83 protein-coding genes, 1 other RNA gene and 2 pseudogenes (1 of these 86 cut by a window edge) are annotated in these 115,343 nt (G+C 69.9%); 44 read left to right on the top strand and 42 right to left on the bottom strand.

Going from position 1 to position 115,343, the window contains the following annotated elements; translation table 11 throughout:
- Positions 1-8 precede the first annotated feature (8 nt).
- From MMSR116_RS21580 to MMSR116_RS21565, 4 genes are all read left to right on the top strand, one after another.
- Positions 9-1,388: a CoA transferase gene (locus tag MMSR116_RS21580; protein WP_039894841.1), complete on the top strand. Its 1,380-nt coding sequence runs from the start codon at positions 9-11 to the stop codon at positions 1,386-1,388.
- 73 nt (positions 1,389-1,461) lie between these two features.
- Positions 1,462-2,388 (top strand): lytic transglycosylase domain-containing protein, encoded by a 927-nt coding sequence (locus MMSR116_RS21575; RefSeq protein WP_010687246.1) that lies wholly within the window; start codon positions 1,462-1,464, stop codon positions 2,386-2,388.
- Positions 2,389-2,650: 262 nt separating this feature from the next.
- A complete protein-coding gene (locus tag MMSR116_RS21570) occupies positions 2,651-3,373 on the top strand; it encodes an alpha/beta hydrolase (RefSeq protein WP_244625508.1) in 723 nt (240 codons plus the stop codon).
- 119 nt (positions 3,374-3,492) lie between these two features.
- On the top strand, positions 3,493-4,818 hold the full coding sequence (locus MMSR116_RS21565; RefSeq protein WP_010687248.1) for an O-antigen ligase family protein: 1,326 nt from the start codon (positions 3,493-3,495) through the stop codon (positions 4,816-4,818).
- Between the two features lie 16 nt (positions 4,819-4,834).
- Here MMSR116_RS21565 and MMSR116_RS21560 read toward each other — a convergent pair whose 3' ends face one another.
- Together MMSR116_RS21560 and MMSR116_RS21555 are read right to left on the bottom strand one after the other, a co-directional pair.
- Positions 4,835-6,589, bottom strand: coding sequence for a pyrroloquinoline quinone-dependent dehydrogenase (locus MMSR116_RS21560; RefSeq protein ID WP_039894843.1), 1,755 nt, complete (start codon positions 6,587-6,589; stop codon positions 4,835-4,837).
- 62 nt (positions 6,590-6,651) lie between these two features.
- The gene (locus MMSR116_RS21555; protein WP_010687250.1) at positions 6,652-7,179 is read right to left on the bottom strand and encodes an ankyrin repeat domain-containing protein; all 528 of its coding nucleotides are present in this window, start codon (positions 7,177-7,179) and stop codon (positions 6,652-6,654) included.
- A gap of 139 nt (positions 7,180-7,318) precedes the next feature.
- On the opposite strand from MMSR116_RS21555, the gene MMSR116_RS21550 reads away from it, so the two are divergent.
- Positions 7,319-7,537 (top strand): hypothetical protein, encoded by a 219-nt coding sequence (locus MMSR116_RS21550; protein WP_010687251.1) that lies wholly within the window; start codon positions 7,319-7,321, stop codon positions 7,535-7,537.
- An 18-nt stretch (positions 7,538-7,555) separates the two neighbouring features.
- On the opposite strand, the gene uvrB is transcribed toward MMSR116_RS21550, so the two are convergent.
- Positions 7,556-10,330 (bottom strand): excinuclease ABC subunit UvrB, encoded by a 2,775-nt coding sequence (gene uvrB / locus MMSR116_RS21545; protein ID WP_010687252.1) that lies wholly within the window; start codon positions 10,328-10,330, stop codon positions 7,556-7,558.
- 281 nt (positions 10,331-10,611) lie between these two features.
- Here uvrB and MMSR116_RS21540 point away from each other — a divergent pair, with 281 nt between their 5' ends.
- From MMSR116_RS21540 to MMSR116_RS21510, 7 genes are all read left to right on the top strand, one after another.
- Positions 10,612-11,232 (top strand): hypothetical protein, encoded by a 621-nt coding sequence (locus tag MMSR116_RS21540; RefSeq protein WP_010687253.1) that lies wholly within the window; start codon positions 10,612-10,614, stop codon positions 11,230-11,232.
- Positions 11,229-11,618 (top strand): transcriptional regulator, encoded by a 390-nt coding sequence (locus MMSR116_RS21535; protein ID WP_083920330.1) that lies wholly within the window; start codon positions 11,229-11,231, stop codon positions 11,616-11,618. The genes MMSR116_RS21540 and MMSR116_RS21535 overlap by 4 nt, the downstream gene beginning before the upstream one ends.
- A 78-nt stretch (positions 11,619-11,696) precedes the next feature.
- Complete coding sequence (locus MMSR116_RS21530; protein WP_010687255.1) at positions 11,697-12,422, top strand: di-trans,poly-cis-decaprenylcistransferase; 726 nt, start codon at positions 11,697-11,699, stop codon at positions 12,420-12,422.
- Between the two features lie 43 nt (positions 12,423-12,465).
- A complete protein-coding gene (gene coaBC, locus MMSR116_RS21525; protein ID WP_010687256.1) occupies positions 12,466-13,689 on the top strand; it encodes a bifunctional phosphopantothenoylcysteine decarboxylase/phosphopantothenate--cysteine ligase CoaBC in 1,224 nt (407 codons plus the stop codon).
- A 106-nt stretch (positions 13,690-13,795) separates the two neighbouring features.
- A complete protein-coding gene (locus MMSR116_RS21520) occupies positions 13,796-14,212 on the top strand; it encodes an FKBP-type peptidyl-prolyl cis-trans isomerase (protein WP_010687257.1) in 417 nt (138 codons plus the stop codon).
- Between the two features lie 35 nt (positions 14,213-14,247).
- Positions 14,248-15,618, top strand: coding sequence for a Wadjet anti-phage system protein JetA family protein (locus MMSR116_RS21515; protein ID WP_010687258.1), 1,371 nt, complete (start codon positions 14,248-14,250; stop codon positions 15,616-15,618).
- Positions 15,611-16,237 (top strand): DUF4194 domain-containing protein, encoded by a 627-nt coding sequence (locus MMSR116_RS21510; protein WP_010687259.1) that lies wholly within the window; start codon positions 15,611-15,613, stop codon positions 16,235-16,237. Before MMSR116_RS21515 ends, MMSR116_RS21510 begins: the two co-directional genes overlap by 8 nt.
- Before the next feature lie 13 nt (positions 16,238-16,250).
- Here the strand turns inward: MMSR116_RS21510 and MMSR116_RS21505 are convergent, their stop codons facing one another.
- Positions 16,251-17,921 carry a methyl-accepting chemotaxis protein gene (locus tag MMSR116_RS21505; protein ID WP_010687260.1) on the bottom strand — a complete coding sequence of 557 codons (1,671 nt, stop codon included), beginning with the start codon at positions 17,919-17,921 and terminating at the stop codon, positions 16,251-16,253.
- A 187-nt stretch (positions 17,922-18,108) separates the two neighbouring features.
- Here MMSR116_RS21505 and MMSR116_RS21500 point away from each other — a divergent pair, with 187 nt between their 5' ends.
- Positions 18,109-21,546 carry an SbcC/MukB-like Walker B domain-containing protein gene (locus tag MMSR116_RS21500; protein ID WP_010687261.1) on the top strand — a complete coding sequence of 1,146 codons (3,438 nt, stop codon included), beginning with the start codon at positions 18,109-18,111 and terminating at the stop codon, positions 21,544-21,546.
- A gap of 326 nt (positions 21,547-21,872) precedes the next feature.
- Complete coding sequence (locus MMSR116_RS21495) at positions 21,873-23,348, top strand: methyl-accepting chemotaxis protein (protein ID WP_010687262.1); 1,476 nt, start codon at positions 21,873-21,875, stop codon at positions 23,346-23,348.
- Positions 23,349-23,630: 282 nt separating this feature from the next.
- Here the strand turns inward: MMSR116_RS21495 and murD are convergent, their stop codons facing one another.
- From murD to MMSR116_RS21420, 14 genes are all read right to left on the bottom strand, one after another.
- Positions 23,631-24,995, bottom strand: a complete 1,365-nt coding sequence (gene murD / locus MMSR116_RS21490; protein WP_010687263.1) for a UDP-N-acetylmuramoyl-L-alanine--D-glutamate ligase — start codon at positions 24,993-24,995, stop codon at positions 23,631-23,633.
- Positions 24,996-25,198: 203 nt separating this feature from the next.
- Complete coding sequence (gene mraY / locus MMSR116_RS21485) at positions 25,199-26,284, bottom strand: phospho-N-acetylmuramoyl-pentapeptide-transferase (protein WP_010687264.1); 1,086 nt, start codon at positions 26,282-26,284, stop codon at positions 25,199-25,201.
- A gap of 78 nt (positions 26,285-26,362) precedes the next feature.
- The gene (locus tag MMSR116_RS21480; protein ID WP_010687265.1) at positions 26,363-27,814 is read right to left on the bottom strand and encodes a UDP-N-acetylmuramoylalanyl-D-glutamyl-2,6-diaminopimelate--D-alanyl-D-alanine ligase; all 1,452 of its coding nucleotides are present in this window, start codon (positions 27,812-27,814) and stop codon (positions 26,363-26,365) included.
- 19 nt (positions 27,815-27,833) lie between these two features.
- Positions 27,834-29,294 carry a UDP-N-acetylmuramoyl-L-alanyl-D-glutamate--2,6-diaminopimelate ligase gene (locus tag MMSR116_RS21475; protein ID WP_010687266.1) on the bottom strand — a complete coding sequence of 487 codons (1,461 nt, stop codon included), beginning with the start codon at positions 29,292-29,294 and terminating at the stop codon, positions 27,834-27,836.
- Between the two features lie 10 nt (positions 29,295-29,304).
- Positions 29,305-31,209 (bottom strand): peptidoglycan D,D-transpeptidase FtsI family protein, encoded by a 1,905-nt coding sequence (locus MMSR116_RS21470; RefSeq protein ID WP_010687267.1) that lies wholly within the window; start codon positions 31,207-31,209, stop codon positions 29,305-29,307.
- Positions 31,210-31,215: 6 nt separating this feature from the next.
- On the bottom strand, positions 31,216-31,629 hold the full coding sequence (gene ftsL, locus MMSR116_RS21465; protein WP_010687268.1) for a cell division protein FtsL: 414 nt from the start codon (positions 31,627-31,629) through the stop codon (positions 31,216-31,218).
- Positions 31,626-32,693 (bottom strand): 16S rRNA (cytosine(1402)-N(4))-methyltransferase RsmH, encoded by a 1,068-nt coding sequence (gene rsmH, locus MMSR116_RS21460; RefSeq protein WP_083920331.1) that lies wholly within the window; start codon positions 32,691-32,693, stop codon positions 31,626-31,628. The genes ftsL and rsmH overlap by 4 nt, the downstream gene beginning before the upstream one ends.
- Positions 32,694-33,106: 413 nt before the next feature.
- Positions 33,107-33,505, bottom strand: an RNA gene (gene rnpB / locus MMSR116_RS21455) — RNase P RNA component class A.
- 51 nt (positions 33,506-33,556) lie between these two features.
- Positions 33,557-33,997 carry a VOC family protein gene (locus tag MMSR116_RS21450; protein ID WP_010687270.1) on the bottom strand — a complete coding sequence of 147 codons (441 nt, stop codon included), beginning with the start codon at positions 33,995-33,997 and terminating at the stop codon, positions 33,557-33,559.
- Positions 33,998-34,624: 627 nt separating this feature from the next.
- Positions 34,625-35,551 carry an alpha/beta hydrolase gene (locus MMSR116_RS21445; protein WP_010687271.1) on the bottom strand — a complete coding sequence of 309 codons (927 nt, stop codon included), beginning with the start codon at positions 35,549-35,551 and terminating at the stop codon, positions 34,625-34,627.
- Positions 35,552-35,565: 14 nt separating this feature from the next.
- On the bottom strand, positions 35,566-37,518 hold the full coding sequence (locus MMSR116_RS21440; protein ID WP_010687272.1) for an FAD-binding monooxygenase: 1,953 nt from the start codon (positions 37,516-37,518) through the stop codon (positions 35,566-35,568).
- Positions 37,519-38,468: 950 nt separating this feature from the next.
- Positions 38,469-39,821 (bottom strand): HlyD family type I secretion periplasmic adaptor subunit, encoded by a 1,353-nt coding sequence (locus tag MMSR116_RS21430; protein ID WP_010687273.1) that lies wholly within the window; start codon positions 39,819-39,821, stop codon positions 38,469-38,471.
- A 175-nt stretch (positions 39,822-39,996) separates the two neighbouring features.
- On the bottom strand, positions 39,997-40,905 hold the full coding sequence (locus MMSR116_RS21425) for a M23 family metallopeptidase (RefSeq protein ID WP_244625506.1): 909 nt from the start codon (positions 40,903-40,905) through the stop codon (positions 39,997-39,999).
- A 144-nt stretch (positions 40,906-41,049) separates the two neighbouring features.
- Positions 41,050-41,352, bottom strand: a complete 303-nt coding sequence (locus tag MMSR116_RS21420; protein ID WP_010687275.1) for a hypothetical protein — start codon at positions 41,350-41,352, stop codon at positions 41,050-41,052.
- A gap of 374 nt (positions 41,353-41,726) precedes the next feature.
- Here MMSR116_RS21420 and MMSR116_RS21415 point away from each other — a divergent pair, with 374 nt between their 5' ends.
- Together MMSR116_RS21415 and MMSR116_RS21410 are read left to right on the top strand one after the other, a co-directional pair.
- On the top strand, positions 41,727-42,653 hold the full coding sequence (locus tag MMSR116_RS21415; protein ID WP_158169092.1) for a hypothetical protein: 927 nt from the start codon (positions 41,727-41,729) through the stop codon (positions 42,651-42,653).
- 218 nt (positions 42,654-42,871) lie between these two features.
- Positions 42,872-44,644 (top strand): type I secretion system permease/ATPase, encoded by a 1,773-nt coding sequence (locus MMSR116_RS21410; protein ID WP_010687277.1) that lies wholly within the window; start codon positions 42,872-42,874, stop codon positions 44,642-44,644.
- A 558-nt stretch (positions 44,645-45,202) separates the two neighbouring features.
- Here MMSR116_RS21410 and MMSR116_RS21405 read toward each other — a convergent pair.
- Together MMSR116_RS21405 and MMSR116_RS21400 are read right to left on the bottom strand one after the other, a co-directional pair.
- Complete coding sequence (locus MMSR116_RS21405) at positions 45,203-45,340, bottom strand: hypothetical protein (RefSeq protein WP_158169090.1); 138 nt, start codon at positions 45,338-45,340, stop codon at positions 45,203-45,205.
- Positions 45,341-45,399: 59 nt separating this feature from the next.
- The gene (locus MMSR116_RS21400) at positions 45,400-45,639 is read right to left on the bottom strand and encodes a hypothetical protein (RefSeq protein WP_010687278.1); all 240 of its coding nucleotides are present in this window, start codon (positions 45,637-45,639) and stop codon (positions 45,400-45,402) included.
- 733 nt (positions 45,640-46,372) lie between these two features.
- Between MMSR116_RS21400 and MMSR116_RS21395 the strand changes: the two genes are divergently transcribed.
- Entirely contained in the window at positions 46,373-46,897 is a 525-nt protein-coding gene (locus MMSR116_RS21395; RefSeq protein ID WP_158169089.1) for a calcium-binding protein, read from the top strand.
- Positions 46,898-47,412: 515 nt separating this feature from the next.
- Here MMSR116_RS21395 and MMSR116_RS21390 read toward each other — a convergent pair.
- A complete protein-coding gene (locus tag MMSR116_RS21390) occupies positions 47,413-48,309 on the bottom strand; it encodes a DUF4399 domain-containing protein (protein ID WP_010687280.1) in 897 nt (298 codons plus the stop codon).
- A 255-nt stretch (positions 48,310-48,564) separates the two neighbouring features.
- Between MMSR116_RS21390 and MMSR116_RS32580 the strand changes: the two are divergent.
- Positions 48,565-49,332 (top strand): annotated as a pseudogene (locus MMSR116_RS32580) (caspase family protein); the annotation flags it as partial.
- Between the two features lie 315 nt (positions 49,333-49,647).
- Positions 49,648-50,352 carry a formylglycine-generating enzyme family protein gene (locus MMSR116_RS32005; RefSeq protein WP_244625504.1) on the top strand — a complete coding sequence of 235 codons (705 nt, stop codon included), beginning with the start codon at positions 49,648-49,650 and terminating at the stop codon, positions 50,350-50,352.
- A 69-nt stretch (positions 50,353-50,421) separates the two neighbouring features.
- Here MMSR116_RS32005 and MMSR116_RS21380 read toward each other — a convergent pair whose 3' ends face one another.
- On the bottom strand, positions 50,422-51,105 hold the full coding sequence (locus MMSR116_RS21380) for a Crp/Fnr family transcriptional regulator (RefSeq protein ID WP_010687282.1): 684 nt from the start codon (positions 51,103-51,105) through the stop codon (positions 50,422-50,424).
- Between the two features lie 187 nt (positions 51,106-51,292).
- Between MMSR116_RS21380 and MMSR116_RS21375 the strand changes: the two genes are divergently transcribed.
- Genes MMSR116_RS21375 through MMSR116_RS21365 form a run of 3 tightly spaced genes read left to right on the top strand, consistent with a single transcriptional unit; the run spans position 51,293 to position 55,128 of the window.
- Complete coding sequence (locus MMSR116_RS21375; protein ID WP_010687283.1) at positions 51,293-53,599, top strand: sensor histidine kinase; 2,307 nt, start codon at positions 51,293-51,295, stop codon at positions 53,597-53,599.
- The gene (locus MMSR116_RS21370) at positions 53,596-53,964 is read left to right on the top strand and encodes a response regulator (RefSeq protein WP_010687284.1); all 369 of its coding nucleotides are present in this window, start codon (positions 53,596-53,598) and stop codon (positions 53,962-53,964) included. The genes MMSR116_RS21375 and MMSR116_RS21370 overlap by 4 nt, the downstream gene beginning before the upstream one ends.
- A gap of 15 nt (positions 53,965-53,979) precedes the next feature.
- A complete protein-coding gene (locus MMSR116_RS21365) occupies positions 53,980-55,128 on the top strand; it encodes an adenylate/guanylate cyclase domain-containing protein (protein WP_010687285.1) in 1,149 nt (382 codons plus the stop codon).
- 208 nt (positions 55,129-55,336) lie between these two features.
- Here MMSR116_RS21365 and MMSR116_RS21360 read toward each other — a convergent pair whose 3' ends face one another.
- Complete coding sequence (locus MMSR116_RS21360) at positions 55,337-55,663, bottom strand: hypothetical protein (protein WP_010687286.1); 327 nt, start codon at positions 55,661-55,663, stop codon at positions 55,337-55,339.
- 521 nt (positions 55,664-56,184) lie between these two features.
- Between MMSR116_RS21360 and MMSR116_RS21355 the strand changes: the two genes are divergently transcribed.
- Positions 56,185-57,315, top strand: a complete 1,131-nt coding sequence (locus MMSR116_RS21355) for an epoxide hydrolase family protein (RefSeq protein WP_010687287.1) — start codon at positions 56,185-56,187, stop codon at positions 57,313-57,315.
- A gap of 132 nt (positions 57,316-57,447) precedes the next feature.
- Positions 57,448-58,608: an L-dopachrome tautomerase-related protein gene (locus MMSR116_RS21350; protein ID WP_348529323.1), complete on the top strand. Its 1,161-nt coding sequence runs from the start codon at positions 57,448-57,450 to the stop codon at positions 58,606-58,608.
- 532 nt (positions 58,609-59,140) lie between these two features.
- Here MMSR116_RS21350 and MMSR116_RS21345 read toward each other — a convergent pair.
- Positions 59,141-59,392, bottom strand: a complete 252-nt coding sequence (locus MMSR116_RS21345; protein ID WP_010687289.1) for a hypothetical protein — start codon at positions 59,390-59,392, stop codon at positions 59,141-59,143.
- Positions 59,393-59,629: 237 nt separating this feature from the next.
- On the opposite strand from MMSR116_RS21345, the gene MMSR116_RS21340 reads away from it, so the two are divergent.
- The 6 genes from MMSR116_RS21340 (at position 59,630) to MMSR116_RS21315 (ending at position 67,980) form a co-directional block, all read left to right on the top strand.
- Positions 59,630-60,184 (top strand): phospholipase A2 family protein, encoded by a 555-nt coding sequence (locus MMSR116_RS21340; RefSeq protein WP_010687290.1) that lies wholly within the window; start codon positions 59,630-59,632, stop codon positions 60,182-60,184.
- A 119-nt stretch (positions 60,185-60,303) separates the two neighbouring features.
- Positions 60,304-60,744, top strand: a complete 441-nt coding sequence (gene arsC / locus MMSR116_RS21335; RefSeq protein ID WP_010687291.1) for an arsenate reductase (glutaredoxin) — start codon at positions 60,304-60,306, stop codon at positions 60,742-60,744.
- A gap of 73 nt (positions 60,745-60,817) precedes the next feature.
- Positions 60,818-62,002: an MFS transporter gene (locus tag MMSR116_RS21330; RefSeq protein ID WP_010687292.1), complete on the top strand. Its 1,185-nt coding sequence runs from the start codon at positions 60,818-60,820 to the stop codon at positions 62,000-62,002.
- 86 nt (positions 62,003-62,088) lie between these two features.
- Entirely contained in the window at positions 62,089-64,710 is a 2,622-nt protein-coding gene (gene pepN, locus MMSR116_RS21325) for an aminopeptidase N (RefSeq protein WP_010687293.1), read from the top strand.
- 178 nt (positions 64,711-64,888) lie between these two features.
- A complete protein-coding gene (locus MMSR116_RS21320; protein ID WP_010687294.1) occupies positions 64,889-67,609 on the top strand; it encodes a sensor histidine kinase in 2,721 nt (906 codons plus the stop codon).
- Between the two features lie 110 nt (positions 67,610-67,719).
- On the top strand, positions 67,720-67,980 hold the full coding sequence (locus tag MMSR116_RS21315) for a hypothetical protein (protein WP_244625503.1): 261 nt from the start codon (positions 67,720-67,722) through the stop codon (positions 67,978-67,980).
- Between the two features lie 290 nt (positions 67,981-68,270).
- On the opposite strand, the gene MMSR116_RS21310 is transcribed toward MMSR116_RS21315, so the two are convergent.
- Genes MMSR116_RS21310 through MMSR116_RS21295 form a run of 4 tightly spaced genes read right to left on the bottom strand, consistent with a single transcriptional unit; the run spans position 68,271 to position 72,761 of the window.
- On the bottom strand, positions 68,271-69,410 hold the full coding sequence (locus MMSR116_RS21310) for a GNAT family N-acetyltransferase (protein WP_010687296.1): 1,140 nt from the start codon (positions 69,408-69,410) through the stop codon (positions 68,271-68,273).
- Entirely contained in the window at positions 69,407-70,747 is a 1,341-nt protein-coding gene (locus MMSR116_RS21305) for a lipopolysaccharide biosynthesis protein (protein WP_010687297.1), read from the bottom strand. The genes MMSR116_RS21310 and MMSR116_RS21305 overlap by 4 nt, the downstream gene beginning before the upstream one ends.
- Before the next feature lie 56 nt (positions 70,748-70,803).
- Positions 70,804-71,703, bottom strand: coding sequence for an SGNH/GDSL hydrolase family protein (locus tag MMSR116_RS21300; RefSeq protein ID WP_039894848.1), 900 nt, complete (start codon positions 71,701-71,703; stop codon positions 70,804-70,806).
- Positions 71,664-72,761, bottom strand: coding sequence for an OpgC family protein (locus MMSR116_RS21295; protein ID WP_010687299.1), 1,098 nt, complete (start codon positions 72,759-72,761; stop codon positions 71,664-71,666). Before MMSR116_RS21295 ends, MMSR116_RS21300 begins: the two co-directional genes overlap by 40 nt.
- A gap of 169 nt (positions 72,762-72,930) precedes the next feature.
- Here MMSR116_RS21295 and MMSR116_RS21290 point away from each other — a divergent pair, with 169 nt between their 5' ends.
- Positions 72,931-73,197: a hypothetical protein gene (locus MMSR116_RS21290; RefSeq protein ID WP_010687300.1), complete on the top strand. Its 267-nt coding sequence runs from the start codon at positions 72,931-72,933 to the stop codon at positions 73,195-73,197.
- Between the two features lie 43 nt (positions 73,198-73,240).
- Here the strand turns inward: MMSR116_RS21290 and rfbA are convergent, their stop codons facing one another.
- The 4 genes from rfbA to rfbC all read right to left on the bottom strand — a co-directional run bounded on the left by rfbA (position 73,241) and on the right by rfbC (position 76,733).
- Positions 73,241-74,140 (bottom strand): glucose-1-phosphate thymidylyltransferase RfbA, encoded by a 900-nt coding sequence (gene rfbA, locus MMSR116_RS21285; protein WP_010687301.1) that lies wholly within the window; start codon positions 74,138-74,140, stop codon positions 73,241-73,243.
- Entirely contained in the window at positions 74,137-75,042 is a 906-nt protein-coding gene (gene rfbD, locus MMSR116_RS21280; protein WP_010687302.1) for a dTDP-4-dehydrorhamnose reductase, read from the bottom strand. The genes rfbA and rfbD overlap by 4 nt, the downstream gene beginning before the upstream one ends.
- A complete protein-coding gene (rfbB, locus tag MMSR116_RS21275) occupies positions 75,042-76,091 on the bottom strand; it encodes a dTDP-glucose 4,6-dehydratase (RefSeq protein ID WP_010687303.1) in 1,050 nt (349 codons plus the stop codon). Before rfbB ends, rfbD begins: the two co-directional genes overlap by 1 nt.
- Positions 76,092-76,181: 90 nt before the next feature.
- Complete coding sequence (gene rfbC, locus MMSR116_RS21270) at positions 76,182-76,733, bottom strand: dTDP-4-dehydrorhamnose 3,5-epimerase (RefSeq protein ID WP_010687304.1); 552 nt, start codon at positions 76,731-76,733, stop codon at positions 76,182-76,184.
- A 173-nt stretch (positions 76,734-76,906) separates the two neighbouring features.
- On the opposite strand from rfbC, the gene MMSR116_RS21265 reads away from it, so the two are divergent.
- On the top strand, positions 76,907-77,818 hold the full coding sequence (locus MMSR116_RS21265; RefSeq protein WP_010687305.1) for a DUF6925 family protein: 912 nt from the start codon (positions 76,907-76,909) through the stop codon (positions 77,816-77,818).
- Between the two features lie 74 nt (positions 77,819-77,892).
- Here the strand turns inward: MMSR116_RS21265 and MMSR116_RS21260 are convergent, their stop codons facing one another.
- From MMSR116_RS21260 to queE, 5 genes are all read right to left on the bottom strand, one after another.
- Positions 77,893-81,426, bottom strand: coding sequence for a tubulin-like doman-containing protein (locus MMSR116_RS21260; protein WP_010687306.1), 3,534 nt, complete (start codon positions 81,424-81,426; stop codon positions 77,893-77,895).
- Between the two features lie 4 nt (positions 81,427-81,430).
- Positions 81,431-81,793 (bottom strand): hypothetical protein, encoded by a 363-nt coding sequence (locus MMSR116_RS21255; RefSeq protein ID WP_010687307.1) that lies wholly within the window; start codon positions 81,791-81,793, stop codon positions 81,431-81,433.
- A gap of 110 nt (positions 81,794-81,903) precedes the next feature.
- On the bottom strand, positions 81,904-83,430 hold the full coding sequence (locus tag MMSR116_RS21250; RefSeq protein ID WP_244625502.1) for a hypothetical protein: 1,527 nt from the start codon (positions 83,428-83,430) through the stop codon (positions 81,904-81,906).
- On the bottom strand, positions 83,427-84,815 hold the full coding sequence (locus MMSR116_RS21245; RefSeq protein WP_010687309.1) for a hypothetical protein: 1,389 nt from the start codon (positions 84,813-84,815) through the stop codon (positions 83,427-83,429). Before MMSR116_RS21245 ends, MMSR116_RS21250 begins: the two co-directional genes overlap by 4 nt.
- A 103-nt stretch (positions 84,816-84,918) precedes the next feature.
- Positions 84,919-85,551: a 7-carboxy-7-deazaguanine synthase gene (gene queE / locus MMSR116_RS21240; RefSeq protein WP_010687310.1), complete on the bottom strand. Its 633-nt coding sequence runs from the start codon at positions 85,549-85,551 to the stop codon at positions 84,919-84,921.
- Positions 85,552-85,807: 256 nt separating this feature from the next.
- Between queE and MMSR116_RS21235 the strand changes: the two genes are divergently transcribed.
- The 4 genes from MMSR116_RS21235 to MMSR116_RS21220 all read left to right on the top strand — a co-directional run bounded on the left by MMSR116_RS21235 (position 85,808) and on the right by MMSR116_RS21220 (position 90,171).
- The gene (locus tag MMSR116_RS21235) at positions 85,808-87,325 is read left to right on the top strand and encodes a D-alanyl-D-alanine carboxypeptidase family protein (protein ID WP_010687311.1); all 1,518 of its coding nucleotides are present in this window, start codon (positions 85,808-85,810) and stop codon (positions 87,323-87,325) included.
- Between the two features lie 62 nt (positions 87,326-87,387).
- A complete protein-coding gene (locus MMSR116_RS21230) occupies positions 87,388-88,482 on the top strand; it encodes a CobW family GTP-binding protein (RefSeq protein WP_010687312.1) in 1,095 nt (364 codons plus the stop codon).
- A 214-nt stretch (positions 88,483-88,696) separates the two neighbouring features.
- Positions 88,697-89,395, top strand: a complete 699-nt coding sequence (locus tag MMSR116_RS21225; protein WP_244625696.1) for a GNAT family N-acetyltransferase — start codon at positions 88,697-88,699, stop codon at positions 89,393-89,395.
- Positions 89,396-89,457: 62 nt separating this feature from the next.
- Positions 89,458-90,171, top strand: a complete 714-nt coding sequence (locus tag MMSR116_RS21220; protein ID WP_010687314.1) for an endonuclease III domain-containing protein — start codon at positions 89,458-89,460, stop codon at positions 90,169-90,171.
- 8 nt (positions 90,172-90,179) lie between these two features.
- Here the strand turns inward: MMSR116_RS21220 and MMSR116_RS21215 are convergent, their stop codons facing one another.
- The 3 genes from MMSR116_RS21215 to MMSR116_RS21205 all read right to left on the bottom strand — a co-directional run bounded on the left by MMSR116_RS21215 (position 90,180) and on the right by MMSR116_RS21205 (position 97,147).
- Positions 90,180-90,497 carry an HPr family phosphocarrier protein gene (locus MMSR116_RS21215; protein WP_010687315.1) on the bottom strand — a complete coding sequence of 106 codons (318 nt, stop codon included), beginning with the start codon at positions 90,495-90,497 and terminating at the stop codon, positions 90,180-90,182.
- Between the two features lie 338 nt (positions 90,498-90,835).
- Entirely contained in the window at positions 90,836-95,185 is a 4,350-nt protein-coding gene (locus MMSR116_RS21210; protein WP_010687316.1) for a translocation/assembly module TamB domain-containing protein, read from the bottom strand.
- Entirely contained in the window at positions 95,186-97,147 is a 1,962-nt protein-coding gene (locus MMSR116_RS21205) for an autotransporter assembly complex protein TamA (RefSeq protein ID WP_039894870.1), read from the bottom strand. It abuts the gene before it with no gap.
- A 429-nt stretch (positions 97,148-97,576) separates the two neighbouring features.
- Between MMSR116_RS21205 and MMSR116_RS21200 the strand changes: the two are divergent.
- The 4 genes and pseudogenes from MMSR116_RS21200 to MMSR116_RS21185 form a co-directional block, all read left to right on the top strand.
- Positions 97,577-97,771 (top strand): annotated as a pseudogene (locus tag MMSR116_RS21200) (transporter); the annotation flags it as partial.
- A 769-nt stretch (positions 97,772-98,540) separates the two neighbouring features.
- The gene (locus MMSR116_RS21195; protein ID WP_158169084.1) at positions 98,541-99,890 is read left to right on the top strand and encodes an NAD(P)-binding protein; all 1,350 of its coding nucleotides are present in this window, start codon (positions 98,541-98,543) and stop codon (positions 99,888-99,890) included.
- Between the two features lie 861 nt (positions 99,891-100,751).
- Positions 100,752-102,758, top strand: a complete 2,007-nt coding sequence (locus MMSR116_RS21190) for a glycosyltransferase (RefSeq protein WP_158169082.1) — start codon at positions 100,752-100,754, stop codon at positions 102,756-102,758.
- 1 nt (position 102,759) lies between these two features.
- Entirely contained in the window at positions 102,760-104,421 is a 1,662-nt protein-coding gene (locus MMSR116_RS21185; RefSeq protein WP_158169080.1) for a Wzz/FepE/Etk N-terminal domain-containing protein, read from the top strand.
- 432 nt (positions 104,422-104,853) lie between these two features.
- Here the strand turns inward: MMSR116_RS21185 and MMSR116_RS21180 are convergent, their stop codons facing one another.
- Both MMSR116_RS21180 and MMSR116_RS21175 read right to left on the bottom strand, forming a co-directional pair.
- The gene (locus tag MMSR116_RS21180; protein WP_158169078.1) at positions 104,854-106,389 is read right to left on the bottom strand and encodes a glycosyltransferase family 2 protein; all 1,536 of its coding nucleotides are present in this window, start codon (positions 106,387-106,389) and stop codon (positions 104,854-104,856) included.
- A gap of 18 nt (positions 106,390-106,407) precedes the next feature.
- Positions 106,408-109,545: a rhamnan synthesis F family protein gene (locus tag MMSR116_RS21175; RefSeq protein ID WP_158169077.1), complete on the bottom strand. Its 3,138-nt coding sequence runs from the start codon at positions 109,543-109,545 to the stop codon at positions 106,408-106,410.
- A 418-nt stretch (positions 109,546-109,963) separates the two neighbouring features.
- Here MMSR116_RS21175 and MMSR116_RS21170 point away from each other — a divergent pair, with 418 nt between their 5' ends.
- The 4 genes from MMSR116_RS21170 to MMSR116_RS21155 all read left to right on the top strand — a co-directional run.
- Positions 109,964-110,512: a formaldehyde-activating enzyme gene (locus tag MMSR116_RS21170; protein ID WP_091718756.1), complete on the top strand. Its 549-nt coding sequence runs from the start codon at positions 109,964-109,966 to the stop codon at positions 110,510-110,512.
- A gap of 400 nt (positions 110,513-110,912) precedes the next feature.
- Positions 110,913-111,917, top strand: coding sequence for an AAA family ATPase (locus MMSR116_RS21165; RefSeq protein ID WP_158169076.1), 1,005 nt, complete (start codon positions 110,913-110,915; stop codon positions 111,915-111,917).
- A 2-nt stretch (positions 111,918-111,919) separates the two neighbouring features.
- Positions 111,920-112,831, top strand: a complete 912-nt coding sequence (locus tag MMSR116_RS21160; protein WP_158169075.1) for a DUF58 domain-containing protein — start codon at positions 111,920-111,922, stop codon at positions 112,829-112,831.
- Positions 112,832-112,838: 7 nt separating this feature from the next.
- Positions 112,839-115,343: the 5' portion of a DUF4159 domain-containing protein gene (locus MMSR116_RS21155; protein WP_158169074.1), read on the top strand. The gene runs 315 nt beyond the window's last position; the window shows 2,505 of its 2,820 coding nt (coding positions 1-2,505); its start codon is at positions 112,839-112,841; its stop codon lies beyond the right edge, outside the window.

Raw genomic sequence — 115,343 nt, 5'->3', positions numbered from 1 at the left:
AGGTCGTCATGAGCGCGCACGGCGAAGCGTTTGCCGCGGAGATCTGGGCGGCGCTCGACGGGCCGCCCGCGGCCCTCGCGTCTCTACGCTTCGACGGGGCCGGCGCCCTGCCCTCGGCCTTCGCGGTCACCGACCTGGCGGCCGGCTCGATCGCCGCCGCCGGGGTCGCCCTCGCGGAGGTCGCGGGGGCGACGGGTTCCGTGAGCGTCGACCGACGGCTCGCCTCCTTCTGGTTCGCGGCCTCGCTCCGTCCGGACGGGTGGCGCCTCCCGGCGCCGTGGGACCCCGTGGCGGGGGATTATCCGACCCGGGACGGCTGGATCCGGCTCCACACCAACGCCCCGCACCACCGGGCGGCGGCCGAGCGGGTGCTCGGCACCCAGACGGATCGCGCCGGGATTGCGCGGGCGGTGGCGGGCTGGGACAAGGCCGAGCTGGAGGCGGCGATCCTCACGGAGGGCGGCTGCGCGGCCGAGATGCGCGGACTCGCCGAATGGATGGCGCATCCGGCGGGGCATGCCGTGGCCCCGGAGCCGCTGGTGGCACTCCAGCCCGTTGCCGGCCGGTCGCCTTCGCGCTGGAGCCCCCGGGCCGGACGACCCCTCGCGAACCTGCGGGTGCTCGACCTGACGCGGGTCCTCGCCGGGCCGGTGGCGACCCGCTTCCTCGCGGGGTTCGGCGCGGACGTGCTGCGGATCGATCCGCCCGATTGGGACGAGGCCCCGCTCGAGCCGGAGATGACGTTGGGCAAGACCTGCGCCCGGCTCGACCTGCGCCGGGCGGCGGACCGGGCGGTCTTCGAGGAGCTGCTCGCCGGCGCGGACGTGCTGGTCCACGGCTATCGTCCCGGTGCGCTCGACGGGCTCGGCTACGGAGAGGCGGCGCGGGAGAGGCAGTCCCCCGGCCTCGTCGAGGTCTGTCTCGACGCCTACGGCTGGTCCGGTCCCTGGGCGGGGCGGCGCGGCTTCGACAGCCTCGTCCAGATGAGCTGCGGGATCGCCGCGGCGGGGCAGGACTGGACGCAGGCCGACCGGCCGGTGCCGCTCCCGGTGCAGGCGCTCGACCAGGCCACCGGCTACATGATGGCCGCGGCGGTGCTGCGGCTGCTCGCGCGCCGGCTCTCGGACGGCGTTGGCGGCCGGGCCCGGCTGTCCCTTGCCCGCACGGCGGCCTTTCTCGCGGGGGCCGTCCCGGCCGAGGCCGCCGGACCGCTCGCTCCCGAGACGAAAGCCGATCTGGCGCCCGAGGTGGAAGCGACCTTCTGGGGGGCCGCGCGGCGCCTGCGGCCGCCGGTCTCGGTGGCGCACGCGCCGATGCACTGGACGCGGGCCGCGCGCCGGCTCGGAACCGATGCCCCGGCCTGGGACGATGCGCCGGCTCCGTCATGAAACCGGGGATTGAGTGGCCCGACGGCTTTTCGCGCGGATTGATCCGCAACCGAAGGTCGCTACAAGCGCCGGGGTGGCTATCTCCCCCCTGCGCCTCGGCGCGCTGCTCGCGCTTCTCCTCCTGTTCACGGCGCGCCCCGCCGCGGCCGTTCCGTCCGAGGGCGCGACCGAGACCGTCGAGCAGGCGCTCTGCCGCCTCATCGACGATTCCGCGAAGGCCCGCAGCCTGCCGGTGCCGTTCCTGACCCGGCTGATCTGGCGCGAGAGCAGTTTTCGCGTGGGCGTCGTCAGCCCGGCCGGCGCGCAGGGCGTCGCGCAGTTCATGCCGGGGACCGCGCGGGAGCGCGGGCTCCTCGACCCCTTCGACCCCGAACAGGCGATTCCGCACGCCGCCCACCTTCTGGCCGACCTGAAGAGGCAGTTCGGCAATCTCGGTCTCGCCGCCGCGGCCTACAACGGCGGCGCGGCGCGGGTGAGCAAGTGGTTGTCCGGCGACGGCGGCCTGCCGGCCGAGACTCGCGCCTACGTGGCCGCCATCACGGGCGTGCCGGCGGAGGATTGGCGGACCGGACCCGGCAAGGCGATCGAGTATCCCGAGGGTGTCGCCCCGGCCAAACCGGAGAAGGACGCGAAGGAGGCGAAGGAGGCAAAGCCGGAGGCGCCGCAGACCTGCCTGCAGGTCACCGCCAGCCTGCGCATCCCGGCCCGCGGCGACCGCTTCGCCCTCGGCCTCAACGAGGGCCCGGCCGCGCCGTGGGGCATCCAGCTCGCCGGCAACTTCTCGAAGGCGCTCGCCCTCCAGAGCTTCAACCGTGCCCGCAGCAGCTATGCCGGCGTGATCGGCGAGGTCCGACCGATGATCATCGGGACGCGCCTGCGCAACCGCGGGACCCGGGCCTTCTACCGGATCCGCATCCCGGCGCAGAGCCGGCAGGCCGCCGACGACCTGTGCGGCCGCATCCGCAAGGTCGGCGGCGCCTGCATCGTGCTGCGCACCTGATTTTCCGCGATCCGCCCCAGGAGCGTCATCAATCCGCCCTGAGAGCGGTGCCGTATGGGCCCGTCGGGACAACCGGATGGGATATGACACGGCTCCTCACCGCGCTCGCCAGCCTCCTCTGCCTCGGACTCGCCGCCTTCGGGTTCACCGCCGCCTCGCCGCTCGCCCTGTTCGACGCGATCGGCCCGCGCGATCCGGGGGGCGCCTCGCAGCGAAGGACCAGCCCTTCGGCGAGGGGCCGCGGCGGCGCCTCGACGTCTACGTGCCCGTCGCGGCGGCCGAGAACGCGCCGGTGCTCGTCTTCTTCTACGGCGGCTCCTGGCAGAGCGGCTCCAAGGACGACTACGCCTTCGTGGGGCACGCCCTGGCCGCGCAAGGCTTCGTCACGGTGCTCCCGGATTACCGGCTCTTCCCGGAGGCGCCGTTCCCGGGCTTTCTGGAGGACGGGGCCGCGGCCGTGGCCTGGGTGCGGGAGAACATCGCCGGCTATGGTGGCGATCCGCGCCGGATCGTGCTCGCCGGCCACTCGGCCGGCGCCTACAACGCCGTGATGCTCGGCCTGGATCCCCGTTACCTCACGGCCGTCGGAGTCGATCCCAAGGTGATCAAAGCCGTGGCGGGCCTGTCCGGCCCCTACGATTTCCTGCCGCTCGACCAGGACACCACCACCAAGGTTTTCGGGCAGGCGCCCGATCTGCCCGCCACGCAGCCGGGGAGCTTCGTCGGCCCGCTGTCGCCGCCGGCCTTCCTGGCGACCGGCGAGGCCGACACGGTGGTGAAGCCGCGCCACACGGTCAGCCTCGCCGCCAGGCTGCGGGCTGAGCACGTGCCCGTGCAGGAGCGGATCTACGCGGGGCTCGACCACAAGGACACGCTGCTTGCCCTGTCGGTCACCTTCCGGTCGAAGGCGCCGGAACTCGCCGAGATGGCCGCCTTCCTGATGCGGCAATCGGCCGGCCGCTCGCAGTACACGATGCGGCGCTGAGCGGCGCATCAAGGTTATCGCGCGATTGATCGGGGCACACGTCAGTTTGCCATCGCCCCAGGGCTGCCTGCCGCTAGTATGAGGCAGGCCGCACGGCGCGGCCCTCGCGGTGGGACGACATGGCTTCTGCGGACGCGGCGATCGGGGTTCCGGCCGACGGGCGGCAGCGCGGCATCGCCGGCCGCGACGTGCCGGACGTCGTGCGGGTACTCCTCAACGGCGCCGTCTTCGTCCTGCTCTGGAACCACCTGTGGCTCGTGGATCTGGCGGACCGGTCGTCCCTCGCGGCGGCCGAGGACGGCAGCGCGCTGACGCAGCTGCTCTTCCTCGTGACGGGTGGCGTGATGGCCTGGGCCATCCACCGGATCGGGATCCGCCACCTGCGTTCCCTCGCGACTTGGCCGCTGATGGCGTGCGGCCTCTGGCTCGCGCTCACCGCGCTGCTGTCGATCGAGCCGAGCCTGTCGCTGCGGCGGCTGACCCTGCTGGCGATCGCCGCCGGGCTGTCGGCCGGCGTTCTGATCGTCGCGCGCTCGCCCCGGCAGCTCGCCCTGACCCTCGCGGGCGCGGCCCTGGTGATCCTGATCGCATCCTATCTCGCGGTGGCCCTGGTGCCGAACCTCGCGATCCACTCGGCCTTCGACGTCAATTCCGATCCGAGCCATCCCGGCCTCTGGCGCGGGATCTTTCCGCAGAAGAACGAGGCCGGTGCCGCCATGGTCATCCTGGTGATCGTCGGCCTGTACGTCGCCACCGCGGCCAGCCGCGTGCTCGGCTGGACCATCGTGCTCCTGGCCGCCGGCTTCCTGGTGGCGAGCGGCTCGAAGACCGCGATCGCCCTCCTGCCGGTGATCCTCGCCGTCACGGGCCTCTGTCAGGTCTTCACCGGCGGCTTCGCCCGGTCGCTTCTGCTTCTCGGCCCGGTGATCGGGTTCTCGCTGATCTCGATCGGTTCCGTCCTGGTGGCGCCGATCCGGGACGCCGTCGGGGTGCTCCTCACCGACGCGACCTTCACGGGGCGCAGCGAGATCTGGCAATTCGCCATCGACAACATCTTCGTCCGCCCCTGGCGCGGATGGGGGATCGGCGCGTTCTGGATGACCGAGCGCACCATGTACGGCGGCTCCGAGGAGCTGACCTGGGTGAACAGCGCCAACCACTCGCACAACGCCTATCTCGACACGGCGCTGATCGGCGGCTTCCCGTTCCTCGCCCTCACCGTCGTGGCCTTCGTGCTGGCGCCGGTCCGCGACCTCCAGCGCGCGGCGGGCGGCACCCGGCTCGACGCCGAGACGCTGCTGTTCCTGCGCCTGTGGTTCCTCGGCCTCGTCTCAGCCTCCTTCGAGACGGTCCTGTACAACGGCAACAACGCCACCTGCTGCATGTTCATGATGGCGGTGTTCGGCCTGCGCCTGCGGACACGCTACGCCATCGCGGCCAACTGAGCGAAGGCCGCGGGCCTCAGTCGGGCAGCGCGAAGACCAGCAGCGCGTCGCCGGTACCGAAGCCGGCGGCCTTCGTGAACGACGCGCCCCCGGCCGCCACCGCCAGGTACTGCTTGCCGTCCAGCGCGTAGGTCATCGCCGGCCCGCTGATGCCGGCGCCGCACTGGAAGCGCCAGAGTACCCGGCCGTCGCGCGTGTCGTGGGCGTCGAGGTGGCCGTCCTCCTCGCCGGAAAAGACGAGGCCGCCGGCGGTGGCGAGGGTGCCCGCCGACAGGCGGCTCGCGGACCGCACCGACCACGCGATCTTGCCGCCATCGGCGAGATCGACGGCCGTGAGCGTGCTGAAGGACGGCTCGCCCTTGGCCTCGCTGGTCTCGGTGTAGCGGATCTCCGGGCGCCCCGGGGCCGCCGGCACGGTCTTGACCGTGTAGGTTGTCGCACCGTGGCGCACCTGCACGTAGGCCAGCCGCCCGTCATAGGCGGTGGGCGGCCAGGAGACGGCGCCGAGGGGCCCGGGCGCCACCACGGTCCCCTGCGGGGTCGGAGGCGCGAACAGGTTCTTCTGGTCGACCAGCGGGGCGGAGCGCGCGATCAGTTTCCCCGTCGCGCGGTCGTGGACGTAGATCCAGCCGGTCTTGCTCGCGGAGGCGACCGCCTTGCTGCCGTTCGGCCCGTCGAGCAGGAAGGGCGGCGCGGCGACGTCGTAGCCCCACTCGTCGTGCGGCACCTGCTGGTAGTACCAGCGGAGCTTGCCGGTCTTCACGTCGAGGGCGACGAGGCACATCGTGTAGAGGTTGTCCCCGGGCCGGGAGAGGCCGAAATTCTGCGGCGCCGGGTTGCCGGTCCCGAGGAAGATCAGCCCGAGATCGGGATCGTAGGCCGGCGTCATCCAGAGCGAGCCGCCGCCCACCCGCCAGGCGTCGCGGTTGGCCGGCGCCGCCGCCTTCTCCGCGGCGATGTCGCGATGCAGCGGCGTGCCGTCGGCGATCGCTTCGACGAAGCCGCCCTCCCAGCCCTCCGAGGGGGTGACGTACCAGCGCCACCGCTCGTCACCGGTCCTGGCATCGTAGGCGGCGAGCCAGCCGCGCCGGCCGTAGCCGCCCTCGATGCCGACCACCGAGCCGCCGTCGAGGCCGCCCGTCTCGTCCTCGATATGGAGTCCGTAGCCGGCGCCGGTCACGCCGACGATCACGAGGCCGTCGGCGACCAGTGGCGGCATCTTGAAGCCGAGGCGGCTCGACCCCTGCACCGGCTTGCCGCCGAGCGTCGCCGCGAGGCCCGAGGCGGTCTCGGTCTCGCCCTCCTCCGGGCGCACCGCCTCCTTGTCCCAGACCATCCGGCCGGTCTTGGCGTCCAGCGCGATCAGGCGTCCGTCCATGGTCGCCTCGAAGACGAGGCCACCGGACACGGCGAGCCCGCGGTTTGAGGGCGGCCCGAAGATCTTCTCCGTGCGCGGCTTGTGCGTGTAGGTCCAGACGGGCTTGCCGGTCTTGGCATCGAGCGCCGCGACGTTGTTCTGCGTCGTGGAGACGTAAAGGGTGCCGTCCACCATCACGGGCTGGGCCTGGAAGTAGCCCGTGACGCCGGTCTGGAAGAGCCAGGCGGGTCGCAGCCGGGCGACATTGTCGCGGTCGATCTGGGTCAGATCGGAGAAGTTGCGGTTGCTCGGATCGTGGCCGAAGGCCGGCCATGGGGTTTCGGCGGCGGAGGCCGCGAAGGCAGCAGACCCAGCATAGCTGGCAAGCAGGGCAACGCCGATCCAACGCGACAATTTCTTCTCCCGATAAGACGCATGTCGCGCCGGAAACACATTCGATTCCGGGTATGGCCCCGCTAGCGCTTCGCCACCCCGTCGAGCTGGGCCGGCGTCGCCTGCGCGCCCATCGCCCGCGCCATATCGGCGGCGCTCTGGCCGGAGATGTCGCGGCGCTCCGGGTCGGCCCCGTGCCGGAGGAGGAGATCGACCATCTCGGTCCGGTCGAACATCGCCGCCGTCATCAGGGCGGTGCGGGTGCCGTCGCCGACCCCGTCCACCGCGGCACCGTGCTGAAGCAGCAGCCGCGCGATAGCCAGATCGTTCTTGAAGGCCGCGCCGGCGAGCGGCGTCTGGCCGCGGTCGTTGGCTAGCTCCGGGTCGCCGCCGGCCTCGAGGATGATCCGGGCCGCCGCCTCCTGGCCGCTATAGGCGGCGAGCATCAGCAGGCTGTCGCCCTTGTCGTTGCGCAGGTTCGCCGGCAGCCCCTGGCCGAACAGATCGGCCAATTCCTCGGCGTGGCCCATCCGAGCATACTGGAAGACCCGGGCGGCGAAGGCGAGGGTGTCGTCGTCGAGGGTGGGGCGTGCGTTCGTCTCGGATGCCATCGCGTGCTCGTTTCTCACCGAGGTCTGATCTGGGCCCCTGCGGCACTGGCGTCCAGCGTCGCCGGGAACAGTTTCGCCGGCACGCTCGTTCCAGCCGCCAACGCGGGCTGGGATGGCCCGGCCCTTCCGGAGCGCCACGATGCCCCGCCCGTTCGAACCCTTCGCCGATGCGCTGCGCACCGCGCGCGAGATCGTTCGGGATCGCGGAGGCACCCTCGCGGAGGCAGCCGTGCAGGCGGATCCCCGCGCCTACGACGAGGCCTGTAACGCCCTCGTGGTCCGGATCGCGCAGGCGATCGTCGATGCGGGCGATGCCGCGGCCACCCATCGCGCCGGCCGGGACAACGCGGCAGCATGAGGCTCCGGCGGCGGCCAGTCAGCCGCGCCGCCGCCCGCCGCCGCCCTTGTACTTCGGCTTCTGCCCGCCGAGCCCCTGGGTCGAGCGCGGCTTCGGCCTCTCCTGCCAGACCGGTGCGAGGCCGCCCACCGGCAGCTCCCGGTCCGTCCCTGGGCCCATGTTGTCGAGGTCGGGCTTGGCGATGCGGCTGCCCCCTGCCCCGCGCGGCGGCTTCCGGCCGAACTTGCCGGCCTCGCGCTCCACATCGCCCTGCCGGGCCATCGGATCGTCCGAGACCAGAAGCTCGGTGGCCTGAAGCCGCTTGAGCTCGTCGCGCAGCCGCGCCGCCTCCTCGAAGTCGAGATCGGCGGCGGCCGCGCGCATGCGCTTCTCGAGGTCCGCCATCACGGCCTTGAGGTTGTGGCCCACCGTGATGGCATCCTTGGCCAGACCGGTATCGACCTGGACGTGGTCGCGCTCGAACACGCTGCTGAGGATGTCGGCGATGCCGCGTTTCACGCTCTGCGGTGTGATGCCGTGCTCGGCGTTGTAGGCGAGCTGCTTGGCGCGGCGGCGCTCGGTCTCGGCCATCGCCCGCTCCATCGAGCCGGTGATGGTGTCCGCGTAGAGGATGCAGCGCGCATCGGCGTTGCGGGCGGCGCGGCCGATGGTCTGGATCAGCGAGGTCTCCGACCGGAGGAAGCCCTCCTTGTCGGCGTCGAGGATCGCCACCAGGGCGCATTCCGGGATGTCGAGGCCCTCGCGCAGCAGGTTGATGCCGATCAGCACGTCGAAGGCGCCGAGCCTGAGATCGCGGATGATCTCGATCCGCTCCAGCGTGTCGATGTCGGAGTGCATGTAGCGCACCCGCACGCTGTTCTCGTGCAGGTACTCGGTGAGGTCCTCCGCCATGCGCTTGGTCAGCGTGGTCACGAGCGTCCGGTAGCCGGCCTGCGCCACTTCGCGGACCTCGCCCAGCAGGTCGTCGACCTGACTGCGGGCCGGGCGCACCTCGATCACCGGGTCGACGAGGCCGGTCGGGCGGATCACCTGCTCGGCGAAGACGCCGCCGGTCTGCTCCATCTCCCACTTGCCGGGCGTGGCCGAGACGTGGACGGTCATCGGCCGCATGGCGTCCCACTCCTCGAAGCGGAGCGGGCGGTTGTCGAGGCAGGAGGGCAGCCGGAAGCCGTACTCGGCGAGCGTCGCCTTGCGGCGGAAGTCGCCCCGGTACATGCCGCCGATCTGCGGTACGGTGACGTGGCTCTCGTCCGTGAAGACCAGGGCGTTGTCGGGCAGATACTCGAACAGGGTCGGCGGCGGCTCGCCCGGCTTCCGGCCGGTGAGGTAGCGGGAATAGTTCTCGATGCCGTTGCAGGCGCCGGTGGCCTCGATCATCTCGATGTCGAAGGTGCAGCGCTGGTCGATGCGCTGCGCCTCGATCAGGCGGCCCATCTTGATCAGCTCCTCGATGCGGCCGTTCAGTTCGGTCTTGATGCCCTTGATCGCCTGCTGCAGCGTCGGGCGCGGCGTGACGTAGTGCGAGTTGGCGTAGACCTTCACGAACTTCAGCTCGGAGATGGTCTTGCCGGTGAGCGGGTCGAACTCGACGATGCTTTCCACCTCGTCGCCGAACAGACCGATCCGCCAGCCGCGGTCTTCCAAGTGGGCCGGCCACAACTCGATCGAATCGCCTCGGACCCGGAAGGTGCCGCGGGCGAAATCCGACTGGATGCGCTTGTACTGCAGGGCCACGAGGTCGGCGATGAGCTGGCGCTGCTCGATCCGCTCGCCGAGCGAGACCGTGAACGACATCGCCGTGTAGGTCTCGACCGAGCCGATACCGTAGATGCATGAGACCGAGGCGACGATGATGACGTCGTCGCGCTCCAGCAGGGCGCGGGTGGCGGCATGGCGCATCCGGTCAATCTGCTCGTTGATCGAGGATTCCTTCTCGATGAATGTGTCGGAGCGCGGGACGTAGGCCTCCGGCTGGTAATAATCGTAATAGGAAACGAAGTATTCGACGGCGTTGTCGGGAAAGAACGCCTTGAATTCGCCGTAGAGCTGCGCGGCCAGCGTCTTGTTGGGCGCCAGGATCAGGGCCGGGCGCTGCGTCTCCTCGATGATCTTGGCCATCGTGAAGGTCTTGCCCGAGCCGGTGACGCCGAGCAGCACCTGGTCGCGCTCGTGGGCCTGCACGCCGGAGACCAGTTCGGCGATGGCCTTCGGCTGATCGCCGGCCGGCGTGAACTCGGATTTCAGCGTGAACCGGACGCCGCCCTCGGATTTCTGCGGGCGCTCAGGCCGGTGCGGGACCCAGGTCTGGCCGTTCTTGAACAGCGGGTTGCCCTCGGTGAGCAGCCGTTCCAAGGCCGTCACGGTCGCCGAGGCGCCGCCGTCGCTGCCGGGATCCGGCAGGTCGGCGCCCTCCGGAGCGGGGCCGTCCTCGGGCGGTGTCAGGCCGAGCGCCTGGGCGAGGCGCGGATCGACATCCGCGGCGTCTCCCAGCGCGTAGCCGGCCTGCGGCGCCTCCGCGAAGCCGTCGCGGGCGATCTCCGCCCGGCGGGTGGCAGCCTTCCCTCCGGCCTTGCTGGAGCCCCCCGCGGGCGTGTCGCGCCTCGCCCTGCCCGGTCGCGCGGGCTTCCCGGGTGCTGCTTCCGGCGCTGCTTCGGCCGGCGGCGGCCGGTTGCGATTGAGAGCGGGATTCAGCAACTCGGCCAGATAGGTGTCGAGCGGTTTCAGCTCGGGCTTCGAGGCCTTGGCGGACGTGCTCAAGACGGAAGCGGTGCGCGGTTTCTTCGGCGTCGGCATGTGCCCAATATGGTTCCGGCACGCGCCCGGAGAAACCCCGTGCCCTACGGTGTTTGACGATCATTGATCGCTCTCTGCCCGATCCGGCGTATTTCGGGCGCCGGGCCGAGACCTGGCACGCAATTGCAACTTCTAGGTAGAATTCGCCGCGCGCCGGTCTCGACGGACGGGATCAAGCCTGAAACTATTCGGACCGATGATCCGAGCGGACGGGTTGCGACAATCATGTTCGGCCGATACTTTGTGATGCAAAGCATGCTGCGGCGCGGGGATTGAGCCACGTGCAGGACCTGGACAAGGCGCTGGCCGACATCGTCGCGATCCGCTCGCAGATCGCGCGCGATACGGCGTTCCGCGGTCTCGGCGCCGCGACCGTCGCCGGCACCGGCGGCTTGGCGCTCGCCTGTGCGGCCGGACAGGCCCTGTGGCTCGGCGATCCATCGGCCCGGAGCGGCCTTTTCTTCGGCCTCTGGGTTGCGGCGGCGCTGGTGGCCTTCCTGATGATCGGCATCGAGGCGATCCGGCGCAGCCGCCGCCTGCATTCCGGCCTCGCCGACGCGATGGTCTGGAACGCGATCGAGGTGTTCCTGCCGGCCGCCGGCGCAGGCGCCTGCCTCGCCTTGGTGATCGCGCGGTTCGCCCCCGGCGAGGTCTGGATGCTGCCGGGCCTGTGGCAGGTGCTGGTGGGCCTCGGCCTGTTCGCCTCGGCGCGCATACTGCCCCGGGCGGTGCAGGGCGTCGGCGCGTGGTACCTTCTCGCCGGTCTCGTCGTGCTGGCGGTCTCGGCGGAGACGCACGCCCTCTCGCCCTGGACGATGGGTCTGCCTTTCCTGGTCGGCCAGGTGTGGCTGGCGGCGATCGTCCATCACGGCGCCCGATCCTTCGATGACGAGCCTCGATGATGGCCTCCGATCGGGACGACGGACGCTTCTCCTACGAGGGGCTCGACAGGATCATCCACGAGCGGGCGCGGCTCAGCGTGCTGACCTCCCTGGTGGCGCACCCGAAGGGCCTCCCGTTTCCGGATCTCAAGCGCCTGTGCGGTCTCACCGACGGTAACCTGAGCCGCCACCTCGCGGTGCTCAGCGAGGCCGATCTGGTGAGCCTGGAGAAGGGCTTCTCCCACAATCGTCCCCAGACCGTGTGCCGTCTGACGGCGATCGGGCGCCAGCGCTTCATCGGCTATCTGGGCGTGTTGGAGCAGGTCGTCCGGGACGCCGCGTCCGCGGCCGAGCGCGGGCCCGATCCGGGCCGACGCGGCCTCGATCCGGCCACGAAACCGGCGTGAGACTGCCGGATCCTCCCAAGATTGTTAATGCCGAACCGATAGACTTCAGAAGACGCGGTCATGCCGGGAGACTTTACGATGCAAAGCGAAGCAGCGCCGAAGGCCCTGCACGCCGCGATCATCATGGACGGCAACGGGCGCTGGGCGACGCAGCGCGGCCTGCCGCGGCTGGCCGGCCATCATCGCGGCGTCGAGGCGATCCGCCGCACCGCCGAAGCCTGCCCGGACCACGGCATCGGCACGCTCACGCTCTACGCCTTCTCGGCGGACAACTGGCAGCGCCCGGCCGAAGAGGTCGGCGGCCTGATGCGGCTGCTTCGGTCCTACCTGCGCAACGAGACCCAGCGGCTCGCCCGCACCGGCACGCGGCTCAGCGTTGTTGGCCGCCGCGACCGGCTGCCTGAGGGTATCCCCGCGGCCATCGCGGCGGCCGAGGCCGCGACCGCCGCGGGCACGCGCCTGCACCTGCGCATCTGCGTGGACTACTCGGCCCGCGACGCCATCATCGCGGCGGCGCAGCGCCTCCAGGGCGCGGAGGAGCCGACGCGCGAGAGCTTCGGCACCCTCGTGGCGGGCCCGATGCACGGGTCTCCGGTGGATGTCGATCTGCTGATCCGCACTGGTGGCGAGCAGCGGCTCTCCGACTTCATGCTGTGGGAGGCGGCCTACGCGGAGCTGATGTTCACCGAGCGGATGTGGCCCGAGTTCGGTCCCGACGATCTCGCTGCAGCCGTGGCCGAGTTCGCCCGGCGCGAGCGCCGCTTCGGAGGCCTGAAGGTGCCCGCGGTCCCCGCCGCCGCGTGAGCGCGCTTGACGGGCGGAGCCCTGCGCGCAGAGGGTTTCCGGCATGACCGAGACCCTCGTCAACCGCCGCATCCTGCTCGTCATCGGCGGCGGCATCGCGGCCTACAAGGCCCTCGACCTGATCCGGCGCCTGCGCGAGCGCGGCGCCAGTGTCTGCCCGTTGCTGACCGAGGGCGCGCAGGAATTCGTGACCCCGCTGGCCGCGGCGGCGCTGGCCGGGGAACGGGCGCATACCGACCTGTTCGACCGCGCGTCCGAAGCCGAGATCGGCCACATCAGGCTGGCTCGCCAAGCGGATGCCGTGGTGGTGGCCCCGGCCACCGCGAACCTGATGGCCCGCATGGCCGGCGGCCACGCCGCCGACCTCGCGACGACGGTGCTGCTGGCGACCACCCTGCCGATCCTGATCGCGCCAGCCATGAACGTGCAGATGTGGGCGCACCCGGCGACCCGCCGCAACCGCGCGACCCTGGAGGGCGACGGCGTGCGGATCGTCGGCCCCAACGCGGGGAAGATGGCGGAGCCGGAGAGCGGCCCCGGCCGCATGGCCGAACCCAACGAGATCGCGGATGCCGTCGAGCGGCTCCTGGCGGAAGCCTCGGGCCCCCGGATCCTCGCGGGCCGGCGCGTGCTCGTCACCTCCGGTCCGACGCACGAGCCCATCGATCCGGTCCGCTACATCGCCAACCGGTCGTCGGGCCGCCAGGGTCACGCCATCGCGGCGGCGGCCGCCCAGGCCGGCGCCGCCGTGACCCTCGTCTCCGGGCCCGTCGCGATCCCCGATCCACCGGGCGTCGCCGTCGTGCGGGTCGAGAGCGCCCGGGAGATGCTGGCAGCGGTCGAGGCGGCGCTGCCGGCCGACATCGCCGTCTTCGCCGCCGCGGTGGCTGACTGGCGCCCGGAGCGCGAAGCCGGCGCGAAGAAGATCAAGAAGGACGGCACGGGGCCGGCGCCGCTGCCGCTGGTGGAGAATCCCGACATCCTCGCCACCATCGCCCGCATGTCCGCGGGGCGTCCGCCCCTCGTGATCGGCTTCGCCGCCGAGACGGACGCGGTCCTCGACCACGCCCGGGCGAAGATCGCCCGAAAGGGCTGCGACCTGATCGTCGCCAATGACGTCTCGGCCGCGGGCGGAGTCATGGGCGGCCTCGCGAACGCGGTCCACCTGATCGGCCGCGATGGCGCGGTGGAAACGTGGCCGCGCCTGGACAAGGACGAGGTCGCTCGGCGGCTGATCGCACATCTCGCGACGATGTCGGCCGGCTGAGGCGCGTCGGGACGGCCGCGGGCCGCCTCCCTGGCCTCTACCGGCGGGAGCCGATAGAAGGCCTGCCGACGGCCGGCGCGGACGGCGCCGGCTCCAGGGAGAAACCATGCCTCGCCTGTCCCTCATCGCCGGAGCCGCGTTGTTCGCCATGACCACAGCCGCCAATGCCGAGATCGTGACCCTGCCGTCCGGTCTGCGATACCAGGATGAAGTCGTCGGGACCGGTCCGGAGCCGAAGGCCGGTCAGCAGGTCACCGTCCAGTACACGGGCTGGCTCGACGAGGGCGGCAAGAAGGGCAAGAAATTCGACTCCTCGCGGGATCGCAACCAGCCCTTCAGCTTCCCGCTCGGGGCCGGCCAGGTCATCAAGGGCTGGGACGAGGGCGTCGCCACCATGAAGACCGGCGGCAAGCGCACGCTGATCATCCCGCCGCAGCTCGGCTACGGCGCCCGGGGCGCGGGCGGCGTGATCCCGCCGAACGCGACCCTGATCTTCGACGTCGAACTCCTCGGCGCGAAGTAACGGCCGGGCTGCGCGACGGAGAGAGTCTCGAGAGGATGCTGTTCGCGCAGCTGCCCGACGAGCTGTTCAAGCCGCTGGCTTCGGCGAGCCGCGGCTTCAACGCCGCCCTGCTCCTCCATCTGCACCGGCGCGTCCTGGGGGCGGAGCCGGTGCGCAAGGCCGAGCTGCTCGCCGAGATCGGCGACTTTGCGGCGGGCTGGAGCGACCCGGAAGTCGGCGGCGACGAGCCGATCTCAGCCGACCCGGCCGAGCGGCGGGCGACGCTCTACCGCCGCCTTCTCGAAACCGGCTGGCTGATCGAGCGCCGCGAGCGCTACGTGCCGGTGGTCGAGTTCGACCCCGAGGCACGCCTCCTCCTGGAGGAATTGTCCCGCCTCGAACGGGGCGAGACGCGATCCTACGGCGGCGCTGTTCTGGAGGTGCTTGGCGGCCTCGAGAGCGCCCTGTCGGATCCGGGCAGCCGTTCGGAGGCGCTCGCGAACGCGGCCCGGGCGGCGGCGGCCTTCCTGTCGCACGTGCGCGGGCTCGCGGCCGGCATGCGCAAGGTCGAGGAGCGGATCCTGCGCGAGCCGGACCGCGCCAAGACCTTCCGGCTGTTCTTCGAGGAGTTCGTCGAGCGTCACCTGATCAGCGATTACCGGACGCTGCACACCCGCTTCAACCCGTTCCGCTTCCGGGCCAGCGTCGTGCGCGAGGCCGGCCGGGCGCTGCGCGACGCCCTCACGGTCCGGGCGCTGGCCGAGGGCCTGATCCGGGAGGGCCGCAGCCCCGATCTCGACGCCGCGCAGCGGGCCGTGCGGGCGGATCTCGCGCAGATCCTCTCCGTCTTCGAGGGGCTCGACAACCATCTCGACGCGGTCGACGCCGTCGTCGCGCGCCTGGAGCGCCGGATCGGCGCCGCCCTCCACGTGATGGACCGGCCGGACCCGAGCGGCGTCGAGCGCGCCGCCGCGATGCTGCGCGCCATCGGCGGATCGGACATCGCCCCGGACGTGCCGGCGGATGTCTCGCAGCTGCGGCCGCCGATCGGTCACGCGCACCTGCAGGCGCCGCGCGCCCGCAAGGCCGCGATCGACGTCGAGCCGCTGCCGGATCTCGAGGACGATCCCGTGGTGGACGCCTTCGCGGCCGCCAAGGCGGCGTTCCGCCGCCGTACCACCGTGACGCCAGAGAGCATGACCGCCTTCGTGGAGGCCCGGCTCGGCAACGCCCTCACCCTGCGCGGCTCGCAGGTCGTGATCGCGGGCGTCGACGACTTCATCGTGTTCCAGCGCCTGCGCGAGATCGACGTGCTGTTCGACGCGCGGCTCGGCGCGCGCTACGCCGTGACCCGGCTACCCGAGCGGGTCGCCAACGGCTGGCTCGACTGCCCGGATTTCGTGGTGGAGCGGCGACGCGGTGCTTGAGGGATTCCGGGCTATCATCGACGGCGACGAGCCGCCGCCCCCGGGCGCCCGCGCGCCCGAGGCCGAGGAACTCAGCCGCGCGCTCCAGGTGCTGTTGAAGGGGCAGGTGATCTACGCGGACACGCAGGGCATCGGCCGGTCCTACGAACTGGCGCGGCACTACGCGCCGTTCTTCACCGACTACTTCGCCTGCCTCGGCTACGCCTTCACGGTCTCGCACCGCGACCAGATGGTCTCGCTCAGCCCGGCCGCGGACGCGCCGCGCCACGACATCGTCTCGGAGCGCCTGCGCAAGGATGAGACCCTGGTGCTGCTAACGCTGCGGCTCCTGTACGAGGAGGGCCTGCGCGACCACCGCGCCGGCACGGACGGCATCGTCGAGTGCACCACCGACGAGATCGTCGAGAAGATCCGGACCGTGGCGCGCAACGAGCCGCCCGAGGAGGGCCGGCTCGCCGATATCCTGCGCCTTTACGCCAAGCGCGGCGGGCTGCGGCTGGGCGAGCGCGACCGGGTCGAACGGGTCACGCCGCTCTCGCTCCTGCCGGGCCTGGCCGTGCTCGCTTCCGACGCGTGGCTGGAGCGCCTGCGGACCTGGTCGGAGGCCGCCGAGACCTGACGGTCCGCCGCGCTCAGGCGGTGCGGACCATCGCCAGGAAGGTTTCGACCTCCATCCCGAGCTGTCCCGCCTGCCCGGCCATTTCCGCGGCCGAGGCCAGGACCTGCGCGGCGGCCGCCCCCGTGTCCTCGGCGGCGCCGGCAACGTCGCTCGCGTGGACGGTGGCGGACTGCGTCCCGGACGCCGCCTCGGCGACGTTGCGGACGATCTCCTGCGTGGCCGCGCCCTGTCGCTCCACGGCCGCGGCGATCGAGGCGGCCATGGCGCTGATCTCGCGGATGCGGCCCGCGATGCCGCCGATGGCGTCCACGGCGTGACCCGTAGAGTCTTGGATCGCCGTGATCTGAAGCGCGATCTCGGCCGTGGCCCGCACGGTCTGATCGGCCAGCGCCTTGACCTCCGCGGCAACCACCGCGAAGCCGCGGCCCGCCGCGCCGGCGCGGGCGGCCTCGATGGTCGCGTTGAGGGCGAGCAGATTCGTCTGGCTGGCGACGGCCGCGATCATCTCGACGACGCGGCCGACGCGCTGGGCGGCGGCGCTGAGATCCTGGACCACGCGCGCCGTCTCGGCCGCCTCGCCGACCGCGCGATGCGCCAGATCGGTCGATGCGCCGGCCTGACGGCCGATCTCAGAGATCGACGACCCCAGCTCCTCCGCCGCCGTTGCCACTGTGGCAACGTGGTTCGAGGCCGCCGCGGCGGTCGCGGCCGCGCTGGTCGACCGGCCCGCCGTCCGCGTCGCCGTCGCGGTCAGACCCTCGGCCGTCGCCCTGAGGCGCCCGGCCGCCTCCGCGAGCGAGCCCGTGATCCCGCCGACGGTGGCCTCGAACCGCGCCGCGAGGTGCTGCGCCGCCTGCCGGCGCTGCGCCTCGGCATCGGCACGGGCCTGCGCGGCCTCCGCCTCCAGGGCTCGGGCGCGCAGCATGTTGCCTTTGAACACGTGCACGGCGGCCGCCATCGCGCCGATCTCGTCCCGACGACCCACTGACGGGAGCCGGCACTCCGCGTCGCCGTCGGCCACGCGGCGCATCGCCGCCGTCATCTGTGCGAGCGGCCGCGACACCCCGAGGGCCGCGTAGAGCATCGCGGCCGACGCGATCAGCAGCGTGGCCATCAGGATGATCTGCGTCCACCGTGCGGCGCTCGCTTGGCTCTCCCGGGCCGCGCGGCCGGCCTGGTCGACGCGCTGGACGTGGAAGTCCGCCAGCGCGTGCGCCGCCGCCAGGGCGGCGCCGTAGCGGGTGTTCATCGCCCCGCGGTAATAGGCCATCGCCTGCTCGCGCTGATCGAGCGAGAAGGCGCGCAGGCGGTCCCAATCGTAGCCCTGCAGCTTCAGCTTGGCCACGAGATCGTCGTAGAGGCTCTGCTCGTCGGGCCCGGTGACCAGCGCGCGATAGGCCTCCACCTGCCTACCGCGCTGCGCGATGAGGTCGTCGACCTCCTTCCGGCTCGCCGCCCGCTCCGACTCGGTGTCCGCCGTCGCGAAGCGGACCTGCAGCAGCCGTCCGCGAACAACCAGTGCTTCGACTCTCTGAGCAGCATTCATCGCTGGAAGAGCCGTATCGAGCAGCTCCCCGAGACGACCGTCGATGAGTTTCAACTTGTAGAAGGCGATGCCGCCCTGGACGGTCGCGGCCAACAGCAGCATGAAAACGAGAGCGCTCAGTTTCCGGCTCAGTTTCATGCGTGGCGACTCTTCCGAGCTTGTCCGTTGATCGCCATGATGCATGGCCTGAACTGACTGGCAAGGCGGTTTGTCGCGGCGGACGACTGCAAGGGCCTCCGGCGCGGGTCCCGCGCTTGCATACGCGGGCGAACCCGGCCAACAGGGCCGGTCATGTCCTCAGGAGCGGCCTAGCCCCACCCGCATCGTGTACGTCCTCACCGACATCGCCATCTCGAACTGGTACCTGATCCGCCGCGAGCAGATCCGCCTGCGCGGCGCCGCCGCGCTCGTCGGGCCTACCGGCGCTGGCAAGTCCACGATCTTCGACGCGGTCGGCACGGTGCTGGCCGGCAACAACGCCAGCCGCCTCGCGCTTAACGCCTCGGCGTCCGGGCGCAGCGCCCGCACCGTGCGCGACTACTGCCTCGGCTGGATCAGCGACCCGGCGGAGGGCGGCCGCCCGACCCGGGAATCCTGCGAGACCGTTCTGGCCCTCGTCTTCGAGAATCCCGCCTCGGGCCGCGTGATCACGGTCGGCCTCGCCCTGGCAGCCCGCGCGGTGGAGCCGAAGGAGACGGTGCTGTCGCGGTTCATCGCGGTCGGGCACCGGTTCGAGATCGCCGACTATGCCCGCACAGCGCCGGGGGGCAGCTTCACCGCGCCGTGGACCGAGATCGCCGCGGACCTGCGCGCCCGGGCGGCGAGCTTCACCGAGTACCGGACCTCCGGCGAGCGCTTCACGTCCGATGTCCTGGCCACCCTGCGCGAGGGAGCCCCCGCACCGGATCCGCGCCACTTCCTGCGCAGCTTCGCCAACGCGGTGGCGTTCAAGCCGATCTTCGACACCAGCGCCTTCGTGCGGGCCTTCGTCCTCGACCCGGAGCCGCTCGATGTCGAGCGCGTGCGGCTCTCCATCGCCAACTGGCGCCGCCTCCTGGAGACGATCGCCGAGCTGGAGAGCCGCCTCGCCCGCCTGCGCCGCCTGCGCGACCGCTACGACGCCTGGAGCGAGGCGGTGCTCGCCACGGCGACGCACGAGTTGCGCGCGGCCTGCGCGGAGCTTCGCCGCCGCAGCCTCGACCTCGTCGCCGTCCGGACGCGCCTGCGCGAGGGCGCCGACACCCTGCGCATCGCCCGGGAGCGCGTCGCCGCGAGCCGCGGCCACGTGCGGGAGATCGACGGCGAGATCGCCGAGAAGAAGGCCCTTGCCGCTTCCAGCGCAGCCGAGGGCCGGCTCGCCGCCTCGACGCTCGGCCTCTCGATGCTCGACCGCGACCGGAAGGAGCTGGTCGCCCGGACCGCGGATCTCGTCGGCCTCGTGGGCCAGATGGGCAAGCTCCAGCCGGTGGCGCCGATCCTGCGCCAGGCCAGCCCGCAGGCGGCCCGTCTCGCCGAGGCCTGCGCCCGCGCCGGCCTGCGGCGGGAGGCGCCGCCGGAGGAGAACCTGCGCGCCGACGGCCCGCTGGCCGAGCTGGTCGACGGGCTCGCGCGGCTGCCCGAATTCGACGAGGCGCTGGAGCGCGCCGCCGAGGACGCGGCGCTGAAGGCGCGCGCCCAGGAGAGCGAGGCCGAGCGCACCGCACCCCGCACCGGCGCGGGCCCGGCGGCGCGCCTGTCCTCCGACACGGTGGCGTTCCGCGGCGAGCTGGCACGCAAGGGCATCGAGGCGGTGCCGATCTGCGAGCTGGCCGAGATCGTCGATCCGGCCTGGGGCCCGGCCCTCGAAGGACTGCTCGGGCGCGCCCGCGAGGCCCTGGTCGTGGCGCCGGACCGGCTGAACGAGGCGCTCGGCGTCCTTCAATCCGGCCGCGACCGGTTCCACCGCTGCATCCTGGTCAAGACCACCGACACCGCCAAGCAGCGGGCACGCCGCTACGATGACGGGCCGCTCACCGTGATCGAGACCAGCGATCCGCACGCGGAGGCGTTCCTCGGCGTGCGGCTCGGGGGCTACGATCTCGCCCGCGACGATGCGGAGCTGGCGCGCCTCGCCCGGGCGGTCGCGCCGAGCGGGCGGACCACGGCCGGCATGGCCTACTCGGTCACGCGCAGCGTCGACTTGCTCATGACCCGCGGCCATCGCGGCCCGACCGCCGACGGGCGCAAGGCCCACGAGGCCGCGGTGGCCGAGGCGCGGCGGCTGCGCGGCGAGGCCGCGGTGCTGCGGGAAGCGGCCCGCACCGCCGCCGCGATTCGCGCCCGCATCGCCCGGGGCCTCGACGATGTCGAGGCGCTGCGGGCCGAACTCGACGGACTCGACGGGCGGCGCCGCACGCTGCAGACCGAGCGTGCCGACATCGAAAAGCGCGACACGGCCGGGATCGCCGCCGAGATCGCCGCGCTGACTGCGGAGCGCGCGGGCTACCTGCGCGAGCTGTCGGAGGAACTGGAGCCGAAGCTCGACCGCCTGCTCGCCGACGAGGCGGCCCTGCGCGCCCGGCTGGTCACCATGCGCGAGGCGGCCCGCGCGGCGCTGTCGGGCCGGCGCGCGGCCCTGCGCCAGCTCATGGGCGGCGATGCCGCCCGGGTGCGCCTCGCGCGCGCCGAGCCCTTCGACCCGACGGTGATCGTCGAGGCGCGGCGGGCCCTGGCGGGCCTCGACGCCAAGGCCGCCGGGTCACGGGCGACCGCCGAACGCGGCCTTGCCCGGGAATCCGCCGAGGCGGCCCGCTCGCACGGGCGCATCGCCGAGCGCGAGCTGGCGGAGGCCTGCGCGGCCTGGCGGGTGGAGAACCCGCTGAACGCGGGCGACGCGCCGGCGATCGACGGCTTCGCCTGGGTCCGGCGGGAATACGAGGCCGTCGAGGGGCACGAACTGCGGCGCTACCGGGCGCAGGCCGAGCGGGCCGAGGTCGAGATGCGCCGCCTCATGACCGAGGATCTGCTGACGCGCCTCGCCGACCGGTTCGAGCGGGTCCATGCCCGGTTGGAGGCGCTCAACGAGCGCCTCTCGGCCCGCAGCTTCACCGGCCAGATCTACGCGTTCGAGGCCGCGGTGGACCGCCGCTACGCCGCCGTCCACGCGCTGGCCACCGAGACCGCGCGTTCTCCGGAGGCCGCCCAGGCGCTGCTGGCCGGCGAGGCGGAGGGTCCGATGGCGGCGGCGCTGGAGGAGATCACCGCCCTGATCGCCGGAGACGAGGATGCGGGCCGCCTCGCGGATTACCGCAACTACTTCGTCTACGAGATCGGCATGCGCGACCGTGCGGGCAACCGCACCACCATGTCGGCGCGGGCGCTCCGCGGCTCGGGCGGCGAGGCGCAGGCGCCGTTCTACGTGGCGATCGCCGCCTCATTGGCGAGCGCCTACTATCCGGGCGATCGGCCGGGTGACGAGAACCCCGGCCTGGGCCTGTGCCTCCTCGACGAGGCGTTCTCGAAGCTCGACGTGCGCAACAGCCAGGCGCTGGTCGATCTCTACCGGGCCTGGGGGCTGCAGCTGCTGATCGCCGCCCCCGAGGACAAGCGCACGACGCTGACCGAGGTGATGGACACCATCGTGACGGTCTACAAGAGCCCGGATCTAACCTCCGTCCGGATCGAGGCCGAGCATCCGCTGGAAGCGGCGCGGCGCGCGCTGCACGCGATCAATCCCGATCAGGTCGGGATCGAGGGATTCCGGCAATCGGATGCGGCGGAGTGAGCCCGGCAGGCCAAGCGCCCGGTCACGTCCGGTCATGTCCAGTGTTGTCGCTTCAGGCTCGCCGCCGCGTTTCGGGCTGACCGGGCCGGGCCCGGACGCCGACGGGGCGGTGAAGCCGGCGGGCGAACGGGCATCTCGGGGCGCCTTCCGCGATGCCCTATGATCAGGTTTCGAAAACCGTATTCATTTGACCGGATGTCTACCAAAAGTCACTCCATGTTAATCCTCAATCTGCAACTTTTAGATGTAGTCTCCGGATCGAGGAGCGGCCTGCCCTGAGGGCCGCATCGCGACAGCCGATCCGCCAAGCGGAAGCCGCACTTGCCATGTTCGCTGCCCTGAATTCCCGTGAAGCGCATGCCAAGCTCGCGGCTCTCGACCGCGTCCAGGGCGTCATCGAGTTCGACCTCACCGGTCGGATCCTCTCGGCGAACAGCAACTTCCTCGATGTGGTCGGCTACACGCTGCCGGAGATCGTCGGCCAGCACCACAGCCTGTTCATGGATCCGGTCCAGCGCGAGACGGCGGACTACCGGGCCTTCTGGGAGCGCCTGCGGGCCGGCTCGTTCGAAACCGGGCAGTTCCAGCGGGTCGGCCGCGGCGGTCGTCCGATCTGGATTCAGGCCTCCTACAATCCGATGCTCGACATCCGCGGCCGGCCCTACAAGGTGGTGAAGTTCGCCACCGACATCACCCGGCAGCGGACCGAGGAGGCCGACCGGGCCGGGCAGATCGCGGCGATCCACAAGGTTCAGGCGGTGATCGCGTTCGATCTCGACGGCACCGTGATCGAGGTGAACGACAACTTCCTGGCCGCGATGGGCTACGGGCGGGAGGAGGTGGTGGGCCAGCACCACAGCCTGTTCGTCGAGCCCGGCTATCGCGAGAGCGAGGCCTACCGGGCGTTCTGGGCGGCCCTGCGGAACGGCACCTATCAGGCGGCCCAGTTCCGGCGCCTGGGCAAAGGCGGCCGCGAGATCTGGATCCAGGCCTCCTACAACCCGATCCTCGACGCCGCCGGTCGGCCCTACAAGGTGGTGAAGTTCGCCACCGACATCACCGACCAGGTCCGGCTGCTGTCGGATCTTCGTGTCATGATCGACCGGAATTTCGGCGAGATCGAGCACGCCGTGGCTCATTCCACCGAGGCTGCCGTGCTGGCTTCTTCGGGCGCGGACTCGACCTCCGGCAACGTGCAGACCGTGGCGGCGGCGGCCGAGGAGCTGGCGGCTTCCGTGGCTGAGATGTCCCAGAGCATCGTTCGCTCGCAAGGAGCCACCGACACCGCCTATGCCTGTGTCCAGGACGCGGACGGCCACACCAAGCGGCTGGCCGACACGGCCACAGCGATGACCGGCATCGTCGGCCTGATCCAGAACATCGCCGGGCAGATCAACCTGCTGGCGCTCAACGCTACGATCGAGGCGGCCCGGGCCGGCGAGGCCGGGCGCGGCTTCGCGGTCGTCGCTTCGGAGGTGAAGGCGCTGGCCGATCAGGCTGCCCGCGCTACGGGGCAGATCAACGGCGAGATCGCGAGCATCCAGCGGGTCTCGCAGGAAGTGGTCGGGGCGCTGGGCTCGATCGGCGCCTCGGTCTCGGTGATGCGCGAGACCGTGGTGGCCACTGCCGCCGCCATCGAGGAGCAGAGCGCGGTCACCCGCGACCTCGCCGAGAGCATGCAGAGCGCGGCGGGCGCGGTCACGGCGATCACCGGCAATATCGGGGCGATCGTCCAGTCGGTGGCCGACGTCTCGCGGGCGGTGGATACGACGCGCGAGGCCGCCAAGGTTCTGGCGCGCTGACCGGAGCGCGAGCGTCGCGTCGGGGCCATCGCAGATCGCATTAGACGATTTCGCTCGCCCTGGATCGATTGCCGGATCGATCCGCCTGTCATTCCCGGGCTCCGCAGGCGAGCCCGGAATCCAGAACCACAGACAGCGCAAGTCCTTGCGCGCCAGGCGTTTCTGTCCTCCGGGCTCCGCTTCGCGAGGCCGGAAAGACGAGGTTGGGGTTTGGCCGTCGCTGCAGAACCCCAACTCCTCTCAGCGTCGGGGCCACTCTGAAGCCCGTGGCGAGCGCCGCTCTTAAGGCAGCGCTTGAACCAGCTCTCGGAAGCGGTTGCCGCGGATCTCGAAATTCCGGAACTGATCGTAGGACGCGCAGGCCGGCGAGAGCAGGACCACCGGCTCGGGCGCACCCGAGGCGGCGGCGTTCTCGGCGGCCTTCGGGACCGCCACCTCCAGCGTCTCGCAGCGCGTGTAGGGAACCGCCCCCTCGAGGGTCGCCGCGAAGGCATCCGAGGCCGCGCCGATGAGGTAGGCGTGGGCGACCCGCTCGAAATATGGCACCAGCGGGAAGATGCCGCCGTCCTTGGCCTTGCCGCCCAGGATCCAGTGGATGTCGCGGAAGGCCGTGAGCGCCTTCTCGGTGGAATCCGCGTTCGTCGCCTTGGAATCGTTGACGAACAGCACGTGGCCGCGCCGCCCGACTTCCTCCATCCGGTGCGGCAGGCCCGGGAACGTGCTCAACCCGGCCTGTATCTGCTCGGCCGACAGGCCGAGGGCACGCGCCACCGCGACCGCGACGGCCGCGTTCTGCCAGTTATGTGCGCCTCGGAGAGAACCGATCCCGTTCACATCGGCGAGCGGCGTGCCGTCCGGTTCTTGGATGATCCCGTCGCGGACCGTCAGGGCATCCGTACAGAGTGCCTCGGCGTGCGGGACGTGGACGCGCACGAGGTCGCCCTGGTGCCGGTCGGCGATGGCGCGGCTCGGGCCGTCGTCGATGCCGACGACCGCGAGGCCGGCCCCGCGGATCAGCCGCTCCTTGATGGCGGCGTACTGCTCCATCGTGCCGTGGCGGTCGAGGTGGTCCGGCGTGATGTTCATCAGCACGCCGACGCTCGGGTCGAGGCCCGGCGTCAGGTCGATCTGGAACGACGACATCTCGACGACGTGGACGCGGTCGGCGGACGGCGGCTCCAGCGACAGGATCGCGGTGCCGATATTGCCGCCCATCTGCACGTCGCGGCCCGCCCGGGCGAGGACATGGGCGACGAGGGCGGTGGTGGTCGATTTGCCGTTGGTCCCGGTGATCGCCACGAACGGCGCCGCCGGCGCATGCGCCCGCCGCTCCCGGCAGAACAGCTCGATATCGCCGATGATCTCGACGCCCGCCTCCCGCGCGAGCCGGACGCTCCAGTGCGGTTCGGGGTGGGTCAGCGGCACGCCGGGGCTGAGCACGAGGGCCGCGAAGCCGGACCAGTCGGCCTCGCGCAGGTCCTGCGTCTCGATCCCGGCCTCGCGCGCGCGGGCGAGGCTGTCGTCGTTGTCGTCCCAGGCCCGCACGCCGGCCCCGCCCGCGTTCAACGCCAGCGCCGTGGCGAGACCGGAGCCGCCGAGCCCGAACAGGGCGACAATCTTGTCCTGGAAGACGGTAACGGGTGTCATGCGGAACTCTGGATGCGGCAGGGCAGGCCGCTGCTCCAATCCTCCGCCTCATCCTGAGGTGCCCGCGTGCGGGCCTCGAAGGAGCCCTCCAGCCGGCCGCGCGATCCCTGGAGGGCTCCTTCGAGGCCTTCGCTCCGCTTCGGCGCCTCAGGATGAGGGTCAGGACGGGGTCGGCCGCTCAATACGGACGTCTAGCACATTTTTCAGCGGAGCTTCAGCGTCGCCAACCCGGCAAGCGCCAGGATCACCGCGATGATCCAGAAGCGGATCACGACCTGCGGCTCCTTCCAGCCCTTCTGCTCGAAATGGTGGTGGATCGGCGCCATGCGGAAGACGCGCTTGCCGGTCAGCTTGAACGACGCGACCTGGATGATCACCGACATCATCTCCAGCACGAACAGGCCGCCGACGATGGCCAGCACGATCTCATGCTTGGTCGCCACCGCGATCACGCCGAGCAGACCGCCGAGCGCCAGGGAACCGGTATCGCCCATGAAGATCTGGGCCGGCGGCGCATTGAACCACAGGAAGCCGAGGCCGGCGCCGATCACCGCGCCGCAGACCACCGCGAGTTCGCCGGTGTCGCGGACGTAGTTCACCTGCAGGTAGCTCGCGGTGAACGAGTTGCCCACGAGATACGCGATGAACCCGAAGGTGCCGCAGGCGATCATCACCGGGACGATGGCGAGCCCATCCAGCCCGTCGGTCATGTTCACGGCGTTGCCCGCTCCGACGATCACGAAGGCGCCGAACAGGGCGTAGAACAAGCCGAGGTTCAGGAGCGCGTCCTTGAAGACCGGGAAGGCGAGCTGGTTCTGGAGCGCCGCGGGCGAGTAGACCGAGATGATCGTGCAGGCCGCGATGGCGATCATCGCCTCCAGTGACAGCCGGAACTTGCCGGAAAAGCCTTTGTGCGACTGCTTCGTCACCTTGAGGTAGTCGTCGTAGAAGCCGATCGCCCCGAAACCGAGGGTGACCGTCAGGGTCACCCAGACGTAGTGGTTGCGCGGGTTGGCCCAGAGCAGGATTGCCACCACGGCGCCCGCCAGGATCATCAGGCCGCCCATGGTCGGCGTGCCGCGCTTCGTCAGTAGGTGCGTCTGCGGCCCGTCCTCGCGGATCGGCTGGCCCTTGCCCTGGCGCAGGCGCAGCAGCGAGATGATCCAGGGTCCGAACCAGAACACGAACAGGCCCGCCGTGAACAGCGCGCCGCCCGTGCGGAAGGTGATGTAGCGGAACACGTTGAACGGCGTGAAGGTGCTGCTCAGTTCCGAGAGAAGATAAAGCATGCGGGCGCTCGGCCCCTTTGTTCAGGCACGGGTTTCAGGGGGCGGTGCCGACCGTTGACCAACGCTCGGGCCCGCCGGTCACGGGGCGGTCGCCAGGGCGCGCCGCGTCGGGTCGACCGCGTAGCGGGCTTTCAGCGCCTCGACAATCCGGCCCATGCGGCTGCCGTTCGAGCCCTTGATCATCACGGCGTCGCCCGACCGCAGGGTCCGGGCCAGGGGCTCGATCAGGTCTGCGGAGGTGTCGGCCACGGCGCCGCGGCGGCTCACCGGCAGGGCCTCGAACAGGTGGCGCGTCAGGGGCCCGGCCGTGAACACGAGGTCGATCCGGGCGGCCTCGATCGCCTCCGCGAGGCCGCGGTGCAGGTCGGGCGCGGCGGCGCCGAGTTCCAGCATGTCGCCCAGCACCGCGATCCGGCGCCCGCGTGGGCCGGTCTCGATGCCCGCCAGCGTCGCCAGCGCCGCGCGGACCGCGACGGGATTGGCGTTGTAGCTCTCGTCCACGAGGTAGGCGGTGCCGCCGCCGATCTCGAGGGCGGTGCGCTCGCCGCGGCCCGCCGGCGGCGCCAAGCTGCCGAGGGACAGGGCGGCGCGGGCTAGATCGGCCCCGAGGCTGTGGGCTACCGCCATCACGCCGAGGGAATTGAGCGCCGCGTGCCGTCCGGCCGTGCCGAGCTTGTAGGTCACGGGTTGCCCCATCACCACCGTGTCGACCACCGACAGGTCGGGACGCAGGACGATCTTCAGGGCGCGCACGTCGGCCTCCGGGTGCTCGCCGAAGGTCACCACCCGGCCCGCGCGGGAGGCCTGCGCATGGGCGGCGAGCCGGTCGAAGTGTGGGACGTCGCGGTTGATCACGGCCACGCCGCCGGGCTGCAGTCCCGAGAAGATCTCGCCCTTGGCGTCCGCGATGGCGGCCAGCGAGGCGAAATGCTCGATGTGGGCGGGCGCGATGATGGTGATCAGCGCGATGTCGGGCCGGACCTGGGCGGTCAACGGCACGATCTCGGCCCCGTGGTTCATGCCGATCTCGAACACGCCGTAGCGTGTCTCGCGCGGCATCCGCGCCAAGGTCAGGGGCACGCCCCAATGGTTGTTGTAGGAGGCCGCCGACGCGTGGGTCTCGCCCTGCTCGGACAGGACGTGGCGCAGCGCTTCCTTGGTCCCGGTCTTGCCGACCGAGCCGGTAACCGCCACGACCTTGGCGTCGGTGCGGGCGCGGGCCGCCGCGCCGAGGCGGACCATCCCCGTCAGGACCGGGTCGGGACCGTCCGCCGGCACCGCAAGGACCGGTCCGTGCGCCGCGAGATCCGCCGCGCGGGCCTCGTTCACCACCGCGGCGCCGGCGCCGCGGCCGAGGGCGTCGGCGACGAAGTCGTGACCGTCGCGGGCCTCGCCGCGGATGGCGAAGAACAGGTCGCCGGGCTGGATCGTGCGCGTGTCGATCGAGGCGCCGCCGATCGCGCGGTCCGCGCCGATCAGGCGTCCGCCGGTGGCGGCTTCGAGTTCCGCGCGGGTCCAGAGTGCGGTCATGGTCAGCCCCCTGTCGCCGTCAGGCCGCGGTCCCGGTGATCGCGGCGCGCAGGACCGCGTGGTCCGAGAACGGCAGCGTCCGATCCCCCACGATCTGGCCGGTTTCATGACCCTTGCCGGCCACCACCAGCACGTCGCCGGGCCGGAGCCGGCCAACGGCGCTGCGGATCGCTTCTTCCCGGTCTCCGATCTCCTCGGCCCCCGGCGCCGCCGCCAGGATCGCCTGCCGGATGGCGGCGGGCTCCTCGGTGCGGGGATTGTCGTCCGTGACGATGACGTGGTCGGCGAGCCGCTCGGCGATCGCGCCCATCAGCGGACGCTTGCCCCGGTCGCGGTCGCCGCCGCAGCCGAAGACCACGACCAGCCGCCCCGAGGCGAACGGCCGGAGCGCGGTCAGCACGCTCTCCAGCGCCTCGGGCTTGTGGGCGTAGTCGACGAGGCAGAGCCCGCCCCGCGCCTCGCCGATCCGCTCCATCCGGCCCGGCACGCCGGTCAAGTGGTCGAGGGCCGCGAAGACACCGTCGGGATCGGCGGCACCCGCTGGCGTAGCCAGCGCGAGGCCTGCGGCCACCAGCGCGTTCTCGACCTGGAACTCGCCGACGAGGGGCAGGCGCAGATCCCGGGCGCGGCCCTCGAACATGACGCGGACGCCCTGCGCGAAACCTTCGGTCCGGACGGATTCGACGTGCAGATCCCGGCCGCCGCGGCCCACCGTGCGCACGGGCCGTCCCGCGCCCTCGGCCGCGGCGATCACGCGGTCGGCATAGGCGCCGTCGGCGTTGACGATCGCCGGGCATCCGGCGGGCAGCAGATCCGTGAAAAGTCGAAGCTTGGCCGCGAGATACTCCTCGAGGCTCGCGTGATAATCGAGGTGATCCCGGCCGAGATTGGTGAAGCCCGCGGCGTCGAGGCGCACGCCGTCGAGCCGGCGCTGCTCGATCCCGTGCGAGGACGCCTCCATGGCGAGGTCGGTGATCCCCTCGGCGGCGAGGCGCGCCAGCGTCCGGTGCAGCGTCACCGGGTCGGGGGTCGTCAGCGAGCCGTACTGGGCACCGCGGTTGGTGACGATCCCGACGGTGCCCAGACTCGCCGCGTCGCGGCCGAGGCGCGCCAGGATCTGGCGCACGAAGTCGGCGACCGAACTCTTGCCGGCGGTCCCGGTCACCGCCACGACGGTCCCGGGCTGCGCCCCCGCGAGGCGGGCCGCCGCGAGCGCCAGGGATCGGCGCGCATCGGCGACCGGGATCCAGGCGACGGTCTCGGGCAGGTCGGCGGGCCGCGCCCCCTCCCCGGCCACCGCCGCGGCGCCGCGCTGCGCCGCCTGCGCGGCGAAGCGGCGCCCGTCGGCCTTCGTGCCCGGCACGGCGACGAACACGGTCCCGGTGGCGACCTGCCGGCTGTCGGCCGTGAGGTCCGAGACCCTGAGGTCTGATACCGGGCCGGCGGCCTCGGGGAACAGGTCGGCGAGACGGGCGCTCATGCCTCCAACCTCACGGGCCGCCGAGCTGGTTGATGTGGTAGGCGTTCAGCTTGACCATCTGGGGGAACGGCCTCGTCGGCGGCTCGAATTGCGGCGGCAGGCCGAGGATCGGCGCCACCCGCTCGATCACCTTGCCGGTGACCACGCCGGAGTTCCAGGCCGCCGTGGCGTAGCCGCCCGATTCCGGCAGGCCCTGCGGCTCGTCCATGATGGTGACGAACAGGTACTTCGGATCGTTCATCGGCGCCGCCGCCATGAAGGTCGTGAACAGGCGGTTGTGGATGTAGCGGCCGCCGATGACCTTCTCGGCCGTGCCGGTCTTGCCGCCCACGAAGTAGTACGGGATCGCCGCCTTCTTGGCCGAGCCCTCGGAGGCGTTCAGGCGCATGATGTAGCGCATCGCCTCGGAGGTCTGCGCCGACAGGACATGGGTGGACCGGGCCTTGTCGTCCGGGTTCGCTTTGAGGAATGTCGGGGTGATCAGGTCGCCGCCGTTGGCGATGGCCGCCACCGCCGCCGCCGCCTGGATCGGCGCCACCGCGATGCCGTGGCCGAACGCGATGGTGATGGTGTTGATCTCCGTCCAGCGGGACGGGACGATCGGCGCCGCGCTCTCCGGCAGCTCCGTGCGCAGCCGGTCGAGCAGGCCCATCTTCTTGAGGAAGGCCTTGTGCCCGGTGACGCCGACACCGAGCGCCATCTTGGCCGAGCCGATGTTGGACGAGTGGGTGAACACCTCCGGCATGGTGATGACGCGGTTGGTGCCGTGATACTCGTGGATCTTCTGGCGGCCCCAGTTCAGAACGCCGCCGCGGGTGTCGAAGGTCGAGTTGACGTTGTACTTGCCGGAATCGAGCGCCATCGCCAGCGTCATCGCCTTGAAGGTCGAGCCCATCTCGTAGACGCCGACATTCATCCGGTTGATCCGGTCCGGCGAGAGCGCGTCCTTCGGATCGTTCGGATCGAAGTCCGGCATCGAGACGAGCGCGATCACCTCGCCGGTCTTCACGTCGAGGATCATCGAGGCGCCGGCCTTGGCCTTGAAGTGGTCGATGCCCCAGGCCAGCTCGTCGCGCACGGCGAACTGCGCGCGCAGGTCGATCGACAGCTGCACCGGCTTGAGGTCGGCCTGCTTGTTGACCAGCCCGAAGCTGTTGAGCGCCTGCAGGCCGGTGGAGTCGATGTACTTCTCCATCCCGGCGATGCCGACGCCGTCGAGGTTGGTCGCGCCCAGGATGTGGGCGGCGGCGGTGCCATTCGGGTAGACCCGCTTGTGGTCGGGCAGGAAGCCGATGCCCGGGATGCCGAGCCGGTGGACCTCGGCCTGCTGCTTCGGGGTCAGTTCGCGCTTCACCCAGACGAAGCCCGCGCCGCTCCGGCCCTTGCGGGACGCCAGCTTGGCGCGCAGCTCCGTGGCGTTGAGTTCCGGCAGGACCGCGGTGAGCAGTTCCACCGCCTCGTCCTTGTCGTAGATGTTGCCGGGCTCGGCGAAGACCGAGACCGTGCGGATGTCGGTCGCCAGGATCTCGCCGTTGCGGTCGACGATGTCGGGCCGGAAGGCGGTCGAGGAGGCGGCCGCGACCCGGTGCTCCTGGCTCGGCGGATCCCCGAAGATCGCCATCATGAGGAGCTTGGCCGAGATCGTCCCGAACACGCCGACGAAGACCAGCCCGACCAGGGCGACGCGCATGTGCGAGCGCTCGATGGCCAGGCGGAACATGCTGCGCACGAACGCCTTGGCGCGGTCGGCCCGCGACACCGGTTCGAGGGCCACCTCCTCGATGGGGCGCGGCGCGGTCGCGGCATGCGCCCGCGCGGCGGCCTCCAGGATCGCGGCCTCGTGCTCCGACACGCCGGCCTCGGCCGGCTCCGCCGCGGCGGTCGCGTCTAGGGTCAGGTCGACATCTTCGGACACGGGCGACTACCTCGAAGCCGTCGTCGGGGTGCGGGTCGTGGTGACGGTGCGGGTGATCGCGCCGGTGGTGCGCGGCTCGATCGAACCCTTGTCCTTGGGCGTCGCCGTGGCGGCGAGCAGCCGGCCGATCTCGTCGCCGCGCTCGGGCCGGGCGGGCAGGTCCGAGAGGCGCGCCAAATGGCTTGTGCCGATCGGCTCCAGCGCGAGGTGCTTGTCGACGGCCGCCTGGAGGCGGTCGGGCCGGGTGAGGAGCTGCCACTCGGCGCGCAGCACCGCAATCGCCTGCCGCTCGGCGTGGAGCGCGGTCTTCAGCTTCGACACCTGGGCGCCCTGATAGAGCGTGTCGTACTTGATCGAGTAGGCGTAGATCGCCGAGGCCACGAGGCCGGCGACCGCCAGGAGGTTCAGGAGGCGGATCATCGGCGCTGGCCCCCGCGGGCGGCATCCGGCAGGCTCGCCAGGACGGTGAGCGCCGCCAGCGGTTCCGGCACGTCGGATTCGGTGCGTTCCGCCGCCCTCAGCTTGGCCGAGCGGGCACGCGGGTTGCGCGCGGTCTCGGCCTCGCCCGGCAGGACGGGACCCTTGGTGACGGGGCGGAAGCTGCGGACCGCCTCGGCCGCGGCGCCGGGCAGGTGGCGCGAGCCCTGCGCCGACCGGCCGCTCCGCGCGGCGAAGAACTGCTTGACGATCCGATCCTCCAGCGAGTGGAACGTCACGACCGCGAGCCGGCCGCCGGGCGCGAGCACGCGCTCGGCCGCGTGCAGGGCGCGCACCAGTTCGCCGAGCTCGTCGTTGACGGCGATGCGCAGGCCCTGGAAGGTCCGCGTCGCCGGGTGGATGTGGCTGCCGGGCTCCGCCCGCACGACGCCGGCGACCAAGTCGGCGAGCTGCGCGGTGGTCTCGATCCGTCCCCGGCGGCGGGCCTCGTGGATGGTCCGCGCCACCGCGCGCGAGCGGCGCTCCTCGCCGTAATGGTAGATGATGTCGGCGAGCACGGTCTCGTCGGCCTCGTTGACGAGGTCCGCGGCGCTCGGACCGTCCGCGCCCATGCGCATGTCGAGGGGGCCGTCGTTGCGGAACGAGAAGCCCCGCTCGGGCGCATCGAGCTGCATCGACGAGACGCCGATATCGAGCACCACCCGGTCCACCCGCGCGATGCCCGCGTCGGACAGCAGCCTGTCGAGGTCGCCGAAGCGGCCCGGCAGGAGCCGCAGACGGCCGCCGGCCTCCGCGACCAGGTCCTGACCGCCCGCAATTGCCGTGGGGTCGCGGTCGATGGCGACGACCTCCAGCGCCGGGTCTGCCGCCAGGAGCGCCCGGGTGTAGCCACCGGCCCCGAACGTGCCGTCGACCGCGATACCGCCCTCAGTCCCGAGCGTCTCGACGACCTCGTCGAGGAGCACCGGAACATGCGGCTGTGTCGATGCTTCGGCGGCGGTGCCGGGTCGGGTCGACCGCTCGGGCGACGGGCGGCGCCGGCTCATGCGCGCCTCGTCGGCGCGGTGCGCAGCGGGTCGGGATGGCGTCGCCCGCCGGTGATGCGGGCGCGGATGCGGCTGGTGCGTCTCATGGTGCCCTGTGCCGGGCCGCGCGGGCGCGGCGCGCGTGACGGGAACGGCACCGGATGCGGAGCGCGCAAGACGCCGCGCACGGACGGGACCTGCACGGTGGCAGGGAGCGCCCGGCGATCCGATACACGCCGTTGACGGGAGGATGCCGGGTATCATGGGCCTCGGAGGATCGTCAACGCACGGGCTTGGCGCTGCCGCGCGGACCGATCTGACCCCGGCAAGGTTAACCGAAGGTTTTCGCCGCGCTGGAATCTTCCGGCGCCGCGCGCTCCGGCGCGCCTGTCGGGGGGCGCTAAGGCTCTGACCGGAAAAGACTTATCATGGCGTGGATCAGCCGGCCTGTAAGCCGGGTTCTGTAGGGCCGGCACGCTCGCGCGCACCGACGTGGCGGCCATTCCTCTGGGACGGTCGTTGCCGACCGCCTCGAGCAACCAACCCGGGCGACTGGCCTGGAGAGCCGGCCTGCCCTTCTCGCGAAGGGCGCGCCGCCCCTATTCGGTCTTGCTCCCGGTGGGGTTTGCCATGCCGTCCGCGTTGCCGCGTCCGCGGTGCGCTCTTACCGCACCCTTTCACCCTGACCCCGGACGGGTCCGGGGCGGTCTGCTTTCTGTGGCACTGTCCCTGGGGTTACCCCCGCCGGACGTTATCCGGCACCGTCTCTCCATGGAGCCCGGACTTTCCTCCCCCGACGCTCGCGCGTCGGGAGCGGCCGCCCGGCCGGCTGATCCGGGCGCAGATGCGCCCGCGGCGTCGTCCGGGTCAAGAGCGCGGGCCGGTCACCAGGTGCCGGTGTTCTCCATGGAGGTCCAGGGCTCCTGTGGCTCCTTGGCGCCGCCCTTCTGGAGAATCTCGATGGAGATGCCGTCCGGCGACTTGACGAACGCCATGTAGCCGTCGCGGGGCGGCCGGTTGATGGTCACGCCCTTCTCCTGCAGCTTCGCGCAGAAGGCGTAGATGTCGTCGACCTGATAGGCGAGGTGGCCGAAGTTGCGCCCGCCGGTGTAGGTCTCCGGATCCCAGTTGTAGGTGAGTTCGATCAGCGGCGACCTCGTCGCCGCCGCGCGCTCGGCGTCGCCCGGCGCGGCCAGGAACACGAGGGTGAATCGGCCCTTGTCGTTCTCGACGCGGCGGACCTCCTTCAGGCCGAACGTGTCGACGTAGAAGGCGAGCGCCCGGTCGAGATCGGTCACGCGGACCATGGTGTGCAGAAATTCCATTTTGGCGGTATCCCGTTGTTTTCAGTGAGTTTTTTGCGGGTTCTGGCAAGAAACTGGCGCGCTCGCCCCTGCAAGGCGGGAGCCGGACACAGGCTATCGATCCTCGCGATAGCTAGCGCCGGGCGGTGTGGAAGGTAGGCCGGATTCGGAAGCGGGCGCGAATCATCCGCCGCTCTCTTGCCAGGTCGGATTGGACAGTCTGGTGGACGTCTCGCCGATCTCAAACGTCGGTCCCGTTGGCTAACCATCTGATGGACGACATGTTCGATTGACGGCCGCATGCGTGGGCTGATCAGGAGGAAGGCAAGTGGTCTCGTATATGTGCCGATATCTGCACCGCAGAGCTGGCCTTCTTTCGTGGCGGCAGGACCGGAACCACGCGCCCGGAGCTGGCCGAAAGCAGCTGATCCGCTTCAGCGATCCTTCGCCAAAAAGACAGACAGGCCACAACCCTATGCAGGGATGACATTTTCAGCGTCTGACGTGATCGCAAAAGCTGTTCATTTTGGATTCGTCTACTCAAATTCAAAATTCTGGGAGCGAACTCGAACAAACTCCTTATGCCATCGTCTGTCGGGGTTGCGCGCATCCTCTGATCGTCATGCACGGGTAAAATCGCTTGCCTGACTATACTGGCGCAACGTCAGTTCGCATGTCACGCTGCATGTTTCTCGGCTTGAGGTGGCCATCCACGAAGCTGCCGGCCTCCGCGAGAGCCGCGCGCCCCTCCGCAAGGTTCGGGAAGAACAGGTGCCAAGCGTGGATCATCGCGGGCCAGATGCGAAGCGTGACGCTCACGCCCGCGCTGCCGGCCGCGCCGGCCAGACGCACCGCATCGTCGAGGAGGGTCTCGTCCGAGCCGACTTGGATCAATGTCGGTGGCAGGCCCTTCAGATCGGCGTAGAGGGGCGAGGCCAGCGGGTTCTGGGGATCCGCGCCGTTCAGATAGGCCTCCGCAAGTTCGGCGAGATAGAGGCGCTGGATCATGGGATCCGCCGCCGCCTTCGTCCTGTAGCTGTTGCCGCGCAGGGCCAAGTCGATCCAGGGTGAGGAAAGCCAGAGACATCCGGGCAGCGGGTCGCCCGCCTCTCGCAGGCGCAACGCGGCAGCGACGGCGAGGCCGCCGCCCGCGCTCTCTCCGCACAAGGCGATCCGTTCGGGCGAGATCCCCTGCTTCAGCACGAACCGGTAGCCCGCCACCGCGTCGTCGAGGGCGGCGGGGAACGGGTGCTCAGGGGCGAGACGGTAGGCGAGTGCCAGGGTGCGGACGCGGGCTTCCTGCCCCACGCGCGCAACGACGTGGCGATGACTGGCCAGGGACCCAGCCATGTATCCGCCGCCGTGAAGGAAAACGAGGACGCGCTCGGGATCGCCACTTGGGCAGAGTGTCCACTCACCCGGCACGCCGCCCGCATCGACGGGGGTAACGCGGAGGCCGGGTGGGAGCGCATCGGGTCGGCCGAAGCTGTCGAGCCGGGCGCGCCGCGCCGCGAGATCCGCCGGCCTTGGCTGCGCCCGCAGGAAAGCCCGGATCGCATCGATCTCGCTGCCCATTGCGGTTCCGCCCTCTACAGCATGAAGCGATCGAAGAAGGCCGCGAGTTCGGTGCCGGCGTCGAGGGGCAGCACATGCGCGACGTGCTGGTCCGGCCGCACGACGACGATGCAACCGTCCGCCCGCCGGATGCCGCGAAGTGCGAAGATATCGCCGGCTTTCGGATCCGGGCAGAAGACCTTCTCACAGTCGACGAGGCCGTAACGCCCCTTCGACGGTCGCAGCAGCGGAGGCGTTGCTCCCAGAACCACCTGACGGTGATCCTGCTGCAGGATCGCCCGCACGTCGATGACGGAATCGATGTCGGCGCCCGCGGGCGTGAACCGCCGGATAGGCGCGTCGTCCGCTTCGGCCAGGTACGTGCACAGGGCGCGCAGTCGCGAGGACTGCGCGTCGGGCGGCGCCGGATCTGCGAACAGGAACAGGCGCCAGCGGCCATCCGCCTTGACGGTGTGACCGAGCTGGAGGGGCTTGGCGTCGGCGAGCCGGATCACCGGCGCCGAATGTAAGCGCATCCCGATCGTGAAGCCCTCGGCGAGGTTCTGGTGTGTCGGCTGGCCGGTGAGGAGGGACGGTGGGTAGCAGGTCTCGGTGCCGGCGGTGAAACGGCCATGCTTGACGAAGTATCTCTCGAACTCGGCCGGATCGACGCCGTCGCCGCCCGTCGCGCCGGATGGCCTGGGCGGGACGCTGAACATGCGGGCGAACGCGCGGTCGAAGTCGATGAGTTCCTGGGCGACGGCGCGGCGCTCCGTCGAGTAGGTCTGGAGGATCCGCGGTGTGCACTGCCCGCGGATCACGGCGGCGAGCTTCCAGCCGAGGTTGAAGGCGTCCTGCATCGAGACGTTCATGCCCTGACCGGCTTTCGGGCTGTGCGTGTGGCAGGCATCGCCAGCGATGAAGATCCGGGGCGAACGAACTTCACGGTCTGCGGGACCGACATCATCGAAGGCTTCGCAGAGCCTCTGCCCGATTTCGTAGACCGACCACCATGGGACTTCCTTCACCTCCAGCAGGTAGGGGTGCAGGATGCGTCGCGCCGCCGCGATCAGGTGATCGACCGTCACCGCGTCCCTTGCCAGGCGCCGGTTCACGTCGAGCTTGTCGAGCTCGATGTACATGCGCACGAGGTAGCCACCTTCGCGCGGGATGATCAGGAGGCTGCCCTCGTTGGCGGAATGGATGGCTGCCTTCAGGCGGATGTCCGGAAAGGTCGTCACGGCAAGTACATCCATGACGCCCCACGCCTGATTGGCGGAGTCTCCGTGCACCGTAAGGCCCAGAGCGCCACGCACGGCGCTGTGCGCCCCATCGCAGCCGACGACGTACTGCGCGCGTATGGTCTCGATGGCTGGGGTCTGCGAAGCGTCGATGCGTTCCAGCCTTACGGCGACCGGGTGGTCGGAGCCGCTCGGTGTCTCGATGCCGTCGCCCGCTTCGGCGTCCGTGAGCGCCAAATCCAGGAAGCTGCGTCCGTAGCTCGGCTCCAGGCGGGTCGGCGCGTTCTGCATCGTCGTGAGGAAGAAGTCGTGGACCCGCGCCTGGTTCATGATGACGTGCGGGAACTCGGACAATCCGTCCTCCGTATCCACGATGCGGCCGGTGCGGGTGATCACGTCCGGCTGACTGGGGTCAGGGTTCCAAAAGCAGGTTTCGTTGACCCAGTACGCCTCCTTGAGGACGCGCTCGCTGAAGCCGAAGGCCTCGAACATCTCCATTGTCCTGCAGGCGATCCCGTCGGCTTGGCCGACGAGCAGGCGACCGCGCTTCCGATCGATGATCCGGGTTGTGATGTCGGGAAAGGCCGCCAGTTGCGCAGCGAGCGTGAGACCGGTTGGTCCGCATCCGACGATCAGGACGTCGACCAGTTCCGGCATGACACCATCCGGGTGCGGAGCCTTTCCTGCCGCTGATGATTCGGCGATCGCCGGATCCCCGGACTTGTAGCCGTTGAGATGGAACTGCATCCGCGCAAATTCTCGGCCTGCTGACGGGGGCCTTGGACGGTCTTCAGCGTCGGATCCGTTTCGGCACCTTCATCTAAACACAGTTGTAGCGAGGGCGACAGTCTCACGGCCTTTCCAGATCAGTGTCCTGCAATGTAAGGGACGCACAATCTGTGATGTCCGACAGCGGCCGGCGCCTTGAGCGCAGCGCGCATGAAACGCGATCTCGCCCAAGGTCGCTTGCAGTGCTACGGCACGGGTTTCTAATTTTGGGACTAATACAGCCAACTGATCCCAGGCGCCTTCCGCATTTGCCTTACGCCTAGACGGACCCGCACGGCCGCCACAATTGCCGAACCCGCCTGCCCGGACTTGGCCGCTTCTGTTGAAAAACTCGCGTGTTGCGGCGGTCCTCGTGAGGTGTTTCATTCCTGTCGAGAGACGGAGATCGAAGCAGATGATGGGACCTCGGCAAGTCGAACAGGGTGCCCTGTTCTACGAGTTCTCGCTCGATACCCACGTCCCCGTCGACAATCTGCTGCGCGCTAGTGATCGCTTCGTTGACCTGTCGGACCAGCGCCCGCACGGTCTCGCGATCGATTGGCCCGGTCGCTCCCAGAAAGAGGACGCGGCGCCGCTCCGCGCCTTCCGGCCGATCCGTGGGCATGAACCCTTTAAACCAACGCTTCGCCATCCTGGCGCGACGGCGACGACTGCGATGCCCCGCCTTAGCGTTGAAAGTGGTGCCTTAACGAGGTCGACAGGGGCCTCAGCGATCATCTGTACGGGCAACCGAGCCGAAGCGCGAAGCCCGGCATGCGTCCGCCGCCCGGTCCTCCCACGGGCGGTCTGGCCGCTCGCGCCAGCACGCGCGGGCTGCCGGACCTCGCCTCCAGGGCTCTCCTCCAGGGTGGGCCGGGCCCCCGTTCCTTGGCGTCTCGAACCGTCTCGAGCCATCGGGCGACAGACCCTCATCGGTCTCGCCAAGCTTTGCTGATCTGATCCATCAGCGGCTTCGTCAGATAGGACAGCACCGTGCGGTCACCGGTCTTGAGAAAGGCGTCGACCGGCATGCCGGGCACGAGCCGGATCTCGCCCAGACGCACGCGCTCGCTGTCGGAGACCCGGATTCGCGCCTTGTAGAAGCTCAAGCCCGTCTTCGGATCCTGCGTCACGTCGGCCGCGACGCGATCCACGAGCCCGCTGATCTCAGGCGTCGTGCGCTGATTGAGCGCCGAGAAGCGCAGGGTCGCGAGCTGATCGATCTGCACGTGGTCGATATCTTTTGGCTCCACCCGGACCTCGACCGCGAGCTCGTCCGCCTCGGGGACGATCAGCATCGCGGGTTCGTTGGGTGTCACGAGTCCGCCCACCGTGTGCACGGTCATCTGGTGTACGACGCCATCCTGCGGCGCCCGAAGATCGGTTCGCCGGAGTTGGTCGAGGGCGGCTGTCCGCTTCTCCTCGTATTCCGACCACTTGCTCCGGATCTCAGTCAGATCCCTGCTCACCTCGTTCCGCATGTCCTCATCGACCTGCATGATCTGCAGCTCGACCTCGTTGATCTTGCCCTTGGTCTGCGCGAGCGAGGCGGCTAAACGGCCGCGATCTCCCTCCAGTCGCGCAGCTTCGCGTTCGAGGGAGGTAAGGCGCGGGAGCTGGACCAGGTTCTTCTGCCAGAGCTCGCGGATGCCTTTCAGCTCTTGGTCCACTGCGGAGACTTCCCGCGTCTTCGCGGTCATCTGATCGTTGATCCCGGCAATCTCCTGGCTAAGCTGAGCGATGCGTTCGCGCAGCTGAGCCTTGCGACCCTGTCGCGCCTTGCCGCGCGCCAGGAACAAGCGGGTCTCGCTGTCGATCAGGCGCGCGACCGCGTCGTCCGAGGAGGCGCGGGCCTGGAGATCGGAAGGGAAGTTGAGGGCGATGTCGCCGTCGCGCTCCGCCTCCTCGCGCGTCCGCTTGGCCGCGAGCGCGTCCATCGCGCGGAAGACGGTGTCGAGGATCGCCCGTGGCTGCGTCTCGTCGAGCCGCACGAGGATGTCGCCGGACCTGACGTGGTCGCCTTCGTGCACGCGAAGCTCGCCCACGATCCCGCCGATCGGATGCTGGACCTTCTTCACGTCGCTCTCGACCACGAGCCTTCCGGACGCGATGACCGCGCCGCCGATCTGCGTGAAGCTTGCCCACCCGCCGACGCCGCCGACGAGCGTCGTGACCAACAGGGCGGTGAAGCGGACCTGCCGTCGGATCGCCGCCCGGGACGCGTGACCGAGGGGCGGTGACGTATGCTCTGGTACGACGCGCATCGGAATGGCGGTGGGCATCCTGTCCCCCTTGGGTGTGAAGCGGTCATGACAGCCCGACGCGATGGGCGCGTGTGCGGCGGACCGGGACGGCGGGTTGGACCGGTCTCGACTGGAGGAGATGTTGTCGTACGTGCGTGCCGCGGGTCCGTGAGCCAGGTCACAGAGCGGAGTGGGGTCCGATCCCGGCGTCGCGCTACGGGAGGGTCGCGGCGAAGCGGTGCATGATGACTGCCCGGCCGCCGCGCACGACCTCGAAGGTCGCCACGTAGGTCCCCGCGCGAAAGCCCTCGGTCGGACGCCGCCTCCCGGCGAAGACCAGGGATTGCGCGCGTGGATTGGCGAGCGGCGGCAAGCGGTTCTCAGCGAGGATCTGTCCGTCCGGAGCCCGCACGACGAGACGCTGCACGTCGCCGGCCTCGAGGCTGATCGCCCGGACCCAAGCGACGAGGGTCTCAGCGCGTGCACCGATGGGACTGGCGGCGTCGGCCTCGACGGCAGCCATCGTCACGGGGCCGTCCGAGAAGCCGGCGTTGAGGACCGTTCCGGAACGGTAGCGAAGGCTCGCCCCGACCGACTCATCCCAGAGGCTCGCGTCGCGGCCGGCCTGGGCTGAATTCTCGATCGCGAAGGGATCGACGGGCCGACCGGCCTGGCGAACGGTGAAATGGAGATGCGGAAACTCCGTTGCGCCGGAGAGGCCGACATGACCGATGACCTGACCGGCCGTCACGGCCTCGCCGGGCCGTACCGTCACACTGCCCTGAGCCAGGTGGCAATACTGGGTCTCGTACGCGTCCGCATGCGCGATGACGAGCCCGTTTCCGCACTCGACGCCCGCAACCTTCGCCATCCCGGTGTCGCGGACCGAGACGTCGGGCGCGCCGTTGCGGACGCGGAGCACGGTGCCGGCGGCCGCCGCCCGCACGGCGCCGAGCGGACCCGCCGCGGCGGCCGATGAAGGTAGGCGGAGGTCCGTTCCGTCATGCTGATCGTAGGTTTGCGAACCGCCGGTGTAGTCGCGGGCTGAGGGACCGGGATCGCGATCGACGTAGTGCTGGACGAAGCAGGTTCGGCCCGGTTCGCAGGCGAGCGGAAGCTGCAATCGAAGTGGATCGGCACCTGCTCGCGTCGACCCAAGGATCGTCACGAGGAGGCAGGCGAAGGCGCGCGACGCTCGCATGATCGGTTCACTTTCCAGGAAGTTTGACGTGATGGTCTCTGGGGAGCCGAGGGGGATCGCCCTGCCCTACCCGGGCGAGACGCCGAGACGCTTGGCGACCTCGCCCGGCGAGGAGCGGCGGGCTTCGCGGCTGCCGGCGGACGCGGAAACGGCCCGCTTGAGGCTACCGCTGATCCAATTCGGCGGCAGCAGGTCACCATCCGCGGTGACGATCCAGGGCTGCCGGTCGGGATGGGCTAGGACGGCGGCCGCCGCAGCGATCGCTTCGCGCAGGCTGGCGAACTGCATCGGTTGCCGTGAGAGGAAGCGGGCCGCTCCGGCGTGCCAGACCTTGAGGGACGCGGGACGTTCGAGGGTTTCGACTTCCATCGCCCGGATTCCTTGTGCGGTGGCGGCGCGCGGCCCCCGAGGGGATCCGGCGGCCTCAGGTGCAGGTCACCTGCTCCTGTTCAGGCCCTGAATCTTCCACTCGCTCGGGCCGAGGACTGTGAGCGACATCACCGAGTCGGGCGCGAGGACAGGCGTCGGGAAACGCATCCGACGGTCACGGTCGGCCCGGTTCCACGCGCAGGCATCCCGCGCAGCAAAGACTGGATCTCCTGTGCGGAGCGACAGCCGCTCCGGCCATTTCGATCGGATCGCGCGAGGCGTCTGCCGTGGCCGCCGGCCGGGATCGGCGCCGCTGGTCGGCACAGCCCGGCAGAGCCGAAACATATCGACCGCCGGAAAGCCGCGGAGCCGACGTGATCCCGATCACAGTTCGCCGCGGCACTGGCGGTTCATATCGGTCCAACGACACGCGGCAGACGCGAGACCGCCACCGCGATGCAATCGCCGAAGCCTATTCAAGGAGACCGGTCATGTTCGAATTCTTGAAGAAGAGACTCCGGGCGCAGTCTTCCAAGCGGGTCACCGAAGTGGGCTGGACCATCGCCGATACCAAGGCGGCCATGATCTGGGACGACCCGGAGCCGTTCCGGCGAGACCTCGGCCGGGCCGCCTCGGCCAAGTCGGTCCAGGGTTGCCCCGCAGCGATCGATTTCGACGCCCGTCACATCGTGATCCGGTGCCCCGTCGACCTCCATCTGCGCATCAGCCTCGAGGAGGGCCGTGCGCCGGTCCTGGAGAACGTGGACGGCGCCCGCAGCACGATCCGCCCCAAGCACATCGGTCAGATGGTGAGCATCGTGAACCCGGCCGAATGGCGCGATCCGAAGCGGCCGATCCTTCAGATCATCACGCCCTACCTCTTCCTCTCGGACGAGGTCGCCTACATCAACCAACTGCCGCCGTTCCTCGACTATCAAGCCGACCCGCTTCCAGGGACGCTGATCAGCGGCCGCTTCCCAGTCCACATCTGGCCGCGTCCCCTGATGTGGGCCTTCGAGTGGCATGATACTTCGAAGAACCTGATCCTGCGCCGCGGCCAGCCCTGGTTCTACGTCCGCTTCGACACCCTTGATCCCTCGAAGCCGACGCGCCTCGTGGAGGCGGAAATCACGCCGCAGGTGCAGCGCTACATCGACGAGATCAGCGGCGTCACGAATTACGTGAACCGCACCTACGCGCTGTTCGAGCGGGCCAAGCGGCGGCGCCCCGAGCAGTTGCTCGTTCCGCGCACGGACCGGAAGGCGTCTCGTTCAGCCGCCAAGTGCCCGATGGCCGCCTGAGCGCGCCGGGACGAGCCTGGACAAGCTTGGCCAGTCGACACCGCAGACCGGCCCGCCCTGCGTCGAGCTCGTCCTGTGTAAGCCTGCTTACGATTTCCCGGCCCGGTTGATCGAAGTTTCTGGCATTCGGGCTGGGCCGATTGCTCACTCTCAAAGTCCGCGACCCAAGTCATGCCGGGCTTGTTCGGCCAGTCCATACAGCAGAAGGACGATGTGCGATGAAACCGGCTTCCGTCGAACTCGGCGCGGCACTGTCGAGCTGCCGCTCGGCCCTGGTCAGCCTCATCGTCACCAGCGGCCTCCTCAACATTCTGTACCTGACAGCCTCGTTCTTCATGTTGCTAATTTCCGACCGTGTTCTTCCAAGCCGGTCTGTGCCGTCCCTCGTCGGTCTCGTACTCCTGGCTCTCATGCTCTACGCCTTCCAGAGTGCCCTTGAGGCGCTCAGGGGCCGCATCCTGAGCCGGATCGGCGCCGTGCTCGATGAATGCCTGAGCCCGCGGATTTTCGACGCGCTGGTGCGTGGTCCGCTGGAGAGCGGGGTGCTCGCCAACGGCCAGATGCCGCTACGGGATCTCGATCAGGTGCGCGGCTTCCTCGGAGGCTCGGCACCGACGGCACTCTGCGACCTGCCCTGGATGCCGCTCTACTTCATCATTTGCTTCCTGTTTCATCCGATGATCGGCTTCGCCACCGTGTCGGGCGCGCTCCTCCTCGTCGTGATCACCCTGATCGCGGACCGCCTTACGCGCGGCCCGTCGAAAGTCGCGACCGAGCACGGTCAGCGCCGGAACAGCGTGACGGACGCCAGTTGCCGCAACGCCGACGTCCTGATCGCGATGGGCATGCAGGGCCACTTCGCGGCCCGGTGGCACGATGCCCACTCCCAATACCTCCTGGCGCAGCAGCGCATGAGCGACGTCGCGGGCGCCGCAAGTGCCGTCTCGAAGGCGGCCCGGATGGCGCTGCAGTCGGGTGTCTTGGCGCTCGGCGCCTATCTGGTGATCCGCGGCCAGAGTTCGCCCGGCATCATCATCGCCTCGTCGATCCTGCTCGGCCGCGCCCTGGCGCCGCTCGATGCGACGATCGCGAACTGGAAAGGTGTCGTCGCCGCGCAGCAGAGCTGGGGCCGCCTCGCCGATACGGTGACCAAGGCGTCGGCCACGCGGCCTGCCTCCACCCTGCCGGCGCCGATGCACGTGCTCAAGGTCGAGGGCGTGAGCGTGGCCCCTCCCGGCAGCACGCGCCTGACGGTGAAGGAGGCGGGGTTCACCTTGAAGGCCGGGCAAGCGCTCGCCGTCACCGGCCCGAGCGGGTCGGGCAAGTCGACCCTGATACGAGCGCTGGTCGGCATCCTGCCTCTGGCCCGAGGAACGGTCTGGCTCGATACCGTGCCGCTCTCCCAGTGGCAGGCCGCAGATTTCGGACGCCACGTCGGATACCTTCCCCAGGAGGTCTCGCTGTTCGCTGGCACGGTGGCGGAGAATATCGCGCGCTTCGCGCCAGGGGCGAACCGTACCGAGATCGAAGAGGCCGCGCGGCAGGCAGGGGTCCAGCAGCTGATCGAGAATCTGCCGGAGGGCTACGATACGGTGTTGGGTGATGGTGGCACGGGCCTGTCGGGCGGCCAGCGTCAGCGCATCGGCCTCGCTCGCGCGCTCTTCGGCTCTCCGTTCCTCCTCGTCCTCGATGAGCCGAATGCCAACCTCGACGGCGAGGGCGACGCTGCCTTGACCCGGGCAATTCTCAGCGTCCGGGCTCGCGGCGGCATCGTCATCATCGTGGCCCACCGGATGAGTGCACTGACGGCTGTCGACGTGATGCTGACGATCGAGAGCGGCCAGGTCACGGCTTTCGGGACCAAGGATGAAGTGCTCAGCAAGATCCGGCGTCCGTCGAGCGGCGAGGTGAAGACCGTTCGGACCGATGCCGGTTTTGGTCGCCCGGCGGCGCACCATCCGGAGATGCACCTCGTGAAGGAGAGCGCCTGACATGGTCGGGCGTTCGGCGAAGAGGCCGGGATCCGACTCGAACACCGTGGAAAGTCCACTGAGCGGGTGCTCCGATTATCCGACCGCCCGCATCTGATTGGCGAAGGCATGCGCCAGATGGCCGTCGCAGCGGCTGCCTGCTCCGGACCAGCGGTCGCAGCTACAACCCTACGCAACGCCGTGCTTCGACATGCCGGCCTGCCCCCACGCCGATCTCAAGCTTTGATCCGGACTTGGCTTGAACCGGAAGCCGTCAGCCCGCCGAGGCAGCAGAACGGATAGACGACCGAAACTGCGGGTCTGCAGAGCCTGCCGCGCCCGCTGCCGCGCCTTCACGCTCTGCGGAGGATGGGCGAGTCAGTCGGTCCCGGGTGTTGTTGCCCCTCAAGATAGGCCAACGTCCTGGATTGATCAGGCAACGAATACTTGCAGAAATCAACAGCCGAACGCACGATGAGTGTGAAGGTCGTTATAGTGCACTGGCCAAGTGGGAAGCTGTCGCAATACGCTGTCGTCATCCGGCGGCACCGAGATACGCACGTCGTCGCGTTTCAAAGTTCATACGAACACCTCGGCCATGCCGTTGTTCTGCGGGCTCTCGCGCGGGGTCGTCTTCGGCACCAATCCGAGTTCGCGGGCGAAGCGGCGGGCGTCGCGAGCCGAGGCCGTGCGCGGGGTGGTCGCGGTGCGCGACACCCGGCCTCGGTGGTCTCGAGGACGCCGACCATCACGAGGGGGCAGCCGAACATCGTCCGTTAGATCGAGTACCAGCGAATACACAAGACGCCCGTCGTGGTCGCCGGGTAGCCCACCACCCCGCAATTGCCGCAGTCGAGCGCGGACGCGACCCAGACCCGTTCGTCGTTCTCGGCCGCCATCTCCTGCCCGTCCGAGCATCCGCGCGTCTTGCGCACGGCCACCGCCACCTTGCCCTCGGAACGGAGCGTCGCGACTCCGCCCCCGTGTCGCTGCAGCAGCAGGCCGTGCAACTTCATGACCCATTAGCGTGCCTCACGTGCGGTGGCGCTTGCAGCTCGGAAGCCGGCTCCGCGACTTTGCCGGCACCGGCGACCGTGAGCGCGCCGCGCTCCATCAGCCGACTCCTCGTGAAGGCGCGGTTCGGGAGTGAAGGGGCCTTCGGCCGGACAGCGAGTCAGTGCTGGCTCCTGTGTTGATCTGACCGCGCGGCCATCCACCTCCGCGCATGTGAAGTTTAGGGGAGAACGGAGAAGCGCATGCTGCTCGATTCCTCGCCGTTACCGGTGAGATGATGTATCGGCTGAGTATATTTTAAGATTACCGGGCAACGCATTCATACTTCGCGCGCAATAGCGGCCCGAATGGAGTCCCGATACCCTGTCGAACGCCGGGCTTCTATCGCGGAGACCTTACTGCGTGCTGGGCGTGAAACGGGCGTCCGACAAACAACATGACGGAAAGAGCTTGTCCGAGCGGCACTGAGAGCGGTTCACCCGGATGGTGCTTCGGGCATGACGCCAGGGCCCGCTTTAGCGACAGGCGCGTCGGCCATGAACCATGTCCAATCAACGACCGAGCGATCCAGCGTGATCTTGGTCACGGAATCCGCGACGACAGCATCATAAAACAAGGACGACTTCGACGGGGTATCCCCAGATCAAGTCTCACAGATCGCAGAAAAATATCCGCGATCCATGGATAAGACGCAGGGCAGCGAGGCACAGCCTCACAGAAAATGGAGTACCTCACATGACCAAGATCTTCGGCACTTCTGGCGACGACATCATCTACGGTGGGAGCGGCAACGACACCATCTACGGTGGTGGCGGGAACGACACCATCTACGGTGGCGGTGGCAACGACACCGTCTACGGTGGCAAGGGCAACGACACCATCTACGGTGGGGCTGGCAACGACCACCTCTACGGTGGTGCGGGCAACGACACCGTCTACGGTGGCAAGGGCAACGACACCATCAGCGGCGGGTCGGGCAACGACCACCTCTCCGGCGGGGCGGGCAACGACACCGTCTACGGCGGCAAGGGCAACGACACCATCCACGGCGGGTCTGGCAACGACCACCTCTCCGGCGGCAAGGGTGACGACGCCATCTTCGGCGGAAAAGGCAACGACACCATCCACGGCGGGTCGGGTAACGACCACCTGTTCGGGGGCAGCGGACCTGCAGATCATGGCCATGGGCAGATGGCGGCTCACCACGACATGGGTGGACACGTCGATGCTCACGTTGCCGACATGGGCATGTTCCACTGACCCCGTGATCGACCAGACCTTACGGCCATAAGTCCAAGACAGCGCGCCCCGCCAATTTCCATTGGCGGGGCGCGCCTTCGTCTGGCGGTCGCGCGACAATCTGGCTGGGAAGAGTTGGTTCTTGGCAGTTCGCGAGGCGAAAAGTGAGCTTCCGGTCAGTTCGCGACGCTCGCTCCCATCTGATTCTCGGCTGTGTGATCTTCTTCACAGCTGGTCGCCACGCACGCGGCGATACTCGCCATCAGAGCACGAAGCGATGGGAGGACATCATGCGCCGGTCGACCGAATTACGCATCAAATGTCAGATTTGGTCTGACATAGATCTTCTTCTCGCACAGCGAGCGGCCCTCGATAGTCTCCGCAAGCGCGGAGAAACTCTCACGATAGCCGTCGCTAAACACGCGGCTGGCTGCGCGATCCGGTGAGGTGCTGCGGTCCGCGGGTCTCTCCGCGAGTTGCCGATCGGAAAGGCGGTCGTCGTCCGCGGAGGTTCAAGTGGTTCGGCATGGGATCATCTACCGCCTGCGGTGGCGTCGCGGTTGCGGCTTGCGTCCCGTCCGCGTCACGGTCACCCGAATCACGTTGGACATGACGGGCGGCTTGTGCGGCACGTGGTCCGCGTCGGCGAGAACCAACTGCAGACTGTGCGTGCCGAGTGGCAGCGTGACCAGCGCCTCCGTCTGTCCGAGGCCGAAATGGAGGTGCTCGAAGTCATTTGGGATGCGCTCGTCGAGCGCGTGGAGGGAGCTGTCGATCAGCAGATGGTGGTGACCCGTATTGGCCTTGTCGAAGCCCGCCGGCGCTACACCCATTCCGGTCAGGCCGAAGCGGATGAGCGTCTTGCGTCCGACGACGTCGCCGTTGCGCGGCTGAACGAAGTAGGCCCGCGCTCCCGGCGGTGATGGGCGCTGCTGGACGGCTCCTCCCCCCGGGGCGGCGGCGGGCTCGGCGCCCGGGGGAACGACCCGGACCTTGATGGCCTCTGACGCCACTGGGGGATTGTGCGGGATGTGGTCCTTGTCGGCGAGCAGCAGTTGGAGCGTGTGCTCGCCTGGCGTCAGCTCGATCTCAGCCTCAGTCTGTCCGGCGCCGAAATGCATGTGATTGAAGTCGTTTGGGATCGGTCGATCCGCGGCCGGCATCGGCGTGTCGATCAGGAGATGATGGTGTCCAGAGTTGGGGCGGTCCAAGCCTGCCGGTGCCACACCCATGTTCCGCAGGCCGAAATGGATCGTCGCCTTGGGCGGTAGCGTGCTGCCGTTCTTGACATCCACGAAATATACCGCCGCCCCCGGCGGTGACGGCGTCGGGCCACTTTTGCGCTCCTGCGCCGCTGCGGCGGATGCGGTCAGCAGCAGAACGAGAGCCGCACAAGGCAGGCCGCCCGTAATGAGTTTCGCCGCATCAATCACGATGCCTCCTGCGCAACGCACTGATCAGAGCTCGCATCTTAAGGGAGCGCGACGTCTCTTCGATTCGAGCGGGACGACCCCCGATCCATACTACCTCGCTGCTGGAATGGCAATTGAAACCTATTGATATCTTGATTGAGGCGACATAATCCCACGGATGAGTGGACCTTCGGGTTCAACGATCATTGCGCTTCGGCCAATTCTACATACACTGCAGTTCTCGCTCGTCCGCCGGTCGCGTGCAGGTCATCATTCATGCCAGGACGGATCTATGTTCGAAGGCCTCTAGAGCTGACGCTCCGGGCAGGGTTACGCGACCGCATCGGCGGATGCGGCGTGCTGATCTTTCTGGCATTCCTCGCACTGAGCGTAATGCTTCTCACGGTAGGGTCCGGACAGGCTCAGAACCCGATCGGGGCCGGACGGCGCTTCGCCCTCCTCATCGCAAACAGCCGCTATCCCGATGCGCAGGGATCGTTGCCGACGATCGTGAAGGACGGGCGCCTGATCGCGGAGGAGTTGCGTCGAAGCGATTTCGATGTCGATTTGCGCGAGAACCTGAGGCGGGAGGATGTCCAGGCGACCTTGGACGCGTTCTACTCCAAGTTGAACGCCGGCGCGGCCGCTTTCATCTACTTTGGCGGATACGGTATTCAGGTCGAGCGCCAGAGCTTTCTGATCCCCGTAAACGCGCAGATCTGGTCCGAGACAGAAGTTCGTCGTGATGGCATCAGCCTCGATGCGATCTTGAGCGAGTTGAACCGGCGCGGCGTGCGCGTGAAGATCGCGGTCGTCGACGCGGCTCGGCAGAATCCATTCGAACGCCGCTTCCGAGCCTCGTCTGCGGGGTTGGCGCCGGTCGACGCTCCGGAAGGGAGCTTGATCCTGTTCTCGGCCCCGCCCGGAAAGGTGGTCCGCGAGGAGGACAGTGACGTCAGCTTGTTCGTGAGTGAGCTCGGGAAGGAGCTGCGCGCTCCGAACCTCACCGCGGAAGAGGCGTTCACGCACACCCGGATCGGGGTGTCGCGCGCCTCGAAGGGGGATCGCGTCCCGTGGATCTCCTCGTCCTTGATCGAGGAGTTTCGTTTCGCCGTCGCGGCGACAAACGCCGCGCCGGCGCCCGTGCCGGACCGGACCAGCAGGGCCGAGCCTCCGCGGGCCGCGCGTCGTCCGCCGCCCGAACCAGTCTCGCCGCCGGCGGCGCCATCCCCGACACCGTCCCCGGCGGTCCTCCCGCAGACCGCAGCGGCCGTGCCGGTTCCGAGCCCACCGGCCGCTCCGGCCCCGCCGCGGTCCCAGTCGCCGATCCAGGAAGGCAATCAGACGGCGGGACAGACCTTGCGAGACTGTGACACCTGCCCCGAACTCGCCATCCTGCGGGCAGGCACCTTCGAGATGGGCGCCGGCGCGCAGCCGTTCGACCGGCCTGTCCACCGGGTGACGATCCCGCGCCCGTTCGCCATCGCGCGCCGGGAGACGACCATCAACGAGTGGCGCAGCTGCGTCGAGGCAGGGGCCTGCAAGTACCGGCCGAATACTGCGGACGACCAAGCCGGCACGCAACCGATCACGAACGTGAGCTGGTTCGACGCGCAGGAATATGTCGCCTGGCTCAGCGCGCTGACGCGGCGGACCTACCGCCTGCCGAGCGAGGCGGAATGGGAATACGCCGCGCACGGCGGGACCAGCACCGCCTTCGCCTGGGGGAGCCAGGTCGGCGAGAGCAAGGCCAATTGCCGCGATTGCAGCCGGACAGCCAGCCGGGAACTGGCGGGCGTTGCGAGCTTCGCGCCCAATGGGTTCGGCCTGTTCGACATGGCGGGCAACGCAGCCGAGTGGGTCGAGGATTGCTGGAACGATTCCTACCGCGGTGCCCCGCAAGACGGAACGGCCTGGCTCACCGGGACGTGCAGCCAACGGGTGCTTCGGGGCGGTTCCTTCGACAGTTCGGCCAGCTACGTGAAGCCCTCGGCACGCTTCCGGTACGATGCCGACGTCCGGTACTATGCCAACGGGTTCCGGGTGGTACGCGCTCTGCCGTGACCGGGAGCGACCGCTTCCCTCCCCCCTTCGGGCCCGGTCTGGCCCGGCCCGGCCCGGCCCGCCGTCGGGTCACGCGCAGGACGGCTCCTGCGCCATCCGGGTGAGCGCCTTGGCATCGAGGAGGACGACGCAGCCCCGGCGCAGATCGATGTAGCCGGCGCGGCGCCAGACCTGCAATTGGCGGTTCACGCTCTCGCGCGTGCCGCCCACGAACGCGCCGAGCTGCTCCTGCGAGATCTGGATCTCGTTGCCGAAATCCTCGGCCAGCACCGTCAGCCGGCGGGCGAGCCGGGCTCCCAGCGACAGCGTCGCCAGTTCGTTCATCTGACCGGCGATGTAGCGGATCCGGCTGCAGAGCAGGCCGATCAACCGGATGGCCACGTCGGGCTCGCGCCTGAGGTAGGCGAGAAGATCGGAACGTCGCAGGACGAAGACTTCGCTCGCCACGGCGGCCACCGCATCGGCCGTGCGCTCGCGGCCGTCAAGGAGCGCGATCTCACCGAACAGATCGCCGGCTCCGAGGCTGTTCAGCACGATGCGTCGCCCGGCCTCGGTCCCGGTCTCGATTCGAATTTCCCCGCGCCGGATGCCGTAGAGCGTGTCGCCGGGATCGCCGACTTGGAAGAGCACTTCGCCGGACCGCAGTATCCGCGTCGTCGCCATTTCAGCGAGACAGTCGATCGCCTCCGGGCCGAGGTCCGCGAACAGCGGGTTCACGCGCAGGAGCGGACCGAAACTGGAGCCTTTCGACATCACGGCACCCCGAGACCATGAGAGAATCGGATTCTCACGCGAACGCAGGTGATCGTGCAACGGCTTGTTTTCAGTTGCCCAATGTTCCCCGTTCGACCATGCTGTTTATAGAGCATTCAACGGCGATTCACGTCACCTATTGTGGGGACGAGCCGTCCCTGCCAGCCCGGTATTGTGGAGTCTGCCGATGCGGACGGAGGGCGCACTCTCGTCGGCGCCGAGCTTGACTTGGCGAGGCAGCCTATTCCGCAAATACGTCCTGACGCTCGTGAGTCTCGTCGCCCTGGTCCTCACAATCAATGCGGCCGTCGAGACGTGGTTTTTGTACCGGGAAACGGTCGAGCGGGTCGCCCACAGCCAAGCCACCTTCGCGGCCAGCGCGACCGCGACCGTCGAGGACACGCTGGCGGAGATCGAGCGGCAGGTGGGCTGGGTGACCCGGGCGAGCGCACAGAGCCTCGCCCAGCACCGCGAGGACTACGCGGCGCTCCTCGATCAGACGCCGATCGTCCTGACGCTCGCCTTCTTCGATGGCGAGGGCCGCGAGCGTGTCCGAGCCCGCCGGCCGGACAGCACCGATCCCCTGATATCGGCTGATCTCGGGCCGGTCCCGACGCACAAGGGATTTCAGAACCTGCAGGTCGTCGGGGATCAGATCTACGCGAACCTTCTCCTGCCGCATCCGGGCGCGGGGACGGGCGCCACTCTGGCCCGCGTCCGGCTGACCGCCCTTACGGAGAGCCTCCCGTCCTCGACCGCTGGCGTCGGACTCTACGCCGACCTCGTCACGCCGGACGGGGTCAGCATCGCCCGCTCCAACAAGAGCCCACACACGACGGGCGATCGCCTGACCCTGCCGACACCCGGTTCGGTGACCTACGCCTCCGATGCCGCGGGACAGCCGGTCGTGGCCACGCAATATCCCCTCGCTGCGCTGCCCGCCTCGCTCATCGTCGCGCAGCCCGTGAGCGAGGCGCTCGCGCCGGTTCGCGATCTGCTCATCCGTCTCGTCTGGCTTCTCGCGTTCGGCCTCGTCGTGGCGATCTGCGCCAGTCTCCTGCTGGCCCGCCGCATGCTGGTGCCGATCCGCGCGCTCCATGCCGGGGCCGAGCACTTCGCGGCCAACCGGTTCGAGCATCGCATCGCCGTGCGCACAGGCGACGAGTTCGAGGCCTTGGCCACGCGCTTCAACGACATGGCCGACGCACTCTCGACGTCGTATGCGCGGCTCGAGAGCGAGATTCAGAGGCAGACCCGGGATCTCGCCCGCTCCGTCAGCGAACTGCGGGCCCTCGAGGAAACCGGGCGCGCCATCGTCGCCTCACTGCAGATCGATGATGTCGTGCGGGCGATCGCCGCGCGGGCAGCAACCCTGGCGGGTTCGGACGCGAGCGCCGTCTACTTGGTCGAGGCGCCGGGCGAGACGTTCCGCCGTGTGGGCGACCATGGTCTTCCACCCAGCGCGGTCAGCGACATACTCCCGGCCAACGCCCTGGCGAGGGCCGGTGACGCCGCGGCTGAAGTGATCTCGGTCCGCGATCTGACCACGATCAGCGGGCTTCTCACGGGCGTCGCGGAGGGATTTCAGGCCGCCACGCTCATCAATCTCGCCGACAGCGACGGCCGCCTCGGTTTCCTCCTCCTGCTCGCCCGAGACGCCGCCGCGCCCCTGGGCAGTTCCGAGCATGTCCTGCACACCTTCGCGCATCAGGCTGCCCTCGCGATCCGCAACGCGCGTCTCTTCCAAGAAGTCGACGAGAAGGGCCGACAGCTCGCCGCCGCCGACCTCCACAAGACACAGTTCTTCGCCAACATGAGCCACGAGCTCCGCACGCCGCTGAATGCCGTGCTGGGCTATTCGGAGCTTCTGGCCGACGGGCTGTACGGTCCGCTCAGCGAGAAGGCCAGCGAGGCGCTGGAGCGGATTCAGATCAACGGCCGCCACCTGTTGAGCCTGATCAACGACGTTCTCGACTTCACGAAGATCGAGGCCGGCCTGCTCACGCTCGATGTCCAGGATTACGCACTGGGCGCGTTGATCGAATCCGTCACGGTGGCGGCTTCCTCGCTGGCCCAGGCCAAGGGCCTCGCCCTGACGGTCGACGTCCCGCCGGCACTGCCGATCGGACAGGGCGATGAGCGGCGGCTCACACAAGTGCTCATGAATCTCGTGGGCAACGCCATCAAGTTCACGCAGGCTGGCTCCGTGGAGGTGGCTGCCCGCGTCGTCGACGACACCTTCGTCATGACGGTGTCCGATACCGGTCCCGGGATTGCGCCCGCCGATCAGGCACGGATCTTCGACGAATTCCAGCAGGTCGACAGCTCGAGCACGCGCCAGCAGGGTGGCACCGGACTGGGCCTGTCGATCACCCGCCAGCTCGTTCTCCTCCATGGCGGCCGGATCGAAGTGCGGTCGGAGGCGGGTCAGGGTGCGGTGTTCCAAGTGACCCTTCCGATCCGTACACCGGTCGAGAGAAAGAAGGCTTCATGAAGCGAATACTGATCGTCGAGGATACGGAGGATAATCGTCGCATTCTGCGCGACCTCCTCTCGGCCGCGGGCTATGGCATCGTCGAGGCTCCGGATGGGCGGCGAGGGGTCGAAGTGGCGCAGGCCGAGCTGCCCGACCTCATCCTGATGGATATCCAGCTTCCGGTGATGGATGGATACGAGGCCGCGCGGTGCCTGAAGGCGGATCCCGCGACGCGTCACATCCCGGTCGTTGCCGTGACCTCCTATGCGCTCTCGGGCGACGAGGACCGGGCCCTCGCCGCGGGCTGCGACGGCTACGTCGCCAAGCCGTTCAGCCCGCGCAAGGTCCTGAGCCTCGTTCGCCAGATGCTCGTCGACGTCTGAGGCGGAGCGGAGGCCGTGCCGGCGCATATCCTGGTCGTCGACGACAGTCCTGAGAACCTGGAGATCCTGCGCGTCCGCCTGGAGGCTCAGGGCTACGAGGTCGGGCTCGCACCGGACGGCGAGGCCGCCCTGGCACGGGCGGCTGCCAAGCCGCCGGACTTGATCCTTCTCGACGTGATGATGCCGCGTCTCAGCGGATTGGAAGTTCTGCGCCGCCTCAAGACGGATGAGGTGCTGCGCTACGTCCCCGTCGTGCTGCTCACCGCGCGGGTGGAGACGCGTGACGTCGTCGAGGGGCTCGATGCCGGGGCGGATGAGTATCTGACGAAACCCTACGAGCATGCCGCTCTGATGGCGCGGGTGCGCTCGATGCTGCGGCTCAAGGCGCTGACCGACACCGTGCGGGCGCAGGCGCGCGAGCTCGCGGATCAGAAGGCGGCACTTGCCCAGTCAAACCGTGATCTCGAATGCCAGGTCGCCGTCAAGGCCGCCGAGCTCCAGCGGATCGGCCGATTGCGGCGGTTCCTCTCGCCCCAGATCGCCGATCTCGTCGCCGCCGACCGCGACGACCACTCGCTGTTGGAGCCGCACAGGCGCGAGATCACGGTGGTTTTCTGCGACCTGCGCGGCTTCACGGCCTTCACGGATACGGCCGCGCCGGAAGAGGTGGTTGCCGTTCTTCGCGAGTATCACGAGACCGTCGGCCAAGCCGTATTTCACTATGAAGGGACTTTGGAGCACTTCGCCGGCGACGGCATCATGACCTACTTCAACGATCCGTATCCGTGCCCGGACCATACCGAGCGCGCCGTGCGCATGGCTTTCGACCTCCGCGAACGCGTCGGTAGCCTGTCGCGGCGATGGGAAGCGCGCGGCCATTCGATCGGGTTCGGGCTGGGACTCGCACGAGGCTACGCGACCCTCGGACAGATCGGTTTCGAGGGGCGGTTCGAGTACGGGGCCCTCGGAAGCGTCACCAATCTGGCATCCCGGCTCTGCGACGTGGCCCAGGCGGGACAGATCGTAGTGAGCCGGTCGGTCTTCAGCGCTGTCCAGACGGTCGTTCAAGCGCGCCCGCTCGGCAATCTGCCACTCAAGGGCTTCCTGCGCGAGGTTGCAGCCTTCGAGCTTGTGGCCATGTCGGAGGATCGGACGGGCACCTGACCCGGGCCCGGCAGCGCGGTCAGTCGTTCGTCTGACAACCAAGGACCCGGTGAGCTTCCAGCAGGAAGTCCGGGGCCGTGTGCCCCGATGCCTCGGGCACTCGCGGACGATGCTCGTCGGAGTCGAGCACCGGCTTGGCCTCACCGTCCGATGATGATGGTCTTCACCTCACCGGAGACGGGATCGAGGAGAGTGATGGTCTGCTGGCTCATATGCCGTTCCTCCGTCGCTCGCAGAAGGTCTTGTGCGTGCTGCCCGGTGGCAAGCTCAGATGCGTGGCCAGCACCGTGCCGACCATCGGGCATTCGGTGATCAGCGCGACCGGCTGAACGATCACGTCGAGCGCCGTCTCGCGGGTACAGTCGGGCCCCTCGACACGTGGAGGACAGGCCAGTGCACCGGCCATGTAGCCCGGCGTCTCAGCGAGCGCCGGCTGGTCGAGCACGCAGATCCAGGCCCAGCCCACCATCAGGATCAGGAGGATGCCGGCGATCTGCCGGGCACCGAGAGATAGGTTTCGGACGACGTAAAACATCTGCTTGGCTCTCCATGTTTTGCACATGAGCGCAGATGTCGAGCAGGCGTTCTGTGATCGTCCTCACCGAAGACGGTAACGATCGTTGCGAGCCGGCGAGGCGGGGCCAGACCCGGCATGCCCGGACCTGCCGAAGTCCGGGAGCGCGCCCGGCGACCAGCGTCCGATCACCTCACCGGGGCTGGCCGTCCATTGACCTCGCCCCCGCATGCGCGCCACCCCTTCGCCTTCCATGCGCGGATCCATTGGGTACTTGAATCGACCCCGTACCGGCTGTCGCTCCCTAGGGGGATTAATTGCCGGCCAGTCGACGATCCGCCGCTGCTTCCGGCGCGGGTCAGGTCGATCGATCCATCCCGCAGCTACAGCCGCGTGGCGCGGAAGGTGGGCGGGTCTGGCACCTGAGTCGTGAAGCGATCGGGTGCCGCTGATCCGCTCGACCCGCGTTGAAGCAGTTCGGCGTCCCGAGCCATGAGGCCGAGCGGCGTCCATTTCAATTCGGGACCAGCGCGGAGGCTTCAATGCGGACATTCACGGTCGCCTGGGACGCGACGAGGCTCGCCCGGGTCAGGGAGCGCGTGCGAGCGCACCGCATGCCGCACCTGCCGGCGGAGGCCGGCTGGCGCTACGGCTGCGATCCGGCCTTCCTCGCCGACCTGTGCGCCCACTGGCTCGACGGCTTCGACGAGGCGAAAGCGGCGGCCGAACTCAACCGCTTTCCGCAGAGGCTGATCCGCATCGAGGATCTCGACCTCCACGTCGTTCACGTCGTCGGCGAGGCGGAAGGCAGGCGGCCGCTGCTGCTGATCCACGGCTGGCCGGGCTCGATCTACGAGTTCTGGTCGGTGATCGAGCCGCTGGCCTTCCCCTCGCGCCACGGCGGGCGATCGGAGGACGCGTTCGATCTGGTGATTCCGGCGCTGCCGGGCTTCGGCTTCTCGGGCAAGCCCGCCGCGCCGATCGGGCCGCGCACGACCGCGCGCCTGTTCGACAATCTGATGCGCGAAGGCTTGGGCTATCCGCGCTACCGGGTGCAGGGCGGCGACTGGGGCTCCGGGGTGGCGGCCTGGCTGGGCCTCGATCATGCGGCCTCGCTGGAGGCGATCCACCTCAACTACCTGCTGGTTCAGCCGGATGCCGAGCCGGAGAGCGCGGCCGAACGGGCTTGGCAAAGGGAAGCCCAGGCCTGTCAGCAGGCCCTCGGGGCCTACGCGCAGCTTCAGGGCACGAGGCCGCTCTCGCTGGGCTACGCCATGGCGGAGGAGCCGGTGGCGCAGCTGGCTTGGCTGGTCGAGCGATTCCACGACTGGGCGGATCTGCGGGAGCGGCCTTTCGCGGAGGTGTTCTCGAAGGACCGGCTCCTGACCAACGCCTTGCTCTACATCCTGACCGACGCCTTCGCGACGTCGACGTGGATCTATGCAGGCGCGCAGCAGGAAGGCGCGCGCCGGATGCCGCCGGGGCGGCGCGTCACGGTGCCGACGGCCTTCGCGGCCTATCCCGATCCGCGCATGCCCGCGCCGCCGCGGGAATGGCTGGAGCGCGGCTACGCGGTCTCGCGCTGGCAGACGATGCCCCGCGGCGGCCACTTCGCCGCCATGGAGGCCCAGGATCTGTTCGTCCGGGACCTTCGGGAATGGGGTCGCGGCTGACGGAGTCATCCCGCCGCATCCCGGACCTCGCCACCTCCTGGCGGGTTGCCCGTGGGATCCCCTCATCGTCGTATTGGAGTGCGCGCTATGATGTTTGCTGTTGGCGTTCGCGTCGGGCTGGCCGCATCGTTGATGTCCGGTGTCGCCGTGTTGGCGGGCCCCGCCGCGGCTCAGGACCCGAAGCCTGCGTCCGGGACACTCACCAAGGTGGCGGGCTTTGCCCATCAGGTCACGGGCGTCACCGTGAGCCGCGACGGGCGCATGTTCGTCAACTTCCCCCGCTGGAGCGAGGACGCCCCCGTCTCCGTAGCCGAGCTGAAGGACGGCAAGCCCGTCCCGTATCCGGACGAGGGATGGAACAGCTGGCGCAACGCCAAGGCGGACGCGGTCGACCCGAAGACCCATTTCGTCTGCGTGCAGAGCGTCGTGGCCGACGGTCAGGACCGTCTCTGGGTGGTCGACGCCGCCGCGCCCGCCATGGCGCACGTGGTCAAGGACGGCCCGAAGCTCGTCGGCATCGACCTGAAGACCAATCAGGTCGTGAAGACGATCCCGTTCGACACCAGCACCGTGCTGCAGGCCTCGTACATCAACGACGTGCGGATCTCGCCTGACGGCAAGACCGCCTACCTGACCGATTCCGGCGCCGAGGGCGCGCTGATCGTGGTGGATCTCGACGGCGGATCCGCCAAGCGCGTCCTGTCCGGCCATGCCTCGACCATGCCGGACAAGAGCGTCACCGTGCAGTACGACGGTGAGCCGCTGCGCCGCCCGGACGGCCGCGGCGTCGAATTCTCGGCCGATGGCATCGCCCTCTCGCCCGACGGAAAGACGCTGTACTGGCAGGCCATCAAGGGCAAGACGCTCTACAGCCTGCCGACGGACGCGCTGACGGGTTGGGCCACCGCCGCGTTCGTGCCCGAGATGCTGAGCGACAGGACACTGGAGTCGAAGATCGCTACGGTCGGCGAGAACGGCCCCGCCGATGGCCTGCTGATCGCACGCAAGGACGGCCGGATGTACGTGACCTCGCCGCAGGACAATGCCGTGAAGGTCCGTGACCTGTCCCGCAAGGGGAGTGGCCTCACCACGCTGGTGCAGGACCCGCAACTGCGGTGGCCGGATACGTTCAGCGAGGGGCCGGACGGCACGATCTACGTGACGACGTCGCACATCCAGGACTCGGCCGATTACAAGCCCGGCGCGCCGATCAGCCTTCCCACGGAGCTCTGGGCCATCAAGTCGGGCTCGAGCGAGGTCACGGGCTCCACGGAACCCGGCACGGTACGGTGAGGACGGGCGACAATCCGGCGGCCATTTGCCGACCATAGCCCACGCGCTTGCCGCGGTTGATCGGCGCCCGGCATCCGCGACGGGCCTCTCGCATTCGTGTGCGGGTTCGACGCCGCTCGCACGGTGAGCGAGGCATTCTCCGGCTTGCGCCCGTATCAAAGATTAGATTAGTTCCAATCTGTGATGGCGTATGACGAGCTCACACGTGAATGGCGCGCCCTGACGCCGGGACAGCAGGCGATGCTGCGTCGGCTGGATCGGGAGGGATCGCTCCTGTCCCTCGCGCCCTGGGAGATGCGGACGGTGCGATCGCTGCTGGAGCGGGGCCTCGTCCGGCCCCGGCGGCCAGGGCGTGCGGATGTCGGCCTGTGGTTCCTGAGCGCCAGGGGCCTCCGGATCCTGCAGACCGCGACGGGCACGGAGACATCCGTCGCGCGAACCGCCCCCCTGCGTCATGGGCGACCCGCGCATCCGGCACCGCGCTGCGAATAGGAAGGCGAAGGCCTCCGTCTGCGCCTCCGGTGGTGGACGTTCAGCCCTTCTTGCCCTGCTTGAAGCTCTGAATGGCGGATTGGCACCCGGGCGACAGCTTCGCCATGTTCTTCTCGAAGCACGCCTGCGTCTCGGGGCCGTCCTCTGGCGGCAGGTCGCCGCAGAAGGTCGTGAAGTCACCCGAACATTGCTGCTGGAGGGTGGCCTTGTCGTCGGCGCTCATGGGTGCCGCCAGCACAGGGCCGGTGACGGTCGCCAGAAGTGCGAGGGAGATCAGAACGCGGGTCGGCATGAGGTGCTCCAAGACAAGGGGTTCGGCCCGAGACCAAAGCCGGATGAGACGAAAACGGTTGCATGCGCTTTCTGCTCGCAGGGTCGTAATCGCCTGTCATGGATCGGTCGTGCGGGGATCGGCGTCTCTGTCGCGCACAGCCCACGCTTGTTCCGGAACGAATAAGCCAAGCTTCGAGTTGAGCGCCGCAGCCCGGAGGCCCTTTTGCGCGCACCGTTTTTCCTTGTGGTCGGGCTGATGCTCGTGGCCGGACCGTCGCTTGGTCTGGCCCAGACACCCGGCGCAGATGTACCTGCCACCACCCTTGAGGCCGATGAACCCAGGCCGGGGCCGCCGCCGCCCCTGCCCGAACTCTCGGACCCCAACGGCCGCGCCGGTGAGGCGCTGAACGAGCCCGGCGAGCGCTCTGGCATCCCCAGGGCGCTGCGCGGATCGGGATCCAGGGCGGGCGGCCCGGCCAACGATCTCAATCCCGGGGGGCGCGCCGAGGATCCGACGCCGCCCAAGGGCGACCTCGGCCGGGTTATCGCCGGGCAGGAACTGTTCCACGGCAATTACTGCGGCAAGGGTCAGCGCGGTGAGGGCCTGCCGCCGACCGACGCGCTGGACGCCGCGTGCATGCGGCACGACGCGTGTTACGACGCGGCGGGCTACGAGTCCTGTGCCTGCAACGCGACCCTGCGGCGGGAGGCATCGGCGGTGGCTGACGGGCCGGACGCCGCCCTGGAAGTCAGGCGCAGGGCGCTCAGCGTCGTCGAGGCAGCCGCCGCGATGGCGTGCCACACGCCTTGAGCGGATCACGTCCGGCCGGAGCCCGCGCGTCTGTCACGACGGCGCATTGCCGGAGTCGATCTGCGCGCCGGCACCAGCTATCGTGGTGGACGACGTGAGGCCGGCACACAGGGTCGACCATGCCTGATGGCGCTTTCGACGTGGTGATCTACCACAATCCGGCCTGCGGCACCTCGCGGAACACCCTTGCGATGATCCGCAACGCCGGCATCGAACCGCACGTGATCGAGTACCTGAAGACTCCGCCAGCCCGGGCGCTGCTCAAGCAGCTTCTGGACCGCGCCGGTCTGGCCTTGCGCGCGGCACTGCGCGAGACGGGTACACCCTTCACGGAGCTGGGCCTCGGCGATCCGACCCTGACCGACGACCAGCTTCTCGACGCGATCGACGCGCATCCGATCCTGCTGAACCGCCCCCTCGTGGTGAGCCCACGGGGCGTGCGGCTGTGCCGGCCGTCCGAGGCCGTCCTGGACCTGCTGCCGCCCCAGCAGGGCGCGTTCGTCAAGGAGGATGGCGAGCCGGTGATCGACGCGGAGGGCCGGCGCGTCGCCACGGCGTAGCCCGCCCGCAGGGCTGTCGCGCCGATGCGCCGGCTCGGCAGAGGGCCGACCCGCCGTGAGAGCCGCCGAACCCATGGTCCTTCCATCCCGTCGCTGGCCTGTGATCGCCGCGCTCGGCGTGGTGCAGATCCTGGCCTGGGGCTCGACCTATTACCTCCCGGCCGTCCTGGCCGAGCCGATCGCCCGCGAGACCGGCTGGCCGCTCGCCTGGATCGTGGGCGGCCTGTCCTTCGGGTTGCTGGTCGCCGCCGTCGCGTCGCCGCGGGTCGGGGCCGTGATCCAGCGGCGCGGCGGCCGGCCCGTCCTGGCGTTCGCGGCCCTGTTGCTGGCCGTGGGGCTCGTGGTTCTGGCGCTCGCCCCGGTTCTACCGGTGTTCCTGGCCGGCTGGGTCATCCTCGGCGTCGGCATGAGCTGCGGCCTCTATGACCCCGCCTACGCGACCCTGGGCCGGCTCTACGGGGCCGATGCCCGGTCCGCGATCACGCAGCTGACCCTGGTGGGCGGCTTCGCCAGCACGGTGTGCTGGCCGCTCTCCGCCTTTCTCGTCGCGCATGTCGGGTGGCGGGGGACATGCCTCGCCTATGCCGGCCTCCACCTCGCCGTGTCGCTCCCGCTCGTTCTTCGCCTCATCCCGTCGGCGCGGCCCGTGGCGACCTCGGGCGACGGCCGGGCGCGCGCCGCGGAGCCCCTGGCGCCCTGGCAGCGCCGGGCCCTTCTGCTGATGATGGGCGTGCTGGTGCTCGGCGGCGCCACCATGGCGCTGGTGTCGGTCCACCTGCTGACACTGCTCCAGGCCCGCGGGATCCCCCTCGCGGCCGGGGTGGCCTATGGCGGCCTGATCGGCCCGACCCAGGTGGGCGCACGTCTCGTCGAGATCGCCGGCAGGGGACGGTATCACCCTCTCTGGACCCTGACGGCCGCCTTCGTCCTCGTCGGGCTCGGCCTGCTGCTCCTGGCGGCCCACGTGCCCGATGTCGCCCTCGGCCTGATCCTCTACGGGGCCGGCAACGGCATCTACTCGATCGCCCGGGGCACCGTGCCCCTCGCCCTGTTCGGCCCGGACCAGTATGCCGGGCTGATCGGCCGGCTGGCCCGGCCCGGGCTCGTGGCGCAGGCCCTGGCGCCTCCGATCGGTGCGGTCCTGCTCACCCGCCTGGGCGCGGACGCCCTGTGGGCCATGCTGGCCGCACTCGCCCTGGTGAACCTCGGCCTGATCGGCGGCCTGTGGTGGCAGAAGGGGCGCCGCCCGGCCGGCTGAGAGGCGTTAGGGCGGCGCCAAGCGCGTTGCACCGCGTCGCCCGAAGGACCAGAACGGGCCCGACCCGCACCCGGAGAGAGGCCCGCATGCGCACCGAGACGCCGCCGCTGATCCGCCTGGAGGAATACCGGCCGAGCGATTACCTGATCGACCGCGTCGAACTCGACATCCGCCTCGACCCGCATGCCACCCGCATCGACGCGACGCTGGCGCTGCGCCCGAACCCGGCGGGAGTCGCCGGAGCGCCGCTCAACCTCGACGGCGACGATCTGCGGCTGGTCTCGATCGCCCTCGATGGTGCACCGCTGGCCGAGAGCGCCTACACCGTGTCGCCCGCCGGGCTGAGTCTCAGCGCGCCGCCCGGAGGGCCATTCACCCTGCGCCTCGTCACCGAGGTCGATCCCACGGCCAATACCAAGCTGATGGGCCTCTACCGCTCCAGCGGGGTCTACTGCACCCAGTGCGAGGCCGACGGCTTCCGCCGCATCACCTATTTCCTCGACCGGCCCGACGTCATGGCCGTCTACACCACCCGCATCGAGGCGGACCGGGCGGAAGCGCCGGTGCTGCTCGGCAACGGCAATCCGGTCCAGGCCGGGGATGCCGGGTCCGGCCGGCACTTCGCGGTCTGGCACGATCCGCACCCGAAGCCCGCCTACCTCTTCGCCCTGGTCGGCGGCCGGCTCGGCAAGGTCGAGACGGCGTTCACCACGGCCGAGGGACGCCCGGTCACCTGCGCGGTCTACGTGGAGCCCGGCAAGGAGGACCGCGCGGGATACGCCCTCGACGCCGTGATCCGCTCCATGGCCTGGGACGAGACCGCCTTCGGGCGCGCCTACGATCTCGACGTGTTCAACGTCGTGGCGGTGTCCGACTTCAACATGGGCGCCATGGAGAACAAGGGCCTCAACATCTTCAACGACAAGTACGTCCTGGCCAGCCCCGAGACCGCCACCGACGGCGATTACGCCGCCATCGAGGCGATCATCGCCCACGAGTACTTCCACAACTGGTCGGGCAACCGCGTCACCTGCCGGGACTGGTTCCAGCTCTGCCTGAAGGAGGGTCTCACGGTCTTCCGCGACCAGGAATTCTCCTCGGACATGCGCTCCCGGCCGGTGCACCGGATCGCCGAGGTGCGCTCCCTGCGAGCGCGCCAGTTCCCGGAGGATGCCGGGCCGCTGCGCCACCCGGTGCGGCCGCGGGCCTACGCGGAGATCAACAACTTCTACACGGCGACCGTCTACGACAAGGGCGCCGAGATCGTCCGGATGCTGCGCACGCTGATCGGCGCCGAGGCCTTCCGCGCCGGCATGGACCGCTACTTCGCCGACAATGACGGCCGGGCCGCCACGGTGGAGGACTTCCTCTCCGCCTTCTCGGCCGTCACCGGCCGCGATCTCGAGGCCTTCGCCCGCTGGTACGAGCGCCCCGGCACGCCCCGCCTCGCCGTCGCCGGCGCCTACGATCCGCAGGCGTCCCGCTACACGCTCCGGCTGGCCCAGAGCCTCCCCGAGGAAGCCGGGCGGCAGGGGCCGCCCCTGGTGATCCCGGTGGCGCTCGGGCTCGTCGGCGCGGCGGGCCCGCTCACCGGAGCCACCTGCCCGGATCTGCAGGACGGCGTCTACGTGCTGGACCGGCCCGAGGCGGAACTCGTCTTTCGGTCGGTCACCGAGGAGCCCGTCCCTTCGGTCCTCCGGGACTTCTCGGCCCCGGTGCGGCTCGACCTCGCGCTGACCGACGCGCAGCGCGTGCGCCTGCTCGCCCATGACAGCGACCCGTTCAACCGCTGGCAGGCGGCGCAGGACGTGGCCCTGCGGCTGATCCTCGATCCCGATGCCGAGCGGGCCGAGGCCTTCGCGCAGGCCCTCGGCCGGTTCCTCGACGCCGAGGCCCTGGCCGACCCGGCCTTCGCGGCCCTGGTCCTGGCCCTGCCGAGCGAGGGCGAGGCCGCCGACGCCGTGCCGAGCGGCGTCGATCCCGACGCGATCCACGAGGCCCGGCTCGCGCTGCGGGCGCATCTGGGCCGGGTCCTCCGGTCGCGGCTCGAACGGCTCGACGCGGCGCTCGCACCCGTTGCCGGCGCATCCTACAGCCCCGATGCGGCCTCGGCGGGCCGCCGCTCTCTGCGCAACGCAGCCCTCGACCTTATCGCCGCGGGCGATCCCGAGGCCGGGGCTGAGCGGGCCGGCGAGCGCCTGCGCGGCGCCACCAACATGACCGATCGCCTGGCCGCCCTCGGCACCCTCGCGCTGATCCCGGGCGAGGCGCGGGAGACGGCGCTGGCGGATTTCGCCGCGCGCTACGCCGACGAGCCCCTGGTCCTCGACAAGTGGTTTGCCATCCAGGCTCAGATCCCCGAGCCCGGCACCCTGGAGCGAATCACCCGGCTCCAGGCCCATCCGGCCTTCACGATGACCAACCCGAATCGGGTCCGAGCCCTCGTCGGGAGCTTCGCCTTCGGCAACCCGACGCAGTTCGCGCGCCGCGACGGCACGGGATTTCGGCGCGTGGCCGAGACGGTTGCGGCCCTCGATTCGACGAACCCACAGGTTGCCGCACGCCTGCTCACCGCCTTCGGATCCTGGCGCCGCCTGGAAAAATCGCGGGGCGCCAAGGCCGCTGAAATCCTTAATTGGATCAAGGCGATCCCGGGGCTCTCACGGGACACGGCCGACATCCTCGCCCGCACCCTCGGAGACGGCTAAGCACATGAACTTGCACTAGAAATTGATTCTCCGGCCGGCATGCAACACCGGTGGCGCGTCAATCCCGTATGGTAAAAAATCCGTGGACAAACCGCCCTGCGGGGTGGTTGTATTCAATCAGATTCGGGGGGCCGCAGCGCCTCGACCGGATCGAAGTTCCCACGGGTGAGGTTCGGCCATGCCGGAGGCGGGTTCCGCTTCCTTCTCCGCGCGTGCGGACTCGACTCTCGCCATCTCCTGGCCGATGCGGGCCCGCGATCCGCGGCTCGGCCAGGCCGAGCGCTGGCTGCGCTACGCCGTGCCGGGGACCCTGGCGGTGTTCCTGGCCTGTATGGTCGGCCTCGCCGCTCTCCATATCCAGGGGCAGCGAGCCGAGATCCTCGCCGGAGCCCGCGCCGAGGTCGAGGGCTTCGCCCGCCTGGCCGCCCGTGCGGTCACGCCGGCCGGGACCATCGCGTCGGACCTGCGCGCCCTGATGCCGGAAAGCGAGCGGCATCCGGGCCGGCGCCTCATCCTGGTCCGGCCGGACACCCGCATCGTCGCCGCCCACCCGCCGCTGCCGGCCGACCTGACCACGCTGGCCCAGGTCCTCGGCGACAGCGAGCCGCTGTCCGGCCTCGGCGAGCGCGCCGGCGCCATGGCCCTCGAACTGCCGGGCGGCGAGACCGTTCTGGCCGCCATGCACAGCCTGCCCGACGGAGCCGGCCAAGTGGCGGTGCTGCAACCGGTGGAACCGCTGCTGCGCGGCTGGAGCGCCCGCACCCGCGACCAGATCGTCCTGATCGCCGCCGCGGCCATCGTCATCGTCGGCGTCGGCCTCGCCTACGGGCTCCAGACCCGGCAGGCCGCCCGCGCCGATCGGGCCCGCGAGCAGATCCGCGGCCGCCTGGAGACGGCCCTGCGCCGCGGCGCCTGCGGCCTGTGGGACTGGGACATCGCCCGTGGCCGGATCTACTGGTCCGACTCGATGTACAGCCTGCTCGGCTACCAGCGGCAGCACGAGTACCTCGCCTTCGGTGACGTCAACGGCCTCGTTCATCCCGACGACGGGGATCTCTACAGCCTCGCGCGGGGGCTCGCGGCGAACCAGACCTTCATCGATCACGCCTTCCGGATGCGCGGGGCCGATGGCGCCTATGTCTGGCTCCGGGCCCGGGCCGAGGTCGTGGCGGATTCCGCTGAGGGCGGCCGGCACCTCGTCGGCATCGCCTCCGACATCAGCGAGCAGCGGGCCCTCGAAGAGACCAACGCGGCGGCCGACATGCGCCTGCGCGACGCCGTTGAGGCGATCTCGGAGGCCTTCGTCCTGTGGGATACCGGCAACCGGCTGGTGCTGTGCAATTCGAAGTTCCGCCACCTGCACGCCCTCAGCCCGGAGGATGCGCAAGCCGGCCGGAGCTACGCCGACGTGATGGGCCGCGGGGTGCTGCCGCAGGTCCGGCGCGAATCGCCCGAGGCCGGAATGGCGTTGGCCGGCATGACGGCGCGGACCTTCGAGGCCGAACTCGCGGACGGCCGCTGGCTCCAGATCAGCGAACGGCGCACCAAGGACGGCGGTTACGTGTCGGTGGGGACCGATATCACCAGCCTGAAGCGCAACCAGGAGCAGCTCCAGGCTTCGGAGCGCGAGCTGATCGAGACCGTCAAGGACCTCAAGCGCTCCCGCCGCACCCTCGAATTGCAGACGCAGCAGCTCGCCGACCTCGCCGAGCGCTACCTCGACCAGAAGGCTGCGGCCGAGACCGCGAACCAGGCCAAGGCCGAGTTCCTCGCCAACATGAGCCACGAGCTGCGCACGCCGCTCAACGCCATCATCGGTTTCGCCGACGTGATGGAGAACGCCGTCCTCGGCCCGATCGGCACGCCCCGCTACACCGAATACTGCCGCGACATCCGCGAGAGCGGCTCGCATCTCCTCTCCATGATCGACGACATCCTCGACATGGCCCGGCTCGAGGCGCGCCGCGTGCGCCTGAGCCCGCGAGCGATCGACGCCGAGTCCGCCATCTCCGACGCGCTTGCGCCGGTCGTGGAAGAGGCCAACCAGAAGGCGATCACCGTCAGCGTGGACGTCGCGGCCGGGCTCGACCTGCTGGCCGACCCGGGCGCCATGCATCAGATCCTCGTCAACCTCGTCGAGAACGCCGTGAAGTTCACGCCGGCCGGGGGACGCGTCGCGGTGCGGGCGCGCCGCGCCGGGGCGAGCACCCACCTGTTCGTCGAGGATAACGGTATCGGGATCCCGCGCGGCGACGTGGCCCGGCTCGGCCGACCCTTTACCCAGGTCGAGACCCAGATGACGCGCAGCCACAAGGGCTCGGGCCTGGGCCTCGCCATCACGCGCTCGATGGTCGAGCTGCATGGTGGAACCCTGCGCATCCGTTCGGAGCAATCGGTCGGCACCATCGTGCTCGTGCGCCTGCCGGCAGCGGACCGGACCGGATCCGAGACCGCCGCCGGGCCTGTTCCGGCCGCGCCGGGGGCCGCCGGCGCCCGGCGCGCTTGGTCCCGGCGTGACGCGGACCCCCCGGTACAGCGAGCGCAGCGCAGGCGCCGCTCAGGATTCTGGCGTGGCGCAGGTTTGCCTCGCAAGACCGACGGCTCCTCCCGGGAAACCTGCCTAGGAAGGCGGTTCGAGACCGCCGAGACGGGCTGCGCGTCCCTGTTCCGCGTGCCAGCGCGCCTCCGCGACGGCCCGGGCCAGGGACCGGATACGCCATCGCCGGTAGAGCGTGACGACCGGATTGCCGCCGAGTCCCGCCTGATGCCGGTGCAGACGCCGCAGCAGGTCCGGCAACTGCGCCGCGGCCGCGTCGCCGGTGGCGATCGCGATAGCCCGCATCTCGGCCCGCAGGCCCGCTTTCCAGTCTTCCATGGCGCTCGCGCCTCCGCGGCATGACTGCACGCCCCGACAACCGCCGTCCCGATCCGGGGTTTGCACCGGAGACGATCCGCTCCGCGGGTCGGATTGGGAGATTACGACCGATGCGCTCCAGGACAACCGTTCGCTTGACCTGCGCGGCCCTCCTCGGGCTCGCCGCCGCCCCGGCCCTCGCGCAGAGCACCGGCTACGTCACCGGATTTCCCGGCAAGGACCCCGCCGGCGACGAGGAGATCGGCTGGGGGCCAGCCTACCGTCCGGAGACGAGCTTCTCTCAGCCGGGAACGCCGCCCACCCCGGGCGAGATCGCCGGCCGGGCCTATCGCGCCCGCACCGGCCGCGGGGTCTACGATCAGGTCGAGGGTCGCGGCCCGTACCGCGGCCGCTGAGGCGCGCGGTCTGCGCCGAGCTGGATGCCGGTTGGGCGCCAGAGAGCGCGTCACAACAGAGGCTTGAAGCCGTGTTCGCCTGCAACACGCACGAAACGGGACACACCGCCGGAAAGCCTCGGACCGGCTCTCCAATTCACTCCCTCATCCTGAGGCGCCGGAGCGCCGCGGAGGCCTCCTTCGACGCCCGCTTCGCGGTCACCTCAGGATGAGGGCGCTGGGTGGGATCGCCCGATGCCTCTGCCACAGGGTCCTGTCGCGGACCATGCGCAACGCGAGCCGGCCCAGTACTAGCGCCGCAGCACCTGCTTGGCGGCCGCGCGCGCCTGCCTCTCGAAGCGGGCGAGCCCGAGACGGCGCTCCAGGGTGAGCGCATGCCGACCGGGCGGCACGGCGACGATCTCGGCGATCCGCGTCCGGTCCCGATAGAGGCTCTCCAGCGCAGATCCTTCCAGCGTCGCCGAATCGAGCCGGCCGGCGAAGCCGGTCTCGTGGCAGGCCCGCACGATCTCCGCCTCCAGGAGCAGGCCGGGAGCGTGGCTGCGCAGATCCTCGTCGTAGGCGATCTTCAGGAGGCTCGCGGTGCCCCCGGCGACGAGGGCGAGGCTGACGGCGATCGGCCGCCCGTCGAGGGTCAGGGCATCCGCCCGGACGCCCACCGGGCCTACGGGCTCCGCGAACAGGTGATGGGCGAGCACCACGGTCTCCGGCCGGCAGGCCAGGGCTGTCCCGGCCGCGCCCTTCCAGCCGGCGCGCTCCAGATCGAGGAACGCGGCGACGAGGCGGGCGAGATCCGCGCCGCCGGTGGCGCTCACATGGGCGACCGAGCCGGCCTCGGCCAGACGGCGGGCGCGGCGGCGCAGGTCCTTGAACCGCGACCGGTTCGGATGCCCCGCCAGGAAGGCGTCGTGATCGGCGCGGCGGTCCATCACGGGGCGATCGAACGCCGCCACCGTGCCGATCGCCCAACCGCCCGCGCGCATCGTCGCGAGCATCTCGGCGACGGCGCCGTCCTCCGTCGGCAGGAGCGGCCAGCGCCACGGCCGGCCCCCCGAGGCCGCCGCGAGCCCGTCGACGAGGGCGGCGCAGTCGGCGGCGCGGTCCGGCCCGTCGGCGATCAGGGGCGCCGAGGCCGTCATGAACGGGGACAGGACGGGCCGCGCGACCCGACCGCCGAGGCCGGTGAGGTCGTGGGACAGCCTGTAGGGCAGCAGCGCCGTGAGACGGTCGCCGCGCCGGACCGTGACGTACCGGATGGAATCCGGAAGGAGGCCGGAGGCGCGGTGCGCCGCCATCACGTGCCGGGAGAAATGGGGATGCGGCGCAGCGCCGGCGGCGATCAGCGCGTCCCAAGTGTCGGCCGCGGGCGCGTCGCCGACGCGGACGAGTGGCCGGATCTCGTCCCGGCTCCCCAGCGGCATCGCGCTCATCGGGCTGTTCCTGCGGACCAGACGGGCGTCGGCAGCCCGTGGATTCGCCCGGCCACGCGGGCCAGGAGGGCGGCCCGGCCGACCGTCGCGAGTGCGACCGCGACCGCGGCGCCGAGGGTGCCGAAAGCCGGAACCAGCGCCACGCACAGCCCCGCGGCGGCGACGAGGGATCCCGCGGTGATCCCGGCACAGAGCCGCTCACCCCCCAGCATGGTCAGGAGATCCTCGCCGGGGCCGAAGAGGCTCGCCCCGACGCTGCCGGCCACCAGGATGCACAAGATCGGCACGCTTGCCCCGAGGCCGGAGCCGAACATCGCCAGGAGCAGCGGGCTCGCGGCCAGGATGGCGCCCCCGACAGCCACGGTCGCGGCGGCGGTGACCCGGCCCTGGCGCCGGACCAGTTCGGCGAGGAGGAAGCGGTTGGCCTGCGCCTGGGCCGCGCTGTAGCGCTGGAGCGTCGCGGCGCTGACGGCGAAGTGCACGAACACGACGAATTGCTGGATCCGCGTCGCCGCGAAGTAGATCCCGACCTCGGCCGGGCTCACGAGGGCCCCGAGCACGATCACGTCCACGAAGGTGAAGCCGGCATTGGCGAGATCGATCGCGGCGATCGGCAGGCTGGTGCCGAGCCAGGTCCGCCAGCGGTAGCGGTGCGGACCCCGCGGCAGCTCCCGGCGTAGGCGGGCGGCCAGCAGGGCGGCCTGCAGCGCCGTCGCCGCCGCCGCCGCCGCCAGCATGCAGGCCATCGCGACCTCGGCGCGCGGCGGCGCCCCGAGCAGCACGGCGCCGAGCGTGCAGGCCATCATCAGGGTCTGGCGAAGGAGGTAGGGCGGCGCGATGGCGAGCCCGACCCAGTTCTGGCTGCGGGCCACGCCTTCGAGATAGTCCTGCAGCGCGAAGAGCGGCATCACGCAGATCGCGACCGCGATCGGGGCCCGGTAGGCCGGCGCGAAGAGCTCGGGTTCCAGGGCGAGCAGCGCCGCGCCCAGGCCTGCGACGGCCAGCGCCGCCCCGCCGGTCATCAACGCGCCGGCCCGGATGTAGCCGCGGGCGAGGTCGAAATCGCCCTGCGCTTGGTTGCCCGGCACGAACCGGCAGGCGCCCTGAGACAGGCCGAGTGTCAGAGTATGGCCGAGCATCGCGGTCCAGACCCAGACGGAGGCGAAGATCCCGTAGGCGTCCCAGCCCATCAGCCGCGCGGCCAGCACCTGCGAGCCGTAGGCGAACCCCGCGGAGCCGACGCGGATCGCGAAGACCGTGAGCGCGGCCCGCTGCGGCCCGCCGCGCAGGGCGTTGAGGCGCCTGAGCGCGAGAGCCGGGAGGGCCGTGGCTGACACTACGCGCTCCGCGCCGGACCTGCGGGCGGCGGAGCGCCGACCTCTGGTTGTCGGATCTAACCCGGTGCGCGTTGCGACCCGGTTAAGGGCGGTGCGGCGGGATCGGCCGTCGGTTCCCGCGGCGTCTCCGTGCGCGTCAGCGAGGTGGCGATCGTCAGGGCCACGTGCTCGGCCATGCAGCGCAGGCCGAGATCGTTGAGCCGGAACTGTCGCCCGAGCATGTGCCCCTCGCCCCGGTCGCTGCGGCTCGACAGGTAGTGGAGCGCCTCGTACCGACGCACCAGCGGCACCTGCTGCCGGGTGGCGACGACCCGGACCGCATCGACGATGCGGTTGTAATCCGCATCCGCCGCCATGCTGGCGGTGTAGATCGGGTCGACCAGAACCACGTCGATCCCGTGCGAGCGGATCCAGGCGACCGCCTCGCTGAGGGCGCTCTCGAAGGCCTCGGCGTCGACGCGGGCGATGGCGTCGTGAGTTCCGACCTGCCACACGACCAGATCGGGCTCCGCCTCGGCCACCATGGTGCGCAGGCGCTCCGCGGAGCCCGAGGCGATCTCGCCCGGCAAGCCGCGGTGGTCGATCACCACGTCGACCTTCGGAAGCGCGCGTTCCAGCGCGGCCTCCAGCTTGGCGGGGTAGGAGGCCGAGGCGCCCGGGGCCGCACTGCCGCCGATCGCCAGCAGCTTGATCGGCCGGTTCTCGGCGAGCGCGGCCTTGACGGCGCCGAGCTTGGCCACCGTGTAGAGCTGCGCGCCCGGGACCCGGCATTCCTGCGACAGGCCCGGCTCGGCCGCCGCGGGATCGGCGGCCTGCTCCGCGGCCGCGGGGAGGACGAGGCCGACGGCGATCGAGGCCGCGAGCACCCGCCGCAGGGCCGCGGCGGCGCGCAGCGGCGCAGGCCGGCGCCCGGAGATCACGTGCGGGGTCTCGAGGACCTGCTGCGGGTGCGCCATTCGACGAACCATGCGGTAAACCCGAGCCCGACGAGGCCCGAGCCGGCGACCAGCATATCAATCAGCAAGCCGCCGCCGGTCTGGAAACGCACGAGCTGCCCGATCAGACTCAGAATCGAGCCCATCGAGAAAACAGCCAGGGAATTCCGGCCCAGCTGACTCAGGTAACCGACGATGCGGCCAATTCTGGGGGCCAGCAATGCGTAAACAGGTGCAAACGCTAACAATACCCCCAGAAAATGCAGAAGGCGCGCCGGTGTCAGATAGGTCTTCTCGAAGGTGAACAGCAGGCGCGGCTCCGGGACGACCATCGGGTCCGGCCGGATCTCCGTCACGGCGAGCACGATCCCCAGGACGACGATGGCGATGCCGGCCGGAAACAGCCTGCGCGACCAGCGGCGCAGGGCGTCGGAGCGCAGATTCCAGCCCTGGAGCACGAAGCCCAGCACCAGCAGCACCTGCCAGCAGAGCGGGTCGAAGAACCAGTCCCCCTCCCCCGGCCAGGACGGCACGTTCCACTCGAACACGAGGCTCGCGAGGTAGATGCTCCCCGACAGGCCCAGGGCCGCGAGCAGGCTGAAGCGCCCGACCAGCACGAAGAGCGGCGCGACGCCGATCAGCAGCACGTAGAGCGGCAGGATGTTGAAGTAGCCGAGCTGGTAGGTCAGCAGCGCCATGCCGCACACGGACTGGATCGGGTCCGCGAAGAAGCCGCCGGCATTGTGCCATTCGAGGATCAGGGGGTTGTCGAGCAGCAGCGCCGCGCCCGCGATGAGCGCCAGCGCCAGCAGCATCACGGTGAGCTGGGCCCGGTAGACCTCGACCGTGCGGGCCAGGAGCCGCACCACGCTGCGGCCGGGCGGCTCTGGGCGCCCGTCGCGTCCGCGCGTGGCGATGCCGATCGACCACCCCGCCAGGAACACGAACAGCTCGGCCGCGTCCGAGATGCCGTACTGCGAGAAGGTGTAGCGCTCGAAGGTGTTGCCCGGGATATGGTTGATGAAGATCGTGATCAGGGCGAAGCCGCGCCAGAAGTCGATCGCGTTGGGGTCCCGCATCGTCGCGGCGGCTCCGAGTTTCGACGCTTCAGAGGGTCGGCGGCAGGGTCGCGGCTCCTGATACGGTGCCGCGTCGGCTCTGCAAAGGCGAACAAAGGTGGGAATCGCGCGGCCGGTCGAACCGGATGGTCACACCCGCGTTAGGCCCCGTCACCGGAGTTCCAGACAGATGACCCGTCCGCTCCCCACCCTCGGCCTCGCCCTCCTCCTGCCGATCTTGGCAGCCGGCGCCGCCCTCGCGCAGTCTCAGACCGGCACCGGCGGCGGCCCCGCCTCCACGGCGACCGCGCCGAACACCTCCTCGGTCGGCCGCGTCATGCCGCCGAGCCGCGGCGCGGGCGACGCCACGCCGGACGACCGGCGCGACCGCACCCCGCGGGAGGCGGAGAACGACAAGATCATGCGCGGGATCTGCGTCGGCTGCAGCCCGAAGTAGCGTTATACGGCCGCCCGCTCCGGCCGCGGCCGGGAGCGTCGGGCTACTTGCCCCGGCGCAGGCGCAGGTCGTCCTCGCTCTCGCGGGAGAGCCGCAGCAGGTTCTGGCCGTAGGCGGTCTTGGCGAACATCTCGCCTCGGGCCACCAGCTGGTCGCGGCTGATGAAGCCCTGGAGGTAGGCGATCTCCTCGAGGCAGGCCACCTGCAGGCCCTGCCGATGCTGGAGGGTGCGGACGAACTCGCTCGCCTCCAGCAGGCTGTCGTGGGTCCCGGTGTCGAGCCACGCGTAGCCGCGGGACATGCGCTCGACGTGAAGCTGCCCGCGCTGCAGGTAGGCCTCGTTGACGCTGGTGATCTCCAGCTCGCCCCGGGCCGAGGGCTTCACGTCGGCGGCGATGTCGAGCACCTGATTGTCGTAGAAGTACAGTCCGGTCACCGCCCAGGTCGATTCCGGGTTCTGCGGCTTCTCGACGATCTTGGTCGGCCGGCCGGACTTGTCGAGGTTGACCACGCCGTAGGCCTGCGGGTTGTCGACGTGGTAGGCGAACACCGTGGCGCCCTGCCGGCGCGCCGCGGCGCGTTCCAGCAACTCGCCCATGCCGGCGCCGAAGAACAGGTTGTCGCCGAGGATCAGCGCCACGTCGTCGTCGCCCACGAAGGGGCGCCCGATGATGAAGGCCTGGGCGAGGCCCTCCGGCCGCGGCTGCAGCGCGTAGGAGAACCGCAGGCCGAACTGCTCCCCGGTGCCGAACAGGCGCTTGTAGTTGTCGAGGTGCTCCGGCGAGGAGATGATCAGGATCTCGCGGATGCCGGCCAGCATCAGCACCGAGACCGGGTAATAGATCATCGGCTTGTCGTAGACCGGCAGGAGCTGCTTGTTGATCGACAGCGTGGCCGGATGCAGACGCGTGCCGGAGCCGCCGGCCAGGACGATGCCCTTCATCGTGTGGGAACTCCCTCTGCGACCGGCCCGACGAGCCGGTCCAGGATATCGTCGAGCGCCGCCTGCCAGGGCCGCGGCGCGATGCCGTAGGCGGCCTTCAGGCTGTCGGTGGACAGGCGCGAATTGGCCGGCCGCTTGGCCGGCGTCGGATAGGCGGACGTCGGGATGCCCTTGACCGGGACGGAGCGGCCGCCGCGGCGGGCGGACCCCGCCACGATCGCTTCGGCGAAGCCGCGCCACGTGGTGTCGCCCGCGTTGACGCAGTGGAACGTCCCGGTGGGGGCGGCGGCGTCCGCGGCCACGCGCTGCGCGATCACCGCCAGGGCGGCGGCGAGGTCGGCCGCGGAGGTCGGACAGCCGTGCTGGTCGTCGACGACGGTCAGCGCGTCGCGTTCGCCGGCGAGGCGCAGCATCGTCTTGACGAAGTTGCCCCGGTGCGGGCTCACCACCCAGGCCGTCCGGACGATGGCGTGGCGCGGGTTGCCGGTGCGGACCGCCAGCTCGCCCGCGGCCTTGCTGGCCCCGTAGACGCTCTGCGGGTCAATCGACTCGTCGGGCGCGTAGGCGCCGGACGGCTTTGTGCCGGCGAAGACGTAGTCGGTCGAGACGTGCACCAGCGGGATCGCCTTCGTCGCGGTGGCGGCCGCCAGGATCGCGGGCGCCAGGGCGTTGAGGCGCCATGCCGCGACAACATCGGATTCGGCCTTGTCGACCGCCGTGTAGGCGGCGGTGTTGATCACCGCCCGGTAGTCGCGCGCGGCGAGCGCCGCTCCGACCGCATCCGCGTCGGTGATGTCGAGATCGCCGCGCCCCGGTGCATGGACGGTGACGCCCGTTGGCCAGGCCAGCGCCTGCAGCTCGGTGCCGACCTGGCCGGCACCGCCGAGGACGAGGATGTCCATCAGCCGTTGAGCCCCAGCCGCTCGCCCTTGTACCGGCCCTCGCGGATCGGGCGCCACCAGCCCTCGTTCTCGAGGTACCACGCCACGGTCTCCTCAAGCGCCTGCTCGAAGGTCTTCTGCGGGCGCCAGCCGAGCTCGGCCTCGGCCTTGGTGCAATCGATGGCGTAGCGCCGGTCATGGCCCGGACGGTCGGCCACGAAGCTGATCAGCTGCTCGTGCGGCGCATTCTGCGGGCGCAGCCGGTCGAACGCCGCGCAGAGACCCTTCACCACTGCGAGGTTGTTGCGCACCGCGCGACCGCCGAGCAGGTAGGTCTGGCCCACGCGCCCGCGCTCCAGCACGGCGACCAGACCCTTGGCGTGGTCCTCCACGTGGATCCAGTCGCGCTCGTTCTGGCCGTCGCCGTAGACCGGCAGCTTCTTCCCCTCCAGGGCGTTCAGGATCATCAGCGGGATCAGCTTCTCGGGGAAGTGGCGCGGCCCGTAATTGTTGGAGCAGTTCGTCACCAGCACCGGCAGGCCGTAGGTCTCGTGCCACGCGCGGGCGAGGTGGTCGGAGGCCGCCTTCGAGGCCGAGTAGGGCGAGCGCGGATCGTAGCGGCTGTCCTCGGTGAAGAAGCCGCCCGGCGGCAGCGAGCCGTAGACCTCGTCGGTGGAGACGTGGAGGAACCGGAAGCCTGTCTTGTCCGCCTCCGGCAGGGATTCGAAATGGCCGCGGGCACCGTCCAGCATGGTCTGCGTGCCGATGACGTTGGTGCGCACGAAGGCGCCCGGATCGGTGATCGAGCGGTCGACGTGGCTCTCGGCGGCGAGATGCATCACCGCCTGCGGCCGGAACTCGGCGTAGGCCTTCTGCACGGCGTCGCGGTCGCAGATATCGGCCTCGACGAGGCGATGGCGCGGGTTGTCCTGCAGCGAGGCCAGGGACACCGGGTTGGCCGCGTAGGTCAGCGCGTCGAGGGTGCAGACGTCGTGGCCGAGGTCGTGGACGAGGTGCAGCACCAGCGCCGAGCCGATGAAGCCGCAGCCTCCGGTCACCAGGATGCGCATGGCGATGTACCTCTTCGGACGGTCTGAAATGGGATGGCCGGGCAGCGTAAGACTGGCCGGCGTGACAAAAATTGCGGCCGGACCGCCGGATCAGAAGACCTGACCGAGGTCAGCGAGGCGCGGCGCGCGCCGATCCTTGTCGGACAGGATCGCGGCCTCGCCGGAGACCGGCCACGGGATCCCGATGTCGGGATCGTTCCAGAACAGCGCGCGGTCGTGCTCGGGGCTGTAATAGGCGTCGACCTTGTAGGCGACCATGACGTCGGGCGTGAGGGTGCAGAAGCCGTGGGCGAAGCCGTGCGGGATGTAGAGCTGCTCGCCCGTCTCGGCGTCGAGGGTCGCGGTCACGTACCGGCCGTAGGTCGGCGAGCCGCTGCGGATATCGACCGCGACGTCCAGGATCGCACCCTGCAGGACGCGGATCAGCTTGGCCTGGGCCTGCGGTGCGATCTGGAAATGCAGCCCGCGGACGGTGCCCTGCGGGGCCGAGAAGGACTGATTGTCCTGGATGAACGTGGCCCTGATGCCGGCCCGCTCCACGGCGTCGACGCGGAACGTCTCGGAGAACCATCCCCGCGCGTCGCCGAAGCGCTTCGGCACGATGCGCTTCACGTCCGGGATCTCAGTCTCGATGACGTCCATGCCAGCGCCCTTCCCGCAGATCCCGTCGCGAGCCCCCGCGGACGCGTCCGCGTCGGTCATGCCGGGCCGTGCGCCCGCCCCGCCGAACCCGACCTCGTGGATCGACCCGCGACTTCCGGTCATTCGCCGGCCGTGTCAAGGCGGGCTCCTCTACGGGTGTTCGCGGGGCGTCGATGACGGACGGAGCAAGGCGGTGCGCCGAGGCTCTCCTGCGCGCGCAGCTCGCCGATCCGGCCTGTACCTGGAGTCTCGGCGGGTACGGCGCTGCCGCCACCTTCGCGCGGGATCCCGAGGAGCCGGTTCACCGGCTGGACGGCGACGCCTTCGGGCTCGTCACGGCCCGCGGCGCGATCGTGCTGGCGGTGCCGCCGGGCCTGAGGCCCTTCGCCTACGAGACGGGCTTCGCCGACGGCTGGAGCCAGGCCGTGGCGCTGTGCCTGCCCGCCTCGGCCTGCGCCATGGGCGGGCGGGGCGTGCTGACGGAGCTGGGTCCGGACGATGCGGCGGCGCGACCGCAGGATCGCGGGGCGCTACTGTTCGATCTGGGCCTCGGCCTCGAAGCGGCGGATGCCTGCCTGCGCGTCTCGGACCGGGCTCTGATCGACCGCCTGCGGGCCGGGCTCGGCCGGCCGGTCCTTGGCCCCGACCATCCGGCCGGACCTGTGCGCGCCGCGGAGGCGGCGCATCGGATCTTCGTCACGCGCCTCGGTCGGATCGAGGTCTTCGCGCCGGGCGCGTCCCAAACCGGAAGCGCCCACGGGCCGCGCAGCCACATCCTGCCGGACCTGCTGACCCTCCGGCGGACGCACGCGGCGACCGCGCCGATCCCGCGCGGCTGGGTGCCGTGCGGGGCTTTGCATCCCGCACATCCGGTCCGGGACCGATCCGGCCGTGCCGTTCCGTTCGATGCGGCCCGTCACGCGGCCTTCGGACATATCCTCGACGCGTGGGGCGACCCGGCGCTCGTCGCCCTGCGACGCGCGGTGCTCGCCGGCGTCGATCCCGATCCGGCGACGGTCGACGGCCGTTACGCGCGCCTGGCCATGCGGGCGGCGCGCGCCCAGGTCTCGGCCCGCGATCCGTGAAGCCGCCGCTCGCGCATGGGGGAACTGCGCCCGCATCGGTCGGGGGCCGCCACACGCTTTGGGCGCGTTGGCCCTCATGAGCCCGGCGGTCCCGGTGCGAGCAGCGAGTCCAGGTCCGGATGGGCGCCGGCCGGCATCCAGGCACCGCCCAGCGGGTAAATCTGCGTGTCCGCGTGCAGGGTCCCGGCCCGGGCCATGGCGACGAGTTCGGTGATCGGGAACGGCCCCTCGAGCGCGTCGCGATAGACGTAGACCTGTGCGGCGGGTGCCTGCGGAGGCTCGGGCGTCGCGGGACTGGCCAGGCCCAGCAGCGTCTCCGTGACGAACATGACGGGATCGACGGATCGTTTGTCCAAGGCCCGCAAGGTGGGCGGGTCGGCCGGATCGCGGTTCGCATCCTCGGATGGAACGTCGTCGAGGCTGCCCGGGATCGAGCGGGTCCAGTCCTCGATCCGGGCGAGAAGGATGTCGTGCAGCGCGTCCGCATCAACCGGGAGCCGGCCTGCCTCCGGAACCGCGCGGCGCCAGCGCAGGGCCAAGTCCTGCGCCACCGCGTGACCGATCCCGCCGACCCGCGCCTCGGCGTCGTAATGGATCGTCTCCCGCCGGGGCGCGTAGGCGCGCTTGCCCGTCCAGGCGAAGAGAGCGGCCAGGGCGAGCGTCTGGACTGGTGACAGCTCCGCCTCCGCTGCGGCGAGCCGCGCCGCGATGGCGGCCTTCTGAGACGCATCGAACCCCTTGCGCCGGAGCGTGCGCTCCGAGCCGACGCTGCGCCAGTCGCCCGGCTCGAACTCGAAGCGCCAGAGACCCGTCTCGGGCGCGCGCACCAGCAGGTTCAGGCAGATTCCGCGCAGGAACAGCGACAGGGTCTCGCGCAGCGCCTCGACTTCCGCCGCGGTGGGCGCGACCGGATCGGGAAAGCGGAGATAGTCCTTGTGGTTGTGCAGCGGGATCGCGTCCAGGCGGTCGAGCTCCTGCGCATAGGCGTTGCGCCACTCGCGCCGGAGCGGGCCGAGCACGTCGAGGGGCACGCCCGACAGCTCGCAATAGCAGACGATGCGCCCCGGCTGGTCCGAGTCGAGGATGCTGATCGCGCCGGCCCCGAGCACCGGCGGCAAGCTCGCGCGGAGGATCGCGCCGAACTCGGCCTGGAAGGCCTGCGCGCCCTCGATGGCCAGGATCGTCTTGAACTGGTCCCCGCTCGGGCTGAAGGCGTCGAACCGTCCCTGGATCCAGGGCATGCAGCGCAGCAGCATCAGCGTGAGGATCTCGCGCTGCCGGTCGGTCGGCAACGCGCGCAGGGCGTCGAGGGCGGAGGGGATGCGGGCGCGGTGGGGCGCGAGCCGGCGGCGGGCCAGGGTGCGCACCGCGTCGAGCAACGCCTCGCGGCTCTCATCCGCCCGCAGCAGCGCGAAGATGGCGCGGGAGCCGCCATAGGCCTGGAACGCCTCCCGCGCCCAGGCGAGCCGGTCCGCCGGCGGGACAGCCAGATCCGGCAGGTCGCCCGACGGCAGGACCAGGAAGGTGCCGCCCGAGGGCCGCTCGATCGCGTGGCGGATCTCGGCGAGGTCGAGCCGCAGGGCGCGCATCAACCGGACGACGTCGTCGTGGCCCTGGTTCAGACGGCCGAGCAGGCCGTCGTGGCGGGCGGAGCCGGTCTCCGGATCCCGACCGATGCGGGAGCCGAGCCGCGCCGAAGCCCGGCGCAGCAGCGCGGCGGCCTCGCGGGCGGCCAGCGACCGGATGCGGAGCACGCAGGCGCCGCGCAGGTCGTCCCGGGCCTGTTCCAGATAGCGCTCGGCGTCGCGCCGGTGCGAGACGATCAGGGCCGGCCGGACCTGCTCGAGCCGGCTGAGCGAGGCCGAGAAGTGCTCGGCGAGCATCGCGTCGGCGAGCCGCGCGTAGGTGTCCGCGGCGGCCGCCAGACGGGCCAGCGCCCCGTTGTCGCCCTCGATCAGATCCTTCACCCCCTCGATCAGGGCGCGGGCATAGTCCAGGCCGCCGCGCTCCTGATCGTCCAGAACCCGGTAGAGCGCGGCGGCCAGCGTGCCGTCATCCGCGAGCCAGGCCGCCTCGAGCCTCGCCCGGACCTCCCGGATTTCCGCGCCGCGGGGGCCGTAGGGGGTGCCGGAGCCGGTGCGGCCGAGGATGTCGTCGCGCAGCCGCTCCGCTTCCCGGCGCAGGCTCGGAGCCCAGTCGCGGAAATTTTCCAGCTCCGTGCGGATCGCATCGACCGCGTCGTCGGCCGCCAGCGCCACCGCCTCCTGGATGGAGGAGCCGTCGGCCCGCTGCAGGAGCGCGTCGACCAGCTCGAACTCCGCGATCCCCGGCGGCGGCGGACGGAGCACCTTGGGAAACACCTCGTAGGCCGCGAAGCGCAGGGCGAGGCGGTCGGCGGCGAAGCGGTCGCGCTCCTCGATGGTGGGCACCCGGCGCTCGGCCCGGCCCCGGGCGAGGCCGAAGAAGGCGCCGATCATGTCGAGACCCGCCTGGGCGGCCGCGGCCTCGAATTCCAGGCTGCCCCGTGTGGCGAGCACCGCCTGGCCGAGCGCCGAGTAGGTCAGCGCGAAGAGGGCGGTGCGGCCGGCCTGCAGCGGGCTCGGCGGCGCCCATTTGCGCATCTTGTGCTGGGTCTGGTTGACCCCGATGGAGCGCTTGCGGCCCGCGAACGCGGAGTTGCCGAAATCCTCGAACAGGACGTCGGCCATCATGTCGTAGAGGTCGCTCACCGCATGCGTGTGCTGGTCGGCGAGGTTCCGGCTGTCGAACAGGTACACGTCGGTGAAGGGCCGCTCGACGTCCGGCGCCACGGCCTCGTGATCGCCCCAGCGCTCGACGTAGGGCGGCCGGGGATGGCCGCGCATGACGTATTCGAGTTCCGAGAGGGTCGCGACGCCGTTGGCGTAGACCCGGTCCCTGTTGGCTCCGACAAAGCCCGAGGGCAGGACCAGGAAGAGGTCGACGGCGTCGGGGCGCCGGGGCGTCTCCAGGGACGAGATCGCGTAGCCGGCGTCGATGACCGTCCCCGACCCGGTGCCGCCCGCGACCGACGCCACCACGACGACGCGCAGCTCCGTGGCCGTGTCGAGGCCGAGCGCGCGCAGCTGCGCCGCGTTCGACATGTTGGCGAGAACGGCGGCGGCCTTGGCGGCGATGCGGCCCGTGAAGCTGCGCGCCACGTCGAAGAACAGCAGGCGCGCGATCGCGCGGATCTGGCCGGCGCCCTTGGAGGCGTCGATGCGCGCGAGATCCCGGTCGGGCAGCCATTCGTCGATGTGGGGGTAGCTCCGCCGCTCGGCCTGGTACCGGGCGAGGCTGACGGCCTTCTGCAGCGTCTCGCCCTCGCGGAACGCCACCTTGGCCGAGAGCGGGTCCGCGGCGGCGGCGCGCTGCGTCTCGCGCGCCTCGAGGGTGTCGGTGTCGAGATACAGGAAGGCGGCGGCGGGGAACTGGTCGAGGGCCTGGATCCGGGTTCCGTTCCAGTCGGCCTGCAGGATTCGGCGGCGCAGGCGCAGCAGAACCTCCATACCCGTGCCGCCGAGCGCCACGAAGACGGTCGGGCGAACCTTGAGCTGGGGCTCGGTGGCGGTCGCGCGCGGGTCGTCCATCGGCTCAGCGCCTGCGCTCGGGCGCGCGCAGGAACAGCGCCAGGGCGATCGCGAACAGGATCACGCAGAGCGACAGGCCGGCGGTCAGTCCCGCCCAGGCCTGCCAGAGCCGCCCGACCGCGGCGCCCACCAGGATGAGGGCGGTGAGCATCAGGGCGGCGAACAGCATCCAGCTCGCGCCGTCCGCCGCGTCGAGGGTCGCCCTCCGATTGATCAGATGGATCCGGACGCCCTGGCGGACGAACAGGAAGATCACCGCGCAGGCCAGCAGGGCGCCGCCGCCGAGGAGCATCTCGGGCGTGGTCGCGGCGCGCTCCAGCTTGGCGAAGGGGGTCCCAGCCGCGGCCAACGTGTCCGTCCGCGGCATGTCCGTCCTCGGTGTTTCGCCCCGCGGCGGCGGAATCGTGAAATCCTGCCTGCCCGGCACCTGAACCCGGGTCGCGTCGAGGGGAACGCGGTGGCTGTGGAGAGGGGCGATCATGCGCCGGTCCCGGGCTCGTCGATGCGGGTCACCCGGGGCGCCCCCCACGGGCGCGCCCGCACGCGCCAGCGGCTGCCGTCGGGCGCGCGCAGCACCGCGGGCCGGAAAGGCCGCAGACTGACGCGCTTCGCGAAGCCGCCGATCGTCACCGTACAGGTGCGCGCGCGCCTGAACGCGGCGGCGCCGAGGCCGAGGGCGGCGGTCAGCGCGAGGGTGCCGCCCGAGGCCGCGGCGAGCGGCCAGGGCGGGAACGCGGTCTCGATCCGGACGGGCAGCCTGACGGTCGCCTCGGACACCCCGCGATAGTCGCCGAACAGGCCGGGCAGACCGACCTGCGCCGCATCCGCGGCGCCCGGCCCCACGGGTTGTTCCGCGACGAGGAGGCGGCTCGCGAAGATCGGCCGCACGCGCTCCAGGAAGTCGGGATCGAGGGTGAGGTGCAGGTCGGAGAGCCGGAGCGTCAGGGTGCCGTCCACGTCGCGGCGGTTCGTCAGCAGCCCGGCGAACCCGGGCGGACGCGGGATCGGCGGCAGGGAGAGGGTCACGCCCAGCGGCGCGCTCCGGGCCTGCGGCGCCAGATCGGCCAGGGAAGCCGGCTCGACCGCCGCCCGCGCGATGTCCGTCCCCGTCTGTCCCTCGCTCCAGTCGAGGGCGAGCGCGGCCGTCGCGACCCGCTGCGGATAAAGACCGTTGGTCAGGTGCGCTGTGAAGCGCAGGACCGTCCCGCCCGCGGCGTCGGCGCCCCGCACCACCAGGACGCCGTCCTCCAGGCCCGCTTCGAGGCCGCCGCTGTCGAGGCGGTCGAAGCTCAGGGCCAGGGCTCCGCCCGGGACGGGCTTGAGCGTCACGGCCGGATGGCTGAACAGCGTCCGCAGCCCCGGGGCACCCAGGGCCGCCTCCAGCGCCCGTTCGCCGCCGGGCCCGTAGCCGATGCCGTACACGACGAAGCCGGCCTCGGAGAAGGTCCGGCCCGTGAGCGGCATCCGCACCGGATAGGCGACGATCCGGGGGATGGCCCGCGACGCGCGCAGGCTGGCGTAGAAGGCTGCCGTGTTGCGCTCCACCGCGGCGCTGTTGCCCGGCGCATTCTTGTTGTTCGTGACCATCCAGATCACGCCGTCGCGGCCCTGCAGGCCGATCCGGATCCCGCCGAGGAGCGCGCCGTTGAAGTCGGCATCCGCATAGGCCCGGCCGCCCGCCTTGCGCGGCAGGTCGATCGCCGCCACCGCGGCCCGGGCGCGATCGGCACTGTAGCGACCCTGATACAGGATGCGTGGCGAGGTGCGGCCCGGGACCTGACCGTCCTGATCGAAGGCCGCGATCACCACCGTGTCCGCCTGCGCGCCTGCCGCCGCGATCAGCGCCTCGACGAAGGGGCGGAACTGCGAGTCCCCGGCGGTCAGGAACGGTTCCATCCACCCGGAATCCTGGATCAGGAACAGGTGGCGTGCCGGCGTCTCCCCGCGGGCACTCCAACCCGGGAGGACGAGGAGCGCCAGAAAGGCCGCCCGCCAGCGCGTCACGCCGGTCGCAGCCGCAGGGCGTGGCAGCGGCTCCCCGAGCGGCTCCAGAGATACAGGGCGCCGTCGTGCAGGAGCGCGCCCGCGTCGTCGAGGGCGGAGACCTCCAAGCTGACCGGCAGGCGGCGCAGGCCGGCCCCGTGCGCGTGGTGGAGCACTTGGCCGGTTGCCGGAGTACTCAGCGTCGCGCCCCGCAGGAATTCGCCGCGCGGACCCGGCAGCGTGACGGCCAGCAGGATCGTGTCGCGCGGCATCGCCAGCAGCGGAACGAGGAGGCTTCCCGCGTGGACGCCGAGGTTGAGCGCCTCGGTTTGCGTCTGCCACGGCACCGCGAAGCACGCATGCCCCGAGTAGGTGACGGTGCCAGCGGCGAGGTGCGGGCCGTCCAGGAGCCGCGGGACGGCGTCCGGGGACAGCGCGGCGGCGTGGTAGCGGCCGTCCGCCATGCCGAGCTGATGGTGCCTGTCGGCCCGATCGCGCCACGGCGCCTGCGCGAGGATGGGGCCAAAGCCCTTCGGCCAGGGGATGAAATCGACCGCGCCGTCGCCGGCCCGGCACGCGACGGAGCCGTCCGGGCCGGTCCAGGCCGCGTCGCCGAGGCGGTTCAACCAGGGGCCGGAGAGCGTGCCGCCGGGGGCCGGCCGGCCGGTATCGAACAGGTCGAGCGCCGCCGAACCCGCCGGGCTCCGGCACAGGATGAGCCGTCCGTCCCGCGCGGCCCAAGCGAGCAGGTCGGCCCCGCGCCAGCAGGGTGCCGACAGGAAGCGCAGACCTCGTCCGCGCCCCACGGCATGATCGAGGCGCGGGCCAAGCTGCGGCAGGGGTACGGAGATCAGCGCGTCGGGGATCGTGTAGGCCAGACCCCCAGGACCGGTGGCGAGGGCCGACCCCGCCGGGTTCGCCGGAAGGCGTCCGAGCGTGTCGAACGCGGTGCCGGTCCAGGCTTCCAGCGCGCCGAGATTGTCCTGGAACAGGTAGAGCCCGGTGGGCCGCCCGGCGCGGAGCAGCGTCGGCCTCCCGCTCGGGAGCGGCACCTCGACGACGCTATCGCGGTCGACATCGAGCTGAGCGGGATCCGGCGTGGGCGCCAGGGCGCCGAGACCTTCGCCAGTTGCCGGTGCGTGCGTGAACGCCGCCGGGAAGGGACGGGCGTGGCCATCCCGGCGGATGCCGAGAAGACCGATCCGGGCGTCCTCGGCTCCGATCCTGTGACCCGCAACCTCGACCCCGACAGGCTGGGCCTGCGCGAAGTGCCACCTCTGCTGGCCGCGGAGGTTGGTCAGGCGCGGGTCCGGATCGACCGGCCAGATCCCGTCAGATCCGGGACGGATGGGGTTGCCCGATCCGACGGTGTTCGATCTGACCTCGAAAGACTCGGTGAAGTTCAACGGCGCAGGCCCGAGGCAGAAATGCCTGAGGCAGCGTGGATGATTTCACGAAAGTTGGGAAGGCCGGCGACAGGTTGTCGACTCCCATCTTTCGGACATCCTGTCAGGGTATGCCGATCATCTTGTGGGTCTGCAGCGACAGGCGCCAGCGCGCATCGCGCCGGCAATAGGCGATCGCCGCCTGCGTACTGGCGCCCTGGTCCGGCCCGTCCATGGGCTGGAGGAAGCGGTGGCGGAAGTCGAGGCCAACGAACGCGCTCGGGTCCGCATCCGCCTGCGGATAGACCAGCTTCAACTCGTCGCCGGTGATCTGCGCCAGCGCATTGCGCCCCTTCGGGCTCACGCAGATCCAGTCGATGCCGGGGGGCGCCGGCAACGTGCCGTTGGTCTCGATGGCGATCTCGAAGCCTTGCGCGTGCACGGCCGCGATCAGCGGCGTGTCGAGTTGCAGGAGCGGCTCGCCGCCCGTGAACACCACGTAGCGGTTGTTCGGCCCCCCCGCCCAGGCCGCCGCGATGGCGTCGGCGAGGGCCGCCGCGTCGGCGAAGCGTCCGCCGCCCTCCCCGTCCATGCCCACGAAGTCCGTGTCGCAGAACCGGCAGGCGGCCGCGGCGCGATCCGCCTCGCGCCCGGACCAGAGGTTGCACCCGGCGAAGCGGCAGAACACGGCCGCGCGTCCAGCCTGGGCACCCTCGCCCTGCAGGGTATGGAAGATCTCCTTGACCGCGTAAGCCACTGTCGTCCCAGTCACCGTCGTCGCGACGCCCGGCCTGCACATAAGCTGTGGGCCGTCTGTGCACCACCGGCAACCGTGCCGCGCAGACCCGCCCTGGGGTCTCGCCTTGCTCTTGCCACGGTAGACTCGTTCATGCCGTGATACTGCTCGGCGACCGAACCCGGCCGCCCGGGTTGTGCCTCATGCCGGCCATTGGGCCGGACGACCGGCGCCTCGCGGTGCCGGCCCTGGCGATCCTCTGACGAGTCGGGCTCGAATGTCCTCTTCTCTCTACCGGCGCCTCACCGTCGGGCTTGCGGCGCTGACGGGTCTGTTCGGAACCACCCTGGTCGGTCTGGTCGCGGCGCAGGCCGTCACGGTGCCGATCCTCGTGGCCGACGTGGATTCTGGGAAGGTGATCTACTCGCAGGCGCCCACGGACCCGTGGTTCCCGGCCTCGATCACCAAGCTCATGACGACCTACGTCGCCCTCGACTTGGTGCGGCAGGGCAAGGTCTCGCTGGATTCGATGATCACCATCTCGGCCGCCGCCGCCGCGGAGCCGCCCTCGAAGATGGGTTTCAAGCCGGGGACGCAGCTGACCCTCGACAACGCCCTCAAGATCATCATGGTGAAGTCGGCGAACGACATCGCCTACGCGATCGGCGAGAATCTCGGCGGCTCGATCGACACCTTCGCCGCCCTGATGAACGAGACCGCGGTGCGGATCGGCATGCGCGACAGCCATTGGTACAACCCCAACGGCCTGCCCGATCCGCGTCAATGGACCTCCGCCCGGGACATGGCGGTGCTCGCCCGGGCGCTGATCCGCGACTTCCCGGATTCGCACGACCTGTTCTCGATCTCGGCCATCCAGTTCGGCCGCGCCGTCATGCCGAACCACAACGGCCTGCTCGGGCGCTATCCCGGCACCGACGGGATGAAGACCGGCTTCATCTGCTCCGGCGGCTTCAACGTGGTGGCGACCGCGACCCGCAACGGCCGCCGCATCGTCACCATCGTCATGGGCCAGCCGAGCCCGCGCGAGCGCGACGTGAAGGCCGCCGACCTGTTCGACTACGCCTTCGCCCAGGGCGCCGGCTGGACGAACCCGACCCTCGACGCCTTGCCGGCCTCCGCCCTGCCCCAGCCCCCGGACATGCGGCCCTTCGTGTGCGGCGGCAAGAAGCCTCCGGCGATCGAGGACGGGCCCGGCGCCCTGAGCGCGCCCGGTTCGGCGGCGCAGCTGGTCGGCGGCGCGGCGGCGAACTCGCCCGCGCTGGCGCTCGCCGCCTTCTCGAACCCGGCCCTGCGCGCCCGCAGCCTGCCGCCGCGGGCCCCGCTCCAGCCGATCGCCGTCTGGGTCGGCCGCAACCCGGCCGAGGGCCAGCAGATCCTCGACGCCCAGGAGGCCGAGCAGAAGGCTGCGGCCGCCAACACCCGGGCCGCGAAGCTCGAAGCCGCCAAGGCCAAGCGCTTGGCGGCGGTCGAGGCGGCCAAGCAGGCTCGCGAGGCGCGCGCGCAGGCCGCCAGGGACGCGGCCGCCACCGAGGCCGCCACCAAGACCGCCGCGAAGCCGGCCCCGAAGGTTGCCGCCAAACCCAGCCATCCGCTGCCCCGGACGGCGAGCGCCTACACGGCCGTCGAGAGCCCGTCGATGCCGGAAGCCAAGCCCGGCAAGGGCCTGACGAAGCCGGCCCCGAAGGCCGCGGCCCATAAGCCGGCCCCGGCCGGCACGGCGGCGAAGTCGGCGGCCAAGAAGCCCGCGGCCAAGAAGGCGGCGGCCGGCGAGTAGGTCCGCCGTTCGGGCGTCCCGGCCCGTTGCCGCGGACGCCCGCGGACCCCACCTCGGCGATCATGTCACAGACCACCGCGCCCGCCCCGGATCCCCGCCGCCCGGAGCCGATCCCGCTCACGGTGCTCACCGGCTTCCTCGGCGCCGGCAAGACCACGCTGCTGAACCGGCTGCTGCGGGACCCGGCGCTCTCCGACACGGTGGTGATCGTCAACGAGTTCGGCGCGATCGGCCTCGACCACCTGCTCATCGAGACCGTCGACGAGGACATGATCCTGCTCGGCGCCGGCTGCCTGTGCTGCACGGTGCGGGGTGACCTCATCGCCACCCTCGAGGACCTGCTGCGCAAGCGCGACAACGGCCGGATCCGGCCGTTCCGCCGCGTGGTGATCGAGACCACGGGCCTCGCTGACCCGGCGCCGATCCTGCACGCCCTGATCTACCATCCCTACCTCGTGCTGCGGTTCCGCCTCCAGGCGGTGGTGACGGTGGTGGACGCCGTCACGGGCGCCGACACCCTCGACGCGCACCCGGAGGCCCTGCGCCAGGCCGCGGTCGCCGACCGGATCGTGCTGACCAAGACCGATCTGGCGGGCGACACATCGGGACTACGCGCGCGGCTCACCGCCCTCAATCCGGCGGCCCCGATCGTCCTCCCGGATGCCACCGCAGAGACCCTGCTCGGCGGCCTCTTCGGCCTCGACGGCAAGGGCGCCGATGTCCGCGCATGGCTCGGCGACGCGGCCCTGGCGCACGACCACCGCCATGGCGCCGACGTGAACCGGCACGACGCGTCGATCGAGGCGGTCTGCCTGACGAGCGAGACCCCCGTGCCCCGCCCGTCGTTCGAGATGTTCATGGACCTGCTGCGGTCCGGCCACGGGCCGAAGCTGCTGCGGCTCAAGGGCATCGTGGCGCTCGCCGACGATCCAGGGCGCCCGATCGTCGTTCACGGCGTTCAGCACGTGTTCCACGCGCCGCTCACCCTGCCCGCCTGGCCCGATCCCGACCACACGTCCCGGCTCGTGCTGATCCTGCGGGATCACGACCCGGCCTTCGTGCGCAAACTGTGGGACGCCTTCCTGGGGCGCCCGCGCGTCGATGCGCCGGACGCGGCCGCGCTCACCGACAATCCCCTCGCGATCCCGGGCTTCTGAGTAGGAGACCGGGCGGCATCATCCTTGAAACTCTCTTTCCGAACCGCGCCCCGGGCGCGCCGGATCGTCCTGAAACGGGACGGATCGTCGAGAGGCAAGACACGCGATGGTGCGACGCTTCACCGTGATACAGGGCGGCCTGTCCGGGATGCCGGCCGCGGCACCCGGTCCCGTCGCCGCGCCATCGAGATCGGAAGCGGCCAGCGTGTCCAAGATGTGGCGCGCCAACTTGCGCGCGCCCAGCGCTGTGGACGAAGAAGCGGTGCCGGCCTGGCGGGCCATGCTGGTCCGGAATGCCGTGGGTGATTCACTCCGCGATCCCGATCACCTGATGCCGCTGGCCCACCACCAACCCGCCGGACGCCGGGTCGCCATCGCTCTCGCCTGGGGCGGGCGCGCCGATCCCCGGCAGCCCGCCGAAGCCACAACCACGGCACTGGTCGAGGATACGACCGCTCTGGCCGTCGACCGCGCGCTGAAGGCACGGCTCGCCGGGCTGCGGCGGCCCATCCGCCTCGTGGGAGCCGTCGAGCCCCTGCGGGCCGCGGCGCCTTTCCGACCCCGCGTAGCGGTCGATCGCTCCGCGCGGCCGCGCTCGATCCCAACCGGGGCCTTCGTGGGAACCCGGCCGCACGGATGGAAGGCGCCCGCCGCCGAGATGCTCACGGTGACCGAGCCGGAGGCCGTGCGCGACGCCTTCGAGACCTTCCTGACACTCGAGGCCCGGACTGCTCACCGGCCGATCATTGCCGACCCGTCCGAGGCATCCCTGGTCCGCGCAGTCAGCCGCCTGTTCGGCCGCAGAAGTGCGCTTCGCGTCGCGTTCCTGCGCCGGGCCGGCGAAATCGTCTCTGGAACGCTCCGTCTCGGCGTCGGCAGGGCCTCCGTGCCCTGGCTGCGCGCTCGGGCCTGAGCGGTCAATCCGCCGCGCGCACGGCGTCTGTCGCCGATCCGTCCAAGCTCTAGCTGGCGCTCATGGCGCGCGACACCCTCCACGGCCTCCGCCCCGCTCAGCGTCGGACCACGGCGGACAAGACACCCCGGTCACCCGGGACGGGTGAGTCGGCGCATGTCGGGGCCGTGCTCGCGCGGCTGGCCGAGGCGGACCCGGACCCGAAGGCCGGGTTCGACCGGACGGATCCTTACCGGCTCCTCGTGACCGTGCTGCTCTCGGCGCAGTCGACTGGGCCGACGGTTTCCCGCATCGCCGATGCCCTGTTCGGTGCCGTGGAGGATCCGGCCGGGATGCTGGACTTGGGCGAGGCGCGGATCACCGAGATCATCCGGCCGGTCGGGCTCGGGCCGTCGAAGGCCCGTAACATCGTCAAACTGTCGGCGGCGCTGCTCTCCGAGTTCGGCGGCGCTGTCCCGCGCAGCGCCGCGGAGATGCGCCGCCTTCCGGGAATCGGCCGCAAGAGCGCCGAGGTCACGGCGAACTTCGCCTTCCACGAGCCCGTCATCGCCGTCGATACCCACGTGTTCCGGGTCTCGAACCGGATCCCGCTGGCACCGGGCGCCACCGTCGACAGCGTCGCCGATGGTCTCGCGCGGCTTGTGCCCGACCGCTTCAAGGACGGCGCGCATGTCTGGCTGTTCCGGCATGGCCGCGACACCTGTATCGCTCGGAAGCCAGCCTGCTCGCGCTGCCTCGTCTCCGACCTCTGCTCGTGGCCCGGAAAAGTGACCTAGGCGGCGCGCTATTCGTCCTCGCCGAAGCGGTTGGCGAGCAGTGCCTCGATCGCGTCGAGGCATTCTCCGGCATCCTCGCCAACGGCGGTGACGGCGATGCGGGTGCCCATGGCGGCGCCGAGCGTCAGCAGCCCCATGATCGAGCGCCCTCCCACCGTCTCGCCCGCGCGCGTCACCGCCACCGCGGCGTGGTAGCGTTCTACCGTCTGGACGAACTTCGCGGAGGCCCGTGCGTGCAGACCGCGCCGGTTGATGATCGGCAGCATGCGGAGCAGCCCGCCCTCCGGCACCGGAGGATCGTCGTCCGTCTCGAAAAGGTCGTCCATTGGGCGGCGTGTTTTCGTGGTTGGCGCAGAGCGGGTTGCGGTCCCACTTCACGCAGAGGGATCAGACTTAGCAGAGATGCACCGGCTTGCCAGGATTTCTTCCTCTGCTGTTCTTTCTCGGCTGGCGATAAAGATCCCCATCGACCAGCTCAGTCACTGACTGCGATCTCACTCAGGATCGCGGTCGTCGGTAAGATCATCGCCCTTGCCGCCGAGCGGAACCTCGTGGTCGCCACACGTGATACGGGACGCTTCGAGGCGGTCGAACTGCCAACCATCAATCCCTGGACCAGGTGATTCTGAGGTGTCGTCGCAGCTTCGTCGGAACCCTCGTGCGCCTACCACTCGTACTCTGCCCCGACCCCCAGGCTGGTCCGCCCGTCACTGCCGGCCTCGCCCTTGAGCTTGATCCGCCGGGTGACGTCAAAATCCACCCCGACCGCCGTGTCGGCGGGTTTGGCGCCGGCCTTCACGCCGACGCTGACGCGATCCGAGATGTAGCGCGAGGCGCCGAGCGCCGGGCCGCCGCTTGCCCCGGTCGACACGTCGAGGCTGTCGAGCCCGAGGCCCTTGCGCGCCTGCTCGAAGACGTCGGGCCCCGCTGCGCCGCCCGAGAGCTGTGCGACGGCCTGGGCGAGCTGCAAGGCCTGGAACGGCGAGAGACCGCCCGCGGCCTTCTTGAACAGCAGGCGCGACAGGATCTCGTCTTGGGGCAGCACCGGGTCGGAGGTCAGGGCAAATTGCGGCGCGTCCGCCGGGCCCATCACGGCGACGCGGGCTGTGACGTCCCCGGCCTTGGTCTCGGCGGCGAAGTCGAGTTCCGGCGTGGTCAGGCTCCCCGCGAAGATCAGCTTGCCCCGGCTGAAATCGAGGCGCTGGCCCACGAGCTCGAGACGTCCCCGTCGCATGGCGAAGGCGCCGACGGCGTTCGGAGACGCGGAACTGCCGGTAACCCGGAGCGCCCCTCCCAGTTCGGCATCGATACCGCGCCCGCGCACAAAGATCCGGCTCGGCGCATTCACGGCGACGTCGAGGGTGGCGTCGAACGGGACGGCCGGCTTTCCGGGCCGCCGCCCGGTCCGAGCCGACTTCGGACCGGCCCGCTGCGCCAACCGCACCCGCACCTCAGGCGGCGTGTTGACGTGGCGCACCCCCGGCAGGGGACGGACCGTGGCCGGCAGACGGTCCGGCACAGCGACGTCGATCGACACCACGTCGACCCGGCCGGTGATCCTCGGCGTCCGCACCAGCGGGCCCGCCAGGGTGAGGTCGGCGCTCGACACGGCGGTCATCAGCGGGCTCGAAACCAGCTCTGCCCGGTCGGCGGTGACATGGAAGCTGCCGGGGAAACCGGGCTCCAGGGCCACGCGCCCCGTGACCGCGACGCGTCCGCCGTTGCGGGTCGCCGCATTCAGGCGCTCAATCACGATCGTGTCGCCCCGGCCGGTCACCCGGCCCTCGATTCCGGTCAGGCGGATGCCGTTGAGCGGATCGGTGAAGCTGCCGCCGCTCAGCACGGCGGCGCCTTGCGCCCGCGGTGCCGCAAGGGTGCCGGTCACGCCGCCGTCGATGGCGACGCGTCCTGCGACGCTCTGCCCGCCCACGCTCAGCATCGAGTTGGCGAGCGACGCGTCGAGAGTGCCCCGGGCGCGGAGATCGAGCGGCCCGCCGGTCTCAACCGGCAGCGTGCCTGCGACGGCGAGGGCGATCCCCTGCCCGGCCGAAACGCGGCCGTCCAGGCTGGCCTGCCCGTCGGACAGCGTGCCCTTGGCGCTGGCATCCACGGGCGGCAGGCCTGCCTGCCGAGTTTGTGGCGCCACGAGTTTCGAGACGGTCAACGCGTAGCGGCCCTCTGGTCGCCCGGCCGGCCCGCGCAGATCCGCCTCACCGTCGAGGGATCCGGACAGTGCGAGATCGGGCATGGCGATCCGAGCCAGAGATAGGGGCAGCGCACGGATCCGGATCTGGAGGTCGAGGTCGCGGCCTGCGCGCCCGGCCATCGTGATCCGGCCGGCGCCCGCCGAAATCGCAAGCCCGTCGATCATCGCGCCGCCGTCACGGAGGATGACGGTGGCAGGTCCGTCGATGGCAAAGCGGTCGCCGCCCCGGGCGGCCGACAGACGCTGGATCTCGATGCGCGTCTCCTCAGCCGGGACGACCCGGACCGCGCCATCGAGGTTGAAGCCGCGGGCTTTGGCGGTCAGAGTCACGTCGCTACCGCTCGGGCCGCCGGCGGCGGCGAGCCGGATCGTGTCGATCTGCTGGTCGGCGGCGAGCAGCCGGTCGGCATCTAAACGCCCATCCAGAATCGGATGGGCCCGGAGGTCTCGGCCCTTCAGGTCCGCGTCGAGCCGGGTGAGCGCGTAGGCACCGTAGCGCAGGCCGGAGCCGGTGGCCCGGATCGCAGCATTCTGGCGCCCACCGTCCCGGGCGAGCAGCACGGTGGCGTCGAGGCGTCCGGCCACGGGTTGCGGTGACAGGGGTGCAACATCTTCAAGGTTGCCGGCGCGCACCGCGAGAGCGCCAGCGGAAAGCCATGTCGCCGCGGACACGGTGGCGTTGCCCGCCACCGCCACGGAGCCGAGATTGAGGTCGAGTCGGTCGAGCACCCAGTCGGCGCCCGTGCGCGCGACGTGGGCGCCGCCGGTCAGCGCCTTGCCGGCCACGTCGCCAGAGACTCGCAAGCTGCCGTCCGGCGCGAAGAGGGCGTCCGTCAGGGTCGCCTCGACGCGCAGGTCACGGATCGGCTTGCCGTCTGCCGTGGCAGCCGGCGCCGTCAGCGTCGCAGCGAGATCGGGGCGCTCCAGGGAGCCGGTGAGCCGGGCGTCGATCCCGGCACGTCCGGAGAGGCGGCTATCCAGATCCGCGAGGCTCTTGAGGTCCAGGCGGCCCGCGACGTCGGCCGCGGCCGAGGTCGCCTCGCCCTGGAGGGTCGCGGTGACGCCCGCGCCCTCAAGGCGCAGATGGTCGAAGCCGTAGCCGTCATAGGATTGCGAGACCCGTCCCTGAAGGGTGGGCGTGCGCCCGAGGGTGCGGTCAGCGGCAGCGATCCCGGTGACGAGGCCGGCGATCGAGACAGTGAGGTCGGCCGCCAGCGCCTTGCGGGCTGGATCGCCGCTGAGGCGCGCCCTGGCCTCAAGTCTTCCCGCGAGGCCGCTGCCCGCGACGCCTGAGAACACCGCGAGGTCCGGCAGGGCCGCGTCGACCGTGCCGGTCAGCGTGTTCTGGCCGACACGGCCGGCGTAGCTTGCCCGCGCGGTCTCGGACTCGAGCCGCAGGGTGGCGACGTCGATGACCCCGTCCGGCCCGGACGCCGCCCGAAGAGTGAACTGCGCCCGGTTCCCGAGGGCTCGGCGCAGGGCCGGATCGGCCAAGCGCAGGCCCTCGACCTTGCCGTCCGCCTGGATCGCGAAGCGCTGCGTTGCCGCGTCGCCCTGGGGTTGCACGCCGAGGCGCGCCTCGATGCGCTCCAGCGCCGAGTCGTGGCCGCGCAGTCCGGCCGCGTCGAGGCTGCCATGAATCTCCGGCGCCGTCAGCGGCCCCTTGAGGCTGCCGTCTAGGACGAGACTGCCGATCTCGGCTTCGCCAGCCCGCGTGATCGCGCCCTCGGTGGGCAGGGCTCGGGCCTGGAGGGTCAGGTCGGCGACCCGATCCTTGGTCAGGCTTCCGCCGGCCGTGAGCCGCGCCGTGCGGGATGTCAGCTCTAGCCTGTCGATCCGGAAGGCGCCGCTATCCGCGAAGGCGAGGCCGCCGTCGAGCTTGGTCGTGCCTGCAAAGATCGACGCGGCCGGTCCCGGCGCGAGGCCCTCGATACGCGCCGCGAGGTCGAGGGCGAGCCGCCGCTCCGCGCCGATGCGGGAAATCTTCGCGCCGCCTCTGGCGCCGATGTCGGACCCGGCGGTGAAGTCGAGCTTGGCGTTCCACGCGTCGAGGGGGCCCGCGCCGTCGAGATCGAAATTGATCGGCGGCGTTCCAGGGAGATTAGCCGCCTTCGAGAGAAGCCCGCCTTCGGGCTCGATCAAGCTGGCCTTCAACTCCAGACGATCGCCCGTCGGCACGTAAACGAGCGAGAGCAGGAAACGTCCCGCGGCGTCCAGGCGCTGTGCCCGCGCCTGGAGATCGAGCCCTTCGCTCGCCGCGCCGAGCTTGGCACGCCCCTCGGCCGAGAGGCGGGCGGGCTGCCCGGCCACCGGCTCCCCGAGAACCAGCTCGGCCAGCTTGAAGCCTTTTACCTCGACCTTCACGGGCAGGTCCGGCAGCAGCTTCCCGTCAGGCTTGGCCTCCGACGGCGTCGGACTCGGGATTGGCCGGCGCAGCACCTCGATGCGGCCGATCTCCAGGCTGTCCACCTCCAGCCGCCCCGACAGCAGCGCGAGCCGGCGCCAGATGATCCGGGCCCGATCGAGCTTCAGCCAGACACCCTCCCGGTCGCTCACGGCAACGTCGCGGATCGTGGCATCGGATGACAGCGCCCCGTCGATGGCGCCGATTGCCACCCGGGACGAGGGCGTGGACAGCGCCCGCGACAGGAGCCCGCCCAGCACGGACTTGTCGCCCTCGTCGGCGCGGGTCGGCAGGGTCACGGACGAACCCAAGACCGCGAGGCCGGTCACGAGCAGCGCGACGAGCCACGCGCATCTCCGGCGGCTCAAGCGCTGCGATCCGGTCGGCCGGCGTGAAACATCCATTCAGAACGCCTGCCCCAGGCTGAGGTAGAGGACGGCCGGACGGACGTGGCCGCCCTTGTAGGGGTCGAGCGGGAAGGCGAGATCCGCGCGGATCGGGCCGATTCCGGTGTAGTAACGCAGGCCGATGCCCACCGATTTCCGGATCTTCTCGTCGAAATCGGGCACCGCGGAGGCGAAGGCGGTGCCCGCGTCGAAGAACGGCACCACGCCGATCGTGTCGGTGACCTTGATCCGGGCCTCCAAGGACGCCTCCAGCAGGCTGCGGCCGCCGATCGGCAGATTGAACGGGCCGATGGGTCCGAGCGTCCGGTACGGATAGCCGCGCACCGAGCCGCCGCCGCCGGCGAAAAACCGGAAATTGTCCGGGATGTCGCCCAGCGGCGCGCCGGAGACCGAGCCGAAGCCGACCCGGCCGGCCAGGATGTACCGGGCTTCCTCGTCCAGCGCGTAGTAGGTGGAGCCCTGCGCCTTGGCGACAACGATCCCGGGCGACGAGATCGCGCCCGGATAGACGGCGAGCGAGGCGATCGCCCGCACGCCGCGCGTCGGATCGAGGAGGCTGTCGGTGGAGTCGTAGGTCACCGAGGCCGGCACGCCGATCAGCCGGTAGTTCACCGTGCCGAGCGCATCCTTCGAGCGGCCGATCTGTGCGTCGAGGCCGATCTGGGCCGAGAACGTGTCGGAGAACCGGTGTCGGATCGCCGCCGATACGCCGCCGCCATCCACGAGGTAGCTCTGCTGCACCTCCCGGGTGACGAAGGCGTTGGCCAGAAGGTCGTTCCGGCTGCCCCACAGGGCCGGCTGGACGTAGGTCGCCGAGAGGCGCCCCCCGAGACCGTTGGTGCCGATACCTGCGATCTTGCGCTGTGTGGCGAACGGATCGTTGCCAAGGCCGAGATAATAGAGATCGGCGTCGATCCGGAAGGTCTCGCCGCCCCCAAACACGTTCCGGTTGGCGTAGTAGGCTCGCACTCCCGGGCCGTCGACTGTGGAGTAGCGCGCCGAGATGCCCACGAGGTTGCGCTCGCGCTCGGTGACTTCGACGAACAGCGGCAGGTTGCCTTCGGCGTCGAGCGCCGTGCCTTCCCGGACCCGCACGCCGCCGATGCCCTCGATCCGCGCCACCGACCGCCGGATCGCCGCCACCGCCTGCGGCGAATACGGATCGCCGGGCTCGGCGTAGATGAAAGAGCGGATCGTGGCCGGGTCGATCCCCGGCGCGCCGCTCACCGCCACCGGGCCTAGACCGGCGACCGGCCCGGGCTCGATGGTAAAGGTCACATCCATCACGTGCGCGGCGTCGTCGACCACCGGGTCCCGGGCGACCGCCTTGGCGAAGGGATGGCCCTGGGCGCGGAAGTGGTCGATGATCTGCGCCTCGCGGGCCAGGACCGTCGCGGAACGGGCCGCGGTGTCGTCGTCCAGGCGCGTCACGCGCGGCGGCAGGACCGAATTCGGGAAGGGACGTCCAGCAGGGTCGCGGACAGTGATCCGCCGCAGCCGATAGCGCGGCCCGAGATCTACGGCGATCCGTATCGGGACGAGGCCGCGATTGCGCCAGCCCTCCGCGGCCCTGACGGCTTCTGCCGCCCGGCCTGTCGCGGGCGTGCCGTCGATCCGCACGCCGACGGTGCCCTGATAAAACCCGTAGCCTGACAGCACGTCGGCGAGTTTGGCCAGATCGGTCTCGGCCCGGCGCAGGAGCCCTTCACCGTCTGGCGGCGGTTCCTGCCGTAGGCGATAGAGGCTTGACGCATCCTGCAGGGCGCGGAGCACGTCTTCGTCGTCGGTCCCGGTGATCCGCAACGTGTAGGGCAGCGCGTTCGGGCTGGGGGCCGGCGGCTCCGGCTCGCCGCTGAAGAGACCGAACAGATCGAACGCACGGGCCGGACTCGGAAAGCCGGCCAGGATCGGGAGCGCGGCTGCCGCGGCGAGCACCAACCGCGGGACCGCGCGACGCACGCCCACGACCGGGCTCGGGTACGTTGAGGACGGAACCCGCAAGCCGCGGTCTTCAGTCCCGCTCGGCGGCGAAAGCGCCGCTCGTTCCGTATACCATCGCTGCTCCCCCCGCTGCCGCGCGATACGGCGTACCCCAACCTATCTTAAGGCCGGGTGCCTTCCAGGCCAACATCGAGGTGGCTCTGGCCTGGAATTGTTCGTGGAAGGCAGGCGAATGAGCTCGGGCTTGCCCCCTCCCCTGCCAGGAGCGGATATCGAATTGGTTGAGCTTGACAGCGTTGGCGCACGAAAAAGCCCGCCGCGCTTATGGGCGCGGCGGGCTTCGTTCGAGCTTGTTTTGGTTGCGGGGACAGGATTTGAACCTGTGACCTTCAGGTTATGAGCCTGACGAGCTACCGGGCTGCTCTGACGAGCTACCGGGCTGCTCCCCTCAACCTCGCCTACTCGCACTTCTTCCTCGACCGCTCGCGGATCCTGGCCGGCATCGGGCGCGACTACAACGTCGGCAACATCGCCTTCGCGGGCGTGGTCGATTCCAGCGCCGACGTCGTCTCCGTCGGGTTCCGCTACGTCTTCGGCGCACCCCAAGCCCCAGCACCCGCACCCATCATCCGGAAATACTGATCCTGCGAATCCGGCAGCAGGAAGCTCTAGCGGCGATCACGTTCTATCCATGACGTGGTCGCGCGCCGATCGCGCGGTGTTTATCGCCGACGGTTCCGCATTCCCGCTCGCGAGGGAGATCCACGACATCGCGAGCGGCACTCCGACGTCGACACAGGCGGCAAGGTGAGATGGCCCGACCGGCCATCCATCCGGCGGAGATTATCCCCTCGACACGTTCGACCCGGCGGTCGCCTTCCTGCAGATCCTCGAGCCGGGACACGTTCATCGTCGTGGCCTCCGGCGCGCGAGCCGCAGCCCCGCCTCATGCCGTTCGGACGCAGGCGTCGCTTTGCTTCAACGAAGCCTCATGGATCGCGCACCTGGATTTTTCCGGGTTGACGTCGATAGTTTGACATATCTTCGTCAGAACGACCGAGCGCCTCCGATTTTCGGACAAATTGAGTCAAATTTTTGCGTATTCTACATATTAAAATAGCGTTCCTATTTTAGCTTCACTCTGCTTCGCCACCGTTTATGGTGTCACCCGGGGGAAATATCCTGTGGTTGTGCCGTGCAAGTGCGCCGGCCCGTTCCAACAGGTGTATGCTCTCGATTCCTGAGATCAAATCCGCAAAGTCGATAAAGCCCAAGACGCATTACTATTCGACCGTTTGACAAGCATCGAATCCTGATATAATGCATCCCATAGCTCATTCGAATAAGTAATTTCGAGAAATATGCCTACATTTGAGGAAGTTGGGCATCTCCCGAGCATAATCACGGTTCGATGACGCCCGCGCAAACCCGCGAATGGAACAGAGTTACTGTGGCAAATGAGATCCACGATGCGGTCGTGCTGGGAGCTGGGATCAGCGGGCTTGTTTCGGCTTCGATACTGCACGATCAGGGCTGTCAAAAAATTCTCGTCATCGACCAATTCGATAAGCTCGGCGGCAACCATATCGATCGCGAGCTCAACGGCTACACTTTCGACATTGGCAGCTTGATCTTTCAAGACGACTCACCGCTTCTACGGCATTTCCCCGAACTTCTGGAACATTACGTTCCGATTGAACCGGAATGGGGTAAGCTGACACCTCAGGGCAAGATCGCGCAATATCCGCTTTCGATAAAGAAGGACATACTCGAGTCAGGAGTAGGCGGATGTCTGCGCATCGCATTTTCCGTTTTATACGCGAGGTTGTTTCACCGTGAAATAAAAAATGCGCGCGACTTTGCTCGATATTGGATCGGCGACTACTTTTTGAACCGATCAGGCCTCGAAAGTTATATGAAGCGCTTCTTCGGGATCCCGGCGCAAGCCGTAGATTTGGAATTCGCGGAGAAGAGGATGCTTTGGATCAAGGATCATGCTCGACTGGGCAAGTTGTTCCGCTATCTGAGGCCGCATCCGCAATCGGCACCGACCAACCGACAATTGGCGCGTCCGCAGGCAGGCTTCGACGCCTTGTATTCGGTGGCAGCATCAACGCTCCGTGAACGCGGCACGGTTTTCGAGCTTGGTCAGAGGGTAGACCGGATCTGCAAGATCAATAATGGCTTCCTCCTGAAACTCGGCGATCGCGAGGTGATCGCGCGGCGGATAATCTCGACAATACCGATCAATCTGGCACTCGCCGCCTGCGGAATGGAACCGGACCCCGGCCTGTCTTCGGTATCACTGATAAGCCTATACTTCAGCTTCTGCGGAGAACGTGGCTTTGATTGCTCCATACTCTATAATTTTTCGAATGACGGATCTTGGAAGAGGCTGACCGTCTATTCAGATTTCTACGGCAGGGTCAACGGCCGGGAGTATTTTGGTGTCGAAGTGATCGCATCGCACGCCGGCAACAGCATTTCCCTGGCCGAGCAAAACTTCCGCGATCACGTCTCACACAACAAACTTTTCGCCGGCAATCTGCAGTTCGAGGGCGGGCAGTTTGTGCATTGTGCCTACCCGGTCTACACGGACAACGCGCAAGAGAAGGCCGAGGCGGCCGGCCGGCGACTGCGCAGCTTCGGCGTCGAGTCGTTCGGCCGGCAGGGCGGCTTCGACTATCAGCCGACGGCACGCGTTTCTACGCTGACTGCCGAGGCCAATCTGGAGCGGACGACGGCTCCACGAGCGTCGTGAAAATTTTGGCTCGCTCCATTCGCGGTCCCGCTCGATTTTGAACATGCCGATCGAGGACATCTACGTTGCCTCATCGCACGATGGGATGGGCGCCGTCGGTACGACCATGACCCACAGATCGTCGCTTGGTATGGGCCTCCGCCCCTTCCCATCCGATGACATGACGTCTCACGCGCGCGTCTGTTCGACCGTGGCATGCCGGATCACCGCGCCGAGCGCCCAGCGTCCCTGCGATGTCCGCCTCCTGCCGCAGGGGCCGCTGTCCTCGTCCTCGAGTGCTGATCCCGCCACAGCGTAGATTGCGGCCCTTGTACTGAGAGCAATTGGCGGCTAGCACCCGCCCGGGTATCCACGGGCGACCGGCAGGTTTAACTTTATTTCGGCATTTCTCGGCAATTTCAGTGGACTTTGCCCCGAGGCAGATCTTTGCGAAACCGTTGCCTGATATGCATAACTTGACGTTAAGCGATAGCATTTCGCTGACGAACCGACGTGCGGCAGTCTGAGCGAACGTGTTGAGCGTCCAATGATGGTGAAAGTTTCCAACAGCACCTGGCCGGTTCAATCGTGGACGGCGGCCGGCCGTCATACGCCAGGACTCGATGGAGAGACGCCTTTCCGGCTTTGCCCCGAACGCGGCGCTTATACAAGATGAGCGTTTATTTCATGGAATTTGTTGTGTGCTGATAGTCCGCAACACTCTTCTTCGGCGCCATCCTACTCAACCGAACGATACGCGCTGTTGGCAACGGCGCCGGGTACGCCGTTGTCTGAGCTTACATTCCTCAACGCGGTCCATCGCAACGCGAATGTTTCGTCGGACAAGCAACGAAGTCAGATTCCGGATGGACGCAATTTAGCATGAGCACGCTCGGATCATTCGGAATTAACGGACGATTTCTGACGCAGCCGATGACCGGCGTCCAGAGATACGCCATGAATGTGAGCCGTGCCATGAGTGCGGTCCTCGTCGCTCGAGGAGAAACGGTCCCCCTCCTCTCGCCGCGGGACGCTCAGGATCCTGATCTCGACGGGTTGCCGCTCCTCAGGATCGGCGGTCAGGGTGGTCAACGCTGGGAACAATTCGCCCTGCCGCGCGCATGGCCCGATGCTCTGCTCAACTTCTGCAATACGGCACCGGTTCTGAAAAAAGATCAAGTCGTGTGCATCCACGACGCGAATGTCTTCGTGGCCCCGGAAAGCTACGGTTTCGCGTTCCGCACGTTCTACAAGACCCTTCAGCCGGTGCTCGCCAAGCGCGCGGCTCGGATCGTGACAGTGTCCAGATTTTCGGCGACACAGATCGCTCAGCATCTGGGATTGAAAGTATCGGACATCGTCGTGCTTCCCAACGGGCACGAACATGTCCGGCAGTGGGATCCCGGGCAGGCGACTCGCGCAAGATCGGCGCTGCGCCGCGATCCGGACGGCGTAGCGCGCCCGTTCGTCTTGGCGCTCGGTTCCCGAGCCCGCCACAAGAACTTACGACTGCTGCTCCAGCTTGCTCCTGAACTCGCCGCTCTCGGGATCGATCTCGTCGTCGCCGGTGGTCACGCCGGAATCTACGCCCAGGAGGATTTGCAGCACAGCGATAACGTACAGAGCATCGGCTTCGTCACCGACCACGACCTCGCCTTCCTCATGGAGCACGCTCTGTGCCTCGCCTTCCCGTCGCTCACCGAAGGTTTCGGCCTACCGGCCCTTGAAGCGATGGCCCTCGGTTGCCCGGTCGTCTCGACCGATCGCGCCAGCTTGCCGGAGATTTGCGGAGACGCCGCGTTGTTCGCGCCGCCGGATCAACCCCACCGCTGGATGGCACATATTCGCGAACTGGCAACGAATTGCAGTCTGCGCGCCGAACTCATCGATCGCGGGCGTGCTCAAGCGTCTCTCTTCACCTGGAATGACACTGCGCAAGGATATTTCGACTGCATGCGCAGCCCGAAGCGTCGACCCAGCGCGCCCACCCCGACCGCCAAGCCCCTGCCCAACGTCGCGGTGGTCATCGCGACCCTGGGCCGGCCCGGCATCGTCACGCAGACGCTTCAACGGATCCTTGATCGCCAAACGCACAAGCCCGCCGCGGTGATCGTTTCCTGTACCGCTGTTGCCGATGCGGGCGAGGCGGCCGCCAATCCTGACGTCACCATCGTGACCGGGCGTCCAGGTCTCGCCGCCCAGCGCAATGCTGCACTGGCCGCGCTGCCGGATTCCATCGACGTGGTCGCATTCTTCGACGACGACTTCGTGCCCGCAGCCGATTGGTTGTCGATCGCGACGCGGCAGTTTCGAGATGAGCCCGATCTCGTCGGCTTCACAGGCCAGGTCATCGCCGATGGGATCAAGGGCCCGGGGCTTCAGTTCGACGAAGTCGACCGCCTGCTCAACGCCTTGCAGGCGGTCGAGCCGACGGCCCTGATCGACGGTTACAGTCCCTATGGCTGCAACATGGCGTTTCGCCGCTCGGCGATCGGCACGCTGCGCTTTGACGAACGCCTGGTCCTGTACGGTTGGCTTGAGGATCGCGACTTCGGAGCCGCGCTCGCGGCCAAGGGAGGTAGGCTCGTGCAATGCATGGAAGCCCGCGGCGTCCATCTCGGTGTGAAAAGCGGCCGGGTTTCCGGTGATCGGCTCGGCTACTCGCAGGTCGTCAACCCTTTGTATATGCTGCGAAAGGGCACGATGACGTTCTCTCAGGTCACTGGCCAAATATTCCGCAACGTTGTCAGCAATTTAGCCCGATGGCCTGTCCCGGAATCATTCATCGATCGGCGCGGACGTCTGCGCGGCAATGTGAAGGGCGCCATGGACGCTTTACGGGGCCGCGTCGAGCCGGAGCGGGCGCTGCAGATCAGACACAAGGCTTGAGGTGAGCGTGAACACTCATAATCGGATCCCGCCTGATCGCCTTCAGCCCATCCGTCCCCTCCCGGGTGTTCCCTCCGCCGAACTGCCAGATGGCCCTCTGGCTGTCCTCTCCGCTGCTCTGAAAGCGGCGATACGCCAGAAATACGTGGTGCTCTCCTGGGTCGTGATCTGTGTCGGCTTGGCGGCGTTCTACGCGATAACGGCCAAACCCACCTACACGGCGACCGCGACCCTTCTGCTCGATCCTCGCCGGCCAGTCGGTTCGGCCAACTCCGACTCGTCAAGCGCGAACAGCCTCGACACCAGCAGAGCCGAGAGTGAGCTTCAAGTCCTGCGATCGGAGCGGCTGTTGGCGAATGTCTTCAACAGTCTTGATCTCGCGAACAATCCGGCATTTGCCTTCGAAGCGCCCGACAAGCGCGGACCCTCGGGCTTCAGCCTCAGAGGAATGCTCGGCCTGTCCAATGCGCCGCCCAGCCCTGACACGGTGCTTCAGATCAAGTTCGAGAATTTCGTACAACAATTCAGCGTTCGACGCGTCGGCCAGTCCTACGTCGTCGAGGTCTCCTACACGTCGGGAGATCCGACCCTGGCACGGCGTATCGCCAATGCGGCCGCATCCGCCTACCTATGGCAATCGATTGCGGCGAAGGCCGACGCCGCGAAGAACGGCGCCGAGTTTCTGCAGGGCCGAGTGAATGCGCTGAACTCTCAGGCGCGCTCGGCGGCCACGGCCGTGTCCAACGGCAGCCTGCCTGACGCGCCGACACCCGATGCCGATGCCCGGATCATCGGCGCGGCACTCCAGCCGCTCAAACCGTCGGCCCCACGCAAGCCGCTCATTCTCGGTCTCGGCGCGACCGTGGGAATCGTCGGAGGCTTGCTCGTCGTCGCCATTCGCCAGGCGCTCGATCGCCGGATACGCACGCCCCAGGACCTCGCTCAGCGCGTCGGCCTGTCCTGCCTCGCGACGCTCCCCTCCGTTCCTCGCCCGAACGCACGGGGGCGACGCGACGCGTTCGATCTTCGTCGGACAAGTGCCCAATGGCTCAACGACACGAAGACCGTGCTTGGGATTCGCAATCTCAGGACGTCGATCATGATGGAGTTGTCGACGCGTGGCCTCGACGAGGCGGGCATCGTGGCGTTCGTGAGCTGTGGCACGCGATCAGCCTCACCGCTGATCGGGCTGAGCCTGGTCAAAATCATTCGCGAGAGCGGCGAACTGGCAGTCCTGATAGACGCCGACATCTACGGAACCAAGCCCGAGTATCTCGGGCTGGATTCGGAGGTCGAAGATTATGACACTTTAGCCGGGCTTCTCCTCGAGCCCGAAAAAGTGTCGTCGGCGAAGCTATTGGAATTCCAGGGCGCTTCGATACTTCCGGCACGGATGCCGTCCCGCGAGATCGGCACCGGCATCTATCTCGGCTCGCCGGCATTTCAGAAGGTCGTCAACCGGTGGCGAGCGACGAGCCATGTTGTCCTCGATCTACCATCGCTGTCTGACTCTGCAGACACTCTGGCGGCCGCGCGGCAAGCGGATGCGGTCGTTATCATCGTCGAGGCGACACGCACCACCGCCGATGAAGTCTTGGAGGCCGTCAAGACCTTGAGGAATGCGGGCGCTGCCGTCACCGGCGCGGTTCTTCACAACGTGTAGACCCTTGCGTGTAGACCCTTGCGGCGATTGGACGCCACGCCCTCATGAGGATCCGCCTTGTCGGGAAATTGACAGAAGTCCATGCCGACGCGATGCGCCAGGGTTCAAACTGAGCCGCATCTGTCGTGGAAGCAGCGGCGGGCTTCGCAGACGCGGTGCCCCTCTTTTCCCGATCCGCCCGATCGTCATCAATGATCGTCGCGGCTGACGGGTGGTGCGCGTCGCTGTACGTCATCGGCGCGTGCCGACCGCCGGAATCGCCTCAACGCAGAATCGCTGACGCCGCGAACCCGACATCGCGGCACCGCTTTTCCAGAACGTCATCCAAGCCGGGGCAGCCGAGTCCGCCCGAAGGCTCAAGCCGCGCGAGCGACATCCTGGGATCCAGGATGGTCTCTCGCGCCCCACGCGATCGGCCGGAGACGGGCCGCCTCAGGCCACCACCTCCACGTTTCGCTGCGTGATCCAGCGCGTCGCGTCGGCCCGCGGGGCGACCACGTCGGTGTCGGTCCGCAGCTGCGGGCTGAAGGCGGGATCCTCCGCCAGCACGTCGTGCCATCGGCGCAGGAAGCGCGCGGTCTGCGAGCCGGGGGCGAAGCTGGTCTGCCGCGACGCGCTCTCGTGGTGCGCCAGCTCGGCGAACGGCGTGTACACGATGCGGTAGCCAAGCTGGCGCATCTTCAGGCACAGGTCGACATCGTTGAAGTCCAGGGCGAAGCTCTCGTCGAAGCCGTTCACGGCCTCCAGCACCGCCTTGCGGGTAGCGAAGAGTGCGCCGGTCACCGCCGAGCAGTCGCGCTGCGTCAGTGCCCAGTCGCCGTAGGTCGGCTCGGCCGCATCGCGGTTGTACCAGGGATGGGCAAAGACATCGAAGATCCCGCCGGTCATGCCGGCATGCTGGATCTTGCCCGTCGGGAACAGCAGCCGGCCGCCGACACCGCCCACGCCGCGGTCGAGCGCGAAGGTGAGCAGCGCCTCGATCCAGCCGGGGCGGCGCACCACGAGGTCGTCGTTCATCAGGATGACGAGGTCGGTCTCGGCGGAGCGCCAGAGGGTGTTCATCTTGGCCGCGTAGTTGAACCGCTCACCCGGCGCCCGGGACGTCAGCAGGCGGGTCACGGTGAAGCGGTCGGAGCGGCCGCGGTAGATTGCATCGTCGGCCACGTCGTCGCCGATCAGCACGCGGATCCTGTCGGCCGGGTAGGTGCTGCGGCCGAGGCTGTCGAGGAGGTTTATCACGTGCGGCTTCGCGCCGTCGACGGCGCGGCCCTCATCATCCTTCGGGCGGCTCTGGTTGGTCGGAATTACAAGCGTGACGGGCGGGCGCGGGTCGAGGCTGCGGCGGATCTCGAGCGTGTCGGGCGTCAGGCCCGGACCCGTGCGCAGGGGGACGCCCGTGGTTTCGAACCAGCGGTCGAGGACGGGGGCGCGGGCCGCCCGCTTGGCCTTCGGGCGCTCCAGGGGCGAGGCGATCAGGGTCTGCGGGATCCGGTCGATGCCGATGCCCGCGGAAAGCGCGCCGAGGAGGAACCGGAACCAGACCGCATTGCCGTGACGCATCCCGAAATCCGGGCTCAGGCCCGTGAGGGCGGAGACCCGGACGAGGAGCGGGAAGCCTATGTAGTCGTCGGCCATCAGCAGGCCGAGGTTGAAGGCCGGCTTGCAATGGACGCTCCGGACTTGGCCGGCGGCGTCCACCACGGCGTCGTCGCCGTAGAAGATGCCGATATCGGGCCGCTCGGCCATGGCGCGCGTCAGCTGCGCCACGAGGTCGGGACGCAGCTCCGAGGCCGCCGGGGCCACGAACAGAGCCCGGCAGGCCGGCAGCTGGCCGGCCGCGACCTGTCCGAGCCGGCGCTCATCCACGGGGCGGAACTGCAGGTCGAGGGGCAGCGGCAGGATCGCGTCCGGCCACGCGAGCGTCCCCCAGGAGGCCGACGGGACCGGAACCGGCTTCTTCTTCAACACGGGGGCGTCTCCGGGGCGTCAGGATCGTTCGGCGGCGAGGAGACGCGTCAGGCTCGCCTCCATGGCCGATGCCACCGCGCCGATGGACAGGCGCTCGCGGATGCGCGCCCGGGCCGCGGCACCGATCCGGGCCGCATCGCCGCCCGTCACCGCCCGGGCCGCGTCCTTCAGGGCACGAGCCAGGTCGTCCTCGTCCACCTGCCCCCATTCTGCGCCGCGGAGGTACGGGCCGTAGGTCCGGTCGAGGGCGGTGACCTCGGCCTTCACGGGGAAGCCGCAGGTCGCGTCGAGGAAATCGCGGCAGCCGCCGTAATCGGTGGCGACCACGACCTTACCCATCTCCATCGCCTCGGCGATCGTCAGGCCGAAGCCTTCCGACGAGTGCGACGAGGCGTAGACCGCGCAGAGGTCGAAGAGGGCGCCGAGCTCGTTCTGCGAGAGCGGCTGGTCGATCACCACCACGTCGCCCGACGTGCCCACGAGGTCGAGGAGTTTCTTGCCCTCCTCGGGCAAGTCGAAGACGTGCTTGGTCTTGAGCACAAGCTGCCAGCCGGACTGCCCCAGGCCGGCGGTTCGGAACGCCCGGATCAGCGCGTGCGGGTTCTTGCGGGCGAGGTAGCTCGAACCGTCGAAGGCGTAGAGGATCACCCGCCTGGACGGGTCGATCGCGAAGGCCTTGCGCAGGTTGGCCTTCGCGGCGGCGCTCACGGGTTCGCCCACCTCGTTCTCGACCACGTAGGGCACGACGTCGACCGGGATGTCGGTGATCTGCCGGAAGATCGCCGCACAGAACTCGGTGGGCGCCCAGATCGCGTCGAGGCCGTCGACGGTGGGGAGCCAGCCGCCGGGCACGTGGGACGTCTCCCAGACGAACAGCCCGATCTTCAACCGGGCCTGCGCGGCGATGGCCTGCTGATGCTCGCTCATCAGCGAGTGCCAGCTGTCGCCGTTGAAATGCACCAGGGCGACGTCCGCCGGGCCCGAGAAGGTCCGGGCCTGCCAGGACGGCGCCACCCGGGCGTGGACGTGGAACGGCCGCTCCATCGGGTGGATGTTCAGCGCGACGGGTGCCCGGTGGAGGGCGCGGGCGTAGCTGCGGGCGGCGACACCGAGGCCGTTGGCGTAGTTCATCGGCGAGACGTAGGCGACGCGCAGCGGCCGCTCCGGCGCCTGCGGAGCGCGCAGGTCCGCCCAGATCCTGTCGCCCGGATACGTGTAGGTGACGTCGAGGCGGGACATGTCGAAGCCGCGCTCGGCGATCGCCTCGCGCACCGCCTCCCCGCCGATCGCGGCATGCTCGCCGAGCAGGGAGCGCTTCACGAACGGGAAGCCCTGGCTGAGCATGTTCTCCCAGTCGAACAGGGTGCGGTTGTTGCGCGGGTCGTTGACCAGCGACATGTGCTTGTTCTGCGCCGAGAACAGGCTGCGCATCCCGAGGCCGGCCGCCCGCATCCGTCCCGAGAATGTCAGTTCGTACTCGGTGATCACCGCATTCTTGTCCGGCCAGTTCGCCACCGACTGGAGGAACCCGCTGAAGGCGTAGGACGACAGGCACCGCCGCTTCAGGGCCAGGAAGAAGCTCTGCAGATGGTGACTGTAGTAGAAGTTGTCGGCGAGCCCGATCACCGCCTCGGGAAACGCGTCGATCTTGGCGAGCAGGCCGGAAAAGTCGTCGCGGTCGAGGGGACCGACGAGGCTGTCGTTGGCGAGGTAGAGCGTCTCGGAATCGAGGAGGTCGGTGTCCTCCAGGAGGACATGCGCCCAGGCGGCGAAGTCGAAGCCGCTGTTCTCGCGCAGGTAGACGGACGCGCAGAGATCCAGGATCGCCTGCGGCACCGCGTTCTTGTGCTGGTCGGCCGCAATGATGAGGACGATGTCGGCCCCGTTCTCCGCAAGCGCCCTCAGGTAGGGCTCGACATGGCCGCGGATCCGGCCCTCGGGGCAGTGGGTGATGAACAGGGCCGTGCGGCCGTGCCGGCGGGCCGTCCGCTTCAGGCAGGAGAGGCGGGCGTCGGAGGCTTCCGGCACCGCGGCACCGGGGACGCGGCGGGTCAGGCGGCCCGCCTCCAGGCCGGCGGTGACGTAGTCGACCAGCGGGTTGAGGCCCAGCGCGGCGACCTTGGGGTAGCGGGCGAGATACCAGGGCGCGTCGAAGCGCGGCGACGGGCTGGTGGCGCGCCCGCCATCCGCCAGGAAGTGCGCCAGCGGGTTCGGCGCGACCGCCGCGTCGTCGGCGAGATACGTCTTGGTGTACCAGCGGGTGTCGAACCACGGCCCCGGATCGAGGCCCTCTTCGGCGCCGTGCTCCAGGTAGTGAACGAGCGGGTTGAGGCTGTCGGCCCGGACCGCGGCGGATTGCGCGGCGTACCAGTCGGGGTCGAACAGCGGATGGGGTGCGTAGCGGCGGTAGCCGCCGGCCATCACGTAGTGCTCCAGCGGCTCGAGCCCGCTGGTCTCGGCCTCCGGGCAGCGGCTCCGGTAGAACGCGGCGTCGAACAGGCCCGACCGGCGGATGAGGTCGACGTGGCGCGACAGGCCGGCGAACTCCTCCGGGTTGCGCAGATAGCCCTGCTTCCGGCCGGTCTCGTAGAAGTGACTGAGGGCGTTGACGCCGGCCGCGCGGGCATCCGGGTAGCGGGACAGGTACCAGGCCGTGTCGAAGAGTGCCGACGGGTCGGTGTCGGCCTGGGCCAGGAAATGGAAGAACGCCCGGTCCCGGTGCTCAGCGCCGCCGAGATAGCGCGCCGCGTACCAGTCCGGATCGAACAGCGGGTTCGGGCGGACCCCCGCGGCGGCACCGCGGTCGACATAGTGGAGCAGCGGGTTGATGCCCTCGGCGCGCAGCCCGGGCACGGAATCGAGGTAGAGGTCGCCGTGGAACAGCGGATGCGGCCAGCGCCCCTCGCGACCGCCATGGACCGCGTAGTGGAGGGCCGGATCGAGGCCCTCCCCGACCACGTCGGGATAGCGCCGCGCGTACCAGGCCGGATCGAACAGGCCCGATTCCTTGACCGCCCGGATGAGATCGGCCTGCCGCGGCTCCGTGCGACGGCGGCGCTTGAGCCGCCGGGTCAGCGGGCGCGCGAGGGATTGCGCCGCCCCGGCGAGACCGGCTTTGTCCGACGATCCGGCGACGAACACATCTCGAAGGCGCATGGCTTGGTCCGGATACGCGGGAAGCCCGCAAAGCTGCCCACGCCGCGATCCGCGAGAGACATCAGGGGGTTCGGCCGGCCGACGGGTCGCGGGTGGAACCGTCCCGGCTTGGGCGCCTTCCTAATGGTCCGGGTCGCCGACGCCAAGAGCCGGGCCGCACCGGCGGAGGAATGAGGCGGCGCAGCGATGCTCGGCGGCGCCCGGTTGATCCGCCGTCGCGAAATCTGCGGACCGCCTGTCCGACGGCCGTCCCGTTCGTCTACGAGGCGCGGTGGCGGGCGCCCGGACGACGGGCGGCCCGGTCCATCCCCGGGGAGCTGCCGGAGTGCAGATCGGGCGCGACGCCCCGGTCCCGCCGGTACCACGGGCGCGGACCACGACACAGTTTCACCTGCCGCAAGCTATGGAGACGACCCTCATGAGTGAACGCATCATCCTCCGCGCCGGCGAGGCGCTCGTGGCGGGCGGGCCGCCCAACACGGCCTCCGAGCCCGAGGTCATCATCGGCGAGCTCGACGGGCCGGTCGGGACGGCGCTGGCGACGCTCACGGGCGACCAGGTGGTCGGCCACAGCCGCGTCTTCGCCCTGCTCAACACCGACATCATGGTCCGCCCGGTCACGCTGTGCGTGTCGAAGGTCAGCGTGACCGAGAGCAAGTACACGTCGATCCTGATGGGTACGGTGCAGTTCGCCATCGCCAACGGCGTGCTCGACGCCGTGCGGGCGGGCTACATCCCGAAGGAGAAGGCCAACGACCTCGGCATCATCTGCTCGGTCTGGCTGAGCCCCGGCGTGATCCAGGCCGAGACGGTCGACCACAAGGCGCTCTTCGAGATCCAGCGGAAGGGCATGACCGAGGCGATCCGCAAGGCCATGACCAACGAGCCCTCGATCGACTGGCTCCTGGAGAACCAGGACAAGATCGTACACAAGTACTACACGATGGGTCTCGAAGGTAAGATCTGATCCGGATTGCCCGAACCGACCCCTGATCCTGTCGTAAGACGCGACGCGCGCTTGCGGCCCCGGTGCGCACCTCCGCGCCCATTCGGGAGCGGGGCGGGATTGGGGGTCGGACGGCTTTCAGTCGAAGCCCGTGAACGACGTGATGGCTCCGTCATCACGAGCGAAGCGAAGTGACCCAGGGAAGCGCGATATCAGCCTTCGTCGCACCGTCTGGATTGCTTCGCTCCGCTCGCAAGAACGTTGATCCGTTTTTGGGGATCCGAGCGGGGCGGCACACGGACCGTTCAGGACCGCAGATCGGCGTGCGGCGATCCCGACCTTGCCAGCCACGTGTCATAAGCCCCACACTCGGGGGATGACCGACGGGGTCTCCAACCCCGGGCAGGAGATGGACAGCGGCATGACGCAGGGGATCAACCCGGCCACGACCCTCGATGACGGCATCGTGGCGACCGCGGAGAGCTGCCTCGCCGCCGTCGGCGCGGCGCGCGAGGCGATCCACGGGGTGATCTTCGGGCAGGAGAAGGTCGTCGATCTCGCCCTCGTGACGATCCTGTCGGGCGGCCACGGCCTGCTGGTCGGCCTGCCGGGCCTCGCCAAGACCAAGCTCGTGGAGACGCTGGGCACGGTGCTGGGCCTCGACGCGCGCCGCGTGCAGTTCACCCCGGACCTGATGCCCTCCGACATCCTCGGCACCGAGATCCTGGAGGAGGATGCCGAGCGCCGCCGGGCGTTCCGGTTCGTGCAGGGGCCGGTCTTCACCCAGCTCCTGATGGCCGACGAGATCAACCGCGCGAGCCCGCGCACGCAGTCGGCCCTGCTCCAGGCCATGCAGGAGGGCCACGTCTCGGTGGCCGGCGCCCGCCACGACCTGCCGCGCCCGTTCCACGTGCTGGCGACCCAGAACCCGATCGAGCAGGAGGGCACCTATCCCCTGCCCGAGGCCCAGCTCGACCGCTTCCTCCTGGAAATCGACGTCGGCTATCCCGACCGCGCCGCCGAGCGCCGGATCCTGATCGAGACCACAGGGGTCGAGGAGGCGCGGCCGCGCGCGGTGATGACCACCGAGCAGCTGCTCACCGCCCAGCGCCTCGTGCGCCGGCTGCCGGTGGGCGAGGCCGTGGTCGAGGCGATCCTCGACCTCGTGCGCGCCGCCCGGCCCGACGGCGGCGACGCGATCGTGAAGGACAAGCTCCTCTGGGGCCCCGGCCCCCGCGCCAGCCAGGCGCTGACGCTCGCCGCCCGCGCCCGGGCGCTGATCGAGGGCCGGGTCGCGCCCTCCGTGGCCGACGTGAAGGCGCTGGCCGAGCCGGTACTCAAGCACCGCATGGCGCTGAGCTATACCGCCCGCGCCGACGGCGAGACCATCGAGGGCCTGATCGCCAAGCTCGCAGAGAAGATCTGACTTTGGTTGGAACCCACGCCCTCGACTCGGGCAGGCGCACCCCCGGCCGGCGCGAGAGCGAGGGCGCGACCGCCCTCTCCGACAAGATGCCCCGCCTCGTCCTGGAGGCGCGGCGCGTGTCGAGCCTGCTGGCCCACGGCCTCCACGGCCGGCGTCGGGCCGGGCCGGGCGAGAGTTTCTGGCAGTTCCGCCCCTTCGTCACCGGCGAGGCCGCGGCGCGCGTGGACTGGCGCCGCTCGGCCCGGGACGACCGGCTCTACGTGCGCGAGCGTGAATGGGAGGCGGCCCACAACATCTGGCTCTGGATCGACCGCTCGGCCTCCATGGGCTTCTCATCCGATCTGGCCTCGGCGCCCAAGATCGAGCGCGCGCTGATCCTCGGGCTCGCCCTGGCCGATGCCTTCGTGGAGGGCGGCGAGCGGGTCGGCCTGCTCGGCCTCACCCGCGCGACGGCCTCCCGCGGCATCGTCGAGCGGCTCGCGCAGGCCCTCGTCGCCGACAAGGCGGGCCTCGCGCAGGATCTGCCGCCGCGGGCGAGCCCGGCCCGGTTCGACGAGGTGGTGCTGATCGGCGATTTCCTCGCCGAGCCGGACCGGATCGCCGCCTCCGTGCAGAGCCTCGCCGGCCGCGGCAGCCGCGGCCACCTGCTGATGATCGTCGATCCGATCGAGGAGACCTTCCCGTTCACCGGGCAGGCCGTGCTGCACGATCTCGAAGGCAACCTCAGTCTCGACATCGGCGACGCCGATGCCTGGGGCGCCCGCTACCGCGCCCGGATCGCCGAGCACCGCGGCGCGCTGGCGTCCATCGCCCGCGGCCAGGGCTGGACGCTCACGATCCACCGCACGGACCGGCCGGCGAGCGAGGCGGCCCTGCGGCTCGCCACGCTGATCGCCGCCCGCGGCACGGAGTGAGGCCGCCATGCTGGGTCTGACCTTCGCCGCGCCGCTGGCGCTCGCCGCCCTGATCGGCCTGCCGGCCCTGTGGCTCCTGCTGCGGGTGACCCCGCCGCGCCCGCGGCGGATCAACTTCCCGCCGCTCAAACTCGTGGCCGACCTGATCCCGCAGCGGCAGACACCCGCGCGCACGCCGCCCTGGCTGCTGATCCTGCGGCTGCTGATCGCCGCCGCCCTGATCCTGGCCGTGGCGGGTCCCGTGTGGAACGCCGGGGGCGTCGGGGCCGGCGGCGGGCGCAGCGCTCTCCTCGTGCTGCTCGACAACGGCTTCCCGGCCGCCCACGACTGGCGCGACCGGGTGCGGGTCGCCACCGACGCCGTCGAGGGTGCGGCCCGCGACGGCCGGCCGGTAGCGGTGATCGGTCTTGCCGACGCCCCCGCGGCCTTCGAGGCGAAGACGCCCGCCGCCGCCCTGGAGCGCCTGCGCGCCATCGCGCCGCGCCCGATCCTGCCGGCGCGCGACGCCCATCTCGGGTCGATCGAGACCTTCCTCGACAAGAACCGGGGTGCCGGCCTCGTCTGGATCAGCGACGGGGTCGCCGGCGCCAACGACGATCGCTTCGCGAAGGGCCTCGCCGACCTCGTCGGCGACAAGGGCGCCGCGCTCACGGTGCTGCGCGCCGAGAGCCCGCCCGCGCTGGCCCTCACCGCCACCGAGAATGCCGGCAAGCTCGTCACCCATGCCCTGCGGGCGGCTCCGAACGGGCGCAACGTCGGCGTCATCCGGGCGCTCGACCAGAAGGGCCTGCCGCTGGCCGAGCGCGACTTCGCCTTCGCGGCAGACGCCACGGAGGCGGACGAGACCTTCGAGATGCCCGTGGAATTGCGCAACAGCATCAGCCGCCTGGAGATCGCGGGCGAGCGCTCGGCCGGCGCCGTGGTGCTGCAGGACGAGCGCGGCAAGCGGCGCCGGGTCGGCCTCGTCTTCGGCGGCACCCTCGATCAGGCCCAGCCGCTGCTGGCGCCGACCTACTACCTGTCGCGGGCGCTCCAGCCCTTCGCGGACGTGCAGGAGGCAAGGGGCGCCAAGGGCACGGCGGAGTCGATCAACCAGCTCCTCGACAATCAGGTCTCGGTCCTCGTGCTCGCCGATGTCGGCGCGCTGGACGAGAAGACCACCGCCCGGATCGAGGCCTTCGTGAAGGAGGGCGGGATGCTGCTGCGCTTCGCCGGGCCCCGTCTCGCCGCCGGAAATGATCCGCTGGTGCCGGTCCGCCTGCGGCGGGGCGGCCGGACGCTCGGCGGCACGCTCTCCTGGGACAGCCCGAAGACGCTGGCGCCGTTCCCGCCCGAGAGCCCGTTCGCGGGGCTGAAGCCCCCGGCCGATATCGGCGTCCGCCGCCAGATCCTGGCCGAACCGGACGGCGACCTGCCGAACCGGACCTGGGCGTCGCTGCAGGACGGCACCCCAATCGTCACCGCGCAGAAGCGCGGCCAGGGCACGATCGTGCTGTTCCACGTCACTGCCGACACGACGTGGTCGAACCTGCCGCTCTCCGGGTTGTTCATCGACATGCTCCGGCGCGTCGTGGCGCTGGCCGGCGCCTCGGCCCCGGTGCAGGGCGAGACGCCGCGAGCCGCCGCCCCGGTGCTCGCCCCGCGGGTGACCCTGGACGGGTTCGGGGCGCTCGGCTCGCCCCCGGCCTCGGCCACCGCGGTGGCGGCCGACTACGCCGACCGGGCCAACTCGGACCATCCGCCGGGCTTCTACGGCCCGCCGGACGGAGGCATCAGCGTGAATGCCCTGAAATCGGACGACCGGTTGAAGCCCCTCGACGCCGCGGCGCTCGACGGCGCCCGGTTCGGCTCGCTCGCCGGCGCCGAGACCGTGGACCTGCGCCCGAGCCTGTTCACCCTGGCGCTGCTTCTGCTCGCCCTCGACACCCTGGCGGGCCTGTGGCTCGGCGGCTTCCTGCGCCGCGGCGGGCTCGTGGGCCGCCTGCGCGGGCGCCCGGCGGCCCTGGCACTCGCGGGCTTGATCCTGTTCGCCAGCCTGCCTGCGTCACCGCTTCGCGCCGAGGAGCCTCCAGCCAACCGGCCGAACGGCATCGAATCGGCGCTGGTCACGCGCCTCGCCTACGTGATCACGGGCGATGCCGCCATCGACGAGGCAAGCCGCACCGGCCTGACCGGCCTGACTCAGATGCTGTCGTCGCGCACCGCCCTGGAGCCCGGCGAGCCCGCCGGCATCGATCCGGCCAAGGACGAATTGGCCTTCTACCCGCTGATCTACTGGCCGATCGCACCCGCGCGGCCGCAGCCCTCCGAGACCGCGATCCGCAAGATCGACGCGTTCATGCGCAACGGCGGCACCGTCCTGTTCGATACCCGTGACGCCCTCACCGCTCGACCCGGCGGGCCGCCTTCGCCGGAGGCCGCCTACCTGCGCACGATGCTGGCGACCCTGGAGGTGCCGGAGCTGGAGCCGGTGCCCCTGGACCACGTGCTGACCAAGGCGTTCTACCTCGTG

Source organism: Methylobacterium mesophilicum SR1.6/6, from assembly GCF_000364445.2.
GTDB classification, from domain to species: domain Bacteria; phylum Pseudomonadota; class Alphaproteobacteria; order Rhizobiales; family Beijerinckiaceae; genus Methylobacterium; species Methylobacterium mesophilicum_A.
Note: the sequence above shows the minus strand (reverse complement) of the source record. Positions and strands in the feature narration are given on the sequence as shown.

Coding starts and splice junctions, on each gene's coding strand:
- MMSR116_RS21350 (WP_348529323.1), top strand. CDS start 57,448: ATGTCCGGTGTCGCCGTGTTGGCGGGCCCCGCCGCGGCTCAGGACCCG.
- MMSR116_RS21340 (WP_010687290.1), top strand. CDS start 59,630: ATGCTCGTGGCCGGACCGTCGCTTGGTCTGGCCCAGACACCCGGCGCA.
- mraY (WP_010687264.1), bottom strand. CDS start 26,284: ATGCTTTATCTTCTCTCGGAACTGAGCAGCACCTTCACGCCGTTCAAC.
- MMSR116_RS21550 (WP_010687251.1), top strand. CDS start 7,319: ATGCCCCGCCCGTTCGAACCCTTCGCCGATGCGCTGCGCACCGCGCGC.
- rfbB (WP_010687303.1), bottom strand. CDS start 76,091: ATGCGCATCCTGGTGACCGGAGGCTGCGGCTTCATCGGCTCGGCGCTG.
- MMSR116_RS21370 (WP_010687284.1), top strand. CDS start 53,596: ATGAAGCGAATACTGATCGTCGAGGATACGGAGGATAATCGTCGCATT.
- MMSR116_RS21375 (WP_010687283.1), top strand. CDS start 51,293: ATGCGGACGGAGGGCGCACTCTCGTCGGCGCCGAGCTTGACTTGGCGA.
- MMSR116_RS21410 (WP_010687277.1), top strand. CDS start 42,872: ATGAAACCGGCTTCCGTCGAACTCGGCGCGGCACTGTCGAGCTGCCGC.
- MMSR116_RS21495 (WP_010687262.1), top strand. CDS start 21,873: ATGTTCGCTGCCCTGAATTCCCGTGAAGCGCATGCCAAGCTCGCGGCT.
- MMSR116_RS21330 (WP_010687292.1), top strand. CDS start 60,818: ATGGTCCTTCCATCCCGTCGCTGGCCTGTGATCGCCGCGCTCGGCGTG.
- MMSR116_RS21475 (WP_010687266.1), bottom strand. CDS start 29,294: ATGAGCGCCCGTCTCGCCGACCTGTTCCCCGAGGCCGCCGGCCCGGTA.
- MMSR116_RS21535 (WP_083920330.1), top strand. CDS start 11,229: ATGATGGCCTCCGATCGGGACGACGGACGCTTCTCCTACGAGGGGCTC.
- MMSR116_RS21235 (WP_010687311.1), top strand. CDS start 85,808: ATGTCCTCTTCTCTCTACCGGCGCCTCACCGTCGGGCTTGCGGCGCTG.
- MMSR116_RS21400 (WP_010687278.1), bottom strand. CDS start 45,639: ATGAAGTTGCACGGCCTGCTGCTGCAGCGACACGGGGGCGGAGTCGCG.
- MMSR116_RS21565 (WP_010687248.1), top strand. CDS start 3,493: ATGGCTTCTGCGGACGCGGCGATCGGGGTTCCGGCCGACGGGCGGCAG.
- MMSR116_RS21580 (WP_039894841.1), top strand. CDS start 9: ATGAGCGCGCACGGCGAAGCGTTTGCCGCGGAGATCTGGGCGGCGCTC.
- MMSR116_RS21515 (WP_010687258.1), top strand. CDS start 14,248: ATGCTGTTCGCGCAGCTGCCCGACGAGCTGTTCAAGCCGCTGGCTTCG.
- MMSR116_RS21220 (WP_010687314.1), top strand. CDS start 89,458: ATGGCGCGCGACACCCTCCACGGCCTCCGCCCCGCTCAGCGTCGGACC.
- MMSR116_RS21230 (WP_010687312.1), top strand. CDS start 87,388: ATGTCACAGACCACCGCGCCCGCCCCGGATCCCCGCCGCCCGGAGCCG.
- MMSR116_RS21520 (WP_010687257.1), top strand. CDS start 13,796: ATGCCTCGCCTGTCCCTCATCGCCGGAGCCGCGTTGTTCGCCATGACC.
- MMSR116_RS21210 (WP_010687316.1), bottom strand. CDS start 95,185: ATGGATGTTTCACGCCGGCCGACCGGATCGCAGCGCTTGAGCCGCCGG.
- MMSR116_RS21445 (WP_010687271.1), bottom strand. CDS start 35,551: ATGGGCAGCGAGATCGATGCGATCCGGGCTTTCCTGCGGGCGCAGCCA.
- MMSR116_RS21170 (WP_091718756.1), top strand. CDS start 109,964: ATGAGTGAACGCATCATCCTCCGCGCCGGCGAGGCGCTCGTGGCGGGC.
- MMSR116_RS21450 (WP_010687270.1), bottom strand. CDS start 33,997: ATGGAATTTCTGCACACCATGGTCCGCGTGACCGATCTCGACCGGGCG.
- coaBC (WP_010687256.1), top strand. CDS start 12,466: ATGACCGAGACCCTCGTCAACCGCCGCATCCTGCTCGTCATCGGCGGC.
- MMSR116_RS21320 (WP_010687294.1), top strand. CDS start 64,889: ATGCCGGAGGCGGGTTCCGCTTCCTTCTCCGCGCGTGCGGACTCGACT.
- MMSR116_RS21480 (WP_010687265.1), bottom strand. CDS start 27,814: ATGACCGCACTCTGGACCCGCGCGGAACTCGAAGCCGCCACCGGCGGA.
- MMSR116_RS21310 (WP_010687296.1), bottom strand. CDS start 69,410: ATGAGCGCGATGCCGCTGGGGAGCCGGGACGAGATCCGGCCACTCGTC.
- MMSR116_RS21225 (WP_244625696.1), top strand. CDS start 88,697: ATGTGGCGCGCCAACTTGCGCGCGCCCAGCGCTGTGGACGAAGAAGCG.
- MMSR116_RS21295 (WP_010687299.1), bottom strand. CDS start 72,761: ATGCGGGACCCCAACGCGATCGACTTCTGGCGCGGCTTCGCCCTGATC.
- ftsL (WP_010687268.1), bottom strand. CDS start 31,629: ATGATCCGCCTCCTGAACCTCCTGGCGGTCGCCGGCCTCGTGGCCTCG.
- MMSR116_RS21265 (WP_010687305.1), top strand. CDS start 76,907: ATGACGGACGGAGCAAGGCGGTGCGCCGAGGCTCTCCTGCGCGCGCAG.
- murD (WP_010687263.1), bottom strand. CDS start 24,995: ATGACACCCGTTACCGTCTTCCAGGACAAGATTGTCGCCCTGTTCGGG.
- arsC (WP_010687291.1), top strand. CDS start 60,304: ATGCCTGATGGCGCTTTCGACGTGGTGATCTACCACAATCCGGCCTGC.
- MMSR116_RS21290 (WP_010687300.1), top strand. CDS start 72,931: ATGACCCGTCCGCTCCCCACCCTCGGCCTCGCCCTCCTCCTGCCGATC.
- rfbD (WP_010687302.1), bottom strand. CDS start 75,042: ATGGACATCCTCGTCCTCGGCGGTGCCGGCCAGGTCGGCACCGAGCTG.
- MMSR116_RS21175 (WP_158169077.1), bottom strand. CDS start 109,545: ATGCGCCTTCGAGATGTGTTCGTCGCCGGATCGTCGGACAAAGCCGGT.
- rfbC (WP_010687304.1), bottom strand. CDS start 76,733: ATGGACGTCATCGAGACTGAGATCCCGGACGTGAAGCGCATCGTGCCG.
- MMSR116_RS21505 (WP_010687260.1), bottom strand. CDS start 17,921: ATGAAACTGAGCCGGAAACTGAGCGCTCTCGTTTTCATGCTGCTGTTG.
- MMSR116_RS21165 (WP_158169076.1), top strand. CDS start 110,913: ATGACGCAGGGGATCAACCCGGCCACGACCCTCGATGACGGCATCGTG.
- uvrB (WP_010687252.1), bottom strand. CDS start 10,330: ATGCCGACGCCGAAGAAACCGCGCACCGCTTCCGTCTTGAGCACGTCC.
- MMSR116_RS21440 (WP_010687272.1), bottom strand. CDS start 37,518: ATGCAGTTCCATCTCAACGGCTACAAGTCCGGGGATCCGGCGATCGCC.
- MMSR116_RS21255 (WP_010687307.1), bottom strand. CDS start 81,793: ATGCCGCGGACGGACACGTTGGCCGCGGCTGGGACCCCCTTCGCCAAG.
- MMSR116_RS21260 (WP_010687306.1), bottom strand. CDS start 81,426: ATGGACGACCCGCGCGCGACCGCCACCGAGCCCCAGCTCAAGGTTCGC.
- MMSR116_RS21380 (WP_010687282.1), bottom strand. CDS start 51,105: ATGTCGAAAGGCTCCAGTTTCGGTCCGCTCCTGCGCGTGAACCCGCTG.
- MMSR116_RS21555 (WP_010687250.1), bottom strand. CDS start 7,179: ATGGCATCCGAGACGAACGCACGCCCCACCCTCGACGACGACACCCTC.
- rfbA (WP_010687301.1), bottom strand. CDS start 74,140: ATGAAGGGCATCGTCCTGGCCGGCGGCTCCGGCACGCGTCTGCATCCG.
- MMSR116_RS21215 (WP_010687315.1), bottom strand. CDS start 90,497: ATGGACGACCTTTTCGAGACGGACGACGATCCTCCGGTGCCGGAGGGC.
- MMSR116_RS21395 (WP_158169089.1), top strand. CDS start 46,373: ATGACCAAGATCTTCGGCACTTCTGGCGACGACATCATCTACGGTGGG.
- pepN (WP_010687293.1), top strand. CDS start 62,089: ATGCGCACCGAGACGCCGCCGCTGATCCGCCTGGAGGAATACCGGCCG.
- MMSR116_RS21355 (WP_010687287.1), top strand. CDS start 56,185: ATGCGGACATTCACGGTCGCCTGGGACGCGACGAGGCTCGCCCGGGTC.
- rsmH (WP_083920331.1), bottom strand. CDS start 32,693: ATGAGCCGGCGCCGCCCGTCGCCCGAGCGGTCGACCCGACCCGGCACC.
- MMSR116_RS21195 (WP_158169084.1), top strand. CDS start 98,541: ATGACGCCCGCGCAAACCCGCGAATGGAACAGAGTTACTGTGGCAAAT.
- MMSR116_RS21300 (WP_039894848.1), bottom strand. CDS start 71,703: ATGGCGCACCCGCAGCAGGTCCTCGAGACCCCGCACGTGATCTCCGGG.
- MMSR116_RS21360 (WP_010687286.1), bottom strand. CDS start 55,663: ATGTTTTACGTCGTCCGAAACCTATCTCTCGGTGCCCGGCAGATCGCC.
- MMSR116_RS21530 (WP_010687255.1), top strand. CDS start 11,697: ATGCAAAGCGAAGCAGCGCCGAAGGCCCTGCACGCCGCGATCATCATG.
- MMSR116_RS21430 (WP_010687273.1), bottom strand. CDS start 39,821: ATGCCCACCGCCATTCCGATGCGCGTCGTACCAGAGCATACGTCACCG.
- MMSR116_RS21190 (WP_158169082.1), top strand. CDS start 100,752: ATGAGCACGCTCGGATCATTCGGAATTAACGGACGATTTCTGACGCAG.
- MMSR116_RS21420 (WP_010687275.1), bottom strand. CDS start 41,352: ATGGAAGTCGAAACCCTCGAACGTCCCGCGTCCCTCAAGGTCTGGCAC.
- MMSR116_RS21345 (WP_010687289.1), bottom strand. CDS start 59,392: ATGCCGACCCGCGTTCTGATCTCCCTCGCACTTCTGGCGACCGTCACC.